The sequence below is a fragment of the Massilicoli timonensis genome (assembly GCF_900199515.1).
In the GTDB taxonomy this organism is placed as follows: domain Bacteria; phylum Bacillota_I; class Bacilli_A; order Erysipelotrichales; family Erysipelotrichaceae; genus Massilicoli; species Massilicoli timonensis.
Genome location: NZ_LT963434.1, coordinates 889,125 through 1,004,467, shown reverse-complemented (window position 1 = coordinate 1,004,467; position 115,343 = coordinate 889,125). Strand labels below are relative to the sequence as shown.

Annotated in this window: 111 protein-coding genes, 3 tRNA genes, 3 rRNA genes, 1 pseudogene, 1 riboswitch and 1 other annotated feature (1 of these 120 only partly in view); of the genes and pseudogenes, 102 read left to right on the top strand and 16 right to left on the bottom strand. The window is 45.1% G+C overall.

The genetic code is table 11. From position 1 onward, the window contains the following. A protein-coding gene (locus tag C1712_RS06955; RefSeq protein WP_102268023.1) for a bifunctional folylpolyglutamate synthase/dihydrofolate synthase crosses the window boundary here: on the top strand, positions 1–733 show its 3' portion. The gene continues 494 nt to the left of window position 1, outside the view; only the last 733 of its 1,227 coding nucleotides appear in the window; the start codon falls outside the window, past its left edge; the stop codon is at positions 731–733. Positions 734–819: 86 nt separating this feature from the next. Here the strand turns inward: C1712_RS06955 and C1712_RS06950 are convergent, their stop codons facing one another. Beyond that, positions 820–1,365, bottom strand: a complete 546-nt coding sequence (locus C1712_RS06950; RefSeq protein WP_102268021.1) for a folate family ECF transporter S component — start codon at positions 1,363–1,365, stop codon at positions 820–822. A 60-nt stretch (positions 1,366–1,425) separates the two neighbouring features. Then, positions 1,426–1,522: riboswitch (THF riboswitch) on the bottom strand. Positions 1,523–1,643: 121 nt separating this feature from the next. Here C1712_RS06950 and pta point away from each other — a divergent pair. From pta to C1712_RS06910, 8 genes are all read left to right on the top strand, one after another. After that, on the top strand, positions 1,644–2,612 hold the full coding sequence (gene pta, locus C1712_RS06945; protein WP_102268019.1) for a phosphate acetyltransferase: 969 nt from the start codon (positions 1,644–1,646) through the stop codon (positions 2,610–2,612). Between the two features lie 103 nt (positions 2,613–2,715). After that, positions 2,716–3,534 carry a tyrosine-type recombinase/integrase gene (locus C1712_RS06940; protein ID WP_180963089.1) on the top strand — a complete coding sequence of 273 codons (819 nt, stop codon included), beginning with the start codon at positions 2,716–2,718 and terminating at the stop codon, positions 3,532–3,534. Positions 3,535–3,857: 323 nt separating this feature from the next. Continuing rightward, entirely contained in the window at positions 3,858–7,172 is a 3,315-nt protein-coding gene (locus C1712_RS06935) for a hypothetical protein (protein ID WP_102268015.1), read from the top strand. 313 nt (positions 7,173–7,485) lie between these two features. Next, the gene (locus C1712_RS06930) at positions 7,486–8,625 is read left to right on the top strand and encodes a glucose-1-phosphate adenylyltransferase (RefSeq protein ID WP_102268013.1); all 1,140 of its coding nucleotides are present in this window, start codon (positions 7,486–7,488) and stop codon (positions 8,623–8,625) included. Position 8,626: 1 nt separating this feature from the next. Continuing rightward, positions 8,627–9,742: a glucose-1-phosphate adenylyltransferase subunit GlgD gene (glgD, locus tag C1712_RS06925; RefSeq protein ID WP_102268011.1), complete on the top strand. Its 1,116-nt coding sequence runs from the start codon at positions 8,627–8,629 to the stop codon at positions 9,740–9,742. Further along, a complete protein-coding gene (glgA, locus tag C1712_RS06920) occupies positions 9,742–11,181 on the top strand; it encodes a glycogen synthase GlgA (protein WP_102268009.1) in 1,440 nt (479 codons plus the stop codon). The genes glgD and glgA overlap by 1 nt, the downstream gene beginning before the upstream one ends. A 138-nt stretch (positions 11,182–11,319) precedes the next feature. Then, on the top strand, positions 11,320–11,880 hold the full coding sequence (locus tag C1712_RS06915; protein ID WP_102268007.1) for a hypothetical protein: 561 nt from the start codon (positions 11,320–11,322) through the stop codon (positions 11,878–11,880). A 101-nt stretch (positions 11,881–11,981) separates the two neighbouring features. Further along, entirely contained in the window at positions 11,982–12,545 is a 564-nt protein-coding gene (locus tag C1712_RS06910; RefSeq protein WP_102268005.1) for a hypothetical protein, read from the top strand. Between the two features lie 62 nt (positions 12,546–12,607). Here the strand turns inward: C1712_RS06910 and C1712_RS06905 are convergent, their stop codons facing one another. Then, entirely contained in the window at positions 12,608–13,987 is a 1,380-nt protein-coding gene (locus tag C1712_RS06905; protein ID WP_102269713.1) for an ISNCY family transposase, read from the bottom strand. 211 nt (positions 13,988–14,198) lie between these two features. Here C1712_RS06905 and C1712_RS06900 point away from each other — a divergent pair, with 211 nt between their 5' ends. The 11 genes from C1712_RS06900 to C1712_RS06850 all read left to right on the top strand — a co-directional run bounded on the left by C1712_RS06900 (position 14,199) and on the right by C1712_RS06850 (position 25,151). Further along, positions 14,199–15,713, top strand: a complete 1,515-nt coding sequence (locus C1712_RS06900; protein ID WP_102268004.1) for an IMP dehydrogenase — start codon at positions 14,199–14,201, stop codon at positions 15,711–15,713. A gap of 62 nt (positions 15,714–15,775) precedes the next feature. Then, complete coding sequence (locus C1712_RS06895; protein WP_102268002.1) at positions 15,776–16,258, top strand: GNAT family N-acetyltransferase; 483 nt, start codon at positions 15,776–15,778, stop codon at positions 16,256–16,258. Positions 16,259–16,351: 93 nt separating this feature from the next. After that, positions 16,352–17,548, top strand: coding sequence for a phosphoglycerate kinase (locus C1712_RS06890; protein ID WP_102268000.1), 1,197 nt, complete (start codon positions 16,352–16,354; stop codon positions 17,546–17,548). Beyond that, on the top strand, positions 17,548–18,291 hold the full coding sequence (gene tpiA, locus C1712_RS06885; RefSeq protein WP_102267998.1) for a triose-phosphate isomerase: 744 nt from the start codon (positions 17,548–17,550) through the stop codon (positions 18,289–18,291). The genes C1712_RS06890 and tpiA overlap by 1 nt, the downstream gene beginning before the upstream one ends. A 246-nt stretch (positions 18,292–18,537) precedes the next feature. After that, positions 18,538–19,695, top strand: coding sequence for an ABC transporter substrate-binding protein (locus tag C1712_RS06880; RefSeq protein WP_102267996.1), 1,158 nt, complete (start codon positions 18,538–18,540; stop codon positions 19,693–19,695). Between the two features lie 83 nt (positions 19,696–19,778). Then, positions 19,779–20,660, top strand: a complete 882-nt coding sequence (locus C1712_RS06875; RefSeq protein WP_102267994.1) for a branched-chain amino acid ABC transporter permease — start codon at positions 19,779–19,781, stop codon at positions 20,658–20,660. Positions 20,661–20,669: 9 nt separating this feature from the next. Further along, positions 20,670–21,626 (top strand): branched-chain amino acid ABC transporter permease, encoded by a 957-nt coding sequence (locus tag C1712_RS06870; protein WP_102267992.1) that lies wholly within the window; start codon positions 20,670–20,672, stop codon positions 21,624–21,626. Then, on the top strand, positions 21,623–22,399 hold the full coding sequence (locus C1712_RS06865) for an ABC transporter ATP-binding protein (protein ID WP_102267990.1): 777 nt from the start codon (positions 21,623–21,625) through the stop codon (positions 22,397–22,399). Before C1712_RS06870 ends, C1712_RS06865 begins: the two co-directional genes overlap by 4 nt. 3 nt (positions 22,400–22,402) lie before the next feature. Beyond that, positions 22,403–23,107, top strand: a complete 705-nt coding sequence (locus tag C1712_RS06860; RefSeq protein ID WP_102267988.1) for an ABC transporter ATP-binding protein — start codon at positions 22,403–22,405, stop codon at positions 23,105–23,107. A 2-nt stretch (positions 23,108–23,109) separates the two neighbouring features. After that, entirely contained in the window at positions 23,110–23,760 is a 651-nt protein-coding gene (locus C1712_RS06855; RefSeq protein WP_102267986.1) for a CBS domain-containing protein, read from the top strand. A 230-nt stretch (positions 23,761–23,990) separates the two neighbouring features. Then, positions 23,991–25,151, top strand: a complete 1,161-nt coding sequence (locus C1712_RS06850) for an iron-containing alcohol dehydrogenase (protein ID WP_102267984.1) — start codon at positions 23,991–23,993, stop codon at positions 25,149–25,151. A 150-nt stretch (positions 25,152–25,301) separates the two neighbouring features. Here the strand turns inward: C1712_RS06850 and C1712_RS06845 are convergent, their stop codons facing one another. Then, positions 25,302–26,261, bottom strand: a complete 960-nt coding sequence (locus tag C1712_RS06845) for an alpha/beta hydrolase (protein ID WP_219718846.1) — start codon at positions 26,259–26,261, stop codon at positions 25,302–25,304. Positions 26,262–26,433: 172 nt separating this feature from the next. Here C1712_RS06845 and proC point away from each other — a divergent pair, with 172 nt between their 5' ends. From proC to rplQ, 46 genes are all read left to right on the top strand, one after another. Next, positions 26,434–27,258: a pyrroline-5-carboxylate reductase gene (gene proC / locus C1712_RS06840; RefSeq protein ID WP_102267980.1), complete on the top strand. Its 825-nt coding sequence runs from the start codon at positions 26,434–26,436 to the stop codon at positions 27,256–27,258. A 308-nt stretch (positions 27,259–27,566) separates the two neighbouring features. Beyond that, entirely contained in the window at positions 27,567–27,983 is a 417-nt protein-coding gene (gene rplK / locus C1712_RS06835; RefSeq protein WP_102267978.1) for a 50S ribosomal protein L11, read from the top strand. A 20-nt stretch (positions 27,984–28,003) separates the two neighbouring features. Further along, positions 28,004–28,693 (top strand): 50S ribosomal protein L1, encoded by a 690-nt coding sequence (gene rplA, locus C1712_RS06830; RefSeq protein ID WP_102267976.1) that lies wholly within the window; start codon positions 28,004–28,006, stop codon positions 28,691–28,693. 34 nt (positions 28,694–28,727) lie between these two features. Next, positions 28,728–28,853, top strand: a sequence feature (ribosomal protein L10 leader region). A gap of 37 nt (positions 28,854–28,890) precedes the next feature. Further along, positions 28,891–29,391, top strand: coding sequence for a 50S ribosomal protein L10 (gene rplJ / locus C1712_RS06825; protein WP_102267974.1), 501 nt, complete (start codon positions 28,891–28,893; stop codon positions 29,389–29,391). 38 nt (positions 29,392–29,429) lie between these two features. Further along, positions 29,430–29,801 (top strand): 50S ribosomal protein L7/L12, encoded by a 372-nt coding sequence (rplL, locus tag C1712_RS06820; protein ID WP_102267972.1) that lies wholly within the window; start codon positions 29,430–29,432, stop codon positions 29,799–29,801. A gap of 85 nt (positions 29,802–29,886) precedes the next feature. Next, positions 29,887–30,489, top strand: coding sequence for a class I SAM-dependent methyltransferase (locus C1712_RS06815; RefSeq protein ID WP_102267969.1), 603 nt, complete (start codon positions 29,887–29,889; stop codon positions 30,487–30,489). A gap of 201 nt (positions 30,490–30,690) precedes the next feature. After that, positions 30,691–34,875: a DNA-directed RNA polymerase subunit beta gene (rpoB, locus tag C1712_RS06810; RefSeq protein ID WP_102267967.1), complete on the top strand. Its 4,185-nt coding sequence runs from the start codon at positions 30,691–30,693 to the stop codon at positions 34,873–34,875. Between the two features lie 4 nt (positions 34,876–34,879). After that, positions 34,880–38,713 (top strand): DNA-directed RNA polymerase subunit beta', encoded by a 3,834-nt coding sequence (gene rpoC, locus C1712_RS06805; protein ID WP_102267965.1) that lies wholly within the window; start codon positions 34,880–34,882, stop codon positions 38,711–38,713. Positions 38,714–39,286: 573 nt separating this feature from the next. Then, positions 39,287–40,821: ribosomal RNA gene (locus C1712_RS06800) — 16S ribosomal RNA — on the top strand. 231 nt (positions 40,822–41,052) lie between these two features. After that, positions 41,053–43,951, top strand: a 23S ribosomal RNA gene (locus C1712_RS06795). Positions 43,952–44,013: 62 nt separating this feature from the next. Next, positions 44,014–44,127, top strand: a 5S ribosomal RNA gene (gene rrf, locus C1712_RS06790). Together the 16S, 23S and 5S rRNA genes form the textbook arrangement of a ribosomal RNA operon. A gap of 287 nt (positions 44,128–44,414) precedes the next feature. Next, positions 44,415–44,837, top strand: coding sequence for a 30S ribosomal protein S12 (gene rpsL, locus C1712_RS06785; RefSeq protein WP_102267963.1), 423 nt, complete (start codon positions 44,415–44,417; stop codon positions 44,835–44,837). A 27-nt stretch (positions 44,838–44,864) separates the two neighbouring features. After that, positions 44,865–45,335 (top strand): 30S ribosomal protein S7, encoded by a 471-nt coding sequence (gene rpsG, locus C1712_RS06780; RefSeq protein WP_102267961.1) that lies wholly within the window; start codon positions 44,865–44,867, stop codon positions 45,333–45,335. 14 nt (positions 45,336–45,349) lie between these two features. Next, positions 45,350–47,428: an elongation factor G gene (gene fusA / locus C1712_RS06775; RefSeq protein ID WP_102267960.1), complete on the top strand. Its 2,079-nt coding sequence runs from the start codon at positions 45,350–45,352 to the stop codon at positions 47,426–47,428. Positions 47,429–47,497: 69 nt separating this feature from the next. Further along, entirely contained in the window at positions 47,498–48,682 is a 1,185-nt protein-coding gene (gene tuf, locus C1712_RS06770) for an elongation factor Tu (RefSeq protein WP_102267958.1), read from the top strand. A gap of 153 nt (positions 48,683–48,835) precedes the next feature. Next, positions 48,836–49,792 (top strand): DMT family transporter, encoded by a 957-nt coding sequence (locus C1712_RS06765; RefSeq protein ID WP_102267956.1) that lies wholly within the window; start codon positions 48,836–48,838, stop codon positions 49,790–49,792. Positions 49,793–49,815: 23 nt separating this feature from the next. Beyond that, positions 49,816–50,121, top strand: a complete 306-nt coding sequence (locus C1712_RS12550) for a hypothetical protein (RefSeq protein ID WP_146003319.1) — start codon at positions 49,816–49,818, stop codon at positions 50,119–50,121. Between the two features lie 163 nt (positions 50,122–50,284). Beyond that, complete coding sequence (rpsJ, locus tag C1712_RS06755) at positions 50,285–50,596, top strand: 30S ribosomal protein S10 (RefSeq protein WP_002607415.1); 312 nt, start codon at positions 50,285–50,287, stop codon at positions 50,594–50,596. Between the two features lie 17 nt (positions 50,597–50,613). Continuing rightward, complete coding sequence (gene rplC, locus C1712_RS06750) at positions 50,614–51,303, top strand: 50S ribosomal protein L3 (RefSeq protein ID WP_102267952.1); 690 nt, start codon at positions 50,614–50,616, stop codon at positions 51,301–51,303. A 3-nt stretch (positions 51,304–51,306) separates the two neighbouring features. Then, positions 51,307–51,942, top strand: coding sequence for a 50S ribosomal protein L4 (gene rplD / locus C1712_RS06745; protein ID WP_102267950.1), 636 nt, complete (start codon positions 51,307–51,309; stop codon positions 51,940–51,942). Then, on the top strand, positions 51,935–52,231 hold the full coding sequence (gene rplW, locus C1712_RS06740; RefSeq protein WP_102267947.1) for a 50S ribosomal protein L23: 297 nt from the start codon (positions 51,935–51,937) through the stop codon (positions 52,229–52,231). Before rplD ends, rplW begins: the two co-directional genes overlap by 8 nt. Positions 52,232–52,284: 53 nt before the next feature. Beyond that, positions 52,285–53,118, top strand: coding sequence for a 50S ribosomal protein L2 (rplB, locus tag C1712_RS06735; RefSeq protein ID WP_102267945.1), 834 nt, complete (start codon positions 52,285–52,287; stop codon positions 53,116–53,118). 20 nt (positions 53,119–53,138) lie between these two features. After that, positions 53,139–53,417, top strand: coding sequence for a 30S ribosomal protein S19 (gene rpsS, locus C1712_RS06730; protein WP_102267943.1), 279 nt, complete (start codon positions 53,139–53,141; stop codon positions 53,415–53,417). An 11-nt stretch (positions 53,418–53,428) separates the two neighbouring features. After that, complete coding sequence (gene rplV, locus C1712_RS06725) at positions 53,429–53,764, top strand: 50S ribosomal protein L22 (protein WP_102267941.1); 336 nt, start codon at positions 53,429–53,431, stop codon at positions 53,762–53,764. A gap of 12 nt (positions 53,765–53,776) precedes the next feature. Beyond that, complete coding sequence (gene rpsC, locus C1712_RS06720; protein WP_102267939.1) at positions 53,777–54,565, top strand: 30S ribosomal protein S3; 789 nt, start codon at positions 53,777–53,779, stop codon at positions 54,563–54,565. A 2-nt stretch (positions 54,566–54,567) separates the two neighbouring features. Then, a complete protein-coding gene (gene rplP, locus C1712_RS06715; protein WP_102267937.1) occupies positions 54,568–54,984 on the top strand; it encodes a 50S ribosomal protein L16 in 417 nt (138 codons plus the stop codon). 3 nt (positions 54,985–54,987) lie between these two features. Continuing rightward, positions 54,988–55,188: a 50S ribosomal protein L29 gene (gene rpmC, locus C1712_RS06710; RefSeq protein ID WP_102267935.1), complete on the top strand. Its 201-nt coding sequence runs from the start codon at positions 54,988–54,990 to the stop codon at positions 55,186–55,188. A gap of 14 nt (positions 55,189–55,202) precedes the next feature. After that, entirely contained in the window at positions 55,203–55,463 is a 261-nt protein-coding gene (gene rpsQ / locus C1712_RS06705; RefSeq protein WP_102267933.1) for a 30S ribosomal protein S17, read from the top strand. Positions 55,464–55,481: 18 nt separating this feature from the next. Beyond that, a complete protein-coding gene (gene rplN, locus C1712_RS06700) occupies positions 55,482–55,850 on the top strand; it encodes a 50S ribosomal protein L14 (RefSeq protein ID WP_102267931.1) in 369 nt (122 codons plus the stop codon). 13 nt (positions 55,851–55,863) lie between these two features. Further along, positions 55,864–56,172 carry a 50S ribosomal protein L24 gene (rplX, locus tag C1712_RS06695; RefSeq protein ID WP_102267928.1) on the top strand — a complete coding sequence of 103 codons (309 nt, stop codon included), beginning with the start codon at positions 55,864–55,866 and terminating at the stop codon, positions 56,170–56,172. A gap of 12 nt (positions 56,173–56,184) precedes the next feature. After that, positions 56,185–56,724, top strand: coding sequence for a 50S ribosomal protein L5 (gene rplE, locus C1712_RS06690; RefSeq protein WP_102267926.1), 540 nt, complete (start codon positions 56,185–56,187; stop codon positions 56,722–56,724). A 14-nt stretch (positions 56,725–56,738) separates the two neighbouring features. Next, positions 56,739–56,924, top strand: a complete 186-nt coding sequence (locus C1712_RS06685) for a type Z 30S ribosomal protein S14 (RefSeq protein ID WP_102267924.1) — start codon at positions 56,739–56,741, stop codon at positions 56,922–56,924. Positions 56,925–56,943: 19 nt separating this feature from the next. Further along, entirely contained in the window at positions 56,944–57,339 is a 396-nt protein-coding gene (rpsH, locus tag C1712_RS06680; protein ID WP_102269801.1) for a 30S ribosomal protein S8, read from the top strand. A gap of 19 nt (positions 57,340–57,358) precedes the next feature. Then, positions 57,359–57,904, top strand: a complete 546-nt coding sequence (gene rplF, locus C1712_RS06675) for a 50S ribosomal protein L6 (protein WP_102267922.1) — start codon at positions 57,359–57,361, stop codon at positions 57,902–57,904. Between the two features lie 21 nt (positions 57,905–57,925). Next, positions 57,926–58,282: a 50S ribosomal protein L18 gene (rplR, locus tag C1712_RS06670; protein WP_102267920.1), complete on the top strand. Its 357-nt coding sequence runs from the start codon at positions 57,926–57,928 to the stop codon at positions 58,280–58,282. 11 nt (positions 58,283–58,293) lie between these two features. Continuing rightward, complete coding sequence (gene rpsE / locus C1712_RS06665) at positions 58,294–58,809, top strand: 30S ribosomal protein S5 (RefSeq protein WP_102267918.1); 516 nt, start codon at positions 58,294–58,296, stop codon at positions 58,807–58,809. Between the two features lie 15 nt (positions 58,810–58,824). Continuing rightward, positions 58,825–59,265 (top strand): 50S ribosomal protein L15, encoded by a 441-nt coding sequence (rplO, locus tag C1712_RS06660; protein ID WP_102267916.1) that lies wholly within the window; start codon positions 58,825–58,827, stop codon positions 59,263–59,265. Position 59,266: 1 nt separating this feature from the next. Then, complete coding sequence (secY, locus tag C1712_RS06655) at positions 59,267–60,556, top strand: preprotein translocase subunit SecY (RefSeq protein ID WP_102267914.1); 1,290 nt, start codon at positions 59,267–59,269, stop codon at positions 60,554–60,556. Positions 60,557–60,570: 14 nt separating this feature from the next. After that, on the top strand, positions 60,571–61,215 hold the full coding sequence (locus C1712_RS06650; protein WP_102267912.1) for an adenylate kinase: 645 nt from the start codon (positions 60,571–60,573) through the stop codon (positions 61,213–61,215). Then, positions 61,216–61,992: a type I methionyl aminopeptidase gene (map, locus tag C1712_RS06645; protein WP_102267910.1), complete on the top strand. Its 777-nt coding sequence runs from the start codon at positions 61,216–61,218 to the stop codon at positions 61,990–61,992. Further along, on the top strand, positions 61,985–62,203 hold the full coding sequence (gene infA / locus C1712_RS06640; protein WP_102267908.1) for a translation initiation factor IF-1: 219 nt from the start codon (positions 61,985–61,987) through the stop codon (positions 62,201–62,203). The genes map and infA overlap by 8 nt, the downstream gene beginning before the upstream one ends. A gap of 21 nt (positions 62,204–62,224) precedes the next feature. Next, entirely contained in the window at positions 62,225–62,341 is a 117-nt protein-coding gene (gene rpmJ / locus C1712_RS06635; RefSeq protein ID WP_102267906.1) for a 50S ribosomal protein L36, read from the top strand. A 16-nt stretch (positions 62,342–62,357) separates the two neighbouring features. Next, positions 62,358–62,723 carry a 30S ribosomal protein S13 gene (gene rpsM / locus C1712_RS06630; protein ID WP_102267904.1) on the top strand — a complete coding sequence of 122 codons (366 nt, stop codon included), beginning with the start codon at positions 62,358–62,360 and terminating at the stop codon, positions 62,721–62,723. Between the two features lie 20 nt (positions 62,724–62,743). Beyond that, positions 62,744–63,139 (top strand): 30S ribosomal protein S11, encoded by a 396-nt coding sequence (rpsK, locus tag C1712_RS06625; protein WP_102267902.1) that lies wholly within the window; start codon positions 62,744–62,746, stop codon positions 63,137–63,139. Positions 63,140–63,166: 27 nt separating this feature from the next. Further along, the gene (locus tag C1712_RS06620) at positions 63,167–64,126 is read left to right on the top strand and encodes a DNA-directed RNA polymerase subunit alpha (RefSeq protein WP_102267900.1); all 960 of its coding nucleotides are present in this window, start codon (positions 63,167–63,169) and stop codon (positions 64,124–64,126) included. Positions 64,127–64,149: 23 nt separating this feature from the next. Next, a complete protein-coding gene (gene rplQ / locus C1712_RS06615) occupies positions 64,150–64,515 on the top strand; it encodes a 50S ribosomal protein L17 (RefSeq protein WP_102267898.1) in 366 nt (121 codons plus the stop codon). Between the two features lie 245 nt (positions 64,516–64,760). Here rplQ and tgt read toward each other — a convergent pair whose 3' ends face one another. Continuing rightward, positions 64,761–66,515, bottom strand: coding sequence for a tRNA guanosine(34) transglycosylase Tgt (gene tgt / locus C1712_RS06610; protein WP_245858083.1), 1,755 nt, complete (start codon positions 66,513–66,515; stop codon positions 64,761–64,763). A 201-nt stretch (positions 66,516–66,716) separates the two neighbouring features. Between tgt and C1712_RS06605 the strand changes: the two genes are divergently transcribed. Genes C1712_RS06605 through C1712_RS06595 form a run of 3 tightly spaced genes read left to right on the top strand, consistent with a single transcriptional unit; the run spans position 66,717 to position 69,217 of the window. Continuing rightward, complete coding sequence (locus tag C1712_RS06605; RefSeq protein ID WP_102267896.1) at positions 66,717–66,938, top strand: cation transporter; 222 nt, start codon at positions 66,717–66,719, stop codon at positions 66,936–66,938. Positions 66,939–66,977: 39 nt separating this feature from the next. Next, positions 66,978–68,843 (top strand): heavy metal translocating P-type ATPase, encoded by a 1,866-nt coding sequence (locus C1712_RS06600; RefSeq protein WP_102269797.1) that lies wholly within the window; start codon positions 66,978–66,980, stop codon positions 68,841–68,843. A gap of 11 nt (positions 68,844–68,854) precedes the next feature. Beyond that, the gene (locus C1712_RS06595) at positions 68,855–69,217 is read left to right on the top strand and encodes an ArsR/SmtB family transcription factor (protein ID WP_102267894.1); all 363 of its coding nucleotides are present in this window, start codon (positions 68,855–68,857) and stop codon (positions 69,215–69,217) included. Between the two features lie 102 nt (positions 69,218–69,319). Here the strand turns inward: C1712_RS06595 and C1712_RS06590 are convergent, their stop codons facing one another. Further along, positions 69,320–69,886, bottom strand: coding sequence for an N-acetylmuramoyl-L-alanine amidase family protein (locus tag C1712_RS06590; protein WP_102267892.1), 567 nt, complete (start codon positions 69,884–69,886; stop codon positions 69,320–69,322). Positions 69,887–70,098: 212 nt separating this feature from the next. Between C1712_RS06590 and C1712_RS06585 the strand changes: the two genes are divergently transcribed. The 4 genes from C1712_RS06585 (at position 70,099) to C1712_RS06570 (ending at position 73,760) form a co-directional block, all read left to right on the top strand. Next, positions 70,099–71,871, top strand: a complete 1,773-nt coding sequence (locus C1712_RS06585) for a DUF885 domain-containing protein (RefSeq protein ID WP_102267890.1) — start codon at positions 70,099–70,101, stop codon at positions 71,869–71,871. A gap of 30 nt (positions 71,872–71,901) precedes the next feature. Further along, positions 71,902–72,354: a GNAT family N-acetyltransferase gene (locus tag C1712_RS06580; RefSeq protein ID WP_102267889.1), complete on the top strand. Its 453-nt coding sequence runs from the start codon at positions 71,902–71,904 to the stop codon at positions 72,352–72,354. Positions 72,355–72,506: 152 nt separating this feature from the next. Then, positions 72,507–73,004 (top strand): hypothetical protein, encoded by a 498-nt coding sequence (locus C1712_RS06575; RefSeq protein ID WP_102267887.1) that lies wholly within the window; start codon positions 72,507–72,509, stop codon positions 73,002–73,004. Positions 73,005–73,085: 81 nt separating this feature from the next. Continuing rightward, positions 73,086–73,760, top strand: coding sequence for an N-acetylmuramoyl-L-alanine amidase (locus C1712_RS06570; RefSeq protein ID WP_102267885.1), 675 nt, complete (start codon positions 73,086–73,088; stop codon positions 73,758–73,760). A gap of 98 nt (positions 73,761–73,858) precedes the next feature. Here the strand turns inward: C1712_RS06570 and C1712_RS06565 are convergent. From C1712_RS06565 to C1712_RS06545, 5 genes are all read right to left on the bottom strand, one after another. Continuing rightward, a tRNA-Ala gene (locus C1712_RS06565) sits at positions 73,859–73,934 on the bottom strand. Positions 73,935–73,954: 20 nt separating this feature from the next. Beyond that, positions 73,955–74,031: transfer RNA gene (locus tag C1712_RS06560), tRNA-Ile, on the bottom strand. Between the two features lie 256 nt (positions 74,032–74,287). Further along, entirely contained in the window at positions 74,288–74,836 is a 549-nt protein-coding gene (locus tag C1712_RS06555; RefSeq protein ID WP_102267883.1) for a TetR/AcrR family transcriptional regulator C-terminal domain-containing protein, read from the bottom strand. Between the two features lie 85 nt (positions 74,837–74,921). Then, positions 74,922–75,464, bottom strand: coding sequence for a dihydrofolate reductase family protein (locus tag C1712_RS06550; RefSeq protein WP_102267882.1), 543 nt, complete (start codon positions 75,462–75,464; stop codon positions 74,922–74,924). Positions 75,465–75,524: 60 nt separating this feature from the next. Beyond that, on the bottom strand, positions 75,525–77,087 hold the full coding sequence (locus tag C1712_RS06545) for a ClC family H(+)/Cl(-) exchange transporter (protein WP_102267880.1): 1,563 nt from the start codon (positions 77,085–77,087) through the stop codon (positions 75,525–75,527). A 123-nt stretch (positions 77,088–77,210) separates the two neighbouring features. On the opposite strand from C1712_RS06545, the gene C1712_RS06540 reads away from it, so the two are divergent. Then, positions 77,211–77,999 (top strand): ZIP family metal transporter, encoded by a 789-nt coding sequence (locus C1712_RS06540; RefSeq protein ID WP_102267878.1) that lies wholly within the window; start codon positions 77,211–77,213, stop codon positions 77,997–77,999. A 252-nt stretch (positions 78,000–78,251) separates the two neighbouring features. On the opposite strand, the gene C1712_RS06535 is transcribed toward C1712_RS06540, so the two are convergent. Continuing rightward, positions 78,252–78,890: a beta/alpha barrel domain-containing protein gene (locus C1712_RS06535; RefSeq protein WP_219718845.1), complete on the bottom strand. Its 639-nt coding sequence runs from the start codon at positions 78,888–78,890 to the stop codon at positions 78,252–78,254. A gap of 287 nt (positions 78,891–79,177) precedes the next feature. Here C1712_RS06535 and C1712_RS06530 point away from each other — a divergent pair, with 287 nt between their 5' ends. The 6 genes and pseudogenes from C1712_RS06530 (at position 79,178) to deoC (ending at position 86,478) form a co-directional block, all read left to right on the top strand. Next, a complete protein-coding gene (locus C1712_RS06530; RefSeq protein WP_102267876.1) occupies positions 79,178–81,694 on the top strand; it encodes a ribonucleoside-diphosphate reductase subunit alpha in 2,517 nt (838 codons plus the stop codon). A 13-nt stretch (positions 81,695–81,707) separates the two neighbouring features. Then, positions 81,708–82,751 carry a ribonucleotide-diphosphate reductase subunit beta gene (locus tag C1712_RS06525; protein ID WP_102267874.1) on the top strand — a complete coding sequence of 348 codons (1,044 nt, stop codon included), beginning with the start codon at positions 81,708–81,710 and terminating at the stop codon, positions 82,749–82,751. 182 nt (positions 82,752–82,933) lie between these two features. After that, complete coding sequence (locus C1712_RS13000) at positions 82,934–84,253, top strand: Cof-type HAD-IIB family hydrolase (RefSeq protein WP_245858081.1); 1,320 nt, start codon at positions 82,934–82,936, stop codon at positions 84,251–84,253. 246 nt (positions 84,254–84,499) lie between these two features. After that, positions 84,500–84,601: pseudogene (gene nrdD / locus C1712_RS13235) on the top strand (anaerobic ribonucleoside-triphosphate reductase); the annotation flags it as partial. A gap of 73 nt (positions 84,602–84,674) precedes the next feature. Then, a complete protein-coding gene (locus C1712_RS06510; protein WP_102267869.1) occupies positions 84,675–85,715 on the top strand; it encodes a DUF6709 family protein in 1,041 nt (346 codons plus the stop codon). Positions 85,716–85,815: 100 nt separating this feature from the next. Then, complete coding sequence (gene deoC / locus C1712_RS06505; RefSeq protein WP_102269793.1) at positions 85,816–86,478, top strand: deoxyribose-phosphate aldolase; 663 nt, start codon at positions 85,816–85,818, stop codon at positions 86,476–86,478. 70 nt (positions 86,479–86,548) lie between these two features. Here deoC and C1712_RS06500 read toward each other — a convergent pair whose 3' ends face one another. Then, complete coding sequence (locus C1712_RS06500; RefSeq protein ID WP_102267867.1) at positions 86,549–87,883, bottom strand: MATE family efflux transporter; 1,335 nt, start codon at positions 87,881–87,883, stop codon at positions 86,549–86,551. A 177-nt stretch (positions 87,884–88,060) separates the two neighbouring features. On the opposite strand from C1712_RS06500, the gene C1712_RS06495 reads away from it, so the two are divergent. From C1712_RS06495 to C1712_RS06475, 5 genes are all read left to right on the top strand, one after another. Further along, positions 88,061–89,410: an MATE family efflux transporter gene (locus C1712_RS06495; protein ID WP_245858079.1), complete on the top strand. Its 1,350-nt coding sequence runs from the start codon at positions 88,061–88,063 to the stop codon at positions 89,408–89,410. Between the two features lie 444 nt (positions 89,411–89,854). Continuing rightward, positions 89,855–90,766 (top strand): ABC transporter ATP-binding protein, encoded by a 912-nt coding sequence (locus C1712_RS06490; protein ID WP_102267865.1) that lies wholly within the window; start codon positions 89,855–89,857, stop codon positions 90,764–90,766. After that, positions 90,766–91,659: an ABC transporter permease gene (locus C1712_RS06485; RefSeq protein ID WP_102267863.1), complete on the top strand. Its 894-nt coding sequence runs from the start codon at positions 90,766–90,768 to the stop codon at positions 91,657–91,659. The genes C1712_RS06490 and C1712_RS06485 overlap by 1 nt, the downstream gene beginning before the upstream one ends. 122 nt (positions 91,660–91,781) lie before the next feature. After that, positions 91,782–92,630: a YitT family protein gene (locus C1712_RS06480; protein ID WP_102267861.1), complete on the top strand. Its 849-nt coding sequence runs from the start codon at positions 91,782–91,784 to the stop codon at positions 92,628–92,630. A 16-nt stretch (positions 92,631–92,646) separates the two neighbouring features. After that, complete coding sequence (locus C1712_RS06475) at positions 92,647–93,432, top strand: HAD-IIB family hydrolase (protein ID WP_180963088.1); 786 nt, start codon at positions 92,647–92,649, stop codon at positions 93,430–93,432. Positions 93,433–93,454: 22 nt separating this feature from the next. Here C1712_RS06475 and C1712_RS06470 read toward each other — a convergent pair whose 3' ends face one another. Next, on the bottom strand, positions 93,455–94,294 hold the full coding sequence (locus C1712_RS06470; RefSeq protein ID WP_102267857.1) for a DegV family protein: 840 nt from the start codon (positions 94,292–94,294) through the stop codon (positions 93,455–93,457). A gap of 195 nt (positions 94,295–94,489) precedes the next feature. On the opposite strand from C1712_RS06470, the gene C1712_RS06465 reads away from it, so the two are divergent. From C1712_RS06465 to C1712_RS06450, 4 genes are all read left to right on the top strand, one after another. Continuing rightward, the gene (locus tag C1712_RS06465) at positions 94,490–95,059 is read left to right on the top strand and encodes a DUF1836 domain-containing protein (protein WP_102267855.1); all 570 of its coding nucleotides are present in this window, start codon (positions 94,490–94,492) and stop codon (positions 95,057–95,059) included. Between the two features lie 131 nt (positions 95,060–95,190). Further along, the gene (locus C1712_RS06460) at positions 95,191–96,054 is read left to right on the top strand and encodes a YitT family protein (protein ID WP_418291057.1); all 864 of its coding nucleotides are present in this window, start codon (positions 95,191–95,193) and stop codon (positions 96,052–96,054) included. A 34-nt stretch (positions 96,055–96,088) separates the two neighbouring features. Next, complete coding sequence (locus tag C1712_RS06455) at positions 96,089–96,532, top strand: GNAT family N-acetyltransferase (RefSeq protein WP_102267852.1); 444 nt, start codon at positions 96,089–96,091, stop codon at positions 96,530–96,532. Between the two features lie 122 nt (positions 96,533–96,654). Next, on the top strand, positions 96,655–99,435 hold the full coding sequence (locus C1712_RS06450) for a bacterial Ig-like domain-containing protein (RefSeq protein WP_180963087.1): 2,781 nt from the start codon (positions 96,655–96,657) through the stop codon (positions 99,433–99,435). Between the two features lie 135 nt (positions 99,436–99,570). On the opposite strand, the gene C1712_RS06445 is transcribed toward C1712_RS06450, so the two are convergent. Continuing rightward, on the bottom strand, positions 99,571–100,950 hold the full coding sequence (locus C1712_RS06445) for an ISNCY family transposase (protein WP_102269713.1): 1,380 nt from the start codon (positions 100,948–100,950) through the stop codon (positions 99,571–99,573). A gap of 263 nt (positions 100,951–101,213) precedes the next feature. Here C1712_RS06445 and C1712_RS06440 point away from each other — a divergent pair, with 263 nt between their 5' ends. From C1712_RS06440 to C1712_RS06430, 3 genes are all read left to right on the top strand, one after another. Then, positions 101,214–101,417 carry a cold-shock protein gene (locus C1712_RS06440; protein ID WP_102267848.1) on the top strand — a complete coding sequence of 68 codons (204 nt, stop codon included), beginning with the start codon at positions 101,214–101,216 and terminating at the stop codon, positions 101,415–101,417. Positions 101,418–101,576: 159 nt separating this feature from the next. After that, positions 101,577–102,272, top strand: a complete 696-nt coding sequence (locus C1712_RS06435) for an AzlC family ABC transporter permease (RefSeq protein WP_102267846.1) — start codon at positions 101,577–101,579, stop codon at positions 102,270–102,272. Beyond that, on the top strand, positions 102,269–102,586 hold the full coding sequence (locus tag C1712_RS06430; RefSeq protein ID WP_102267844.1) for a branched-chain amino acid transporter permease: 318 nt from the start codon (positions 102,269–102,271) through the stop codon (positions 102,584–102,586). The genes C1712_RS06435 and C1712_RS06430 overlap by 4 nt, the downstream gene beginning before the upstream one ends. Positions 102,587–102,745: 159 nt before the next feature. Here C1712_RS06430 and gltX read toward each other — a convergent pair whose 3' ends face one another. Further along, entirely contained in the window at positions 102,746–104,206 is a 1,461-nt protein-coding gene (gltX, locus tag C1712_RS06425) for a glutamate--tRNA ligase (protein WP_102269789.1), read from the bottom strand. A 132-nt stretch (positions 104,207–104,338) separates the two neighbouring features. Between gltX and C1712_RS06420 the strand changes: the two genes are divergently transcribed. The 6 genes from C1712_RS06420 to C1712_RS06395 all read left to right on the top strand — a co-directional run bounded on the left by C1712_RS06420 (position 104,339) and on the right by C1712_RS06395 (position 111,306). Continuing rightward, positions 104,339–105,469 (top strand): exonuclease SbcCD subunit D, encoded by a 1,131-nt coding sequence (locus C1712_RS06420; protein WP_102267842.1) that lies wholly within the window; start codon positions 104,339–104,341, stop codon positions 105,467–105,469. Further along, on the top strand, positions 105,466–108,201 hold the full coding sequence (locus tag C1712_RS06415; RefSeq protein ID WP_102267840.1) for an AAA family ATPase: 2,736 nt from the start codon (positions 105,466–105,468) through the stop codon (positions 108,199–108,201). The genes C1712_RS06420 and C1712_RS06415 overlap by 4 nt, the downstream gene beginning before the upstream one ends. Positions 108,202–108,419: 218 nt before the next feature. Beyond that, a tRNA-Gln gene (locus C1712_RS06410) sits at positions 108,420–108,495 on the top strand. 140 nt (positions 108,496–108,635) lie between these two features. Further along, positions 108,636–110,429, top strand: coding sequence for an aminopeptidase P family protein (locus tag C1712_RS06405; protein ID WP_102267838.1), 1,794 nt, complete (start codon positions 108,636–108,638; stop codon positions 110,427–110,429). After that, complete coding sequence (locus tag C1712_RS06400; protein WP_102267836.1) at positions 110,426–110,947, top strand: CpXC domain-containing protein; 522 nt, start codon at positions 110,426–110,428, stop codon at positions 110,945–110,947. The genes C1712_RS06405 and C1712_RS06400 overlap by 4 nt, the downstream gene beginning before the upstream one ends. Further along, on the top strand, positions 110,944–111,306 hold the full coding sequence (locus tag C1712_RS06395) for a VOC family protein (RefSeq protein WP_102267834.1): 363 nt from the start codon (positions 110,944–110,946) through the stop codon (positions 111,304–111,306). The genes C1712_RS06400 and C1712_RS06395 overlap by 4 nt, the downstream gene beginning before the upstream one ends. A gap of 42 nt (positions 111,307–111,348) precedes the next feature. Here C1712_RS06395 and C1712_RS06390 read toward each other — a convergent pair whose 3' ends face one another. Continuing rightward, positions 111,349–112,029, bottom strand: a complete 681-nt coding sequence (locus C1712_RS06390) for an MBL fold metallo-hydrolase (RefSeq protein WP_102267832.1) — start codon at positions 112,027–112,029, stop codon at positions 111,349–111,351. A gap of 160 nt (positions 112,030–112,189) precedes the next feature. Between C1712_RS06390 and C1712_RS06385 the strand changes: the two genes are divergently transcribed. The 4 genes from C1712_RS06385 to agaB all read left to right on the top strand — a co-directional run bounded on the left by C1712_RS06385 (position 112,190) and on the right by agaB (position 115,281). After that, a complete protein-coding gene (locus C1712_RS06385; protein WP_102267830.1) occupies positions 112,190–112,936 on the top strand; it encodes a GntR family transcriptional regulator in 747 nt (248 codons plus the stop codon). Between the two features lie 216 nt (positions 112,937–113,152). Next, a complete protein-coding gene (locus tag C1712_RS06380) occupies positions 113,153–113,797 on the top strand; it encodes an HAD family hydrolase (RefSeq protein ID WP_178200037.1) in 645 nt (214 codons plus the stop codon). Next, positions 113,794–114,657 carry a DMT family transporter gene (locus C1712_RS06375; protein ID WP_102267826.1) on the top strand — a complete coding sequence of 288 codons (864 nt, stop codon included), beginning with the start codon at positions 113,794–113,796 and terminating at the stop codon, positions 114,655–114,657. The genes C1712_RS06380 and C1712_RS06375 overlap by 4 nt, the downstream gene beginning before the upstream one ends. A 150-nt stretch (positions 114,658–114,807) precedes the next feature. Further along, positions 114,808–115,281, top strand: a complete 474-nt coding sequence (agaB, locus tag C1712_RS06370) for a PTS galactosamine transporter subunit IIB (RefSeq protein ID WP_102267824.1) — start codon at positions 114,808–114,810, stop codon at positions 115,279–115,281. The last annotated feature ends 62 nt before the right edge of the window (positions 115,282–115,343 follow it).

The window sequence follows — 115,343 nt, the reverse complement described above, 5'->3', positions numbered from 1 at the left end:
GGGCGATACGCTTGAGGAGATCGCAGCAGCGAAAGCGGGCATCATCAAACGCGATACACCGCTGATCACCGCAGAAGATAAGCCGGCGTGTCTTGCGGTATTTGCCGAGGCATGTCAAAAAAAGCAGGCGCCGTTTACACAGATCGCCTCGATCAGCGAACCGCGTATCACGAAAGAAGGTGTTTCTTTCCGATATCGGCAGAAACGCTGGCAGCTTGGAAGCAGGGCGCTGTATCAGTGCAAGAACGCGGCATGTGCCATTGATGTGATCTTAACCCTTCGTGAAAAAGGCTTTTTGATCAGCGAAGAACAGATGGAAAAGGGATTGCGGAAAGCCTTTTGGCTAGGCCGCTATGAGATCTTGCGGGAAGAGCCGTTGTTTTTGCTTGACGGCGCGCATAATGTCGATGGCATACAGGCGCTGCTGCACAGTCTTCCCAAGCATCTGAACTTGCATATCATCTGTTCACCTTTGCAGGATAAAGAAACAGATCAGATGCTTTCTCTGCTTAAAACACTGGGAGAAGAAGTGGTGGTCGTACATTTTGATACACCGCGGGCGATTCATGAAGAACAGATCCAATCGCTTCCCGGTGTTGTTTGGGGCGGTGATTATCAGGAAGTGATACGACAGGCATGGTTTGGTAATGCGCCCACCATCGTTACCGGTTCTTTGTACTTTATTGCCGATGTCAGAAACTATTTGAAGACGTTAGGCGTGAAGATGCGATAAACATTGATACTTGTTCGTATAAAAAACAGCCGTACACAAGATCACAGCTTTTACGCTTGATACTTGTAATCGACTGTTTTTCTGTATCACTGCTTCTTTCTTAACAGTGCCGGAGCAACCCGTTCACATGTCTTTAAGATCGTATAGAGCATAAAACACTCAATCGGAAACAACAAGATGTTTTTCCATACGCGGATCGCCGCAAACAAGGCGCTGCCATAAAGCATATTGAGCCACAGGGAAGTCAAGATCAGATTCAATACGATCGTAACGATCGCTCTGGTGATGATCACTCTTTTCCAAGTAATCGGCTTATGATAAAACGCAAAGCCATAGATCAGTCCCAGTAACAGTTCATTGAAGGTGAAACCGATAAAAAAGATACTGGGGCGCATCATGAATTTGATCAGATCTGCGGCAACACCGCCGATCGCACCGAGGAAAGGACCGCAGCAATAACTGCATGCGGCAGCCGCCAAAGAGGTAAAGCTGATTTCAAGGATCTTGCCGATCTCAATGGTAAAAGAGCCAAGCAGCACATTGAGCGCGACAAACACTGCGCACAAGACCATCGCATGGACGGAGCGCATCGCTTTTAACGACTCTTTGCATATTAGCAAATACGCATTCATATAAAAAACCTCCTTTCGCTTTCTGCACAGGCAAAAGAAGGTTCACTTTTGAACGAGTGCAGCAGCGGGATGCAGACGATATACCGCAAGATTTCTTTTCGTCTTTCTGACAACTCCCCGTCCAGAAAGCACTTAACGCATATCGCCTTACTCTGCTAACGGTTCAATTATAGTAAAAATGTCTGATAAATTCAACAAATTATGTACGTCAAAATACTTTTATTTTGATAAACAGATGGTATAATAAAACACGAAGGATGAAAGTGAGGACTTTTAGTATGGTTGAAAATCTGATTAAGGAGATCAAAGGAAAAAATATTCGAATCGTTTTCCCGGAAGGCAGTGAACCGCGTATCTTGCAGGCGGCAGCACGTTTGCATCATGATGAGATCTTATGTCCGGTATTATTGGGAGATCCCGATGAGATCAAACAGGCGGCGCAGGATCTGGGATTAGATATTGAAGGCATCGACATTGTCGATCATCTGCATTTTGAAAGCATGGAAGAAATGGCGCGTATGATGGTAGAACTGCGCCGTGGTAAATTAGATCAGGCAAGTGCGAAAGCGATGCTGGAGGGAACCAATTATTTCGGTACGATGTATGTGAAAATGGGATATGCGGACGGCTTATTAGGCGGTGCGACCTACTCGACAGCCGATACCGTGCGTCCGGCTCTGCAGCTGATCAAGACCAAACCAAACAACAGCATCGTTTCCAGCTGCTTTATCCTGTGCAAAGGTGAAGAACGTCTGGTATTCGGCGATTGCTCGATCAACATTGCACCGACGGAAGATGACTTGGTTGAAATTACGATGGAAACGGCGAAGACCGCAAAATTCTTCGGTATCGATCCGGTTGTTTCGTTGCTGTCTTATTCTTCTATGGGCAGCGCTAAGGGAGAAAGTGTCAATAAGGTGCGTTCTGCTACACAGCGTTTGAAAAACATTACATTAGAGTATCCGGTAGATGGAGAATTGCAGTTTGATGCTTCCGTATCGCCGGTCGTGGCAAAAGTAAAGGCGCCGCAGTCAAAGGTTGCGGGAAGAGCCAATGTCTTTATTTTCCCGAATATTGATGCCGCAAACATCGGCTATAAGATCGCTTCTCGTTTAGGCGGTTATGAAGCGATCGGACCGATCCTGCAAGGCTTAAATGCACCGATCAACGATTTATCACGCGGCTGTACGAGTGAAGAAGTCTATAAGATGGCAATCGTTACCGCAATGGCTACTTTGATTCAATAATTAAATAAAGATATGTTACACAGCAGTGGACATATCTTTTTTTATGCTTAAATGAAGCAGGATGCGCTATAATGAAAAACAAAAAGCAAAGGAGAGAGAAAGAATGGAAAGAAAAGAGATCCAAGCATTTATCGAATATCTGTATGAGAATGAAAAAAGTGAACATACGATCGAGAAGTATGAAAGAGATGTCAAGCAGTTCTATCGGTATCTGAAAGATGCACCATTAGAGAAAAAAGCAGTAAGGGAATATAAAAACGAACTGATGAAAGAGTATGCCTTGCGCTCGATCAATTCCATGCTGGCATCACTAAACAGTTACTTTCGCTTCATCGGAAAAGAAGAACTGCGGATGAAAAGCATCAAGATCCAGAAAGAAGTATTTGCGGAAGAGCGAAAGAACTTAAAGAAGAAAGAATATCATCGGCTGATCGAAGCAGCACAGGGAGATGAGCGGATGAAGCTGCTGCTGGAGACATTGGGATCGACAGGGATGCGGGTAAGTGAATTACAGTATGTAACGGTAGAGAATTATCGAAGCGGAAGGATCAAGATCTATAATAAGGGGAAGGAGCGGATGATCTTGTTGCCGAAGAAGCTGATCCGAAAGATCAAGGCGTATGTAAGAGGGAGGAAGATCGAGAGGGGGAAGATCTTTGTGACGAGGAGCGGGAAGAGCATGGATCGGGTAGCGATATGGAGGAAGATGAAGAAGTTAGGGGAGAAAGCGATGGTAAGGGAAGAGAAGGTGTATCCGCACAATTTAAGGCATTTATATGCAAAGACGTATTATAAGGTATGCAATGATGTATCGAGATTAGCGGACCTATTGGGACACAGCAGTATGGATACAACAAGGATCTATTTGAAGGAGGGGATAGGGAGCTATCAGCGGGATATCGAAAGGCTGGGATTGATATAAAAAAACAACATAATAAACATTATGTTGTACGAAATAGAAAAAATAATCTATAAAACTATGATACAAGATATTTATACACTATTTTACAGTATTTGTAAACCGTTTTTCATAGTGATTTGCTATGATTTAATGATAGAAAAGTAATAGAAATTAGAGAAAATAAAGAAAAAAGGAAGTTCGCACACATCAAGTGTGCTTTTTTATTACAACATAATGTTTATTATGTTGTACGAATCTTATTAAGTGGACAAAGAAAGAGAGCAGTACCTGCAACATAATGTTTATTATGTTGCAAGAGAAGTCAAAGGAGGAGGAACAAGAGAATGGACAAGAGAAAGAAGATGAAAGCAAAAGCAGCGGCAGGGACAGCCTTATTATTAGGGATGAGCACGATCAGTGGGAACCTGGTGCATGCAATGGAACAGGGAGAACCTGTTGAAACAGGAGAAGTAAATGAAGTAGAAAGTAGTGGTATCCAGGTATTGGCAGATGCACAGGAAGAAGCAAAGTATGAGATCAATGAAACAAACTTTCCTGATGAAGGCATCAGACAGTGGATCGCAAACAATTTAAGTAGTTGGGATAAAGATAGTGATGGTAAATTATCACAGACAGAGTTGAATAATATTACTACATTCAACCCAACTGCTGATGCTGTAAAATCTAAATTGACCGATCTACAAGGATTAGAGAAGTTTCAGAAGATCACAACAGTGAATCTAAGCAGTGTACCAAACCTTACTAGTTTAGAAGGGTTAAGCACTATGACAGGGGTAACCAGTGTAACGATCAATGGAGCGGCACAGTTATCCTCACTGGATGGATTAAGCAATCTGAATAGTCTTGTTACAGTAGATTTGAACAATATAGCGAAAGTAACGAGCATAGATCCAGTATTAAATAAGAGCAGCCTACAGAAACTGATCTTTACCAATTCAGGAGTAGAAGGAGAGATCGATCTATCAAACCTGCCTGCATTGAAAGAAGCAGCAGGGTTCAAGAGCAAGATCACCGGATTAAAGTTTGGATCAGGTAATACCAATTTATATTTGATCAGAATGGCAGATATACCAACCTTGACAAAGGTAGAGGGAGTAGAGAACTTAACATGTACAGATGATAACGGAGTAGACTTGCGCTTAAACAACACCGGGATAACAAGTTTGGAAGTAACAGGAGGATACTTTGAGCAGATCCAGATGACAGGAGCAGGATCATTGACCAATGTAAGCATAGGCGATGGAGTAAGTGCAATCAAGACTTTGAATTTAAGCAATTCTACGAAGGTAACAAGCGTAAGTTTACCATCGAGTGGAAAGAGCATGGGAACATTGAACCTATCAGGTGCAACTGGAATTACAAGCATTACAAACTTAGACAAGCACTTAGGAGCATTAACGACATTATACATAGATGGGACAAGTCTGACAGGGACACCTACATTAGATCTGTCTAGTAATAGTACATTGACGACATTAAGTCTTGCGAACTTACCGGAAACAGAAGTGAAGCTACCAACAAGTGGAACTACTTTAACATCACTGACACTTAATAATGTGAAGTTAGAGAGCGACTTAAACTTAGATGCTTATACTGCATTGACATCATTATCACTGGCAAATCTAGATACCAAGTTAACCACTCTTCCTAGTGGTTTTACAGGAAACACCTTAACCTTGAACAATGTCAATACCGATTTAGACCTTACTTCTAACACTACGATTACGACATTGAACCTACAGAATATGCCAAAAGGATTTAAGGTGAAGTTTGGTACTAACAATACAATTACGACCTTAAATCTAAATGGAACAGACTTATCCTCAAAAGACAACTATACGATAGAAGGAAGCTTATCAAATCTTCGACATCTATTCATTGAGAATACAAAGATCAAGAGTTTCGATTCTTCATCAGTGAAAAATTTACAAAACATCAATCGAGTACTCATGAATAACAACGGTGAGCTGGAAAGCATTAAGGTTAGTGGAACTGATGGCAATAAAATCAAGGGATTATTTGCGGAAGATTGTGAAAATCTGACTTCTGTTGATGTAGAAGATAATCAAAATATTCAGATTCTTTCTTTATATAATGCTAAAAACTTAACAAATGATGGACTAAAACTGGCTGATAGGTATAAAACACTTGGTTTTATCGGTTTAGGAGGAACAGGATTAAGCGGAACTTTTGTATCGCCGTATTTGGAATCGAGTTATACTGATGAACTTGAACCTGATCCTAATGGTAATTCTTTCTACTTTGGAACCCAGATAGAAATTAACCGTACAGATATAGAAGTGTTGGATGTAAGCAATGGTGGGAAATTAAATACGATTTATGCAAGTAATTGTCCAAAACTGACTAAGTTTGAAGGAATAAAGAATCTAGAATTAAGACATATTGTTATAAACAACACGCCTAATCTGCATTATCTGGATCTTCCAAACTTTAAGAATAAGGGATATAGAGTAGTTAATATAAGCGGTACGGATCTCGCATATCTGAATCTTCCGGATGGTGTTACTACAAACTACAGTAACAATTTCTCAAACCTGGTAACGCAGTCTATTGATGTAGAGATCGGCGGCTATGATAAAGAGAAAGGTTATTGGGCGGATCTTAATGAGTCTTTCCCGGGTATTATCATGGATCATATCAGTGATCTAAAACCATTGGATGCAACTGCTAGAGCCAATAATATGCCATGGATCGAAGGAACTCGTGTTTATGGTATCAAGCCAAATGACTATGCAACTTATACTTATAAAATAAATGACATGTATAAGATGAATCCAAAGATCCACTTCGTCGATATCAAACTGGTAGACAAAGCAGAAGATGTACCGGTAGGAGATACAAATGTAGAGATCACCTTGCCGGGTGGATCAATAGCAGAATCAGATGGAAGCTTTACTACACCAGGCAATACGACCGTCAATCAGGATGGTACCATTACCACCGAAAGCGGTACAACGGTAACCATTCCGGATAAAGGATCAGAAGTATTGGAAAGTGGAGATGTAACGACATCAGGCAATACGACGATCAATAGCGATGGAACCATTACAACGGAAAACGGGACAACGATCAAGATTCCGGATAATGGATCAGTTGTAACAGAGAATGGTAATACGACCGTAGGCGATATCACGATCAACAATGATGGAACGATCACGACCGATGAAGGCACAACGATCAAGGTGCCAAGCACAGGAACGACGATCAAGGAAGATGGGAGCATTGAGACAAGCGGAGGAACAGTAGTGAATCCGGATGGAACGATCACCAATGCGAATGGCGATACGATCAAGCCGAATGGCAATGAAGTACACATTGATGAAAGTGGAACGGTTACGTTGCCGGAAGGTGGAGAGCTGACAGATGCAAATGGAGTAGTTAAACCACTTGCACCGGAAGCAGCAGTCAATGCGGATGGAACGATCTTGAACAATGGTGAAGAAGAGAACAGTGGAAGCATAGAAGCGATCACACCGGACAAGAACGGAAACAATGGCGGAGTGGTAACAGGAGATACGACACAGGCAGGCGTATGGGGAGCAGGAACGCTCTTATCAGCGATGTTGTTAGGTGTATTTGGTTATCGCCGCAAGAAAGAGAAAGAAGAAACGAAATAAGCAACAGAATGAATTGTGAGGAGGCTGCGAAATAAGCAGCCTTTTTACTTTCTGCTGACAAAATATGACCTTCCTCGCTTTGGGATGTGTGTATAGTAGAAGCAGAAAGCAGCTTCATTTATTGATAATGTTGTTTTCGCTTCCTGAAGAATAAAAAGTGTATGATCTTTGTAAAAAAATAAAGAAATGAGTCGGATATATGCACTTTTTATGTAAACGCATACATTTTTTTGCCTATTTCCGTTAAAACAGTAGAATTTTTTGTGTAAAAAAAGTATAATCTTTGTATAAGAAACCATAGGGGGTTATCATTATGAGACAGAACAACATGTTGGCCATGATATTGGCCGGAGGTCGCGGCACGCGTCTGCATGCCCTGACAAAAAAGGTAGCGAAACCTGCCGTCTTTTATGGCGGTAAATATCGTATCGTCGATTTCCCACTCAGCAACTGTGCCAACAGCGGCATCGAAGTGGTAGGCGTTTTGACCCAGTATGAATCGGTTTTATTGAACAGCTATGTGGCAGCTGGACAGCGCTGGGGCCTGGATGCGAAAAACAGTGGTGTTTATGTACTTCCGCCGCGAGAAAAGGAAGATGCGAATTTAGACGTATATCGCGGCACAGCTGATGCGATTTCACAGAACATCGACTTTGTGGATACCTTTGATCCGGAATATGTCCTGATCTTGTCAGGTGATCACATCTATAAAATGGATTATTCCAAGATGCTTTCCCATCACAAAGCATGCGGTGCGGATGCGACGATTGCCGTGATCGAAGTACCGATGAAGGAAGCGAGCCGTTTCGGTATCATGAATACCGATGAAACCGACCGCATCATTGAATTTGAGGAAAAACCGGAGCATCCAAAGAGCAATTTAGCGTCCATGGGTATTTATATCTTCGACTGGAAGCTGCTGCGCAAGATGTTATTGGCGGATATGGTGAATCCGGATTCCAACCATGACTTTGGAAAAGACATCATTCCGGCGATGCTGAAAGAAGATCGTCGCCTGTATGCATGGAAATTCAAAGGGTATTGGAAGGATGTCGGAACGATCGATTCCTTATGGGAAGCCAATATGGATCTGCTGGATAAAAACAATGAACTGGATCTCAGCGATCCAAGCTGGAAGATCTATACGGAAGATGTTACTTCAACACCGCACTATATCGGTGAAAACGGTGTGGTAAACCGTGCTTTTATTACCCAGGGATGTGTGATCGACGGGGAAGTAAAGAACTCTGTGCTGTTTACGCATGCAAAGGTCGGCAAAGGGGCAAAAGTATATGACAGTGTGCTGATGCCGGATGCCGAAGTAGGCGACGGTGCTGTTTTGCATCGAGTAATCGTTGCGGACGGTGTAAAGATCGGCAAAGGAGCTGTTGTCGGCAGCGCTGACAGTGAACATATCGAATTGATTTCAAAACGTGTAAAGGGGGTCGAATAGTATGTGCAACGCATTCGGCATCGTGAATTTCGCAGGATCAAATATTCATGTGGAGGGCATGCAGGATCATCGGCCGATCGGCGCTTTCTCCTTTCTGGGGCGTTACCGCACCATTGATTTTCCGATCTCTAATATGAGCAACAGCGGAATCAATCATATCGAAGTGTTTGTAAAAAGAAATCCGCGTTCTTTGACGGAGCATTTGGGCACCGGTAGACATTACAATATCAATTCTAAACGCGGGAAGCTGCATATCCTGTATACGGATGACAAGCTTCAGTCAGATTTGTATAACCATGATGTATCTGCGTTCATGTATAACATGGAATGTATTGAGAAAGTGCCATATCCTTATGTGATCATCGCACCGAGTTATATGGTGTATTCGATGGATTACAGCAAGCTGCTGGAAAAGCATTTGGAGAGCGGTGCGGATATTACGATCTTGTATCAGAATGTTGATACGGCAAAAGATGAATTTATGAACTGCAATGTTTTGAATCTGAACAAGCAAAAGGGCGTACTGTCGATCGAAAGAAACCGCGGTACGGCGAAAAACCGCAATATTTCATTAGATACTTATGTCATGAGCAAAGAGCTGTTTATGGAACTGGTAAAAAAAGCAGCTAAATTCTCATCTATGTATACGCTGCGTGATATCATCGACGATGAATGCAGCGAGCTGGATATTCGCGGAATCGCTCATCATGGCTATGTGGCTGCGATTTCCGATTTCAAGAGTTATTATGATGCGAATATGCGCTTGATCGACTATGAAACGGCACAGGATCTGTTTGCGCCGGATTGGCCGATCTATACGCGTACCAATGATTCCAGTCCGACCCAGTATTATGAAACTTCCAATGTGAAAAAATCAGTTGTTTCCAATGGCTGTGAAATTGAAGGAACGATTGAAAATTCGGTGATCGGAAGAGGCTGTATCATTAAAAAGGGCGCGGTGGTAAAAAACTGTGTGATCTTGCCGGGCGCAACGATCGGTGAAGATGTGCATGTGGAAAATGCCGTTGTGGATAAACAGGCGAAGATCGTGAGAGTAAAAGAAGTGGTTGCCAAAGTGGAAGAGCCTGCTTATGTCGGCAGAGGAGATATTCTGTAATGAGGATCTTACATGTTGCAGGGGAAGGGTTGCCTTTTATCAAGACCGGGGGATTGGCGGATGTCATCGGTTCTTTGCCGAAGGAATTGGCGCGCAAAGGCAATGATGTGCGCGTCGTCATGCCGCTGTATCTGAAGATTGCCAAAAACTATCATCAGGATTTTACTTTTGAAAAAGAATATGCGGTCTATATGAAATATGACTGGGTTCCGGTACGTTTATATAGTTGTTTCCATGATGACGTAACGTATTATTTCATAGAGCATCAGGGCTATTTTGAACGAGAAGATCTGTATGGCTATATGGATGACGGGGAACGCTTTGCTTATTTCCAGCAGGCGGTCGTGGAAATGATGAATCAGGTTGATTTTTTCCCGGAAGTGCTGCACTGCCATGATTGGCATACCGGCATGATCTCAGCTATGATCAAGGAAAACCATCGTGATGATTATCGCTATGCTTCGATCAAGCATGTCTATACGATCCATAATATGGCATATCAGGGCAATTTTGGAGCGGATATGCTGGAAAGCTGTCTGGGATTGCCATACTATCTGCTGGATAACGGTACGGTACGCTATGACGGCGGCATCAGCTTTATGAAAACGGCTATTCTTTATGCGGACAAGGTAACGACGGTTTCACCGAGCTATGCAAGTGAAATTTTGACACCGCAGTACGGAGAACATCTGGAAGGCGTTTTACAGATGCGTCAATATGATCTTTGGGGCATCGTAAACGGCATTGATGTGGAAACATGGAATCCGGCAAACGATCCAAAAATTCCTTATCACTTCAATAAAGTGAATGTAAAAGCGAATAAAAAGAAAAACAAATTGGCTTTACAGGAAGAAATGGGATTGGCGCAGGATGAAAATGTGATGCTGGTCGGCTGTGTATCACGTCTTACTTGGCAAAAGGGCTTCTATCTGCTGATGGAGCAGCTGCCGCAGCTTTGTGCGATGCCGATTCAGTTCGTTGTATTAGGAAGCGGAGAAGGCGCATTGGAAGAAAAAATGGCGCAGCTGGAAGAAGGCAACAAAGGGAAGATCGTTTTCTATCGCGGTTACAATGAAGATCTTGCGCATAAGATCTATGCGGCATGTGATCTGTTCTTGATGCCTTCGCTGTTTGAACCGTGCGGTATTTCACAGCTGATCTCGATGCGTTATGGCACATTGCCGCTGGTAAGAGAAACCGGTGGGTTGCGCGATACGGTTACACCGTACAATGAATATGACAAGAGCGGAAACGGCTTCAGCTTTACCAACTATAACTCCGGTGAAATGATGCATGTGTTAGGCAATGCCGTTGATGTGTTCTACCATCATCCGAATGACTGGCGTACGCTGGTGCGCAATGCGATGAATACTGATGTCAGCTGGGAAAAGAGTGCGAATGATTATTTGCGCCTGTATCATGAACTGACGGGTGATTAAGCATAAGGAAACACGTCCTGAAGGGGATGTGTTTTTTTCTTGGAAAATGCGCAATATAACTGAAATGTAATATTTATGTTTGGAAATCATGCTATAATACAGGCAGATAGCGAATGCTTGGAAGTAGGAAGAGATGATATGTCAATCATAAAAGAAATTCTAAAAGAAGTCGTATTGTCCGTCATGGTTGCGCTCAGTGCGTATGCACAGCCGAGTGTACCGCCGACTGCTCTGGATCCCGCCTCCTTTTCATCGGAAATCGGGGTGATCGATCAGTTGGTAGCCGACTACAATACATATAAAAATCATGTGTTTCATTATCGGCAGATGACGCAGGCTGAACAGGGTTATCGCGTCGTTTATCAGCGAGAGGACGGCGTGCAGGCTGACTTCTTGTTTCGTAAAGATGAATCACTGAAAGAGTTTCGCATTTTTGCTTATACGGAGGCCGGAAAGAAGCTGTGCGATGAAGGCGTTGATGTCGGCAGTATGCTTGCGTTCAGCATTTTTCAATATTCCCTTGCACCGGCGAATCACTATGATCTGATGAAACTGTTTAGTGACTGGAATCAGAATCAAACCGTTACCTTGGATGATCCAAATCTTGGCGCACTGCGGATCACGCAAAGCAAAGGTGCGCATGTCATTACGATGCAGCTGCCGAAGCAGCGGGCGGAAATTGTCGGTAAACCGTTTTAGAGTGCCGCAGTTTCCGCATTTTTACGGATAAGGGAAAAAGAAATCTTGTATTTAGATAAAAAAGGATTACAATGATACTGTTTGATGAAGAGGTGTGATGAATGAGAAAAAAATGGATATGGCTTTGTATTGTGTCGGCAATGGTCGCGTTAGCAGGCTGTGATCAGGAAGAAAAGGTCTTGGATCCGAAATCCTTTGACAGCGAGATTGCCTTTGTTTATGAAAAGGTGGAGGCGTTTAATCAGGAAGAGGCATACGATTCGCTCAGTGAAGAGCATCATGTATTTGATTATCAATATCTGCGTGCTGTGGAGGAAGGATATGAAATGCAGTTTCAGCGCGGGGATGGGGTCATGGCGAAATTTTTGTTTCGAGAGGATGAAAGGCTGATGCAGATTACGCTGTATGCCGATGCAAAGGCAGGCAAAGCAATTCAGGAAAATGGGATCGATGTTGCCAGCATGCTGATGGACACGCTATTTCAAGCGGCAATGGATGAAAAAAATATTTATGACTTTATGTTGCTTTGCAGCGATTGGAATGAAACGATCAAGGTTTCGTTGGAGGATCAAAATCTGCATACTGTCATAATTGATAAAAAGAAAGAAACTTGTACGACGACCATCACTTTAGCCAAAGCGCGTCCGCTGCTTACAGAGGTATAGTGCATTTGCGATATTTTGTTTTTTTGCTATGTCAAGCGAAAATGAAAATGTCCCAAAAAAAGTCAAACATTAGCACCATTCATTCGGTGCTTTTGTTTTGCCACATAATTGAGATAAGAAGCATGTTTCCAAGGATGTGACATAGGCGGTATATAGTACTTTCTTTGTTTAGGTTTCTCATATTGTACATCAAAAGTTTTAGACAGTTCTTCATGTTCAGGAATTTCTACCATAACGAAAAGCTGATCAAGAATATTGACATATAAACTTCCTTCAAAGGATTCGATGACCATGGCTGTAGTACCTTTTTTCAAGTATGTCCTGATTCCATTTTTTGTAACAGGTATGTAATACTTGTTCTTATAGCGTATACAGTGACCGTTGTCTATTTTACGTGTACTCAATACAGCTAAGATTTGATTGATTTTTGTGTTCTCCGGTTGCTTTTCAAATACTGTTTTAGTATTATTTAAGGGTAGAGAGAACATGTCATTGAATTCTTTTATGTAGGAGTTTAAGAACTCGTTGGCTTCCTCTATGGTGGAAATACCTGCAAGTCTAAGTTCAATAGGTAAACGAGATTGCAGGGTTTGGTTCAAGCGTTCTACACGCCCTTTTGCTTGCGGAACGCTTGAACATTCTAATTCGATCCCTAATTGATGACAGGCATAAGAGAACTGTGTAAACGTGTCTTCTTCATCAGAAGATGCGTTTTTTCTTTTGTATTCAAAAACAGTACGACGATCTGTGAAGAACTTAGCGGGGATGCCATAAGCAGTGAGTATCTGGTAGGTAATTTGATAATAAGCATTTAATGTTTCCTGACGATCAAAATAAGCACCCACGATCATACCGGTGGCATCATCGATCGCTAAATGAAGATGGGAGATGGTATCACCAAACCAAAGGTGAGGAGAGGCATCCATCTGAATCAATTCACCAAAGTAAGCACAACGAGGACGGCGAGGATGAGCATCAGATCTATCTAAGCGTTCAAGTTTTTCCTCGATCTTAACCAGTTCTTTTTTAGAATTTGATCGTTTCTTATGCTCGCTCAAGATAGATTTCATTTTTTTGATCGTTTTCTTTCTTGCTTTAGGAGAAAGGATCCCTTCATCAAATAACCATTTCTTAATGGTAGAATCACTAACAGAAATATTCTCATTCTTCAAAAGGAGTTCAGAAAAATGAGTAAAATTGGCATCATGATATTTAGTACGATACAGATCGATCACTTTACGTCTTGTATCTTCAGGAATAGTGGTAGAAGGTTTCCTGTTTCTATTCTTATGGATAAAACCTTCTTTTCCTTCATTCTGATATAACAGAATCAAACGATTCACGGTACGGATCGTGCAATGCAATTTCAAAGCAGCGTTTTTCTTGTTTCCGTTGGTATCAACTAATTTTTTAATAATTTCATATTTATATTGTTCTTTCATTCTTAATACAACCTCTCTCATATTAACCTCTCTTTCACGAAAGGTTTATCATATATCACTTTTGGGACAAATTCAATTTCGTTTCATTAAGACATTATCATTTTCGATTCATAGCATTTGCGATATTTTGTTTTTTTGCTATTGACTAACAAACTATTAAAAACTATAATATCATAAATATATTTGGAGATAGAAAAAGGAGAAACAGCACATGGCACACTATTTTAATGAACCATCTCGTACTTTCAGTGAATACTTGTTAGTTCCGGGGTATTCTTCTTGTGAATGCACACCGGATAAGGTTTCTTTGAAGACCCCTTTGGTAAAGTATCGCAAAGGGCAGGAGGAACCGGCGCTGCACATGAATATTCCGATGGTATCGGCAATCATGCAGTCGGTATCAGGAGAACGCATGGCGACGGCTTTGGCAAGAGAAGGCGGCATCTCATTTATTTATGGATCGCAGACAGTGGAAAATGAAGCGGCGATGGTAAGGCGGGTCAAGGCCGCAAAAGCCGGATTTGTATTCAGTGATTCCAATATCAAGGTCGATGCGACATTGGCGGATGTCCTCGCCTTAAAGGAACGCACGGGTCATTCGACGATGGCGGTTACCGAAGATGGAACGGCAAACGGGAAACTGCTGGGAATCGTTACTTCTCGTGATTATCGGGTAAGCCGCATGAGCCTGGATACGAAGGTATCGGAATTCATGACGCCTTTTGCGAATCTGGTATATGCAAAAGAAGGCTGTACGCTCAGTGAAGCCAATGACATCATCTGGGAAAATAAATTGAACGCATTGCCGGTAGTAGATGAACAGCAGTGTCTGACTTCTTTTGTGTTCCGCAAGGATTATGATTCGCATAAAGAAAATCCCAATGAATTATTAGATGAACATAAACGCTATATCGTCGGTGCAGGTATCAATACCCGCGATTATGAAACCCGTGTGCCGGCGCTTGTGGAAGCGGGTGCGGATGTGCTTTGTATCGACTCTTCGGAAGGGTTTTCTCAGTGGCAGGCGATCACCTTGAAATGGATCCGCGATCATTATGGTGATTCCGTCAAGGTTGGTGCCGGCAATGTCGTGGATGCGGAGGGCTTTCGTTTCTTAGCGGAAGCAGGAGCGGATTTTATTAAGATCGGCATCGGCGGCGGTTCTATCTGCATTACCCGTGAACAAAAGGGAATCGGACGCGGTCAGGCAACAGCGACGATCGAGGTTGCCAAGGCGCGTGATGCATATTTTAAGGAAACCGGTATTTATATCCCGATTTGCAGCGACGGCGGTATCGTGCATGATTATCATATTACGCTGGCGCTTGCGATGGGTGCGGATTTTGTCATGCTGGGGCGTTATTTCTCAAGATTTGAAGAATCACCGACCAAAAAGGTTACGATCAACGGTACATATATGAAAGAATACTGGGGAGAAGGAAGCGCCCGTGCCCGTAACTGGCAGCGTTATGATATGGGCGGCGACAATAAGTTATCCTTTGTAGAGGGCGTTGATTCTTACGTGCCATATGCGGGAGCGCTAAAGGATAATGTGGCTTTGACGCTGAGCAAGGTCAAGCATACGATGTGCAACTGCGGCGCTTTGACGATCGAGGAACTGCAGCAGAAGGCAAAGATCACGCTGGTATCTGCGACAAGCATCGTGGAAGGCGGCGCACATGATGTTGTGGTAAAAGACAATACGATCGATGCGAAAGTAAAATAATGATAAAAGAGCGGTTGTGATGACCGCTCTTTCTTGTGCTATAATGAGCGCGAGGTGATGATATGAATATTCGCAAGGCACAAGCGTCAGATCTGGAAGCGATCGCAAAACTGGAAGCCATTTGTTTTCCTAAAGCTGAGGCGGCTGATCTGGCTTGTTTCAAAGAACGCTTTTCCGTGTTTGGAGATTGCTTTTGGGTGTTGGAAGATGATAGGGAAATCATTGGCTTTATCAACGGGATGTGCGTGAATGAGAGAGTCATTCGTGATGAGTTGTTTGAGAATGCTTCCCTGCACTGTGAGGACGGCGCTTATCAAAGTGTATTCGGTTTAGATGTGCATCCTGATCATCGGGGAAAACGATTGAGTGCACTGCTTATGGATGCGCTAATCGCCGACGCCCGCCAAAGAAAGCGCAAAGGCTGCATTTTGACATGTAAAGATCATTTGATTCCCTTTTATGAATCATTTGGTTATCGCCTGCTAGGTGTTTCCGCATCGGTTCATGGCGGGGCTAAATGGAATGATATGATCTTGGAATTTTAATCTCGTGAAATAATGGACAAAAGGCAGTTTTTTCATTTACGAAAAAAAGGGTTAGTGTTATAATAAGGGCGATTATTAAGGAGGACTTTAATCATGGCAAAAAGAACTGTAAAAGATCTGGATGTTGCCGGAAAACGCGTCATTGTCCGGGTGGATTTCAATGTGCCTAGAAAAGGCGATGAGATCACCAATGACAACCGTATCGTACAGGCACTTCCGACGATCAACTATTTGGTTGAAAACAAAGCAAAAGTGATCTTGATGTCACATTTGGGAAAGGTCAATCACAAAGACCCTGAAAAAACCGAAGCTGACAAAGCGAAAAACAATATGGCTTGCGTAGGCAAACGCCTGGGTGAACTGGTGGATACAAAGGTTACATTCGTTCCGGTTACCAGAGGTGAAGAGCTGGAAAAAGCCGTAGCGGAAATGAATGACGGCGAAATCGTGCTGATGCAGAATACTCGTTATGAAAAAGGTGAAAGCAAGAATGATCCGGAATTGGCAAAATACTGGGCGTCCTTGGGCGATCTGTTTGTAGAAGATGCGTTTGGTTCCGTGCATCGTGCGCATGCTTCCACTGCCGGCATTCCTTCCTTGTTGCCGAATGCGCTGGGCTTCTTGGTAGAAAAAGAAGTTTCCATGCTGGAAAAAGCAGTCAAGACACCGGAGCATCCGTTTGTGGCAATCATCGGCGGCGCCAAGGTTTCTGATAAGATCGCGGTAGTAGACAATCTGTTGAAGATCGCGGATAAAGTGCTGATCGGTGGCGGTATGGCTTATACGTTCATGGTCGCACAGGGCGGCAAGGTCGGTACTTCTTTATTGGAAGAAGATAAAGTGGAACTGGCAAAAGAATATTTGGCAAAAGCCGGCGGCAAACTGGTATTGCCGGTGGACAATGTGTGCGCTGACGCATTCAGTGAAGAAGCGAACAAAATGGTATGCAAATCAGGGGAAATTCCTGATGACTATATGGGATTGGATATCGGACCGGAAACGATCGAACTGTTCAAGAAGGAATTGGCAGGTGCTAAGACGGTCGTTTGGAATGGACCGATGGGCGTATTTGAAATGCCTACTTATGCAAAAGGTACATTAGAAGTATGTACGGCGATCTCTGAACTGCCGGGTGCAATGACGGTGATCGGTGGCGGTGATTCCGCAGCAGCGGCGATCCAGCTGGGCTTCAAGGAAAAATTCTCTCATATTTCAACCGGCGGCGGCGCTTCACTGGAATTTATGGAAGGAAAGGAATTACCGGGTATTGCGGTAATCGGTGATAAATAATGAGAAAACCTATTATTGTCGGAAACTGGAAAATGAATAAAACGATCGCAGAAGCCGTTGCTTTCATTGATGCGGTCGATGGCGTGTGCCATGATGGGGCAACTTATGGTGTCGGCGCACCTTTCTTGGCGCTGGCAGAATCGGTGAAGCATGCGAATCACTTGATCGTAGCGGCTGAAAACTGCCACTTTGAAGATTCCGGTGCTTTTACCGGTGAAGTATCTGTGCCGATGTTAGAGGAAATCGGTGTGAAATGGTGCATCATCGGTCATTCAGAACGTCGTGAAATGTTCGGTGATACCGATGAAACGGTCAATAAAAAAGCAAAACGTCTGATTCAGGCAGGTATTACCCCGATCGTTTGTATCGGTGAAAGTGAAGCACAGTATGATGCCGGTGAATCGGAAGCGGTGATTCGTTCACAGTTAAGCGGCTCATTAGCGGATCTTTGCGCGGATTGCGTAAAAGACATCGTTATCGCTTATGAACCGATCTGGGCGATCGGTACCGGCAAGAGCGCATCGGTGGAAATCGCACAGCAGTGTTGCCATATCGTACGTGATCAGATTGAGAAAATGTACGGCAAAGAAGCTGCGGAAGCGGTACGAGTACAGTACGGCGGATCGGTAAAACCGGAAAATATCGTTGAATATATGGCGCAGCCGGACATTGACGGTGCGCTGATCGGCGGTGCATCCCTGAAAGTGGACAGCTTTACCGATATCATCAATAAAACCAAATAAGGTTCTGAAACCAAAGCAAGAACACTGTCTGATCGGACAGTGTTTTTACTATTTATAGGGGCAGAACAGATCGGTGCGCCTAGGTCGTTCTTTCTCTATATGACAAAGGAACCGGTATGTAATAAAAAGCAGAAAAGACATTATTTTTGAAACAATTTTCATGTAAAAATGTGTGAAAAAGACTTGAAAAAATGTGAAAGAATATTATAATAACATCATAACACATCAGGAAAAGGAGTGAATTGTATGAAAAGGTTTAGGAAAGTGGCAGTTGCCTGTATGTCGATGGCAATGTTAGCCGGATGTGGCGGTGAAGAGAGCGCAAACACAGATGAAATCGTAATCGGGGTGAATTACGAGCTAACCGGAAATGTTGCACAGTATGGCATTGCTCATCGTGATGGAATCCAGATGGCGGTAGATGAAATCAATGCAGATGGCGGCATCAACGGCAAGAAGATCAAACTGGTAATTAAGGATAATAAGTCCGAAGCCGCTGAAGTTTCGGCAATGAGCGAATTGCTTGCCAATGAAGGGGCCGTAGCGATCCTAGGCCCGGCAACGACCGGTGCGACAGCACAGGCGTTTGCGGTTGCCAGCAATACGAAAGTGCCGACGATCTCGGCAAGCGCGACCGGCGACAGTGTGACACTGGATAAAGACGGCAATACCCTGCCATATGGGTTTATCACCTGCTTTACTGATTCCTATCAGGGCGGCGCAATCGCTGAATTTGCGATTGAAAAAGGCTATAACAGAGTTTTGGTGTTCCATGATACCAATGATTATGGAAAAGGGCTGTTAAATGCTTTTGAAAAGAGTTATAAAGGAGAAATCGTTTCCACTGAAGGCTTTAATACGGATGATAAAGATTTCAGTTCGATCATTACCAAGAATGCCGATCAGGATTATGATGCAGTCGTGATCTTAGGCTATTATGAAGCGAGCGGTCAGCTGGTAAAACAGCTGCGCAAGGGCGGCAATGACAAACCGATCTTAGGACCGGATGGTTTCGATGATTCGCGTTTCATTGATCTGGTCGGTGCGGATGACTTGAATAATGTGTACTTTACGACCCACTTTACAACGGTCGGCGATGATGAAGTCGTACAGAAGTTTATTGCGGATTTTGCGGAAAAATATGACGGTGCTACACCGGGCGCTTTCCACGCATTAGGCTATGATGAAGCATACTTTGTCGCTGATGCGATCAAGCGGGTCATGGATGACGGAAAAGATGTCACACCGGAAAATGTGAAAGAAGCGCTGGAAAATACAGAATCTTTCTCAATGGTAACCGGTACCTTCTCAATGGGCAAAGACCATCAGGCGAAAAAATCGATCAAGGTGGTTGAACTGCAAAACGGAAAACAGGTAAATGCGACGACCGTAGAAGCGGAATAAATCGAAAGAAAGGAAACAAGTAAATAGGTGAAATGTGAATTTCACCTATTTCTTTACTTGAACGATAGAATGAGGTGAACGATATGACAATTTTTTTACAGCAGCTGGTGAACGGATTATCGCTGGGCAGTATTTTTGCTTTGGTAGCGCTTGGCTATACGATGGTGTACGGCATCATCAAACTGATCAACTTTGCCCATGGCGATATTTATATGGTAGGCGCTTATATCGGCTATTTTGTCATTACCGGACTGCACCTGGGGGTCGTACCGGCAATCATAATTGCAATGGCAGCCTGCGCGCTGCTGGGTGTTGTCATTGAAAAGATCGCCTACAAGCCGCTTCGTCATGCGAGCCGCATCACTTCTTTGATTACGGCAATCGGTGTGTCGCTGTTTCTGGAATATACGATGCAGTATTTTATGGGAGCAGGTGTGCGTACCATGCCGGATGATGTCTTATTGGAAGGCGTCTTGCAGATCGGCGGGGTCAGTATCACTTATACCCAGCTGATGATCTTTGTGATTGCGGTGCTGCTCATGCTGTTATTGCAGTTCATCGTAAAAAAGACCAAGATCGGAAAAGCGATGCGTGCGGTTTCGACCGATCCGGATGCGGCGCAGCTAATGGGCATCAATGTCAATGCGACGATTTCCTATACGTTTGCGATCGGTTCGGCATTAGCCGGTGCGGCCGGTGTTCTGGTAGGACTTTACTATAACAGCATTTCCCCGTTAATGGGCATGACGCCGGGCTTAAAAGCGTTCATTGCGGCAGTGTTCGGCGGGATCGGCATCATACCGGGTGCGATGATGGGCGGCGTCAGCATCGGTGTTTTAGAAACACTGGTTGCCGGCTATGGCGGTTCATTATATAAAGATGCGGTCGTATATGTGATCCTTATTTTGATCCTGTTGATCAAGCCTAGCGGCTTGCTGGGCAAAAACGAGAAAGAGAAAGTGTAGGTGGCCGCTATGAAAAACTGGTTTACCAAAAACAATATTCGCTGGGCAGTTTTTACGGTTCTCGTCTATGCGCTGTTCCAGTATCTGATTTCCGTGAATATCATTAACAGTTATTATCAGGTCGTTTTATATAATATCGGCATCAATATCGTATTGGCATTAGGATTAAATCTCATTATCGGTTATTCCGGTCAGTTTTCGCTGGGACATGCCGGATTCATGGCGATCGGTGCTTATTGCGCAGGTTTGGTCATGTTGAAGGTTGACGGTACGGTTGGTTTTCTGGCGGGGATCGGCTTTGGCATCGTCATGACGGCACTTATTGCGCTCATCATTGCGATCCCGACCTTGCGTCTGCGCGGAGATTATTTGGCGATTGCAACGCTGGGTTTTTCCGAGGTGATTCGTATCGCGATCACCAATATGGATGATATTACCGGCGGAGCAGCCGGATTGAACAATATTCCCAAGATCACCAATTTCAACTGGATCTTCGGCGTAATCGTCATTTCACTGGTACTGATCGTGAATTTTGCCCGTTCTTCCCATGGGCGTGCGACCGCTTCGGTAAGAGAAGATGAGATCGCAGCGGAATCAATGGGCGTCAATACGACCAAATACAAGACTTTGGCATTTGTGATCGGTGCCTGTTTGGCATCGGTGGGCGGTGCGCTGTATGCAGGTAATTTCTATACACTGACGCCCGGTATTTTCGGTTTTATGAAGTCGGTAGATATCTTGGTGATCGTCGTCTTCGGCGGTATGGGTTCTTTATCCGGCAGTATCGTTGCGGCGTTTTTGTTAGGGCTTATCAACATGTTCTTAAATGACTATGCGGAACTGCGTATGATCATTTATTCGGTATTGATCATCGTCATCATGGTCTATCGGCCGAATGGCCTGTTTGGCAATAAGGAATTGAACATCAACGCCATCTTCAAGCGCAAAGGAGGAAAACGCTCATGAATATTTTAACCGTGAAAAATCTGACGAAAAATTTCGGCGGTCTGTGTGCGAACTCCAATGTGAATTTAGAGGTGAGGCCGCAGGAGCTAGTCGGTCTGATCGGACCAAACGGTGCGGGGAAAACGACGTTATTCAATATGCTTACCGGCGTATATGAACCAAGCGAAGGGGAGATCTTGTTTGCCCCAAACGGCAAGGAAATCAAATTAAACGGGCGCAAGCCTTATAAAGTGACAAAGCTGGGCATTGCCCGCACCTTTCAAAACATTCGTCTATTTACCAGTTTAAGTGTAATTGACAATGTCAAGATCGCCATGAACAAGGATGTAAAAAGCGGTGTGATCAGCAGTATTTTGCGGTTGCCTTCCCATTATAAAGAAGAAGCGCGAATGGAGCGGGAAGCGATGGAACTGCTGGCGATCTTTCATTTAGATGAAAAAGCAGATGAATTAGCCGGTAATCTCCCCTATGGGGAACAAAGGCGTTTGGAGATTGCCCGTGCCTTAGCTACAAAACCGAAACTGCTGTTTTTAGATGAACCGGCAGCCGGTATGAATCCGCAGGAAACAGCGGAGCTGACGGCTTTGATCAAAGAGATCAAACAGCGCTTTCAAGTAAGCATCGTATTGATCGAGCATGATATGTCATTGGTCATGAAGCTGTGTGAACGCATTTATGTATTGGATTACGGAAAGGTCATCGCAAGTGGTTTGCCGGAAGAGATCCGCACGAACAAGCGGGTCATCGAAGCATATCTTGGCGAGGAGGTGTAGCCCATGTTGAAAGTCGAAAATCTGCATGTGAAATACGGGGCGATCCATGCAGTCAAGGGGATCGATCTGGAGGTAAAAGAAGGAGAGATCGTAACGCTGATCGGTGCCAACGGTGCCGGCAAATCTTCTACCTTAAAAGCGATTTCCGGACTGGAAAAAGCTGCTGAGGGCAGCATCACGTTTAATGGACAGCCGTTAAATAAGCTGAGCGCGCGCAATATCATGAAGCTTGGCATTTCGCATGTGCCGGAAGGGCGAAGGATCTTTGCCGGTTTGACGGTGCTGGAAAATCTGGAAATGGGCGCTTATCTGCGCAAGGACAAGGCCGGTATCAAAGAAGATCTGAAAAAGGTGTATTCCCGCTTTCCGATCTTGGAAAAACGCAGCAGGCAGGATGCGGCTACGCTGTCCGGCGGCGAACAGCAGATGTTGGCGATGGGACGCGCTTTAATGGCAAAGCCAAAGCTTTTGTTATTAGATGAACCGTCTATGGGCTTAGCGCCGATCCTGGTGCAGGAAATCTTTTCGATCATTCAGGATATCAAAGCACAGGGGACAACGGTTTTATTGGTAGAACAAAATGCCCGCATGGCATTGTCGATTGCCGATCGCGGCTATGTACTGGAAACCGGGAAAGTCGTTTATGCCGGAACCGGTGAAGAATTAGCCGAGAGTGAAGAAATCGCGAAAGCGTATTTGGGAGGTTAAGCATGTTTGTAAAAAATCAAATGACGAAAGATCCGCTGTGCGTCAGCGTTGATACGAAGATCAGTGAAGTTGTGGACATTATGACTGAAAAAGGACTGCATCGTTTGCCGGTGGTAGAGGGCAGGAAGCTGATCGGTCTGGTTACAAAGGGCATGATCTCGGAAAAAGGGGCAAGCAAGGCGACCAGTCTGTCGATCTTTGAATTAAACTATCTGCTTTCTAAAACGACGGTAAAGGCCATCATGGAAAAGAACGTCATTACGATCGAGGAAGACGCGCTGTTAGAAGATGCGGCGCTGGCGATGCTGAAGCATGACATCGGCTGTCTGCCGGTCATCAACAAAGCACAAGAGGTAGTCGGTATTTTGACTCAGAACGATCTGTTTAAGGCGTTTATCGACCTATTAGGCTATCAGGAGCGCGGTGCACGTATCACGATCGAAGTGATCGATAAGCTGGGAGCAATCGAAGAAATCTCACGCGTATTTGTCAGAAATGAGGCGAATATAACCCATGTCGGGGTTTATCGCAAGGAAAACAATTTATGCGACATCGTGTTTAGAATTGATACGCTTGAAACCGATGCATTGGAAAAAGATCTGAATGCGAGCGGTTATCCGGTCGTTTCTATTATCAAAAATCCGGTTGTCTGATAAAAAACGATCCTCTTTAGCGGCAGTGTCTGAAAAAGAGGATTTTTTTGTGGAATAGGCAGAGATCATTTGTTCTGAAAAAACAGTTGTACTTTTGGTAAAGAAAGCTTGCGGGCAAAACGATCAGCGAGGAGGAGCACTTTGAATGGAAAGAAACCAGGAGCGCGGCAGTAAGTCTGTCATTTTTGATGGGAAAGCGTTATAATGAAAATAACAAAGGAGGCTTTTTGATGGAACGATTTACTTATGATATTAAAACGAAGATTTATTTTGGTGAAGGCGAGATCGCGCATTTAGGCGAAGCGGTTTCGGCATGCGGCAAGAAAGCGCTGGTCGTTTATGGCGGCGGCAGCATCAAACGCAACGGCATTTATGATGATGCGATGAAGTATTTGCGGGAAGCAGGTATTGCGGTCGTAGAATTAAGCGGTGTAGAACCGAATCCGCGTATTGAAACAGTCAGAAAAGGGGTCGATCTGTGCCGCAGGGAAGCAGTGGAGGTCGTGGTGGCGATCGGCGGCGGCAGTACGATCGATGCCGCCAAGGTCATTGCCGGCAGTGTCAGCTATGAGGGAGATGCATGGGATATTGTTTTAGATGCTTCCAAGGTCGTTTCAGTATTGCCGATCGTCAGTGTTTTGACATTAGCGGCAACCGGTTCGGAAATGGATACGTTTGCGGTTATTTCCGATATGCAGAAAAATGAAAAATGGGGAACCGGACATCCGGATTTTCGTCCGGTAGCGTCGATCTTGGATCCAACCTACACATACAGCGTATCCGCTTATCAAACAGCAGCCGGTACCGCGGATATGATGAGCCATATCATGGAAAATTATTTCTCTAATGAAAGTGGTTATATGCAGGATCGCGTTGCGGAAGCGCTCTTACAAACCTGCGTAGAATACGGTGTAAAAGCAGTAAAAGAGCCGTGTAACTACGATGCGCGCGCCAATTTGATGTGGACGGGCAGCTGGGCGATCAACGATCTGCTTTGTCTGGGGAAACCGGTGGCATGGAGCGTTCATCCGATGGAACATGAATTGAGTGCGTTTTACGATATTACGCACGGCGTTGGTCTGGCGATCTTGACACCGCACTGGATGGAGTACGTATTAGATGATACGACGGTAGAGAAGTTTGCACAGCTGGCAAGAAATGTATGGCATGTGTCACCGCACGAAACGGATCTGTATCAGGTGGCGCGGGCCGGCATCAAATGCACAGCCGATTATTTCAAAGCGATGGGCATCCCGATGACGCTGCGGGAAGTCGGCATTGATGAAACCCATTTTGATGAGATGGCAAAGAAAGCAAGTGAAGGAATGGAAGGCGCATACCGTGAATTATCACCAGAAGATGTGAAAGCGATCTATCAGGCAGCGTTGTAATAGTTCTTTCATGGAACCATAATAAAAAAGTTTTCAGGTCAAATGATTCTATCAAAAGGACTTGAAAACTTTTTTTATCATATACAGTTTCAACAAAAAGGGGGGTGCTTGTGGTGTTAAGCGCTTGATCGCATGCGCAGCACGCAGGTCTTATGTTTTCGCATATTTGTCAAGGAATGCGAAGATCGTATCATAGTACAGTTTGGTATCGACATCGCTGCTGGTGCCGTGTTCCGCGCCCTCTACGATCAAAAGCTCTTTCTCGTGCCGGTAGGACTCATAAAGCTCTTTTCCCATGTAAGTCGGCACATAGTCATCTGCGCCGCCATGGATGAATAAGATCGGCAGATCAGCATGCTGGATGGCTTCTAAGGCGTCGGCATCATAGAAATTAAAGCCGGCGCGCAGGCTGCCGATCAAAGCAGCAGACGGCAGGAAAGGAAATTCCGGCAGAGAAAAGCGCTCTTTTAACTGATCTTTGAACATTGCATAAGCAGAGGTGTAGCCGCAGTCTTCCACAACCGCTTTCACTTGCTTTGGCAGGCCTTCTCCCGCCGCCATCAAAACCGTTGCGGCGCCCATAGATTCACCGTATAAAACGATATTCGCTTGTTCATCATATGCTAAAATCTCATTGATCCAAACGATCACATCTCTTTTTTCAAAGTAGCCCATGCTCAAATAACGCCCTTCACTGTTCCCGCATCCGCGCTGGTCCGGTGTCAATACATGATAGCCGGCTTCCACGAAGGGTTTTACGGCAGGTTCAATGCCGTGGTGGTTGGCCGTATAGCCGTGCACCGCGATGATATAGTTGTGCTGATCTTCTTCTGCCGGCAGAAACTGTGCCCAAAGCTTTAATCCGTCTTCGCTCTTTGTTTCCCATTCCTGTACGGGAACAGAACCGATCCAAGCGTCAAATTCTTTCTGTAACTGGGTATCCTGTTTGGCATAAGGGTCATAATCGCCCATCGATCCGACTCTGCCGTTTTCATCTACATAAAGTGCATAATCGACTAAATAATTGCCGGCAAATAAGGAAATGGCGGTAAATAAAACGATCACCGTTGTTGTTAAGATGATCCAAAATTTCTTTTTCTTCCAAAACATCATGTCAAACCTCTCTTTCAAAACAAGCAGCATTATAGCAAGGAATAGTTTGATAGTCAAACATTTTTGACAGTGTGTCTGTGATGGAAGGCAGTTTATGTTGCGGCAGTTGCCAAAGAAAGGAGAAATGTAGTATGATAAAACAATAGGATAGCAAGGAAGGAGAATACATATGGAACCAATGATCGGTATGATCGGCTGCGGCAATATGGGACGCGCCATCGTAGAGGGTATCTTAAAAGCAAAAGTGGCAAAAGAAAATCAGATTTATGCGGCGAATCGACATTTAGAGAAGCTGAGCGATCTGGCAGAACGTGGAATAAAGACGGCAGGCAATTTAGAGACTGCGGCATGCAGCGATATTTTATTTTTAGCGGTAAAGCCGCATTTGTATCAGGAAGTCATCGAAGAGATCCGCGATGTGGTAAAACCGGATGTGATCGTTGTAGCGATTGCGGCGGGCATCAGCATTCAGACGGTAAAAGATCTGTTTCAGCGGGAAATCAAGGTGGTAAGAGCGATGCCGAATACACCGGCATTGGTGGGAGAAGGCATGAGCGGGATCAGTTTCGATACGCTGTTAAATGAAAGAGAAAAGAAAATGATCATAAAACTGTTTCAAAGCTTTGGCGAGGTGCAGGTAGTAGAAGAGCGTTTGATGCCGGCGGTTGGCAGTGCGAGCGGTTCTTCGGTGGCGTTTGTGTTTATCTTGATGGAAGCGATGGCGGATGCTTGTGTGAAGCTGGGGATGGGAAGAGAACAGGCATATGTATTTGTGGGGCAGGCAGTCAAAGGCGGTGCCGCCATGATGTTAGAAACCAAAAAACATCCGGGTGTATTAAAGGATATGGTGTGCAGTCCTAACGGTACTACCATCGCCGGTGTAAAAGCACTGGAACAAGCAGGCTTTCGCTATGCGGTCATGGACGCGCTGGATGCCTGTGCCAAACGAACGGAAGAAATGGCACAAGCGAGCAGTACGGTGAAAAAACGCTGATGACGAAGAAGGGAATGCTTTGGGGAAGCAAGGCAAACCGATAAGAGGAAATGGGCAGGGAAACGTGGCTCCTTGCGGCAATGTGCTTAAAAAGAGGGATCTAGTAAGGAAAAAGCAAACCAGATGCTGAGAGCGCTCAAAACGATAGGAAAAAATCAAAGAAAAAAAGAAAAATCTATTGCATTTTCTGATCATTCATATTACAATACAATGGCTATCGCCCTCGATAGTATCTTTATGCGTGGGAGGACGCGCAACCGTCCATCACAACCACAGCATAGGACATCAATTTATAGGAGGTGTGTCTTGTGAGTAAAAAAGTTGCGAAAGTTTGTAAGCTCCAGTTCCCGGCAGGGGGAGCAAAACCGGGACCGGCACTTGCATCAGCCGGAATCAACATGCCGCAGTTCTGTAACGCATTCAACGATGCGACAAGAGATCGTGCAGGTGATTTAGTACCGGTTATCATTACGGCGTATGAAGACAAATCATTCGATTTCGTCTTGAAAACGACCCCGGCGGCAATCCTGCTGAAAAAGGCCGCTAAGATCAGTAAGGCGTCTGCGAATCAGAAAGAGATCGCAGGTACGATTACGGTAGACCAGCTGCGTGAGATCGCTGAATACAAAATGCCGGACTTAAACGCCAATGACGTGGAAGCGGCAATGCGTATCGTTGCAGGCACTGCACGCAACATGGGAATTAAAGTGGAAGGCTTTGAATAAGAAAGGAAAGGTAGAACGAAATGGCAAAAGTTGGAAAGAAATACGCTGAAGCTGCTAAAAAAGTTGACCAGACAAAATCTTATTCAGTAGCGGAGGCCATGAATCTGGTAAAAGAAACAAGTTATGTAAACTTCGATGCGTCTGTTGAAGTGAGTTTCCGTTTGAACGTAGACCCTCGTCATGCCGATCAGCAGATCCGCGGTGCGATGGTGCTGCCGCATGGTACCGGCAAGAGCCAAAAAGTGTTGGTCGTTGCACAGGGACCGAAGGAACAGGAAGCAACGGAAGCCGGTGCGGATTATGTCGGCGGTAAAGAATTGTTGGAAAAGATCCAGAAGGGTTGGTTCGATTTCGATGTGATCATCGCAACTCCTAACATGATGGGAGAATTGGGAAAACTGGGTCGTATCTTAGGACCGAAGGGCTTGATGCCAAACCCGAAGACCGGAACGGTAACGATGGATGTTGCCAAAGCGGTAGAAGATGTGAAAAAAGGTAAGATCGAATACCGTGTCGATAAAGAAGGAAACATCAACCTGATGATCGGCAAAGTAAGCTTCGGTGAAGAAAAGCTGGCGGAAAACTTCAAAGCGATCTATGATGTGATCCTGCGTGCCAGACCGTCTGCAGTAAAAGGTGTCTACATGAAGAACGTCGTTGTATCTGCATGTATGGGACCGGCAATCAAATTAGATGTCGCAAACATTTAATGGGATTGACAAACAAATAAAATTTTATTAGAATACTGATGTTATCAATATACCATAGACAGTAACGGCTTAACGCTTAATCATGTTACCGAGGTAGAAAGAGCATATAAATACTTTCACTCGCACGTCTATTTGGGTGCGAGTGTTTTTATATCCTGCGGTATATTGTTACATATAAAAAACAGGAGGTGTAAAGTATGAATCAGGCGATAATCGATGCAAAGAAAGCAGTCGTATCGGAAATCAGCGAAAAGATGAAAAATTCCGCTTCTACGGTTGTAGTCGAATATCGTGGGCTGACTGTTGCGGAAGTGACCCAGCTGCGTCGCAATCTTCGTGAAGAAGGCGTCGAATTCAAGGTTTATAAAAATAAACTGGCGCAGCGTGCTGCAGAAGATGCAGGGGTAAACGCCTTAACAGAAAGTCTGACAGGACCAAACGCGATCGCGTTCGGTAATGATGCAGTGGCACCTTCACGGGTACTTGCGAAATTTGCGAAAGAACACGAAAATCTCGTATTGAAAGCAGGTATCGTTGAAGGAAAAGTAGTTGATGTAGAAACGATCAAACAGTTATCTGCACTACCAAACCGCGATGGCATGCTTTCCATGCTGTTAAGCTGCTTACAGGCGCCGGTGCGCAATTACGCATGCGTTGTAAAAGCAGTTGCGGACAGCAAAGAAGAAGCCGGTGCTTAATTTCCGGCACACACATTTTTATAGGAGGATAAAGGACAATGGCAAAATTAACAAATGAAGAAATCATCGCTTCTCTGAAAGAGATGTCAATTCTTGAATTAAACGATTTAGTAAAAGCAATCGAAGAAGAATTCGGTGTTACCGCAGCTGCACCGGTTGCAGTTGCCGCAGTTGCAGATGACACTGCAAGCGCTGGACCAAGCGAAGTAACTGTTACACTTACAGATGTTGGTGGAACGAAGGTTGCGGTCATCAAAGCCGTACGTGAAATTACTGGTTTAGGTCTTGTAGAAGCTAAGGGCATGGTTGATAAAGTACCTAGCGTAATCAAGGAAAACATCAAACCGGAAGAAGCGGAAGAAATCAAGAAGAAATTGATGGAAGCCGGCGCTTCTGTTGAAGTTAAGTAATTTTATCTTTACACACTGTTTATAAAAGGGCCTTTTCTGAATCGAGTAAGTTGAGGCTCTTTTCACCTAAAGAAAGGACGATTTTATGGATCATTATTTTACGGACAATCGTCATTTGGCAGAGAACCGGAAGGAACTATCTTTCCGGTTTTGGTGTTTTACTTTCTATTTTCAAACCGATAACGGTGTCTTTTCCAAAGATGCGGTGGATTTCGGTTCGCGGGCATTGATCGAAACGATCGCCAAGCAGGGGGAACTGCATGAGAAGGTATTGGATATGGGCTGTGGTTATGGACCGATCGGCATTACCTTGAAAAAGCGTTTTACAAAAAGTGAAATGCACATGGTCGATGTCAATCCGCGCGCGGTGCAGCTTGCTAAAGAAAACGCCATACGCAATGAAGTGGAGGTGTCCATTTGCGTATCGGATCTTTATGAAGCGGTGGCAGATCATGATTTCAGTGAAATCATCACCAATCCGCCGATCCGTGCGGGGAAGCAGGTCATTTATCAGATCTTTGAAGGCGCTTATGCACACTTGCGTGATGGCGGTGTGCTTTGGGTCGTGATCCGCAAACAGCAGGGGGCGCCCAGTGCGAAGGAAAAGATCGCTTCCGTGTTTGGCAACTGCGAAATCATGGCAAGAGAAAAGGGATACTGGATCTTAAAAGCGGTAAAACGGGTATAATGAAAAAAGGGGATAAGGTGGAATGTTTTTCGCACAAAGCGAAGGGTATCGTAATGACTGAGAAATCCTGGTGATTTCCAGAAAAAACATTGACAACTTGACATTCTGTTGCTATTATAATAAATTGCAAAATACTATTTAATTAGAATGGATTTTTATGCCCGTTTTGGGTGATAAAAATGTGCAGAAAGGATGGCGTGCATGGATAAAAAACAGACGTATCGCGTCGTAAATGCCGGTAAAAAGGCACAACGACGAGATTACTCAAAGGTAAGCGGGAATCTGGAACTGCCAAATCTGGTAGAAGTACAGACCAACTCTTACGAATGGTTCAAAAATGAGGGAATCCGCGAAGTGTTCGAGGAAATATATCCGATTTCCAACTATGGCGGCAATATCAAGCTGCGATTCATCGACTATGAGTTCGGCAAGCCGAAATTCAATGCGGAGGAATCAATGTTCCGTGAATGTAATTTCGCGGCGCCGTTAAGCGCAAAAATGGAACTGGAAATAACGGACAATGCGACCGGTGAAGTCATGACGAAGCCGGAAGATGTATATTTCGGCGATTTCCCGATGATGACAGAAACAGGTACATTCATCATCAACGGAGCGGAACGAGTCATCGTATCGCAGATCGTTCGTTCCCCGGGCGCTTATTTTTCGACCGGTTATGATGAAAGAACGGGAAAAGACAGCTTTGCCTGTGAACTGATCCCAAGCAGAGGTACTTGGCTGGAATTTTTAACTGAAACGAAAAAGACGTCCGGCGGACGTGTTTTGAGCGTAAGCATTGACCGGAAACGGAAAATGCTTTCTTCGATCCTGTTTAAGGCAGTCGGGATGTCTGTTGATTTAGATCAGAACGAAGATGCGTTCAATACCGCGCCGATCAAAGCATTCCTGTCTGCACTGGGAAGAAATATCGAAGTGGATCTGCCGGAAAATGCGGATAACAGCGAGTTCTTTGACTTATATCAGATTTTATATAGTGCTTTCTTCGGCAAATATGAAGAAGTGGAAAACACATTGGCGCAGGATAAGGTAAAAACAACACAGGAAGCGCTGCTTTCCATCTATGAAAACCAGCGTTCTGATGAAATTCCGACATTAGATGGATCGATCAATTTAATGAATGCGAAATTCTTTGATCCGCGCCGCTATGATCTGACCAAAGCGGGACGTTTTAAGCTGCGTAAAAAGCTCAATGCGATCAACCGTCTGGAAAACAACTATCTGGCGCAGGATATCGTCGATGTGAATGGCAATGTCGTATATCCAAGCAGCACGCTGATCCACCGCGATGAGCGGGAAGTGCTGCGCGGAGAACTGGCAAAGGGCACTTATATGACCGCTTTCCCATTCAATCCTGTATTCACTTATCCGGATAAAGTAAGCGTGGAAACGACGGTGGCAAGCGGGCTTGTCGGCCGTGTTTTGGCAAATGACGTGGAACTTCAGGATAAAGTGCTGTACGCCGGCGATGTATTGCATGCGCAGGACGTGAAGAAACTGTGTGCTGAAATGGAAAAGGTTACAGTTTACGGCGGTGTATATGCGAAAGATGTGCTATTGACGAAAGAAAATGTAAAAGCGGTGCTGAATTATGGACAGCGCATGTATGTGCTGGCACGTTTGAGCGATGGCAAAGGCAATGATATTGTGGACGCAGACGGCGATCTTTATACGGCAGGCTTTACACCGAAAAAGCGCAACGAATTGCTTTCCGCAAATGCCGTTGATGAAATTTGCGCATTGGTAGAAGCAGGTGAGGAAGTGCATGCTTGGCTGGTCGGTGCGGCAATGCAGGAATTGTTGATCCGTACAGCAGACAGCGATGCGATCGTTCGCGTATTGGGCAATGATCCGTTTGCGAATATGCACACGATCACGATTTCCGATATGTATGCGTTGTATGCCTATAATCTGAATGTGATGGAAAATGTCGGCACGACAGACGATATCGATATGCTGGGCAATCGTCGGATCCGCTCAGTGGGAGAATTGATCCAGAATCAGTTTAGGATCGGCTTGAGTCGTATGGAACGTGTAGTAAAAGAAAGAATGTCGATTGCGGAAATCGCAACATTGACGCCGAAAAAATTAACGAATATCCGCCCGCTGACGGCAGCGATCAAGGAATTCTTCTCCAGCTCGCAGCTGAGTCAGTTCATGGATCAGCAGAATCCGCTTGCGGAACTTACGAATAAACGCCGTATTTCGGCGCTGGGACCGGGTGGTTTGACCAGAGATCGCGCTGGTTTTGAGGTGCGTGATGTGCATTCTTCTCATTATGGAAGAATTTGTCCGATCGAAACGCCGGAAGGTCCAAACATCGGTTTGATCTCTAACTTGACGACTTATGCGAAGATCAATGAATATGGATTTATTCAAACGCCGTACCGTATCGTTGCCAAAGACGGCAGTGTATTGGAAGAAGCCGTTTATCTGTCTGCGGATGAAGAAGCGGACTACATCATTGCGCAGGCGAACGAAGTGGTAAACGGACATTTGGTTAATGAACAGGTCGTAGCCCGCTTTAAGGGAGATACGATCTTGGCTGCTCGTGAGCAGGTTGAACTAGCCGATATTTCACCGAAACAGATCGTATCGGTAGCGACTGCGTGTATCCCATTCCTGGAAAACGATGATGCTTCTCGTGCTTTGATGGGTGCGAACATGCAGCGTCAGGCAGTGCCGCTGTTACAGCCGCATTCACCGTTTGTCGGAACCGGTATCGAACATAAGATTGCCAAGGATTCCGGCGCCGGTATCGTTGCGAAGGCAGACGGGGTCGTTGAATATGTGGACGCACAGCGTATTGTCGTGGCGGAAGAAGACGGTAATAAACGTGAATACAATGTGAAGAAATTTACGCGTTCCAATGCGGGAACAAGCATCAATCAGGTGCCGATCGTACGCCGCGGAGAACGGATCGAAAAAGGTGATATCCTGGCAGACGGTCCGTCGATGGAAAACGGTGAACTGGCGCTTGGCCAGAATGCGACGATCGCCTATATGACATGGTATGGCTATAACTATGAAGATGCCATCATTATGTCAGAACGCTTGGTGCGTGATGATATTTATACATCGATCCATATCGAAGAATACGATATCGACTGCCGTGAAACGAAACTGGGGCCGGAAGAAATCACGCGTGATATTCCAAATGTCGGCGAGAATGCGACACGCAATCTGGATAGCCGAGGAATCGTCATGGTCGGCGCCGAGGTAATGGAAGGCGACATTTTGGTCGGCAAAGTAACGCCGAAAGGGCAGAGTGAAATTTCTCCGGAAGAGAAGTTGTTGTTGGCGATCTTCGGTGAGAAATCACGAGAAGTGCGCGACAATTCCTTAAAAGTGCCGCATGGCGGTGCGGGCATCGTACATTCGATTCGCTCTTTCAAACGCAGTGAAGGGCATGATTTACCACCGGGCGTCAATGAAACGGTAAAAGTTTACATCGTGCAGAAACGTAAGATCTCCGAAGGAGATAAAATGGCGGGCCGTCATGGTAACAAAGGCGTCATCTCCAAGATTTTGCCAATCGAGGATATGCCTTATATGACGGATGGAACACCGATCGATATCATGTTGAATCCGTTTGGTGTGCCTTCCCGTATGAATATTGGACAGGTACTGGAAATCCACCTTGGCTATGCGGCTAAGAAATTGGGCGTAAAATTCGCAACACCGGTATTCGACGGTATCAACAATGAGGAACTGCGCGATATCATGGATGAAGCGGAAATGACGAAAGACGGCAAGATGGTGCTCTATGATGGTCGCACCGGAGAAGCGTTTGATGAACGCATTTCCGTCGGTGTCATGTATATGATCAAGCTTGCCCACATGGTAGATGATAAACTGCATGCCCGTGCGACCGGACCTTACTCTTTGGTTACACAGCAGCCGTTAGGCGGTAAAGCGCAAAACGGTGGTCAGCGTTTCGGTGAAATGGAGTTCTGGGCGTTAGAAGCATATGGTGCAGCGCATACGCTGCAGGAAATCTCAACGGTAAAATCGGATGATATCACCGGACGTACGAAAACATATGAGGCGATCATCAAAGGCAAGGATATTCCGGAACCGGGTATTCCTGAATCATTCCGGGTGCTGAAGCATGAGCTGCAGGCACTGGCGATCGATGTGAAATGCTTGGATGAGAACGGCAATGAAGTGGATCTGCGCAAGCAGGATGAAGACAGTACGCCGTTGCCGCTGCCGATCATGGAAGAGCGAAAACCGGTAGATTCGCTACTACCAAGTGAAGAAGCAGAGGAAGATGCGTTCATGGATAAAGAGGAAGCAGACGGTTTGGATGTGGACGCTTTGGAAAATGACGCTTTTGAAGAAACATTAGACGAAGAAAAGGAGGCGTAATCAAATGGGTGTTAATAACTTTGCCTCCATTCAGGTATCTTTGGCCAGTCCAGAGAGAATACGTGAGTGGTCTTATGGAGAAGTAAAAAAGCCGGAAACGATCAATTACCGTTCCCAGAAACCGGAACGGGACGGCTTGTTCTGTGAAAGAATTTTCGGTCCGAGCAAAGACTGGGAATGTTATTGCGGAAAATATAAAAAAGTGCGCTATAAAGGGGTAATCTGTGATCGCTGCGGAGTGGAGATCACAAAATCAAGTGTTCGTCGTGAACGCATGGGACACATTGAACTGGCAGCGCCGGTGGCACATATCTGGTATCTGCGCGGAATCCCATCTCGCATGGCGCTGTTACTAGATGTTACGCCGAAACAGCTGGAAGAAGTCGTTTACTTCGTGAGCTGGATCGTAACGGATCCAAAGGATACGAAATTATTGTATAAACAGATCTTATCGGAAAAAGAGTATCGCGAAAACATGGCGATCTACGGGCCGGGTTCTTTCAAGGCTCAAACCGGTGCCGAAGCGATCAAAACACTTTTGGAAGAAGTGGATCTGGAAAAAGAATATCAGGAAATCCAAACAGCATTGACCGATGCACAGGGTGAGAAACGCAAGAAACTGATCAAGCGTCTGGACACGGTAGATGCTTTCAGAAAGTCGGAAAATCGTCCGGAATGGATGATCCTGACAAATGTTCCGGTCATCCCGCCTGATCTAAGACCGATGCTGCAGCTGGATGGCGGCCGCTTTGCGACAAGTGATCTGAATGATCTTTATCGCCGCGTCATCACTCGTAACAATCGATTGAAAAAATTATTGGAACTGGGAACACCGGCAATCATCGTTCAAAATGAGAAGCGTATGTTGCAGGAAGCAGTCGATGCGCTGATTGACAACGGACGCCGCTCCAAGCCGATTACCGGCGCCGGTGGACGTGCATTGAAATCGCTGTCTCATTCCTTGAAGGGGAAACAGGGACGTTTCCGTCAGAACCTGTTAGGAAAGCGTGTCGATTTCTCCGGCCGTTCCGTTATTGCGGTAGGACCGGATCTGAAGATGTATCAGTGCGGCTTGCCAAGAGAAATGGCAATTCAGTTGTTCAAACCGTTTGTGATCAACGAGATCGTGAATCGCGAGATCGCAAGCAATCCAAAAACGGCAGAAAAACTGATCGATCGCCAGGATCCGCGTATCTGGGATATCGTAGAGCAGGTCATTGACGGCTACCCGGTATTCTTGAACCGTGCGCCGACTTTGCATCGCTTGGGAATCCAGGCCTTTAAGCCGAAACTGGTAGAAGGACGCGCCATTCGTCTGCATCCGCTGGTGTGCGGCGCCTTCAATGCCGATTTTGACGGCGACCAGATGGCGGTGCACGTACCGTTGAGCGAAGAAGCACGTGCCGAAGCATTGATCTTGATGCTGGGCTCTCACAATATCCTCGGTCCTAAAGATGGGAAACCGATCGTAACACCGGGACAGGATATGGTCATGGGAAACTTCTATCTGACGATGGAAGAAACCGCTGAGGAGCTGCGTCATGAAGCAGATAAATATTTGTCAGTCGGTTGTCCGGATGCGGCGGAAATGTGGAATACTTTTGCCCGCAATGAAGGACATGTGTACTTTGATCCAAATGAAGTGCTGCTGGCATATGAAAATAAACAGGTGCATCTGCACTCCCGTATTGCCATTTTGGCAAAATCATTAAAGAAAACATGCTTTACGGCGAAGCAAAATGAGATGTATCTGATCACGACGGTCGGAAAGGTCATTTACAATGGCATGTTCCCACACGATTTCCCATATCTGAATGAAGTCAGCACCGAAAACTTTAAGGCTACGCCGGACAAGTATTTCGTGCCGATGGGAACGGATGTAAAAGAAGCGCTGAAAGATATTGAAATCGTGGCAGCCTTCAAAAAGAAGGATCTGGGAAAAGTGATCGGTGAAGTATTTAAGCGTTATGATGTAGATACGACATCAGAAATCCTAGATGAAATTAAAAATATGGGATTCAAATATTCTACCGTTGCCGGTATTACAGTATCGTTAGCCGATATCGAAGTAGCGCCGAACAAGGCGGAATATGTAGAACGCGGCAAACAAGACGCCGCAAAACTGATGAACCTGCGTAAAAAGGGAAAAGTAACGATGGAAGAATGGGAACGTCATCTGAATAAGCTTTGGGCTGATGTAAAAGATGACATTGCCGGTGCGCTGATGGATTCATTGGATCGTAAAAATCCGATCAATATGATGGCGCGTTCCGGAGCCCGTGGTAACATTTCAAACTTTACCCAGCTGGCCGGCATGCGTGGTTTGATGAGCAAGCCTTCACAGTCGAAGAGTGCGAACGGTGAATATGTGCCTTCGATCATCGAGGTACCGATCTATTCCTGCTTCCGTGAAGGGTTGAACGTATCGGAGTTCTTTATCTCCACTCATGGTGTGCGCAAAGGTCTGACCGATACCGCTTTGAAAACAGCTGAATCAGGTTATCTGACACGTCGTCTGGTAGATGTTGCGCAGGATGTCGTGATCCGTCAGGAAGACTGCGGCAGCGATCAGGGCTATTGGGTAGAAGAATTGGTGGATCGCAAGACTAATTCTGTGATCGAATCCTTCTATGACCGTTTAGTCGGACGTTATAGCAAGCAGGCGGTTCTGCATCCGCAGACCGGTGAAATGATCATCGACTCCGATGAGTTCATTACCGAAGACATTGCAAAACAGATCGTAGATGCAGGTATTGAGGGCATGTATATCAGAAGTGCTTTCACATGTAAGTCTATTTACGGTGTATGTAAAAAATGCTACGGCAGAAATATGGCGACCGGTAAGGATGTGGAAGTCGGCGAAGCAGTCGGTATTATGGCGGCACAGTCAATCGGTGAGCCGGGTACGCAGTTAACCATGCGTACGTTCCATACCGGAGGGGTTGCCTCTGCGGACGGCGGTGATATTACCCAGGGTCTTCCGCGTGTTGAAGAACTGTTTGAAGCACGCTGCCCGAAAAGCGCAGCAGTATTGGCGAAGATCAGCGGTGAAATTACAGCGATCAATCGCTTAGACGGCGGACAGGAAGTCATCATTACCAATGAAAAAGAAAGCATTTCCCACAAAGTGAACATGGCGCAGGCGCTGCGTTCTTGGATGAAGGTCGGAACGCATGTGGAAGCAGGCGACAAGATCACGGAAGGTCAGGTCGATCCGAAAGAACTGTTAGAAGTTGCCGGTGTCAAAGAAGTCCAGAACTATATCTTGAAGGAAGTGAAAAAAGTATATGCGAGCCAGGGTATCGAAATCTCTGACAAGCATATCGAAGTTATGATTCGCCAGATGATGCGTAAAGTGATCGTGCTGGAAGGAAATGATACTTCCTTGAATCCGGGCATGCAGGTTTCTTTGACGGAAATGACCAAGATCAATCGTGAGGCTTTGTTGTCGGGGAAACGCCCTGCAACGTTCTCACCGGTATTACTGGGTATTTCCAAATCATCTGTAGAAACTGATTCCTTCTTGTCGGCAGCATCATTCCAGGAAACGACGAAGGTGCTGACCGATGCGGCGATCAAAGCGAAGAAAGATCATCTGATCGGTCTGAAAGAAAATGTAATCGTCGGCAAGATGATCCCGGCTGGTACCGGATGCAATGCCGATCGTGAAACTTCTCGCCAAATTGCGGCATTGGCAGCAGAACTGCGTGAGAAACGCTTAGAAAAGCAAAAACAGGATGATGACATTCCGGCATTTATGAATTTTGTGCCGCAGCAGGAAAATGTAGTTGCACAGGAGGATCTTGCGGAAATGTCTGAAACGACTTTGGAAGAATAAGTCAGTGATCAAGGGCTTGGCATATTGCTGGGCCCTTTTGCTATATAAAGGGACGAATAGTCTAAGTGATGCTTTATTAAATCACTTAACTGTTACAGCCTCATAATGATTTGATGATGCAGACGAATATATAATTTAGGGAATAACATTTTTGGTTTGCGGCAGCCTGAATTTCAAAGGTTTTCGGTAAATTGGAATAGGGACTTCTGATTATTTAGCAATCGTATGACATACAGTAAAAGAGAAAAGCAACAAGCTAGGTGAAAAGGAGGGAGGATAAAAAGAAAACTGCTGAATAAAATCTAAAATAAAAGAAAAAAGATGGAGAAAAGCGAAGGGAAAGAAGGCAAAAAAAGACAAGGGAAGGGAGAAGGAGAAGGGAGGGGAGAAAAAACGGAAAAAAATAAAAAAAGGGATTGACATAAGGGGAAGGAATTTGATATTATAAGCGAGCACCGAAAAGGGGTGCGAGAAGTCGGTCTTTGAAAACTAAACAGGAAAACGTCAATTCAAACCCGAATCGAAATGATTCAAGAAAAAGGAAAGAGACGCTAGAAAGCGTAAGAGCTAAATCAAATGGAGAGTTTGATCCTGGCTCAGGATGAACGCTGGCGGCATGCCTAATACATGCAAGTCGAACGGACGGAAGGTGAGCTTGCTCATTGGAAGTCAGTGGCGAACGGGTGAGTAACACGTAGGGAATCTGCCCATGTGCCCGGGACAACAGATGGAAACGTCTGCTAAAACCGGATAGGTGGCAAGGAGGCATCTTCTTGCGATTAAAGGGGCTACGGCCTTGAACATGGATGATCCTGCGGTGCATTAGCTAGTTGGTGAGGTAACGGCTCACCAAGGCGATGATGCATAGCCGACCTGAGAGGGTGAACGGCCACATTGGGACTGAGACACGGCCCAAACTCCTACGGGAGGCAGCAGTAGGGAATTTTCGTCAATGGGGGGAACCCTGAACGAGCAATGCCGCGTGTGTGAGGAAGGTCTTCGGATCGTAAAGCACTGTTGTAAGAGAGGAACGGTATCCAGAGGGAATGCTGGGTAAGTGACAGTATCTTACCAGAAAGCCACGGCTAACTACGTGCCAGCAGCCGCGGTAATACGTAGGTGGCGAGCGTTATCCGGAATCATTGGGCGTAAAGGGTGCGTAGGCGGCGAGTTAAGTCTGAGGTAAAAGGTTGCAGCTCAACTGTAACAAGCCTTGGAAACTGACTGGCTAGAGTGCAGGAGAGGGCAGTGGAATTCCATGTGTAGCGGTAAAATGCGTAGATATATGGAGGAACACCAGTGGCGAAGGCGGCTGTCTGGCCTGTAACTGACGCTGAGGCACGAAAGCGTGGGGAGCAAATAGGATTAGATACCCTAGTAGTCCACGCCGTAAACGATGAGAACTAAGTGTTGGGGAAACTCAGTGCTGCAGTTAACGCAATAAGTTCTCCGCCTGGGGAGTATGCACGCAAGTGTGAAACTCAAAGGAATTGACGGGGGCCCGCACAAGCGGTGGAGTATGTGGTTTAATTCGAAGCAACGCGAAGAACCTTACCAAGCCTTGACATACCGAGCGAAGGCGCAGAGATGCGCTGGAGGATAACTGGGATACAGGTGGTGCATGGTTGTCGTCAGCTCGTGTCGTGAGATGTTGGGTTAAGTCCCGCAACGAGCGCAACCCTTGTTTTATGTTACCAATATTAAGTTAGGGACTCATAAGAGACTGCCGGTGACAAACCGGAGGAAGGTGGGGATGACGTCAAATCATCATGCCCCTTATGGCTTGGGCTACACACGTACTACAATGGCAGTTACAAAGGGCAGCGACCTAGTGATAGGGAGCGAAACTCGGAAAGGCTGTCTCAGTTCGGATTGAAGTCTGCAACTCGACTTCATGAAGTCGGAATCGCTAGTAATCGCGAATCAGCATGTCGCGGTGAATACGTTCTCGGGCCTTGTACACACCGCCCGTCAAACCATGGGAGTTGGCAATACCCGAAGCCGGTGGCATAACCGAAAGGAGTGAGCCGTCGAAGGTAGGGCCGATGACTGGGGTTAAGTCGTAACAAGGTATCCCTACGGGAACGTGGGGATGGATCACCTCCTTTCTAAGGAGAAAGAGTGTAAGAGGACGGATTCCTGTTTAGTTTTGGGAGGCCGAGAGGCGACCCAAGGGAACTCGATCTTTGAAAACTGAATAAACAGAAGACATACATGATCTTTCTGAAAAGAAACGGAAAAACTAAGGAACTGAGGAAAAGCAGTTAAGAGAAAAAATAGTTAAACCGTTCACTGAAGCAAGAAGAAGCGAAAGCACGAACATGCGGAAAGCATGAAGTGATCAAGTAAGGAAGGGCGTATGGTGGATGCCTAGACACATAGAGCTGAAGAAGGACGCATCAAACGGCGAAACGCGACGGGGAGTGGTACGAGCGCAAAGATCCGTCGGTATCCGAATGGAGGAATCCGGCATATCGAGAGATATGTCATCCATGGCTGAATACATAGGTCATGAGAGAGCAACCCGGGGAACTGAAACATCTAAGTACCCGGAGGAAAAGAAAACAACAGTGATTCCCAAAGTAGCGGCGAGCGAAATGGGAGGAGCCCAAACCAAGAATATCTTGGGGTAGTAGGACCACAAGGAAGCTATATTCGAAGATAATGGAATGGCATTGAAAGGCCAGCCGCAGAGGGTGCAAGCCCCGTACATGAAATCAGAGGATAGGCGAGTGGGATCCTGAGTACGGCGGGACACGAGGAATCCTGTCGGAATCGGCCGGGACCATCCGGCAAGGCTAAATACTCCTATGTGATCGATAGTGGACCAGTACCGTGAGGGAAAGGTGAAAAGAACCGCGGGAGCGGAGTGAAAGAGAACCTGAAACCATATGCTTACAAGAAGTCAGGGCCCGTTAAAGGGTGATGGCGTGCCTTTTGTAGAATGAACCGGCGAGTTACGATAACGTGCGAGGTTAAGTAGGAGATACGGAGCCGAAGCGAAAGCGAGTCTTAATAGGGCGTAAAGTACGTTGTGGTAGACCCGAAACCGTGTGATCTAGCCATGGGCAGGTTGAAGTTCAGGTGAAACTGAATGGAGGACCGAACCGACTACCGTTGAAAAGTTAGCGGATGACCTGTGGCTAGGGGAGAAATTCCAATCGAACACGGAGATAGCTGGTTCTCCCCGAAATAGCTTTAGGGCTAGCGTCGAGGCAAAGCGACTTGGAGGTAGAGCACTGAATGTACGATGGCCCCATCCCGGGGTACTGAGTATAATCAAACTCCGAATGCCAAGGAAGCATACTCGGCAGTCAGACTGTGGGTGATAAGGTCCATGGTCGAGAGGGAAACAGCCCAGACCGCCAGCTAAGGTCCCAAAATACATGCTAAGTGGGAAAGGATGTGGGGATGCACAGACAACTAGGAGGTTGGCTCAGAAGCAGCCATCCTTGAAAGAGTGCGTAACAGCTCACTAGTCGAGTGACCCTGCGCCGAAAATGTACCGGGGCTAAGCATGATACCGAAGCTGCGGATTTGATGGAAACATCAAGTGGTAGGGGAGCGTTCCATGTACGTAGAAGCCATACCGTAAGGAGTGGTGGAGAGCATGGAAGTGAGAATGCCGGTGTGAGTAGCGAGATGTAGGTGAGAATCCTACACACCGATAGCCCAAGGATTCCAGGGGAAGGTTCGTCCGCCCTGGGTAAGTCGGGACCTAAGGCGAGGCCGAGAGGCGTAGTCGATGGAAAGCAGGCAGATATTCCTGCACCTGCGATGGGAGCGAGGGAGTGACGGAGAAGGCTAGTCTGACCCACTGAATGGATTGTGGGCGAAGCGTATAGTAGGCTGATAGTGAAATGCGTCAGCAGGATATAAAGCGTGACAGGTAAGCGAACGGCTGCGGCCAAGTAGCGAAGCAGATGATGCCAGCTTCCAAGAAAAGCTTCTAGCGATAATCCCATAGCAGCCCGTACCAAAACCGACACAGGTGGGCAAGGAGAGGATCCTGAGGTGAGCGAGAGAACTGTTGCCAAGGAACTCGGCAAAATGACTCCGTACGTTAGCAAGAAGGAGTGCACGAAAGTGCCGCAGTGAAGAGGCCCAAGCGACTGTTTAACTAAAACACAGCTCTCTGCGAAGTCGAAAGACGAAGTATAGGGGGTGACGCCTGCCCGGTGCTGGAAGGTTAAGAGGAGTCGTTAGGAGGAATCCGAAGCGATGAATTGAAGCCCCAGTGAACGGCGGCCGTAACTATAACGGTCCTAAGGTAGCGAAATTCCTTGTCAGGTAAGTTCTGACCCGCACGAAAGGCGTAACGATTTGGGCGCTGTCTCGGCAGCAGACTCGGTGAAATCTTAGTACCTGTGAAAATGCAGGTTACCCGCAACTAGACGGAAAGACCCCATGGAGCTTTACTGCAGTTTGATATTGAACTTTGGTCAGTCATGTACAGGATAGGTGGGAGACGAGGAGACATGCACGTCAGTGTATGAGGAGTCGCTGTTGGGATACCACCCTTGGTTGATCGAAGCTCTAACCTGGTACCTGAGACAGGTATGGGGACCGTGTCAGATAGGCAGTTTGACTGGGGCGGTCGCCTCCCAAAGAGTAACGGAGGCGCCCAAAGGTACCCTCAGATTGGATGGAAACCAATCGGCGAGTGCAAATGCAGAAGGGTGCTTGACTGTGAGACAGACAAGTCGAACAGGGACGAAAGTCGGGATTAGTGATCCGGCGGTGCCGAATGGAAGGGCCGTCGCTCAACGGATAAAAGCTACCCTGGGGATAACAGGCTGATCTCGCCCAAGAGTTCACATCGACGGCGAGGTTTGGCACCTCGATGTCGGCTCATCGCATCCTGGAGCTGAATTCGGTTCCAAGGGTTGGGCTGTCCGCCCATTAAAGCGGTACGCGAGCTGGGTTCAGAACGTCGTGAGACAGTTCGGTCCCTATCTGTTGTGGGCGAAGGAAATTTGAGGAGAGCTGTCCTTAGTACGAGAGGACCGGGATGGACTCACCGCTGGTGCACCAGTTGTCCTGCCAAGGGCATAGCTGGGTAGCTAAGTGAGGAAGGGATAAGCGCTGAAAGCATCTAAGCGCGAAGCCTACTCCAAGATGAGATTTCCCATTCGAAAGAAGTAAGACCCCTTGAAGACTACGAGGTAGATAGGTCAGAGATGGAAGCATAGCGATATGTGGAGTTGACTGATACTAATCGGTCGAGGACTTGATCACAAGCAGGGAAGGCATGTAAGGAATCTGATATTCAGTTTTGAAAGGTCGAACCTTTCAAAGGATCCGGTGATGATAGCGGAGTGGACACACCTGTTCCCATCCCGAACACAGAAGTTAAGCACTTCAGCGGCGACAATAGCTGGGCTTGCCTCAGTCAAGATAGCACTTCGCCGGTCCTTCTTGCCTCTAAACGAGGCTTTTTTTATGGTCAGACAGCAAATACCTTCTCTTCCTCTAAGAAGAATCGTGCTTGCTTTTTATTGTTTTCTTTTGATCAGGGAGAAATTTTAGTGCAACATTATTTTCATTATTTTTTAATTTAATGATTGACAGTACATCCTTCCGGTGTTATTATTTGTAAGCTAGTGAAAAAATGGTCCCCGTGAATGGGATCAAAAATTAGAGCTAGAAATGACACACCCGGAAATGTGTGTTAGAAATGATTGCTTGAAAGGAGGATAACATGCCAACAATTAACCAGTTAATTCGTAAAGGTCGTGAAAGTAAAGTGTGGGTTTCTAAATCACCTGCTTTGAATAGAGGTTACAACTCATTAAAGCGCCGCCCTACTAACTTGAGCGCTCCGCAGAAACGTGGAGTATGTACCCGTGTCGGTACGATGACACCGAAAAAACCAAACTCTGCGCTTCGTAAGTATGCCCGTGTTCGTTTATCAAACGGAATGGAAGTAACAGCATACATCCCAGGAATCGGACACAACTTGCAGGAACACTCAGTTGTTTTGATCCGTGGTGGACGTGTAAAAGACTTGCCAGGTGTTCGTTACCACATTATCCGTGGTACACTGGACTGCGCAGGTGTGGCAAATCGTAACCAGAGCCGTTCTTTATACGGTGCGAAAAAGCCAAAAGCTGCTAAGAAATAACATCAGTGATGAAAGGAGGAAATTAAGATGCCAAGAAAAGGACATATCGCGAAACGTGATGTACTGGTAGATCCGATCTACAACTCCAAGTTGGTTACTCGTTTGATCAACAAAATCATGATTGATGGAAAAAGAGGTGTAGCACAGACTATTCTGTACAACGCATTTGATATTATTGAAGTAAAAACAGAACGCAATCCAATGGAAGTATTTGAACAGGCAATGGAAAACGTTATGCCGGTTCTGGAACTGAAAGTACGCCGTGTCGGTGGTGCAAACTACCAGGTGCCGGTTGAAGTTTCACAGGAACGCCGTTTGACATTAGGACTTCGCTGGATCGTAAACTATGCTCGTTTAAGAAATGAGAAAACGATGGAACAGAGATTAGCTGCAGAGATTTTAGATGCGGCAAACGGTTCCGGCGCTTCCGTTAAGAAGCGTGAAGATACGCATAAGATGGCAGAAGCAAACAAAGCATTTGCCCACTATCGCTGGTAGGAAAGGAGTCAACTATGGCACGCGAATTTTCATTAGAAAAAACACGTAACATTGGTATCATGGCTCACATTGATGCCGGTAAGACAACAACTACCGAACGTATCCTGTATTATACCGGTGTCAACCATAAGATCGGTGAAACGCATGACGGCGCTTCCACGATGGACTGGATGGCACAGGAACAGGAACGCGGTATTACCATTACTTCCGCAGCTACGACTGCACACTGGAAGGGACATCGCGTCAATATCATCGATACACCGGGACACGTAGACTTCACGGTCGAAGTAGAACGTTCTTTGCGTGTATTGGATGGTGCGGTTACGGTTCTTGACTCAAAAGCAGGGGTAGAACCGCAGACCGAAACAGTTTGGCGTCAGGCTACGACATATGGCGTTCCCCGTATCGTATTCTGTAATAAGATGGATGCGACCGGTGCGGACTTCATTATGTCATGCAATACGATCATTGATCGTTTAGGCGCAAAATCTTGTCCGATTCAGATGCCGATCGGCGCTGAATCTGATTTCCGTGGAATCTGCGATATCATCGAACGCAAGGCATTCTTATACAAGAACGACTTAGGCACGGATATCGAAGAGATCGCCATTCCTGAAGATCTGGTAGCGATCTGTGAGGAATACCGCGGCAAACTGCTGGAATATCTGGCAGACTATGATGAAGATTTTATGATGCTAGTATTGGAAGGGGAAGAACCTTCTGTTGAAGAAATCAAGCGTGTACTGCGTATTGCCGTATGTAAAGGTGATTTCTTCCCGGTATTATGTGGATCTGCATACAAAAACAAAGGTGTTCAGTTAATGCTGGACGCAGTCATTGATTATCTGCCATCACCATTAGATGTACCGGCAATCAAAGGTACGACAGAAGATGGTACGGAAGTAGAACGTCATGCAAGCGATGAAGAACCGTTTGCGGCACTGGCTTTCAAGATCATGACTGACCCATTCGTTGGAAAACTGGCGTTCTTCCGCGTTTATTCCGGTACGGCTAAATCAGGAAGCTATGTATTAAATGCGACGAAGGGGAAAAGAGAACGTTTCGGTCGTATCGTACAGATGCACGCCAATGCCCGCAAGGAAATCGATACGGTTTACAGCGGAGACATCGCGGCAGCTGTCGGCTTAAAAGATACGACTACCGGTGATACACTGTGTGCAGAAGACAGCCACATCATCCTGGAATCCATGGTATTCCCGGAACCGGTTATCCGTATGTCACTAGAACCGAAAACGAAGGCGGATCAGGACAAGATGGGTCTTGCGCTGTCAAAACTTGCTGAAGAAGATCCAACCTTCAAGACTTATACCGATAAAGAAACCGGTCAGACGATCATCGCCGGTGTCGGAGAGCTTCATTTGGATATCATCGTGGACCGTTTGCGCCGTGAGTTCAAGGTTGAAGCAAATGTCGGTGCACCTCAGGTTGCTTATCGTGAAACGATTCGTCAGAGCGCTGAATGTGAAGGAAAATACATCAAGCAGTCAGGTGGCCGCGGTCAGTATGGTCATGTATGGATCCGTTTTGAACCGCAGGAAGAAGGAAAAGGCTTCGAGTTTGTCGATGCGACGGTCGGCGGAAGCGTACCGCGCGAATACATCAAACCGACAGGCGAAGGCTTAGAGGCTGCTTTAGAGCACGGTATGCTTGCGGGTTATCCGGTCATTGACATCAAAGCGACTTTATTCGATGGTTCTTACCATGATGTCGATTCCTCAGAAATGGCTTATAAGATTGCCGCTTCCATGGCTTTGAAAGAAGCTGCGAAAAAATGTAAGCCGGTTATTTTGGAACCGATCATGGAAGTAGAAGTAACAGCACCAAGTGAATACCTTGGTTCCGTTATGGGTGATGTAAGCTCCCGTCGCGGTCAGATCACGGATCAGGAAGAACGCGGTACGGCAATTATCGTTCGTGCGATGATTCCGTTATCAGAAATGTTCGGCTATGTAACCGATCTGCGTTCATTCACACAGGGACGTGGAAATTACTCGATGAAGTTTGATCATTATTCCGAAGTGCCTAAGAGCATCGCGGAAAAGATTATCAAAGAAAACGCATCAGAAAATTAATTTAGAGGTTGCTTTTAGCGCATACTTGAATTAAAATAGTATCGTATAAATATAGGAGGATATTTAACAATGGCTAAAGAAAAATTTGACAGAAGTAAAACGCATGTTAATATTGGTACGATCGGTCACGTTGACCACGGTAAAACAACTTTAACTGCGGCAATCACTAACGTACTTGCTTCTAAAGGACAGGCTGAAGCACAGGCTTACGATCAGATCGACGGTGCTCCTGAAGAAAAAGAACGTGGTATCACGATCAACACGGCACACGTAGAATATCAGACTGCAACACGTCACTATGCACACGTGGACTGCCCGGGTCATGCCGACTATGTAAAGAACATGATCACCGGTGCTGCACAGATGGATGGTGCGATCCTGGTAGTTGCGGCTTCTGATGGTCCTATGCCTCAGACTCGTGAACACATCTTATTGGCTCGTCAGGTAGGTGTTCCTTACATCGTTGTATTCCTGAACAAGTGCGATATGGTTGACGATGAAGAATTGATCGACCTGGTTGAAATGGAAGTTCGCGAACTGCTGAACGAATACGGATTTGACGGCGATAACGCTCCGATCATCCGTGGTTCTGCATTAGGTGCACTGAACGGCGAAGCAAAATGGATCGGTGCGATCGACGAACTGATGGATGCTGTTGACAGCTACATCCCTGATCCGGTTCGTGAAACAGATAAACCGTTCCTGATGTCTGTGGAAGACGTTATGACAATCACTGGTCGTGGTACGGTTGCAACCGGACGTGTTGAACGCGGTATCGTAAAACTGGGTGAAGAAGTTGAAATCGTTGGTATCCATGATACTCGTAAAACGGTTATTACCGGTCTGGAAATGTTCCGTAAACAGTTGGAATTTGCGGAAGCCGGCGATAACATCGGTGCACTGCTTCGTGGTGTAAACCGTGATGAAATTCAGCGTGGACAGGTTTTGGTAAAACCGGGTACTGTTCATCCACATACAACTTTCAAAGCACAGGTATATGTACTGAGCAAAGAAGAAGGTGGACGTCATACTCCATTCGTTTCTAACTACCGTCCTCAGTTCTACTTCCGTACAACTGACGTAACTGGTGTAATCACATTGCCGGAAGGTACTGAAATGGTTATGCCGGGCGATAACGTAGAAATGAACGTTGAATTGATCGCGCCAATCGCAATCGAAAACGGTACAAAGTTCTCTATCCGTGAAGGTGGACGTACTGTCGGTGCCGGTAACGTAACTGAAATCGTTGAATAGTTTTTAGTTTTTCAACAAATCAGAAGATAGAGGGTTTCCTAAGGAAATCCTCTTTTTGATTTGAAAAGACAAAATGGAAAGGCTGAGACTTCCTGTATTTACATTCGACGTGAAAGATGATACACTTCTATGCGCAAAAGATAGGTGATAGAAGTGGAAAAACAAATACGAAACTCATTTATATTATTTTTGACTGCGACCATCTGGGGAACTGCCTTTGTGGCGCAGAGCGTGGGAATGGAACGAGTAGAACCGCTGACTTTTAATGCGGTACGATGCTTGATCGGCGGCTTGTTCCTGCTTCCTTGCATGGCGCTGCTCAATCACCTCTTTCCACAGCGAAAGCAGGCGCTTGCTTCACAGCTTCATTATCCTTCGCTGCGTCATAGTGCGTTATTTGGAGGAATGATCTGTGGTCTGCTTTTTACGTTTGCTTCCAATTTGCAGGCATATGGAGTAAAATATACAACGGTGGGGAAAGCCGGTTTCATTACCTCCAGCTATATTGTGATCGTGCCCTTGCTCGGGCTTTTTATGAAGAAAAAAGTCAAACTTAGGATCTGGATGGCCGTCGCCATCGCAATGAGCGGTTTATATTTGCTTTGCATGGGTGAACAGGTTACGTTTGCGCTGGGTGATCTATTGGTGTTTCTAAGTGCGATTTTGTTTTCTTTGCATATATTGGCGATCGATCACTTTGCGTCGCGCGTCGATGGTGTATTACTTTCCTGGATGCAGTTTATGATTTGCGGCATATTGACTTTGATCGCGGCTTTCTTATTTGAAAGCAGTGATATAGAGGCGCTGCTTGCGGCGGCGTTTCCGCTTTTTTATGCGGGGATCATGTCGTGTGGAGTTGCATATACGCTGCAGATTGTCGGGCAGAAGGATATGAATCCAACAGTTGCGGCGCTGATCTTGAGCTTAGAATCCTGTATTTCGGTAATAGCCGGCTGGATCTTTCTGCATGAAGTATTAAGCACAAAGGAAATGATCGGATGTCTGCTGATGTTTGTGGCGATCGTGATCGCACAGCTGCCGCAGCGAAAAAGCGTCAAAGAATCGGATGGTATTTCAAACAAGTATAGCAGTTTATCTAATATGGAATAAGGAGCAGGTTTTCTCATATTTAGATGAATGATGATGAAAAAAAGGATCAATGGCAATCATCATGCGTTGTGCCAAGATCCTTTTTTTGTGCATGCGGACATAGAAAAACAGAGCGAAAATATTGTAGAGATGCGGGTGCTTTATACATGAGGATTATAAAAATAAGCATAGAAAAAGCAAAATATTCCATAACTGTAATAATGACGGAGATTGCGAAAAAGTGGTGGACATCAATGGGAGAAAGGATATGGATCAGGGAATGCAAGAGTGGAAATATGCGTGATAAACTGGTCGCTTTCTCACTGCAGATCACTGAATTAAAAAAGTAAAAAAAGTGCTTGCATTCAGTTAGGAGTATTGCTATAATATCGTTACGACCGCACGGACGTGCGAGGTTGCCGACACACCGACAAGCGTTGTCATGGATAACGGTGTATCGGGGAATTCGCATCGAGCGAGTCAATCATGATATTGACGAAAGGAGTATTATTCATGGCAAAAAACAGCGTAAGAATTCGTCTTAAAGCTTACGAGCACAGAATCTTAGATGCATCTGCAGAAAAGATCGTGCAGGCGGCACAAGCTCACGGTGCCAAAAAGATCGTTGGACCGGTACCTCTTCCAACGGAAAAACAGGTTGTTACAATCTTAAGAGCGGTACACAAATACAAAGACTCTCGTGAACAGTTTGAAATCAGAACTCACAAGCGTTTGATTGAGATCGTCGGACCGACAGCAGAAACTATCGACTCTTTGAGCCGTTTAGAACTGCCAAGCGGTGTTGACATCGAAATCAAGCTGTAATGGTGGAGGTGAACATCATGAAAGGAATCTTAGGACGCAAACTGGGTATGACGCAGGTATTCACAGAAGACGGTACGTTGATCCCGGTAACTGTGGTAGAAGCAACACCAAACATTGTGTTACAGAAAAAAACAATGGAAAATGACGGATACGAAGCCGTACAGCTGGGCTTTGAGGACGTAAAAGAAAGACGCGCGACGAAAGCGGCGCTGAAGCATGCGGCTAAGGCCAATACTGCACCAAAGCGCTTTGCCAGAGAAATTCGTTCTGCAGAAATGATGCAGTATGAAGTCGGCGCGGAAGTGAAGGTAGACATCTTCGCAGCCGGTGATGTTGTCGATGTAACCGGAACAAGCAAGGGAAAAGGCTTTATGGGCCAGATCTATCGCGGCAATGGACACTTAGGTCCGGCAGCGCACGGTTCAGGACATCACAGACATGTCGGTTCATTGGCTACTTTGGGTATTACCTCTCGTGCAGGTAAGATCGCCAAAGGAACGGTTATGCCGGGTCATGAAGGACACAAAACAACAACAAACCAGAATTTGACGATCATCAAGGTGGATGTGGAAAACAACTATCTGCTGATCAAAGGAAACGTACCGGGACCAAAACGCGGTATGGTTATGGTTAAATCCGCAAAGACATCTAAAGGAAATAAACCGGCAGTTGCTTTGGTGGATTACACAAGTACAGAGGAGGAATAAAAGATGCCTAAGTTGGTAGTATTGAACCAGGAAGGCAAAGAGCTTCATGAAGTAACTCTTTGCGAATCTGTATTTGGCATCGAGCCAAATCAGCAGTGTATCTTTGATGCGATCGTGATGCAGCGCGCAAGCATGCGTCAGGGAACGCATGATACAAAAGGGCGCAGCGAAGTAAGCGGCGGTGGACGCAAGCCTTGGCGTCAGAAAGGCACCGGACGTGCTCGTCAGGGTTCTATCCGTGCAACACAGTGGCGCGGTGGTGGAACGGTGTTCGGCCCTACGCCTAGAAGCTATGCTTACCGCTTAAACAAAAAAGTGCGTCGCTTGGCACTGAAGTCAGTTCTGAGTGAAAAAGTGCTGGAAAACGCGATGAGCGTTGTTGACGCTTTCAAACTGGAAGCGCCGAAAACAAAAGAATTTGTTAAGATCATCGATGCGATCAAAGCACCGAAAAAGACCTTGTTTGTCGTTGACGGTGAAGAAGATTATGAAAACGCGTATTTGTCAATGCGCAACATCCCAAGCATGATGATGCTGACTGCTGATGGAATCAACGTGTATGATATTGTGAATGCAAATCAGATCGTGTTTACGGAAGCAGCGTTAAAAACAGTTGAGGAGGCGTTAGGAAATGAATAATTACAGAGATATTATCATCCGCCCAATCATCACTGAAAAAACCATGAAATACATGGATGCAGACAACAAAGTAACATTCGAGGTGGCGAAAGGCACGAACAAGATTCAGATTCGTCAGGCCGTAGAAGCAATCTTCGGTGTGAAAGTAGAACAGGTAAACGTGATCAACGTGAAGCCGAAAACAAAGAGAATGGGTAAATATGTCGGTAAGACAAAGGCTGTTCGCAAAGCGATCGTAAAGATTGCGGAAGGACAGGATATCAACTTATTCGGTGAAGAAGCCGAATAATCGGGAAGAAGAACGCTATTTCCCGACTAAATATTGCGTAAGGAGGAAAAATCATGCCAATTAGAGCATATAAACCGACCACTAACGGTCGCCGTGGTATGACGAGCTTGACGTTTGAAGAAATCACGACAAGCAAACCGGAAAAATCGCTGCTGGCCCCTTTGAAGAGCAAAGGCGGACGTAATAACAAAGGACGCATCACGACGCGTCATCAAGGCGGCGGACACAAACGTGCATACCGTATTATCGATTTCAAAAGAAATAAAGATGGTATCCCTGCAAAGGTAGCAACGATCGAATATGATCCGAACCGCTCGGCTAACATCGCCCTGCTGCACTATGCAGATGGAGAAAAACGTTACATCTTAGCGCCAAAAGGATTAAGCGTAGGTATGAGCGTGATGTCCGGCAAGGGTGCTGACATCAAAGTCGGAAACGCATTGGAATTAAGAGATATGCCGGAAGGTACTTTCATTCACAATGTGGAATTAAAACCGGGAAAAGGCGGACAGCTGGCTCGTTCAGCAGGTGTGTCTGCACAGATCCTCGGTATCGAAGAAAAATATGTAACCATTCGTTTGGCATCAGGCGAAGTGCGCAAGGTACTGGCGAACTGCCGTGCTACGATTGGTCAGGTCGGCAACGAAGATCATTCTTTGGTGAACTTAGGTAAAGCCGGACGTTCCCGCTGGAAAGGAATTCGTCCGACAGTGCGCGGTTCTGTTATGAACCCGAACGATCACCCTCACGGTGGTGGTGAAGGACGTACACCGGTTGGACGTAAATCACCGATGACTCCTTGGGGTAAGAAAGCTATGGGTGTGAAAACTCGTAAGAATAAGCTGGCTTCTACGAAACTGATCGTACGTCGCCGCAATGCTAAGTAAGCGCAAAGGAGGAAAATGAGATGAGTCGTAGTTTGAAAAAAGGACCTTTCTGTGACGACCACTTGATGAAAAAAGTGGAAGCCCTGAATGCGTCAGGTAAAAAAGAAGTGATTAAAACTTGGTCACGCCGTTCAACTATCTTCCCACAGTTCGTAGAACACACTTTTGCGGTTTACAACGGGAAAGAACATCTGCCTGTATATGTGACAGAAGATATGGTAGGACACAAGCTGGGTGAATTTGTTCCGACACGCAAAAACGGCGGTCATGGAACAGATGACAAGAAAGCTAGACGATAGGAGGAGAAATCATGGAAGTAAAAGCTACTGCAAAAACATTGAGAATCCCACCTAGAAAAGCTCGTCTGGTTATCGACCTGATTCGTGGGAAAGACGTTGCGGAAGCAGCCGCAATCTTAAGATTTACGCCGAACGCAGCGGCAGTTGCCATTGGTAAAACCTTAAAATCAGCTGTTGCGAACGCGGTAAACAACAATGACATGGATGAAGAAAAATTATACGTGAAAGCATGCTATGCAAACGAAGGCATCACTTTGAAACGCTACATGCCACGTGCAAAAGGATCTGCAAGTGCGATCCACAAACGCACCAGCCACATTACTGTTGTGGTTGATGAGCGGGAATAAGGAGGTTTGCTCATGGGACAGAAAGTAAGTCCGATCGGATTTCGTGTCGGCGTCATTCGTGATTGGGAATCAAGATGGTACGCTGACAAGGATTATGCCGATCTGTTGTTAGAAGATATTAAAATCCGTGAATTCCTGATGGCTGAGCTGAAAACGGCTTCGGTATCAAGAGTTGAAATTGAACGTTCTAAAAACCGTGTGGAAATCATGATCCGTTCTGCTCGTCCGGGTGTGATCATCGGCACAAACGGTGAAAACGTAGAAAACCTGAAAAAGAAACTGGAAAAGATGACCGGTGGAAAAAATGTATTCCTGAAAGTGCTGGAAATTGCCAATCCGGATCTGGACGCAAGACTGGTAGCTCGTTCGATCGCAGATCAGCTGGAACAGCGTGCGTCATTCCGTACAGCGCAGAAAAAAGTGATCCAGAGAACGATGAGAAGCGGCGCAAAAGGAATCAAGACACTGGTTTCCGGACGTTTGGGCGGTGCCGATATGGCGCGCAGCGAAGGCTATTCAGAAGGTGTAGTTCCACTGCATACATTACGTGCGGATATTGACTATGCGCATGAAGAAGCAGCGACTACTTATGGACGTCTGGGAGTAAAGGTTTGGATCTGCCGTGGTGAAGTGCTGCCAGGTCAGATGGTAAGTGAACCGGAAGCACCTAAGGGCGGTAATGACCGTCGTCGCCGCAACAACCGTCGTCCTAGAGGCGGACGCAGCGACAATCGCAATGCGAACCGTGTAGAAAAAACGGAAGTAAAAGCAGATGCTCCTAAGACGGAAGGAGGTAACTAATTATGTTGATGCCTAACAGAACAAAATATAGAAGACCTCACCGTTTAAGCTATGAAGGGCGTGCGAAAGCAGGACGCAGCGTTGCTTTCGGTGAATATGGTCTGGTTGCTGAAACGGGTAACTATGTAAGCAATCGCCAGATTGAAGCAGCACGTATTGCCATGACTCGTTACATGAAACGTGGCGGTAAAGTTTGGATCAAAATTTTCCCTCACTTAGCAAGAACGAAGAAACCATTGGAAGTACGTATGGGTTCCGGTAAAGGTGCGCCTGAAGGATGGGTAGCAGTTGTAAAACCGGGCCGCGTAATGTTTGAGATCGCAGGTGTAAGTGAAGAAATCGCGCGGGAAGCATTCCGCCTGGCTTCTCACAAACTGCCTGTAAAATGTAAATTTGTACGGAAAGGTGAGGAGGAGTAAGACATGACAGCGAAAGAGATCAGAGAAAAAAGCAACACTGAATTACAGCAAGAAATCGAAACGCTGAAAGAAGAACTCTTTAACCTTCGTTTCCAGCAGGCAGTCGGCAACTTAACCAACACTGCCCGTATGAAAACCGTTAAGAAAACCATTGCACGTATCAAGACCATCTTGAGCGAACGTGAAAATGGTTCTCAGGAATAAGGAGGATCGTGTAAATGGAAAGATCTAACCGTAAAGTATATCGTGGAACTGTTGTTTCCGATAAAATGGATAAAACAATTACTGTTGTAGTTGAAACAAAGAAGATGCACCCATTATATGGTAAGCGTCAGAAATATTCTAAAAAGTTCAAAGCGCATGACGAGATGAATGAAGCGAAGATCGGTGATGTTGTAGAAATCATGGAAACACGTCCATTATCTGCAACAAAGCGTTTCCGCTTGGTTCGTATCGTGGAAAAAGCGGTTGTACTGTAAGTCAGGAGGTAAGCGTATATGATTCATAACGAAACAAGACTGCGCGTTGCTGACAATACCGGAGCTAAGGAAGTATTGGTGATCCGTGGCTTAGGCGGAAGCAGACGCAGAAGTTCTAACATCGGTGACATCGTAGTTTGTACTGTTAAGCAGGCAGCTCCTGGCGGAACTGTTAAAAAAGGTGATGTTGTGAAAGCGGTCATCGTTCGTACGAAATACGGTATCCGCAGAAGCAACGGCACTTACATCAAATTCGATGACAACGCTGTTGTAATCATCAAAGACGATAAAACACCACGCGGCACTCGTATTTTCGGACCGGTTGCCCGTGAACTGCGTGACAAAGACTTTATGAAGATCGTGTCTTTGGCACCGGAAGTACTGTAAGGAGGTGCCCCTAGTGAAAATCAAAAAAGGTGATAAGGTAAAAGTTATTACAGGTGCTTACAAGGGCACTGTTGCAGAAGTAATCAAAGCTATGCCTAAGGAAAACAAGGTTATCGTAGAAGGTGTCAACATCGTAAAGAAACACCAGAAACCGACTCAGGCAAATCCGGACGGCGGCATTATTGAAAAAGAAGCGCCGATCCATGTATCCAATGTGATGGCTTACGATGCCAAGGCAAAGAAAGCAAGCCGTATCGGGTACAAAGAAGAAAAAGGCAAAAAAGTTCGCGTCCTGAAGAAAACCGGCGCGACGATGAAGTAGGAGGGTTAGAGCATGAACCGCCTAGAACAGAGATATAAGGAACAGGTCGTTCCTGCATTGATGAAACAGTTTCAGTATTCTTCTATCATGCAGGCACCGAAAATTGAAAAAGTGGTAATCAACGTCGGTGTTGGTGATGCGATCGCCAATCCGAAAGCGATGGAAGAAGTTGTTGCGGAGATCACCCAGATCTGCGGTCAGAAGCCAATCGTAACAAAGGCAAAAAAATCCATCGCGAACTTCAAGCTGCGTGAAGGTATGGCCATTGGCTGCAAAGTAACCTTGCGCGGTGAAAGAATGTATGAATTCCTGGATAAGCTGATGAACATCTCGCTGCCTCGTGTACGTGATTTCCGCGGTGTTTCCAAGACGGCCTTTGACGGACGTGGAAACTATACGCTGGGTGTGAAAGAACAGATCATCTTCCCGGAAATCAATTATGATAAAGTCAATAAAGTGCGTGGTATGGATGTTGTGATCGTAACGACAGCCAATACGAACGAAGAAGGCGCTGCCCTGTTAAGCGAAATGGGCATGCCGTTCAAGAAATAAGGAGGACTTGACTTATGGCAAAAAAAGCGATGATTAACAAAACAAACCGTCCTCAGAAATTCAAAGTGCGCGAGTACACACGTTGTGAACGTTGTGGACGTCCTCACTCAGTATTACGTAAATACAAACTGTGCCGTATTTGCTTCCGCGAACTGGCTTATAAAGGCCAGATCCCTGGAGTAAAGAAGGCCAGCTGGTAAAAAGGAGGAATAGGTCATGATGATTATGACAGATCCAATTGCAGATATGTTAACTAGAATTCGTAACGGCCTTCAGGCACGTCACGAAACAGTAGAAGTTCCTGCAAGCAAAGAAAAAGTGGAAATCGCCAGAATCTTAAAAGAAGAAGGTTTCATCACTGACTACAGCGTAGAAGGTGATGTTAAGAAAACAATGACCGTTGTTTTGAAATACGGACCTAACGGTGAAAAAGTAATCAATGGTCTTAAGAGAATCTCAAAACCGGGTCTTCGCGCATATGCGAAAGTGGACAAGATCCCTCGCGTATTAAACGGACTTGGTATTGCGATCATCTCCACTTCTCACGGTCTGATGACTGATAAAGAAGCAAAAGCAAAACATGTCGGCGGCGAAGTGCTTGCCTACATTTGGTAAAATCTGGAGGTAAAATACAATGTCACGTATCGGTAATAAAACGATTACCATTCCTGCCGGCGTAGAAGTTACAGTAGCCGCTGGGAATGAGGTGACTGTTAAAGGTCCAAAGGGAACTTTGACTCGTCAGTTCTCTGACATCTTGGGCATCAAGATCGAAGAAAACATTTTAACTGTAACAAGACCGAATGAAGAAAAACATACAAAACAGCTGCATGGTACGACCCGCGCCCTGTTATTCAACATGGTGGAAGGTGTATCCAACGGCTTCAGCAAAACGCTGGAATTAGTCGGTATCGGTTTCCGTTCAGCGGTATCGGGAAACAAGCTGACTTTGAATGTCGGTTATTCACATCCGGTTGAATTCATTGTTGAAGAAGGCATTAAAGTAGAATGCAAATCACCAACGGAAATCGTCGTTTCCGGAATCGATAAACAGCGTGTTGGTGAATGGGCTGCAAATATCCGGGCTGTCCGCAAGCCGGAACCTTACAAGGGCAAGGGTATCCGTTATCAGGGTGAACATGTTCGTCGTAAGGAAGGTAAGACAGCCGGTAAGAAATAGTGGGAAAGGAGTTAGAAGCATATGTTAAAGAAAGTATCTAAAAACGTTGAACGTCAGCGTCGTCACTTACGTGTACGTAAAAAGATCAGCGGAACTCCTGAATGTCCACGTCTGAACGTATTCCGTTCAAATGCACACATTCATGCACAGATCATCGACGATGTGAATGGCAAGACACTGGTTGCCGCAAGCAGTGTGGAAATGAAATTAGCAAACGGCGGAAATGTGGAAGCTGCGAAAGCAGTTGGAAGCGAAATCGCTAAGCGTGCAATCGCTGCTAAGATTGAAAATGTAGTATTTGACCGTGGCGGTTATGTTTACCACGGACGTGTTCAGGCCCTGGCAGAAGCAGCCAGAGAAGCCGGACTGAAATTTTAGGAGGTAGCGACATGGAACGTAAACCAAGAAAAGATCGTAACGTTGAAAAAGAATTTGAAGAACGCGTTGTCACGATTAACCGTGTTACAAAAGTTGTAAAAGGTGGACGTCGCTTCCGTTTCGCTGCACTTGTTGTAATCGGTGATAAAAAAGGCCGTGTCGGTTTCGGAACCGGTAAAGCCAACGAAGTACCTGACGCAATTAAAAAAGCGATCGAAGACGCTAAGAAGAATGTGATCAATGTACCTATCGTCAATGGCACTACCATTCCTCATGAAGTTACCGGACGCTTCGGAGCCGGAGAAGTATTCCTTCGCCCTGCTTCAGAGGGTACTGGTGTTATCGCCGGCGGTCCTGTTCGTGATGTATTGGAAGTTGCTGGTATTAACGATATCCTGACGAAATGTATCGGATCTCGTACTCCAATCAACATGGTACATGCAACTGTATCTGCGCTGCAGTCATTGAAAACGGTAGAAGAAGTTGCTCGTCTCCGTGGTAAAAAACCAGAAGAAATTCGTGGTTAATAGGAGGAAACTGACATGAAATTACATGAAATGAAATACACAGAAGGTTCCCGCAAAAGCCGCAACCGTGTAGGACGCGGTCAGGGATCCGGTAATGGAAAAACTGCTGGACGCGGTCAGAAAGGACAGGGTTCAAGAAGCGGTGGCGGTGTTCGCCTTGGCTTTGAAGGTGGACAGACGCCGCTTGCAAGACGTTTGCCGAAACGTGGATTTACGAATTTTACACGTAAAGAATATGCAATCGTTAATGTTGAAAGCCTGAATCGTTTTGAAAACGGAACAGAAGTAACTCCGGAACTGTTAATTGAAACCAAGTTAGTTCGCAAAGAACTGGATGGAATTAAGATTTTAGGTCAGGGAGAATTAGAGAAGACATTAACTGTAAAAGCACATAAATTCTCTAAATCTGCTGTGGCTGTTATTGAGCAGGCGGGCGGAAAAGCAGAGGTAATCTAATATGTTCGCCACTGTGATCAGCATGTTTAAGAATAAAGATATTCGTAATCGCATTCTTTATACTTTGGCAATGCTGTTTGTATTTCGATTCGGTGCGGCGATCATCGTGCCGGGTGTAGATACGTCACAGTTGATGCAAGGGGTCAATACGGGATCATTCTTAGATATGATCAACCTGTTGGGTGGAGGTATGATACAGCAGTTGTCTATCTTCTCCCTCGGGGTCGGACCTTACATCACTGCTTCTATCATCCTGCAGCTGTTGTCCATGGATGTAATTCCTTATTTTACGGAATTAAGCAAACAGGGACAGAGCGGGAGAAAACAAATTGACAAATATACGCGCTATCTGGCAGTGATATTAGGCTTTATTCAGGCCTTTACGATGATGCAGGCATTAAACAGCCAATACAGCATCATTGCCGATACGGCGTTGTCGAATTATTTGTATATCGCAACGATCTTGACTGCCGGTTCGATGTTCTTATTATGGATCGGTGATCGTATTTCGACAAAGGGCATTGGAAACGGCGTTTCCATTTTAATCTTTGCGGGAATCGTTGCGCGTATGCCATCTGAATTCGTAAGCGTGTTCGAACAGATGGTCGATACATCAAGCAGTTCTGCCATGTTTAATGGCATTCTGGAATTCTCGCTGTATGTGGTCGTATATCTGATCATTATCGTAACGGTTGTCTTTATGCAGACAGCTGTGCGCAAGATCCCGATCCAATATACGTCAAGTACCGTACAGATGCAGAAACGCGATATGACTTATCTGCCGTTAAAGATCAATTCCGCAAGTGTCATTCCGGTCATCTTTGCGAATGCGATCATGGTTGCACCTTCTACGATTGCTGCCTTGCTGGGCGCTGGAGAAGTGGCGACAACGATCCAAAGCTATACGGATATGACCAAGCCGGTCGGATTAACGATCTATGTGGTATTAACGATACTGTTTACTTTCTTCTATACGAACTTAACGGTCGATCCTGCTAAGATTTCAGAAAATCTCGGTAAGTCCGGAACTTATATTCCGGGAATCAGACCGGGCAGTGAAACAAAACAGTATCTGAGCAAAGTGCTCAACCGCATTACCGTGCTGGGAGCACTATGGCTGGCTGCGATCGCGTCGCTTCCATATGTGATCGTGATGTTCACCAATTTGCCGCGTTCTATCGGTTTAGGCGGTACGGGGATCATCATCGTTGTCGGGGTAGCGATGGAAACGGTAAAAGGCCTGAAAGGGCAGCTGACACAGAAATCATATCGTGGCTTTATTCAACATTAAGAAGGTGAGTACAGATGAATATTTTGATTATGGGAGGACCGGGTGCCGGAAAAGGCACGATGTCCGCGAAAATCGTTGAAAAATATCAGGTAAATCACATTTCAACCGGAAACATTTTCCGCAGTGAAATCAAAAATGAAACCGAACTGGGCTTACAAGCCAAAAGTTATACAGAGAAAGGTCTGCTCGTACCGGATGAAGTAACCAATCCGATGGTAAAGAGCTTTCTTGAGAAGCTGGACAACAAAAACGGTTATTTGCTGGATGGCTATCCGCGTACGCTTGATCAGGCGAAAGCATTTGATGAATTGACTGTCGGCAGTGATCTGGCAGTGGAGAAAGTCATCGCTTTAGAACTTGATTTTGAAGTTTTGAAGGATCGTATCACCGGCAGAAGGATCTGTAAGAACTGTGAAGAAATCTATCATATCAAAAATCATCCGTCCAAAGTGGAAGGGGTTTGCGATAAATGCGGCGGTGAATTATACCAGCGCAAGGATGACACAGTGGAAAGCTTACAGGTGCGCCTTGGTGAATACAGCAAATCAACGGAGCCTGTACTTGCCTATTATGAAGAAAAAGGTCTGCTTACCCGCATCAATGCGGATCAGCCGATCGAAGCGGTTTGGCAGCATGTCATGAACGCTTTGGAGAAGTAAGTGGCACTCTGTAAAACCGAAAAAGAAATCGAATATATGCGTGAAGCGGGAAGAATTGTGGCATTGGCACACAAAGCCGTACAAAAAGAGATGAAACCGGGAATTTCGACAAAATACTTGAATAAGATAGTTGAAAATGTTATTATATCACATGGTGCATCTCCTTCCTTTAAGGGACTGTACGGGTTTCCCGCAGCAGCGTGTATCTCCGTAAATTCTGTGCTGGTGCATGGAATTCCAGATGATACGATACTAAAAGATGGAGATGTTGTCTCAGTAGATATTGGTGCCTGCATTCACGGTTATCACGGCGATTCGGCATGGACTTATGGGGTCGGTGCGATCAGTGAGGAAGTGCAAGAATTGATGGATGTAACCAGACAATCTTTATTTGAAGGATTAAAACAGGCAAAAGCTGGGAATCGTTTGACCGATATATCACATGCGATTGGAGAATACGTGTTTTCGCATGGTTTTTCCGTTGCTAGGGATTTTTCCGGTCATGGAATCGGCACAAGTGTGCACGAAGATCCCAGTGTTCCTAATTTTGGCCCGTCTGGAAAAGGTGTCCTTTTGAAAGAAGGCATGACTTTTGCGGTTGAGCCGATGGTTCTGATGGGCAAGCCTCATGTCAAAACGCTGCACGATGGATGGAGCGTTGTGGCAAAGGATGGGAGGCCGACTGCACATTTTGAACACACAATCGTCATCACCCGCGATGGGTACGAAATACTTACCACTTTAACCGATAAGGAGGATTGCCAAAAGAATGGGTAAACAAGATGTTATTGAGATCGAAGGCACAGTAGTCGATACTCTGCCTAACACGCAGTTCAAAGTGAAATTGGTAAACGGACACGAAATACTGGCTCACGTTTCTGGTAAAATCCGTATGCACTACATCCGCATTTTACCAGGGGATCGCGTAACCGTTGAAATTTCACCTTATGACTTAACACGTGGGCGCATTACATTCCGGCATAAATAGTGCCACAAGGAGGAAAGACGCATGAAAGTAAGACCGTCAGTAAAACCGATCTGCGACAAATGCCGCGTAATTAAACGCAAAGGTCGCGTTATGGTAATTTGTGAAAATCCAAAACACAAACAAAGACAAGGAAACTAATGGAGGTAGAAAAACAATGGCTCGTATTGCAGGTGTAGACATTCCTAACGACAAGCGTGTCGTAGTGTCTTTAACTTATGTTTACGGTATCGGACGCACCACTGCTTCCAACATTTTGAAAAAGGTTGGGATCAGCGAAGATATCCGTGTCAAAGATTTAAGCGAAGAACAGATGAATCTGATCCGTCAGGAAGTAGACGGTATCAAGGTAGAAGGTGATCTTCGCCGTGAAGTATCATTAAATATCAAACGTCTGATGGAAATCGGATGTTATCGTGGAATTCGTCACCGTAAGGGACTTCCGGTTCGTGGACAGCGTACAAAGACAAACGCGCGTACACGCAAAGGACCAGCTCGCACAGTAGCAGGTAAGAAGAAATAGGACGATAGGAGGAAGTAAAGATGGCAAAGAATACAAAAGCCGGTTCACGCAAACGTCGTGTCCGCAAGAATATTGCCCGCGGCTGCGCGCATATTCATTCAACTTTTAACAACACAATCGTAACTATTACTGATGAAAGCGGAAATGCTGTCGCATGGTCTAGCGCAGGTGCATTAGGGTTTAAGGGTTCTCGTAAATCAACACCGTATGCAGCACAGTTAGCAGGTGAAGCAGCAGGTAAAGCTGCCGTTGATAATGGTATGAAAGCAGTTGCAGTCAGCGTAAAAGGACCTGGTCCGGGACGCGAAGCTGCAGTAAGAGCATTACAGGTTGCAGGATTGGAAATTACAATGATCAATGATGTAACTCCTATTCCTCACAACGGATGTCGTCCACCAAAACGACCACGTGGTTAATCTTAACCGAAACAGAGGAGGTATCATATGCAGAAATTCGAACGTGCACATTTTGAAGTAAAGGAATATGTTGAAGATGAGCATTATGGAAAGTTTGTCATCGAACCTTTGGAAAGAGGATTCGGTACAACGATCGGTAATGCGTTAAGACGTGTTCTGTTATCCTCTTTACCCGGAGGAGCTGTATTTGCAATCAAGGTAGATGGTGTTTACCATGAATTTACCGCGATTCCGGGCATCGTAGAAGATGTTACGGCAATCATCTTGAATATCAAGAAGTTGATCATGACCATTCAGGATGATGAAGTTTATACACTGCGTATCTCTAAAAAAGGACCGGGTGTCGTAACCGGTGCTGATATTATCTGCCCTGAGGGCGTAGAGATTTTAAGCAAGGATCTGCACATTTGTACCTTAGCGGAAGGCGGATCTCTGGAAATGGAATTACAGGCGCGCGTAGGTCGCGGTTATGTGAGCTCCGATACAAACAAACAGCTGTATCAAACCCAGAACCAACCGCTTGGCACGATTTATACCGACTCTATTTATACACCGATCGAAAAGGTTTCCTATAACGCAGAGCCAGCACGAGTTGGACAGAACGCGAAGTATGATAAATGTACGATGGAAATCTGGACGGACGGATCCATCACGCCGCAGGAATCAATCGCACTGGCATCTAAGATCCTGGTCGATCACCTTGAACTACTGACTCATGTTCATGAAGAAGTGAATGACATGGATTCAGTGATGAAAGAAGCGCAGGGTGAAGTTCCAAATAAAGGCTTGGTAATGATGATTGAAGATCTTGATCTCTCTGTACGCAGTTATAACTGCTTAAAACGTGCCGGCATTCAGACGGTAGAAGAATTAACGCAGCGTACAGAAGATGAAATGATGAGAGTTAGAAACTTAGGCAAAAAATCACTGAAAGAAGTGAAAGACAAGATCTATGACTTAGGATTGAGCTTTAAGTCATACGAATAGTGAGATAAGGGAGGTTATTCACGATGTGGAATCGTAAATTAGGACGTACAGCCGACCACCGCAAAGCGATGTTCCGTAATCTAGCAACATCACTGATCATCAGCGGACAGGTTGAAACAACAGAAATGAAAGCAAAAGAACTGCGTTCCGTTGTAGATGAATTGGTAACACTTGCTAAGCGTGGCGATTTGCATGCACGCCGTCAGGTGGCAAGCTTCGTTCGCGATGTTGTTGCCAATGAAAAAACCGGACAGACAGCTGTTCAGAAACTGTTTGATGAAATCGCGCCGATGTATGCACAGCGTAACGGCGGTTATACTCGCGTCATCAAGACAAGAGTACGCCGCGGCGATGCAGCATCTATGGCAATCGTTGAATTTGTAAAATAAAAAAAGGGTCTTTCTTGAGGCTGGTTGATAAACAGGCTTCAAAGAAAGATCTTTTTCTATGCAAAAGGAGCAGATTGGATAATAAGCGCGTATTTTGATGCGTGCGTTGGTAGTCTTTCAAAGCGCATTCTTGATCTTGTTAGGAATGTAGAAAAAAGACCAATGCGATTGCTGATCGTAATGATCATTTCTTATCACAAATCGGTTAGTAAAAAAGCGTTTATTCGCATGATACGAATAGACGCTTATCGATGTCCATAATAATCGCGTAAAAAACGTTCTTTATACTCTGCAAAGTTGCCTTGGATGATTGCTTCACGCGCTTCTTCAGTTAAACGAATAATGAAACGCAGATTGTGCATAGATGCTAATTTGAAGTAGAGACTGCGCTCCTCAGGATTTTCTGACTTCAATAAAGCACGCAGCTGAGAACGTGTGTAGCCGGCCTTGCAAGTAGGACAATCACAGTGTTCATCCAGGAGTTCATCGCTGTCCGCGAATTTCTTGATATTGATATTTCCGTATTTGGTATAAATGCGGCCATGTCGTGCTTCTCTTGTCGGTGCAACACAGTCAAAGGTATCTGCACCCATTTCCGTACCGATGAGAATATCATCAGGACGCGACAATCCCAATAAATGGCGCGGTTTTTGTTCCGGCAGTTCTTCGTTGCACCAGCGCAGGATATCACCTAAGTTTTCTTTTAAGAAGGCGCCTCCTAGACCATAGCCGTCAAAGTTCATTTTCGCGAATTTTTTAGCGGTAGAACGCCGCAGATCTTCCCATCTGCCTCCTTGGATCACACCATAGAGCGCCTGATGATAGCCAAGATCATCGCAGTGCTTTTCATGCTCGTTCAAGGAGCGTACCGCCCATCGTTCCGTTCTTGCCAGCGCTTCGACATTGTATTCATAACTGTCCGCCAGTGAAGTAAGCTCATCATATGCCATATGAATATCAGCACCGATGCGACACTGGATCTGCATCGATTCTTCAGGGCCGATAAAATCAAGCTGATTGGTGAAGGGATCCACAAACTGTACGCCATCCTCGCTTACGGTCGTAAGGCGATCTTTTGGATCAGTATTGACAACCTCTTTTTCCCGCTCCATGCTGACGACCTTGCCTAAGCCAGATCCCAGCGACATTACCTGAAAGCCGCCTGAATCTGTTAAAGTAGGGCCATCCCAACCGGACCATTTTGCCAATCCACCCTGTTTCGCAATTTCAACAGAACGGTTGCGCAAATGATAGCCATTGCTGAGCATAGCCTGGGCACCGACGCTTTTTAATTCCTCCATCGAGAGAAAGCGTACTTCGCCTTTGGTGCCTACTGACATGAAAGCCGGTGTTTGGATGTCGCCATGAGGCGTGTGGATGATTCCGGCCCGTCCCAATTTACCCGGTATTTTTTGTGTAATTTCAAAATAAAAGCGGTTATCATTTTGATACGTATCTCGATTTCTTTGAACAGATTTACCGATCATAAATACGATCCATACACAAAGCAGACTTAGCAGGATACCGGCTCCATAATTGATAAAAACGGTAAAGAGGACTTCTTTTGGTGAAAAAAGTACAGATATACCGATCACGCCAAACACTGCGACCGCCAATAGCTGAGACAGTGCAAATGAAAGCATCAGAGGATTTTGTCTGCGAACGAACCAATCATTGAGGAAATTTGCGGCGAGATAAGCGCATAGGAGCGTTCCCATCAGCCACAGCCTATTCTCCTCTATCTTCAACAACCACGCGCTCACAATTACCGCAAGCTGTGCTGTGAAAGCAATCAAGTACACACTTTTGACCATTCGGCTGTCATTGGCTTTGGCAAGGTAACTGCCGGCCAGATAAGCAAAAGGGAAAAAAGAAACACCTCCGTTCAATTGCATGTCCAAAAAGTGTCCAGATTGTAGTGCTGTTAAGTTTGACAGCAGCAGAACGCCTACGGAAACAGCCGCAGGCAGGATCAAATGTTTCTGTCTAAAATTCGTCATAAATGTATTATATCATAGAGAGGATAGAGAAAAAAAGGCATAGAGAGAAAAATGAAATCATAAAACTCATAATGATGTAAAAGAATGAAAAAGAAAGATGCAAAAAATAAACGCTCCTACTTGTATTACTTAAAAAAAGTGCTATAATAAAATCAACATATGAACAACTGTTCATATAATAAAATGAGAGGAGCAGAAACAATGAGAAAAACATATCGAATCGAAGTGGACTGCGCAAACTGCGCAAATAAAATGGAGGAAGCAGCGAAACGCACAGAAGGCGTCAAGGATGCCAGTGTCAATTTTATGACCTTGAAAATGTCAGTGGAATTTGAAGATGACGCTGATGTGAAAACCGTCATGGAACAGGTGCGTAAGGCGTGCAAGATCGTAGAAGATGATTGCGAAATCTACCTTTCTTAATAAGAATAGGAAGATTTATGATAGATTGGAGCGATGATGATGAATCATAAACAAAAACGAATGCTGGGACGTATCCTAGTTGCGGCAATAGGCATGATCCTATTGCAGTTTGTGAAATTAGAAGATTTTGCGCAGTGGGCAGCTTATATGATCCCTTATCTCATTATCGGCTATGATATCCTAAAGAAAGCTGTTAAGGGGATTCTCAATAGGCAGATTTTTGATGAAAACTTTTTAATGGCGATCGCGACCGTCGGTGCGATTTTGCTTGGAGATTATAAAGAGAGTGTTGCCGTTATGCTGTTTTATCAAATCGGTGAGCTGTTTCAAAGCTATGCAGTCGGGAAGAGCCGCCGCAATATCAGTGCTTTGATGGATATTCGCCCTGACTATGCCAATATGGAGTGTAATGGAGAAATCAAAATGGTGGATCCACAGGATGTGCCGATCGGCTCGATCATCATTGTAAAGCCGGGAGAAAAGGTTGCGATCGATGGAATTGTGATAGAGGGAGAAACCACCTTGAATACTAGCGCCTTGACCGGGGAAAGCCTGCCGCGTGAAGTGAGGGTCAATGATGAAATCATGAGTGGCTGTATCAATCTAAACGGATTGATCAAAGTAAAAACAACAAAAGAATTTTCGGAATCAACCGTTTCCAAAATATTAGATTTAGTAGAAAATGCCAGTTCTAAAAAATCGCGTTCCGAGAATTTTATTTCAAAATTCGCACGTTACTATACACCGGCAGTTTGTTACAGTGCGCTTGTATTAGCCCTTCTGCCGCCGTTTGCCGCGATCATCTTAGGCATGGATCCGATGTGGGAAGAGTGGATATCCAGAGCGCTGACTTTCTTGGTGATCAGCTGTCCTTGCGCCCTTGTCATCAGTATTCCGCTTACCTTTTTTGCCGGTATCGGTGGTGCCAGCAAGGCTGGGGTTTTGGTAAAAGGCTCCAATTATCTGGAAACACTGGCACAGACCCGATATGTCGTCTTTGACAAGACAGGAACGATGACAAAAGGAGAATTTGCACTGAGTGGAATCCATCATGCGGTAATACCGGAAGAAGAACTGCTCGCTTATGCGGCGTATGCGGAAGCGAATTCCACGCATCCGATTAGCAAGAGCATTCAGGAAGCCTATGGCAAAGTAATCGATGGAAAACGCATCAAGGCTGTAGAAGAAATCAGCGGACAAGGTGTGATCGCACAAATTGATGATACCAAAGTCATGGCGGGAAACGGACGTTTGATGAAGACGCACCATATCCCTTATCAGGAATGCAGCGGTATCGGCACAAGCGTGCACATCGCTTTGAATAATCAATATGCCGGACATCTTTTAATAGCCGATCAGATCAAAGAAAGCGCCAAGGCGGCGATTCAAGAGCTGAAGAAAATCGGCATCAAAAAGACGGTCATGCTGAGCGGTGATCGGGAACATGTCGCAAAAGCAGTTGGCAAAACCTTGGGAATTGATGTATTATATAGTGAGTTATTACCAAAAGACAAAGTAGAAAAAGTAGAAGAGCTGCTTGCAAGCAAAGACGCAAAGGCAAAAGTAGCTTTTGTGGGTGATGGCATCAATGACGCACCGGTGCTTTCAAGAGCTGATGTCGGGATCGCCATGGGAGTGCTGGGAAGTGATGCAGCGATCGAAGCCGCAGATGTCGTCTTGATGGATGATGATCCGCTCAAGATCGCAAAAGCGATCCGCATTGCCAAAAAGTGTATCCGCATCGTATATGAAAACATTTATTTTGCTATCGGTGTAAAAGTGCTTTGTCTGCTGCTTGGAGCAGTGGGAATCGCCAATATGTGGCTGGCGATCTTTGCGGATGTCGGAGTCATGGTAATCGCTGTATTAAATGCGATCCGCGCCTTATCGGTGCAGCGATGTTAGTGAGGTAGAAAATGGAAGAACAAGTATTGGAATGCTGTGAGAAAAAAGAAGTACATGCGGAGCTGTTGAAGATCGTGGCAGAAAAGATGCCGCCGGAATTGAAATTATATGATCTGGCTGAATTATTCAAAGTATTCGGTGATTCGACACGTATCCGTATTCTGTTCATCTTGTTGGAGGCGGAGGTCTGTGTCTGTGATCTGGCGGAAGCTTTGCATATGAACCAGTCCGCAATTTCTCATCAATTACGTATTTTGAAACAGAACAAGCTGGTCAAAAGTCGGCGGGAAGGCAAATCAATTTTCTATTCACTTGCGGACGATCATGTGCGAACGATCATTGATCAAGGCTTAGAGCATGTGGAAGAAGAATAAAGAAATAGTTGCTTCTTGATAAAAATAAGGAAATCGTGCCATATGAGAACAGCGAGCGTATCGTTTTCTCAAAAAGCAATGGCAAGCAGATTTCCTTTTTTATCATGGCAGATTTAGATAGTGCAGGATACCCTGATAGATCGCATAAGCAAATTGAAACTGTTTTGTACGCAGCAGTGCCGCATCTTCACTGTTGGTCAAATAGCCAAGTTCTACTAAGATTGCCGGCATGGCCGTTGCTCTTAACACCAGCAGATTGGGATTGGCCCGCACCTGATTGTCAGGGATCGCGATCTCGCTCGTAATGGCATCTAATACCGCTCTTGCCAGCATAGCAGCAGTGGAAGGAATCTGATATACATATACTTCACTGCCGCGAATGAGCGGATTGGCGTTGGCATTGCAGTGAATGCTGATAAAGTAGTCGGCTCTCCAAGTATTGGCCATCGCTACCCGCTCTTGCAAAGAGGTAGCGGAATTGGTACCTAATACCTGAGTGGAGGAAACACGGCTGCTCATGACTGCGAAACGTGTATCATTCTGTAAGAAATTCATCAGATAGATGCCGACCTGATAATTGATCGTCGCTTCCTCTAAACCGTTGGCAGCCGCTCCGCCGTTGATAGAACCGGGATTATGACCCTGATCGATAAAGATCTTTACTGCCAAAATTTCACCTCTTTCCTAAATTATCCTATGCATCAGGTAAAACCAGGTGCAGAAAGTAATAAAGAAAGACCGTGATAGCTTTATGCGCTTTTTTGCGCTTGGCTGATCAAAAAATAGGATTTATGCCAAACATAGCGATAATTTCATGCGAATCATGTTATACTATGGATAAAGCAATACAAAAGTAAAATTGCATCTATGGGAGGAATCATATGAAACGACTAAGAAAAAGCACACTGTTTCTGGCAGCGGCACTTCTCATCGGCACATTACAAGGCTGTGGAGGGAAAGACCCGAAAGAAGAGCAGAAGAAGTTTGATGCGTTCGTAGAACAGGATTTTATCAATACGATGGAGTCAGACTATGCCACCATGCATCAGCTGATGGAACAGCCGGAAAAATTTGGTGTAGATGAGGAACAAGTGGAGGTAAGCCTAGGCGCGCGGTATGATGAAGAAACCTTAGCTGCGGGAAAAGCGGAAAGAAAAAAGACGATCGATGCCTTTGGGGAGTTTGATCGATCGCTGCTGAATGAAAAACAGCGTCAGCTTTATGATCTTTATGCATTTAATTTTGCGATCGAAGAAAAACTGTTGGAAGATCGTTTTGATTATTATGAATGCCTGTTTTCCAGTGCCGGCGGGTTACACTATGCTTTGGCTACGACCTTTGCGGATTGGGAACTGCGCGATGAAAAAGATGTACAGGATCTGATCGTGATCCTGCGTGATACAAAACCATATGTAGACAGTGCACTGGATTATACCAAACGGCAGGAAGAAAAAGGTTTGTTGATGCTGGATCTGGAAAGCATCATCGAACATTGTGACGGTATTTTGGAAAACCGGGAGAACAGCGCGGTCTTGGCTTCTATCTATGCGCGTTTAGATGCGCTGGGGTTAAGCGCTGAACAAACACAGGCTTACAAAGAAGAGTTGAAAGCGGCCTTTGATGAATCGTTTATTCCTGCTTACGAGGATATTCGTGCAGCCATGATCGAATTTCAAACAGATGGCGATAATCATATGGAAGGGCTGGCACAGTTTGAACATGGCAAAGAATACTATGAACTGCTGTTTCAGGCGGGGATCGGTTCTGATCGTTCGATCGATGAAATCGAAGAATGGATGACACAGGAATTTGAGAACGGCTTTAACGATCTTTATGAGGCATTGATGAGCGATCCAGAGGTAATGGATCAGCTGTTGGGAGAAACAAGCACCGGCTTTGGCGATTATGAAAGCATCATGGAATATCTGAAAGGCCATATGTTTGCGGATTTTCCTGAAATCAGCGATACGAAATATGAAATCATTGCGCTCAGTGAAGAACTTGGCTCAGATTCAGGTATTGCCGCTTATTTCAATCTGCCTGCTTTTGATTCAACACAACCGCATCAGCTTCGGGTAAATCCGCTGTACGGCGATGTCGGCAGCGTCTCTAACTTTGTAACGGTAGCACATGAAGGATACCCGGGCCATATGTATCAGTTTACCTATGCACTGGAACAAAACCAACATCCTTATCTGACGACCTTAGGTAGAAATCAAGCATATTCTGAAGGCTATGCGATCTATGCCAGCTATCAGGCGCTCGCTTATTTAGATGATGTTTCGGCGGCTTATCAGAAAGCCTATATCGCCAATGAGGAGATCAGTTATGCGGTCATCATCTTGGCAGATATCGGTATTCATTATAAGGGATGGGATCTGGAAACATTTGGGGATTTCATGGAAGAAAATATGCTTAGCCTGAGTGAAGAAGAGATGCGTGCACAATATATGCAGCTGCAAAATAATCCGGTCATGTTTGAACCTTATTATATCGGTTATCTTGAAATCATGGAGCTGCGGGAACAGGCAGAATCGGCATTAGGCGATGATTTCGATGAAAAAGCGTTCCATGAGGCAATCCTGGCATGCGGCGCTTTGCCGTTTGAACAGATCCGTGAGGAGATATCCGCTTATATTGACACAGCGAAGTAAAATAGCAAGAAATGGAGGTGTGAGAGGACAATGATCGAGATTCGTCCCTATCAAGAACCGGATTTCAATCGTTTAGCAGAAATACATGATGCGGCGCGGCGGCAGGAATTGGCAGCTGCTTCCCTGTCCTGTGCATTTGTGCCTTTTATCATTGCTTCAAAAAGAGAAAAGCTGTTTGCTTATCAGGTTTATGTTGCGCAAAAGGATCAGAAAGTCGTCGGCTTTATCGCTTTTCATGAGGATGAGATTGGCTGGCTGTATGTCGATGTTACACGGCAAAAAGAAGGCATCGGCAGTGCTTTGGTGGCGTTTGCGCTTGCGCATGGAACATCTGAGATGGAACTGGAAGTGATACAGGGCAATGAACAGGCAAAACGGCTTTATAAAAAATTCGGATTCTATGTAAGTGAAGTAAAAAGCGGCCGGATGCCGGGAAATGAAAGCATCACACTGACGGTCGATGTGATGAAAAGAGGCGCATAAGCAACATCTAAAAGCAAAAATATATACTATTTTGCACTTACGAAATAAAAAAATACATGCTATAATAAGAACGTAACAAAGCAGTACACAGTAGTTTCACAAATGGATGGATCATGCAGTGTCTGCTTTTTCTTTTCAAAGGAGGGTTGTATATGTTTCGCAGCGGCGATATTGTGCTGTATCGACTGGATGTATCTCAAATCAAACAAATCAAACAGGAAAAGGATCGAACATTTTATTTATTGTATTCGCTTGGATCGGAGTATTGCGAATTTAAGGTGCCGTGTGATAATGCCGGCGGACATCTGCAATCACTTCCAAGCAAACAAACATTGGAACACTATTTAGATGAGATGGCGGATCTGGTATGTTTTGAAATACCGCGTAATCCCGGCTTTCAATATTATCAAAATATCTTGAACTCGGTCGATCTACGGGATTGGTGTGCCTTATTAAAGACGCTTTATCGCAACCGCTGTAATGCGTTAGAGCATGGGAAACGCTTTAATCAGAAGCAGAGTCAGTATTATGAGTATGTATTGGAAAAACTGGCAACGATCTATTCGTTTGTGCGGCATCAGACGATTGATTCCTGCAAGGCGTTATTGGAACAGACCTTGGAACAGATTTATGTGGCAAATGGAGCCTGATAAGAGATAAGTCATATCATGAATAAAGTCCGATCGGGCTTTTTTTCTGTTTAGAAACATATACTGAAAGGGGTGGATGCGATGAAGCAAAAATGGAAGTATGGCTGTATAGCGCTGGTGATGATAGCTGCGATGCTGATCATGACTGAGGCAGGTGGAAAAAAGATACAGGATGCTACCCTGTCAGGGGTAATGATCGTCATTGACAGCGGACATGGCGGCAAAGACAATGGGGCAATGGCAAATGAGGCGAATGAAGATGAGATCAATTTACTAATCGCGAAAAAAGTGAGAAAAGCGTTAAGGGAGAAAGGTGCAGGAGTCGTGATGACGAGAACCGGCGATTATGATTTGGCAAGTGAAAATGCCACTTCGCGTAAAAAGGAAGATATGCGTAAACGGGTGGAGATGATCAATCAGAATCGTATCGATCTTTTCATCAGTATCCATCTGAATGCTTATCCTTCGGCTGATGTGCATGGCGTACAGATCTTTTATCAGAAAGGAAATACAGATGGTGAACTGCTGGCATCCTATATTGCGGAAGCGATGGATTCGGTCAGTGATCATGTGATGCATAACAAGGCAGGAGATTATTATATACTGAATGAAACAAGATCGACGGGATTATTGATCGAATGTGGATTCCTGTCAAATCCACAAGAACAAAAGCTGCTTCAAGAGGAGGATTATCAGTTAGAATTGGCGCAGGCGATCGTTTCCGGGATAGAAGCGTATTTTGTTGCATTACAGTGAACGGGCGTGAAGAGAATGAATGTTTCATCAAAAGGGCAATCGTGTAAATATATAAAAAAAGCGCATAGGAATCAAACCTATGCGTTTTGTTAAAAATTTGGTGGAGCTAAGGGGATTCGAACCCCTGACCCCCTGCGTGCAAAACAGGTGCTCTCCCAGCTGAGCTATAACCCCATGTATATCAAATTCGATGATGGTGGGCCTGAATGGACTTGAACCAACGACCTCACCCTTATCAGGGGTGCGCTCTAACCACCTGAGCTACAGGCCCTTGTCATCGAATGCTTTGTTATATTACCATGTTCTTTTTTTATTGTCAATATATTTTTGTTTATTTTATAAAATTATGAGAAACACCCAAAATGCACTATCTGAAAAGGATTTCTGCTTGATCAAAAGAGCATGCGCGCTCTTTCGTATCGTTGTAAAAGTCGCTTGGTACAGTGATAAACAGATGTTCTCCTTATATAAGTCAAATAAAATGCGGTGTTTGATAAAAAAGACGCGCATGCGCCTTTTCTAAATGATCATCCTTCCAGCAATATCGCTGCTAACGCCGTTGGCAAAGCCTCGATCAGCAGGGAACTGAGCTCCTTGCAGGACATCCTCATCCCGCTGCGTACCCATTCCGCCGTCATATAGATGCTGGCATGACAGTACATACGAAGCAAAAATCGTAGATTACCGTCCAGTGGCTGTCCGCTTTTTTTAACGATGATTCCTTCATAAAAATGCAGAATACAGTCATAGGCATAATTAAACAGAGAGTTTTGTTTACCATAGAGGAAAGCTTGGGTAAAAAACAGTTTTTCTTCCTTGATAAAAGTAAACTGTTTTTCCAGTCCCTCCTGTAAGGTGCACTGCACACCCATCTGTTTGAAAGATTTCTGTGCCAGTACATCAAAATACCAGTTTACCAGATCATATTTGTCTTTGAAGTAGCGGTAAAAGGTCTGCCGGGTAAGACCGGCCTTTTTCACAATATCCTTTACGGTGATTTTTTCAAGTGGTTCATGTTTCATCACTTCAATGATGGCATGGGCGAAACGATACTTAGTCTTATCATAGGCTTGCATACCTACCACTCCTTTATAATTTAATCATAACATAATCGAAAAGGAAAATTCAAATGGACCACTGGCGGGAAAGCTTCTTTCCGCTTTACGCAGCATCGTATGAATGGCGGCGATAAGATAAGCGGACGATGCCGTTTTTTGCCTGACATGTGCGAAGTTTCAAACGTTTCAAAGGGCAGGAAGAAAATAGCGGAATGCCTTTTCCAAGGATAACCGGGATCATAAAGAGTTCATATGCATCAATGAGATCTTGTTCGATACATTGCTGGATCAGCGATGCGCCGCCGCAGAGCCAAATTTGTTTGCCCTCTTGCTTTTTAAGTGCATCGATCACATCTTTGATTGGTTGTGCAAGAAAGGTAATACCTTCCTGCTTCAGATTTGTTTGGTGGGTAAACACATAGGTGTGCTGCTTGGCATAAGGCCATTCGTCGGATAATTGACAAATGATGTCATAAGTACGTTTCCCCATCAAGACTGTATCTACGTTTTCAATGAAAGTGTCATAATCCAGATCCGGCAAGGTCGGATCATCTCCATACATCCAGTCCATCTTTTCCGCTTCATCGCTGATATAACCATCTAAACTTTGACAAACATATAAAATGACTTCTCGCATTTGTTTCATTCCTTCCTGTTTTTTAAGAGTAATACGATAAATGACAGAGTGCTTTTAGATCTGAAACAATCAGCCGGACTTGCATAGTTCTTCCAGTTCCGCTTCTGCCATAGTAGCACCGGGAATTTCTAATAAGGCAATGATCGTATCGCCGCTGTTGATCGTGGTTGTGCCTTTCGGCAATACTTCCTCTACGCCCCTATGGATACCTACCAATAAGCATTTAGAAGGCCATGCAATGTCTTTGACCTGCCGATTTTCAATGACGGAACCGATTTCCACGATTACTTCTACCAGACGCTTCTGTTCGCTTCCATGCTCTAAATCCACTCCCTGACGGCGTAACAGCCGATCGAGCAGACTTTCATAGATCGGCTTGCTTTTCATAAAATGAGCCGTTACGTAGGCAACGATAGAAACAAGCGCCAATGATAGTAAATGATGCAGAGATCCGGTCATTTCCGCAATCAGTACGATGCCGGTAATCGGTGCTCTTACGATACCCGCAAAAAAGCCGGCCATTGCGATGATGACGAAATTAGTGAAATAAATCGGATCGATCATCCATACCGATAAAGAAATCTTACCGAAAATAGCGCCGATATAACAGCCCAGCACCAGCAAAGGAAAAAAGATGCCGCCCGGCGCACCGGAAGCGAAGCTGCACAAAGAAAATAAAAATTTAACGATGAGCAGGAAAAACAGAGAAGATAACAGCATTGACTCATCCAACAGTGAGGTCATATGATGTCCGCCGCAAAGCACCTCCGGAAATACGAAAAACAGGAACCCGGATAAGAGCAGCGGGATATAAACACGTTGATGTGATTTCAGAAAGGGGATTTTCTCATAGAGACGCTGCCCTTGTAAAATGGCCGCATTATAGCCAGCTCCTAAAACGCCGCATACTATACCGAGCACGATGATCAACCCATAACAGGAAAGCGGCAGTACCGCTTCTACTTGAAAAGCCAATGCCGGTTCCAATCCAAATACGTACTGTGATAGAAAATCACCCATGATCGAAGCACACATGACCGAAACGATGGCGGACATCGAAAAAATTTTGTGGATTTCCTCCAATGCAAACAAGATTCCCGCTAAGGGAGCGTTAAAGGCCGCAGATAAACCGGCGGCCGCACCGCATGTGATCAAATAACGCTGCTCGACTTTGATGCGCCGAAAGATCTTAGAAAAGCCTTTTCCACACATTGCACCTAACTGAATGCTCGGCCCTTCTCGTCCTAATGACAAGCCGCCCAGCACCGCACATGTACCGCCGATGATCTTGGCGATCAGCACGCGATACCAGCACTGATCGATTTGATTTTGCACTTCTGCTTCTACTTGTGGGATCCCGCTACCGCTGATAAAGGGTTCTTTTTTTAATGCTTGTGAAATAATAAAGCCTAAAACAAATAAAAATAAGAACAGCGCAATCAGATAGATCCCATCCTCTTTTACCAACTTTGCGATCTGATATACAAATGATTCACTTTTTCCTAATAAGATTCGATAAATGATGCTGACGATCCCTGCCAGCAGACCGACGATCGATCCCTCTAAGATCAAAATATATTTCAAGTGACTGCGTGCATGCAATAAAGCTGTTGTCTCTTTCCTGCTTTTCATATGTTTCTCCTATTTTCATACGTTTTTACTATTATAACATAAGAAGCAAGGCTCTTTTCTTTTTCTTTGGTTCTGTATATAATAGCCATAACAACGAATACTGATATGGAAAGGAGTGATGACATGTCTGAATTTACAAGTGTGGTTATCGGTTTGTTGATTCCTTTTGTCGGCACGACACTAGGCAGTGCCATGGTCTTTTTTATGCGCAATGAGATGAAAGAATGGGTGCAGAAGATCTTGCTTGGCTTTGCATCAGGGGTCATGGTCGCTGCCAGTGTTTGGTCGCTGCTGATTCCTTCTTTGGATGCCTCTGCACATTTAGAAAAATGGTCGTTTGTACCTGCGGCAGTCGGTTTTCTTGCCGGTATGGGATTTCTGCTCTTATTAGACAGTGTGATCCCGCATTTGCATTTAGATAGTGATCAGCCGGAAGGGGTGAAATCCCATCTGAAAAAGAATACGATGCTGGTATTGGCGGTTACTTTGCATAACATTCCGGAAGGAATGGCGGTGGGCGTCGTGTTTGCCGGTTTTTTAGCCGGTAATGTCAATTTGTCACTAGCGGGAGCGTTTGCTTTGACGATCGGGATCGCCATTCAAAATTTTCCCGAGGGCGCCATCATTTCCATGCCCTTAAAAAGTGCATCGCATTCCAAAAGCAAATCCTTTTTCTATGGCATGATGACGGGCATTGTAGAACCGCTGGCAGCTGCTTTCACGATCCTGCTCACCAACTTTGTCGTACCGATCTTGCCGTATTTGCTTTCATTTGCGGCCGGGGCGATGATTTATGTCGTGGTAGAGGAATTGATTCCGGAGGCACAGCATGGAGAGCACACCAACATTGCAACGGTCGGTGTAGCGTTCGGCTTTGTGCTGATGATGATATTGGATGTTGCGCTTGGCTGATGGCTTTGCGAATCGCTGTAAAGCGAGAGCACAAATAATAAAATTTCCATGTGCGTACTTTCAAATAAGGGAGGACGCGAATGGGGAAATAGGAATATAGAAACAGAATAGAAAAAACTCGCATCAGGCGAATAGGATCTGCGATTGCTTTGCAGAATCTTGCCATAGGCGAGTTTTTTATATGGGTTTGCTTATTACAAGCTGTAATAGTGTGTTCTTTTAGAAGAGAGGTTTTGAGAAAAGAAATACTGTTTACTGATTACGATAAGCGGCAATGATCGCTTTGATCTTAGCGGCATTTTCCGCAATCTCATCACTGCTTCCCTTTGTGAGCAAGCCGCCGAATCCACAGACATCGACTCCATTTTCCAGCCAGTTTTGCAGATTATCCAAATGGATGCCGCCGGATGCGAGGATCGGCATATCAGGAATCGGTGTTTTGAATACCTTTACCAGCTTTGGACCATAGAAATCGGAGATGGGGAAGGCTTTGATGAAAGCCGCTCCGCTGCTCAGCCCTTCGATCGCTTCGCTCAATGTCGTACAGCCCGGTGCATAAGGAATCTGATAGCGATTGCACATTTCCGCGACACCTTTGTCAAAATTAGGAGCGATGATGAACTGTGCGCCGTGCAAGATCGCATGCCGCGCCGTTTCCCGATCCAGCACCGTCCCTGCACCTACACAAAGCGCATCACCGTATTTCTGCTTTAATCCTTCAATGATCGTACCGGCATTATTTAAGGTATAGCTCATTTCCATGACCGGCACGCCGCCCTTGATACAGCCATCGGCAATTTCACAGGCACGCTCCAGTGTTTCCGCACGCACGATTGCCAGTGCGCCGACTTCATACATGCGCGCAGTCGTCTTCATTTTTTTCATGATCATAGTTGCATTGTCCTCCTTGCATTTTCATTTTACTAAAGAAAAAGGGAGGCTTACAACAAAATAATGGTACAAAAAATGTCGCTTTTTTCGTTCAAATATACAAAAAATAGACTATTGCCGCTTAGACGATTATAAAGGAAAACACAGTTCCGTAAGCACAATTGAAAAGATGTTGCAGAAATCACACTGAAAAGGATTGTAAATAGCATGCCTGTTTTCTTTCAGTCATCTCAGTTGCGAAGAACCGCTCATTTCATCTATACTGATAAAAAAGGTGGTTGGCTATCATGAAAATACAGAAAAGAGATGGATCCTTTCAGGAGTTTAACGGGCAAAAGATCGCCACAGCGATCCAAAAAGCGTTTCAAAGCGGCGATACGGAAATCAGTCCTGCAATACTGCAAGAGATCGTACGGGAAATTACAAGACAGGCAGAAGCAGATGCCTCTTTATTGCGTGTAGAAAAGATACAGGATCTGGTGGAAGAACAGCTGATGCACCACCGCTTTTACCAAGAGGCAAAGCGTTATATTTTATATCGGCAGAAACAGGCGGAACATCGCCAAATCATAAATGAACTGTTAGCGTTAACGCATAATGAGGCCTTGCGCAAGATCATGATAAAGATCCAAAAGGATTACCAGGAAGATGTTTACGATCTTCGTCATTTGCATGCAAAGTTTCAATCATTCATAAAAGCGGATATGAATGCCGATGCACGCTTACAGATGTTGATCAAAGCCTGTGTGGAGCTCATCAGCAAGGAAGCGCCGAAATGGGAGTACATCGCTTCTTTGTTTTATGCGTATGAACTGCATGCACAGATCGACGCACGGATGCAGAAACTGGCAATTTCCTCTTTTTATGAGAAGATCCGCTATCTGGAAGCAGAGGGCTATTACGGCAGTTACATCCTAGCGCATTATCAGAAGGAAGAAATCGACGCATTAGAAGCATATATGCAAGATGAAAGAGATGCTTTGCTTACCTTCAGCGGATTGGAACTGATCAAGAAGCGATATCTGATCTGTTCTCACTCCCATGAGGTTTTAGAAACACCGCAGGAGATGTTTATGGGAATTGCCATGCATTTGGCAATGAAAGAAAACGATCGGGTGCACTGGGCAAAGGAAATCTATGATATTCTAAGCAAATTACAGGTAACGATGGCGACGCCGACGATGGCCAATGCCCGCAAACCATACCACCAGCTATCCAGCTGTTTTATTGACACCGTGGCAGATACGCTCAGCAATATTTATAAAAGCATCGATAATTTCGCACAAGTGTCAAAGTATGGCGGCGGGATGGGATTATATTTTGGCAAAGTACGCGCCAACGGCAGTGATATTCGTGGCTTTGAAGGAGCTGCCGGCGGAGTCATCCGCTGGATCAAGCTCGTCAATGATACGGCAACCGCAGTCGATCAGCTAGGTGTACGACAAGGCGCGGTAGCCGTGTACTTAGACGCATGGCATAAAGATCTGCCGGAGTTTTTAAGTCTTAGAACCAACAATGGCGATGACCGCATGAAAGCACATGATGTATTTCCTGCCATCTGCTATCCGGACTTGTTCTGGAAAATGGCAAAGGAAGATCTGAATGCGACATGGTATTTGATGTGTCCGCATGAGATCCACAAGATCAAAGGTTATCACTTAGAAGATTATTATGGAGCAGAGTGGGAGAAACGCTATTTTGAATGTGTGCAGGATGCCAGGATCCCTAAACGTGCCATGGTATTAAAAGATGTCGTGCGGCTGATATTGAAATCGGCAGTAGAAACCGGAACGCCGTTTACCTTTAACCGCGATCATGTCAACCGCATGAATCCCAATCCGCATAAAGGCATGATCTATTGCAGCAATCTATGTACGGAAATCGCACAGAACATGAAAGCGATCGAATTGATGGAAAGCCGGATCGTGGAAGTCGGCAATGAGAAAATCGTAGTCAATCAAAGCAAGCCGGGGGATTTTGTGGTATGTAACCTCGCCAGTCTGTCATTGGGCAATATCGCCGTCGAAGATGAAGAAGCGCTCGCCCATATCATCAAAGTCGTGGTACGCGCTTTGGATAATGTCATTGATCTCAACTATTATCCGATTCCCTATGCAAAGATCACCAACCAGATGTATCGTCCGATCGGTCTTGGGGTCAGCGGGTATCACCATATGCTCTGCAAGCAGGGAATCCGTTTTGAGTCTGAGGAGCATTTGCACTTTGTTGACGAGCTGTTTGAAAAGATCAACTATCATGCGATTTCCGCAAGTCATGCATTGGCAAAGGAAAAGGGACGTTATGCACAGTTTGAAGGAAGCGACTGGCAGAGCGGAGCTTATTTTACCAAACGCGGTTATCACAGCGAAGCATGGAACCAACTTGCCGAACAAGTCGCAGCCGATGGACTGCGCAACGCGTGGATCATGGCGATCGCACCGACCAGTTCTACTTCGATCATTGCCGGTACGACGGCCGGCATCGATCCGATCATGAATAAATATTTCTTGGAAGAGAAAAAAGGCAGCATGATCGCCAGAGTAGCGCCGGATCTGAATGCAAAGACCTTCTGGCTGTATAAAAACGCACATACGATCGACCAGAACTGGATCGTTCGTTCTGCCGGCATCCGTCAGCGCCACATCGATCAGGCCCAATCGGTCAATCTGTATATTACCAATGAATTTACACTTCGCCAGGTATTGCAGTTACTGATCCACGCATGGGAATGTGGGGTAAAAACACTGTATTATGTTCGCAGCAAGGCATTAGAAGTAGAAGAATGCGAATCATGCGCATCTTAGGAAAGGAGCAGCTATGAACGATTTGAAACGGAAACCGCTGTTTAATGAAAGCGGTGATTGCGAGGTAGGAAAACGTCGCATGATCAACGGCAATACGACCAATCTGAATGATTTTAACAATATGAAATACAGCTGGGTATCAGACTGGTACCGACAGGCGATGAATAATTTTTGGATCCCCGAGGAAATCAATTTGAATCAGGATGTGAAAGATTATCGAAAGTTAAGCAAGGCAGAAAAAACGGCATATGACAAGACCTTATCCTTTTTGATCTTTCTGGATTCCATACAGACAGCCAATCTGCCTAATGTGGGTGAATACATTACCGCCAATGAAGTCAATCTCTGTTTGACGATTCAGGCATTTCAGGAAGCGGTGCATTCACAAAGCTACAGCTATATGTTGGATTCGATCTGTTCACCACAGGAAAGAAACGATATTTTATACCAGTGGAAAGATGATGCACATCTGCTCGCAAGAAATAAGTTTATCGGTGATCTCTACAATGATTTTCAGCTTCATCGTGACAGCTATCACTTAATGAAGACGATGATGGCCAATTATATTTTAGAAGGCATTTACTTTTATTCCGGCTTTATGTTTTTCTACAATCTGGGAAGAATGGGGAAAATGCCCGGTTCGGTGCAGGAGATCCGCTATATCAACCGTGATGAAAACACGCATTTATGGCTGTTTCGCTCCATGATCTTAGAATTGCAGAAAGAGGAACCGCAGTTGTTTACGAAAGAGCGTATCGAAGAATATCGAAAGATGCTGAAGCAGGGCGTAGAGGAAGAAATCCGCTGGGCTGCCTATGTGATCGGCGATGAGATCGAAGGATTGACGATGGAAATGGTATCGGCATATATTTACTATTTGGGAAATCTGCGCAGTACCTCACTTGGCTTTGGGGTTCTTTATGAAGGATATGAAAAAGAGCCGAAATCAATGGAATGGGTATCCATGTATTCCAATGCGAATCTGATCAAAACTGATTTCTTTGAAGCAAAGTCCACCGCCTATGCGAAAAGCACGGCGCTGGTAGATGATCTGTAACAGGCAGGATAATCTGCCTTTTTTGATGGCGAATCAGTGATAAATCAGGATATGAGCGGCTATGTTTGAGAGAAATTGACTGGCGGTTTGTTCTATGCTAGAGTTATACTGTATGTTGTAATGACAGCAGGAAGCAAACCGATCAATGATAAAGGAATCGGTGCGGATGGGAGGAAGAAATGATGTATCGACTGATTGCATGTGATATTGATGAAACATTGTATGAAGCAGGCAAGATCGCGCCGGAAAACATAGCGGCAATCGACGCTTTTATCAAACAGGGAGGCCGCTTTGTATTGGCGACGGGGCGTCCGGGATTTACGTTAGAGCCGATGTTAAGACAACTGCACCTTTGGCAAAACCCTGATGAATATCTGTTGGTCAACAACGGTGCCTTGATCCTGTCATGTGCTGACCTGCACTGTGTGAAGAAAAGTGCGATGTCTTTTGATCTGGCGCGGGAGCTGTTTGCGTTTGGTCAGCAGTTTTCCGTCTGCATACAGGTGTTCAGTGAAGATACCTTGTATATCTATCGGATCAATGATGATGAAAAAATGCGTTTGGAATATTTTGAGGCAACGCATTATCAGGAAATCGAATCATTTGATGCGTTAGCGGGCGTGGAGATCATCAAGATGATGTATCAAAATAACGATATGGATTATTTGTATGAAATAGAAAAACAGATGCCGAAGGAATGGAAGGACGCACTTTCGCTCTCTTATTCCAGCAATCGCTATATGGAATTAAATGATCGCTCGATCGACAAAGGCAAAGCATTAGCACAGCTGGCAGAGCTATTGCATATTGCGCGAGAGGATATCATTGCCATCGGCGATAATGCCAATGATGCCTCGATGATCGCTTATGCGGGACTTGGCGTATGTGTTGCCAATGGACAGGAAGCCGTTAAGCAAGTTGCCGATCATATTACGAAAAATGATGCTTTGCACGGGGCGGTCGCGGAAGTCATTTGGGAGTTTGCCCTGCCCGCAAAGAAAGAGGTACAGCTTGTATGCTGTGAAACAAATGCGCAGATCAAGGCTTTGGCAAAGCTGGCTGATGGAATCTGGCATGAATACTTTGTCGCTTTGTTAAGCGCTGATCAGATCGATTATATGGTGGATCGCTTTCAAAGTGAAACGGCGCTCCACAAAGCGATCAAACAAGACGCCTATCAATATTGGATCGCCTATTTGGGAAAAGAAGCAATCGGTTATCTGGGGGTTTGCCCCAAAGCGGATACTTTGTTTTTAAGCAAGCTGTATCTAAAGAAAGCATACCGAGGCAAAGGATATGCGAACATGATGTTAAAACAGGCGGAACAGACGGCGAAACAATACGATCTGCCTTCCATCACGCTTACCTGCAATAAGTACAACACACATTCTTTAGATGTTTATCGGCATAAGGGCTTTGTCATTTGTGATGCGGTGGTAAGCGATATCGGGAACGGTTATGTCATGGATGACTATATTTTAACGAAATCGTTGAAAAAATAAGCATTTCAGTTTCTTCTATGCGCAATTCGCGTTATAATAACCTTAAATAGGAGGCTGATGAGCATGGTATATAACAAAACGATCGACGGTATTGAAATTTCTTATAATTTAGATGTAGAGGAAAGTGAACTGCATAACTACATCCGTTATGTAAAAGAGAAAAATCCGGGACGTGATATCGAATCGATCTCTTTGGATTTTGACGGTGAGGAGGTCGGTGTCGGCTATTATTTGGCGCCGATGAAATTTGAGAAGATCAGAAGAATCACCGGTTATTTGGTAGGTACGCTGGATCGCTTCAATGATGCGAAAGCAGCGGAAGAAAGAGATCGGGTCAAACACGCATAAGATACACATGGCGACATGTGTGTCTTTTCTTTTTCGCTTAGATTCGCTATAATGTGACAAAGGAAGGATGCCGATGAAACAGATCATACATACTTATCGAATCCATAATCTGATCAAACGTGTCGTGGTGGTCCTATTCACGCTGCTTTTGGCGATGCCGGCCTTTGTGCTGATCGCACAGAAAGTGAAATATTACAATGCACCGGTCAGGATCAGTTATTTTTATGAAGCGCTGCGCAGAGAAACGGATACAGATGCTTTGCAATGCCTTTTTCAAAGCGACTGTCTGTATAATCAGCGAATGGACTGGCGCAAGCAGGAATTGTATGGCCCGATTGCCATAAACGGGGAAAAGGTGTACCTGATCAAAATGGATGACGCTTATTTTGCGGCGATGATCGCAGATGGAAACAGTGAGGAAACGGTCGGAGGCATTCATACACAGATGGATCAAAAGATGCGGGAAGAAATTGATCGATACGTGGAAGAGCAGGGATTAGTAGAGGAAGAATTGCAGTTTTCCTATCATATTGCCGCGTATGTGCTGCATCAGGGATATGTCGGCAATCTTTCAAAGCCGCTTTTCTGGGGATTTTGTATTTGGATCATAGCTGTTGTGATCGGCGGTGTGATCATGCTTATTTTGATCCGGTTCAATGATGAAGCCAAGGCCTATCGCGCTTATCGTCTCCTATCAGTACAAAACCGCCGCGAAGCGGATCGGGAGGTCTGTCATTTGGCGCAGGTAAAAGACCTGTTATTCGGTGCACATCTGTTGTACTACCGCTGTAAAGAAAAGGGGGCGATCCATGTTTTGCCTTATGCTAGGATCGTCTGGGCCTGTTATTCTAAAGAATCGATTTTGCTTTATGACCGTAATCATAAAAAAAGCCGCATTCCGGTATCTTACGAGGACTATTTACGGTTACAGAAAAATGCCCCGACGGCTTTATATGGCGAAGAGGAAATCAATGCGCATTTGGCGGCGCATGATTTTGACGCCTTGTTAGAGAAAGCGAAACAAAAAAAGCTGGACATCTGGAGAAAGAAACAGTTTCCTTATCAGGATCAGGCATTTTCAGAGGTAAAAGAAACAGAAGATGAACATGACTGAGAAATGCAAAGTACAAAAGCAGGTATGAAATGGTTTTGCACTCTTTCTCAATGGACGCTTTCATGATATACTGGACAGGAAAGAAAGAGAGGAACCAATGATGAAACCAAATAAACTGATCGATCATACTTTATTAAAACCGCAGTCTGTCAAGGAACAGATCGAAACCTTGTGTGAAGAAGCAAAAACTTATGATTTCGCTTCGGTCTGCGTCAATCCATACTGGGTATCCACCTGTGCCGCGCTGTTAAAAGGCAGCGATGTCAAGGTATGTACGGTAATCGGCTTCCCGCTTGGTGCCAATACGACGGCGGTCAAGGCCTTTGAAACCAGAGATGCGATCGCCAACGGCGCTGATGAAATCGATATGGTGATCAATATCGGGGAATTAAAAGCGGGAAATGAAGAAGCGGTGCGTAAGGATATCGAAGCGGTGGTAGAAGCGGCGCAGGGCAGATGTGTCAAAGTTATTTTGGAAACATGCCTGTTGAGCGATGCGGAAATCGTAACCGCTTGCCGCTTATGCATGGATGCCAAGGCGACCTTCGTAAAGACTTCCACCGGCTTTTCCAGTGCAGGTGCAACGGTCCACCATGTAAAGCTCATGAAGGATACGGTAAAAGAGGCATGTGAGGTAAAAGCAGCCGGCGGTGTACGTTGTAAAGCAGATATGGATGCGATGGTAGCGGCAGGGGCAACTCGGATCGGATGCAGTGCCGGCGTTGCGCTCATGCAGGGAGAAAGCAGCGAAGAAAGTTATTGATTCGATGTAAAAAAAGTATTTGGCAATGAACGTCAAATACTTTTTTATCTTTAGGATAGAACTTCGCAAACTATTTCTGATAAAGCCGGCGATAGATGCGGATCAAGAAAAAGCAGGCGATGAAAAAACTAAGCCATTCGGCGGCCGGTATGGATAACCATACACCGTTTTGTTCAAAGAACGGCGGCAGGAGCAGTAAAAAGCATAAAACAAAGATAATGCCTCGGCCAAGTGAAAGGATCGTACTTTCGTTGACCGCATGAATGCTGCTGAAAAAAGAAGTGAGCGAAACACTGATGCCCGCTACCAAAAAGGCCGGGAAATAGAGCTGAATACCGGTCTTGGCAATCGCTTCCAATGCCGCATTGTGATCGGAATTAAAGATCGCGATCAGCTGTGTCGGAAACAGAAAACCGATGCCGACGAACAAGATCCCTAAGCTTGCCGCAGTCACAACAGCATAGCGGGCAGTCTGAAAAGAAAGAGAAATCTGTCCGCTGCCGTAAAGATGAGAAATGATCGGCTGGATGCCCTGTCCGATGCCGGAATAGATCGCCTGAATGATGAGCGCCAGATTGGCGATGATACCATAAGCGGCGATCGCCGTATTTCCGCCATACTTCAAAAGCAGATAGTTAAAGGCAAGCATAACGATACCGGAAGAAATCTCATTGATGAAAGAGGGAATACCTATGCGATAGATCGATCCCAGCAAAGCCAGCGTCCATTTCGGCTTGTGCCAGTGAAAATGATTGCGATGGCGCAGTTTGTGGGTCGATAAGATCAATAGCGAGGTAAGCGGGGAAAAGCAGGAAGCAAGGCTGGCGCCGAATAGTCCCCAGTGAAAATGATAGATGAATACATAGTCCAATACGATGTTGACCAGATTGCCGATCACCATTGCTTTCATGGCCAATGCCGGCGCGTTGTCATTGCGGATCATGCAGATAAACAACTGGTTGAACTGAAATAAAAAGCCGAGCGTAAGCAAAGGAAACAGGTATTGCGCCGTATCTGTTGCGATCGCTTCATTGGCGCCCAGTAAAACAGCGAGGGGACGAGTGAAAAAAAGCCCGGCTACCAATAAGAGAAGGGATTGTAATAACGCCGCTACTAGTCCATGGGCAAACACCGCATCCGCTTCCTTGTCATGTTTTCCCGCCTTTAACAAAGCATAGCGGGTCGCACATCCCATGGCGCTCATGATCGCCATTGCACTGACAAAGGAAAACATCGGCAGCGCCACATTCAAAGGCGCCAGCGCATGAGAACCGATGCCGTTCGCAATAAAAAAGGTATCGGTAAACACATTGAAGGACAATCCTGCCATACCGATGACACTGTTGCTTACATAGTGAAAAAACATCTTTTTCAGATGATGCAAGGATAAATCATCCCATTCCATAAGATCCCTCTTTTCTCAAACTCACACTATTATAAAGAGGAACGAAATGCTTGTCAATGAAAGCGCTGTTTTTCTTTTGGCCATCAAATACGGAAAAGAAAATTTGACGATTGACTTACCTATCTGTTGTTTGGTATAGTAAATTCTGTAATTGGTATAGTATAGAGGAGGGATCGTATGCATATTTTGAAGAACAGAGATTTTTTGCGCTATTACTTTAAGCTGACACTTCCGGTCATGATCCAACAGCTGCTGGTCAATCTTGTCAGTATGTGTGATACATTGATGATTTCATCAGTAGGGGAAGATGCGATCAGTGCGGTGGCAGTCGCCAATAAGTTTTTCTTTATTTATTCGCTGGCGATCTTCGGCCTTACCAACGGTGTCGGCTTATATATTTCTCAATACTATGGGGCAAATGATCAAACGAGTTATAACCGGGTATTTCGCTATGGCAATGTGCTTTGCATCATCGTCGGCGCTCTGGTAAGCGTATTTTTATTTGTGAACCCGGAAATTACGATTTCGATCTTTGTGAAAAATCCGCGTGTCATTGCCATGGGCGTAGAATATGTCGAAGTGCTGCGTTGGTGCTTCATCCCTTTTGCGATTGCCGGTATGTGCTCGGTCGCATTCCGCGTTATGGGGCATCCGCAGATCCCGATGGTATCGGGGCTTGTGGCATTTATTACAAACGTCGTGCTGAATTATCTGCTGATCATGGGGAATTTCGGCTTTCCACAGCTGGGCGTGGCAGGTGCGGCGATCGCAACCTGTATTTCCCGCTGGGTGGAAATGATCCTGCTGCTTGTGATCGTCAATCGCAAAGACAGCCGCATCCGTATGCATGTCGCTTATGGAAAATTGCCTTTCTCATTGAAGAAAGACATCATTGCCAAAGCAATTCCGCTGATGTGCAATGAAGTGATGTATTCATTGGGATTAAGCATCGTTTTCTTGAACTTCAGTTTTATGAGCGAAAGCTCGATCCCGGCGCTTACCGTTGTAGACAATATCAATAATCTTGTTTATGTGTTATTCAGCGGGTGCGGCGTAGCGATCGGTGTGATGGTCGGCAGTGAATTAGGCGCCAACCGCATTGACAAAGCCAAGGAAAATGCGAAAAACATGATCTGGATGGCGCTGCTTACTTATGCGATCGGCAGTGCTTTGATCTTGATTACTTCCGGTATCACGCCAAAAGCCTTTTCGCTTCGCGCTGACAGCCTGCATTTGGCAACGCTGCTGCTGATCGTAAAATCATTGCTTTCGTGGACGCAGGGCTATTCCAATACCATTTATTATATTCTGCGTTCCGGCGGCGACACCAAATCGGTGCTGATCATCGACGGGCTGTTTACCTGGCTGGGACCGGTATTGACTTCAACGATCTTTTCCCGTATTTTTCCGATCGACTTCCTGTTTCTTTATATTGCCGTGGAAGCGATGGGACTTGTAAAGGTATGTATCGCAACGATGTTTTATCGCAAAGAAAAATGGATCCGCAACTTAACGCAGCATGCGTAAAGGAGCAATAAGATAAAGAAAGCAGACCGGGCAAAGTCTGCTTTTTCCTATCCTGCATGGAAAGCAAACGGTGCAGGGAAGAGAAAGATTTAGCAGGCAATCATTTTCTTTTCCTGCCATTTGACAGAAACGATGCCGATGCATGGAAGATCATAAGGCATAAAATAAGCACCAGATGAATCTGATGATCTAGGATCAGTAAGCGAATACCACTATTTGCAGCTGTTTTCAACAGCCAGGACAGAGAAGGTATTATTTTAGTTTGACATTCATAGTAATTTCATTATAATAATTGATAACGAGTATCAATAATAAAAGATTTGTACGATTTATGATCTTCTTGAAAAAGATATGTCCGGATTACTTCTGATCTATGTAAAAAGGATCTGGTACATTGTGCATCCGTATGAGTTATAATTGATAAGCGTACAAAGGAGGAAAGAAATGAGCAATATCATTCAAATTGATCATCTGAATAAAAGCTTTGCATCAGTCAAAGCAGTTCAAGATTTAAGTTTTCGGGTAAAAGAGGGCAGTCTATTTGCCTTTTTGGGAATCAATGGCGCCGGGAAATCAACGACAATCAATATCATGTGCGGACAGCTGGCAAAAGACAGCGGACGTGTCTTGATCAACGGCCATGATTTAGACCGAGACAGTGCACAGATCAAGCGGGATTTCGGTGTCGTTTTTCAGTATTCTGTTTTAGATGCGGCGCTTTCGGTTTATGATAATTTAGAAAGCCGCGCCGCTTTATATGGCATGAGCAAGACCGAATTTAAGCAAAGACTTGCGGAATTGGCAAAACTGCTTGATTTTGAAGATCTGTTGAAACGCAGTGTCGGTAAATTATCAGGCGGACAGCGTCGCAGGATCGATATTGCCAGAGCGCTCTTTCATAAGCCTAAGATCTTGATCTTAGATGAACCGACCACAGGTCTTGATCCGCAGACGCGCAAGACCCTTTGGAATGTCATAGCCGGTCTTCGCAAAAATGAAAATATGACGGTATTTTTGACAACGCACTATATGGAAGAAGCTGCGGAAGCGGACCATGTCGTGATTATTGATGATGGCAAGATCATTGCGGAAGGCACGCCGCTCGCATTAAAAAACAAATATGCGGATGATCATGTTACGATTTATGGCATAGAGGAAGATGCTGTAAGAAGTCTTGGTCTGCCATATGAGCAGGTGCCAAACGGCTATCGGCTGACGCTCGCAAATCCAAAAGCTGCCACTGAACTGATCCTGCATCATCCGCAGTTGTTTCAGGATTATGAGATCACAAAAGGGAAAATGGATGATATTTTCCTTGCGGTAACCGGAAAAACACTGGTGGAAGGAGCAAACTGATGAGTGCATTTTTGATATTAGTAAAACGAAATATAAAATTGTTTTTCAAAGATAAAGGTATGTTCTTTACCTCTTTGATCACCCCACTGATCCTGCTTGTACTATATGTTACTTTTCTTGGAAATGTATATCGTGATAATTTCACATCACTTTTGCCGGATACGTTGCAGCTTTCAAGCGGGTTGATCGATGGTTTGGTGGGCGGTCAGCTCGTTTCTTCGATCCTTGCTGTTTCCTGCGTGACGGTTGCGTTCTGTTCTAATTTCCTGATGGTGCAGGATAAGGTGAGCGGCGCGATCAAAGATTTCCGGATAGCACCGATCAAGTCATCTGTGCTTTCTTTAAGCTATTATATGGCAACCTTGCTCTCCACGCTGATCATTTGTTTGATTGCAATGGGCATCTGTCTTGGTTATTTGGCTGTGGTAGGATGGTATCTGTCGTTTGCGGATGTTTGCTTTTTATTCTTAGATATTGTGCTGCTTGTTTTGTTTGGTACGGCACTGTCTTCGATCATCAATTTTTTCTTATCGACGCAAGGTCAGATTTCCGCAGTCGGTACGATCATCAGTGCAGGGTATGGCTTTATCTGCGGCGCTTATATGCCGATTTACTCATTTGGCGAGACATTACAAAAGATCATCTCTTTTCTGCCCGGCACTTATGGCACATCACTGATCCGCAATCATACTATGCAGGGGGTACTTGCGGAAATGAAGGCGCAGGGCATCCCGGAAGCAGGCATGAAAGAACTAAGGGATCTACTTGACTGTAATCTTTATTTTTTCGGGCATCAGGTCGATCTGCCGGTGATGTATCTGATCGTTGGGATTGCCGTTGTGGTGTTGATCATGTTGTATGTGCTGTTAAATAAATGCAAGAAACAGAAATAGAGTTTATGGGAAACAGAAAGAACAAACGCTTTGTTCATTTCATCAGGCGCTTTGTTCTTTCTTTTTTATGTGCTTTCCTCTATAATAGGACTGGTAATGTTTCATCAGAAAGGGTGTTTGGTTTGAATCAAGTAAAAAATATCGTCGGCATCTTAGCCGGCAATACATTATATGCGCTGGCCGTTGTGTTGTTTATCGTGCCCAATGAGCTGATTACCGGAGGAACGACCGGAATGGGGCTGCTGTTTGAACAGGTGTTAGGTGTGCCGTTAACGCTGTTTGTATCGCTTTTTAATATTGCGATGTTTTTGCTGGGCTTTTGGGTACTGGGCAAACAGTTTGCGCTGACGACTTTGATCAGTTCTTTTTATTATCCGTTTATTTTAAGTATCTTGCAAGGCTTTTTGGGAAATGAAGTCATGACGCAGGATCGTTTGCTGTCCTGTATTTTGGCGGGACTGATGATCGGTGCGGCAATCGGCATCGTGATCCGCTGCGGTGCCAGTACCGGCGGCATGGATATTCCGCCGCTTGTTCTGCACAAGAAAATGGGCATCTCGGTATCGCTCAGCATGTATGCGTTTGATTTTGTGATCCTGCTTGGACAGATGGTCATTCGTGAACGGGAAATGGTGCTGTACGGCATTTTGTTAGTGCTGATCTATACGGTGGTCTTAGATAAGGTATTGGTCATAGGCAAATCCCAGATACAAGTAAAGATCATCAGCAAAGAATATGAGCACATCAATGAGATGATCATCCATCAGTTAGATCGCGGTACGACGCTGATGCATGCAGAAACCGGCTTTAAGCACAGCGCATATCCGGTAATTCTAAGTGTTGTGAGTCCCAGAGAGCTTACCCTTTTATGTGATCGGGTACATGAGATCGATGCCGATGCTTTTATGATCATTCATCAGGTCAATGAAGTAAAGGGGCGCGGTTTCACCATGGCCAAACACTATGAGTAAGAAAGAGGGAACAGTCATGAAACGCAAGTATTTCTTTTTCGATATTGACGGTACGCTTACTAGTTCCAAGGTGTTTAATCTGGTGCCGGAAAGTACAAAGCGCGCCTTATGCGCATTGGAAGCGCAGGGACATTTTGTGGCGATCGCAACCGGACGGGCCCATTTTCGAGCCAAGGAGTTCGCGCAGGAACATGGCATTCAAAACATGGTGTGTGAAGGTGGGAATGGATTATACTTCGGCGGTAAGCTGATCGCCTATGAACCATTAGCCGATGATCTGGCGATCGCCATCATGAAAAAAGCCGAGGCACTGGGGTTCCCGCTCGCTGTATCATTGACAGATGATCGGATCCGTCTGACCAAAGACGAGCGTTTTGTCAAACAGTGTCCCGGTGCGCAAGGATTTGTGGAATTACAGGTCGAGCCACACCTGGATCTTGATGCACTGCATCACATTCGTCGTTTTATGATCGCCATGCGGCCGGATGAAGAAGCAAAACTGCCGGAAATCAAGCAGATCGGTATGATGCGCTATGATGATAGTTTTGTCATTGTGGAACCGGATGATAAATACAAAGGGATCCTGCGTATGGTAAAGGAAGCAGGCGGTGATCCGCAGGACATCGTAGTATTCGGAGATGGTCTCAATGACCGCAAGATGTTTGAACAGGCGCCCTTTTCCATTGCGATGGGCAATGCGATCCCCCAGTTAAAGATGCTTGCCGATTATGTGAGCGATGACAGCGATCATGACGGCATTTGGAATGCCTGCGTGCATTTTAACTGGATCGAGCCAAAATAAAAGCGTGGCTGCACACGCTTTTTTACTTTAAGATGCTTTGAATGGCAATGCAGTCCGGTCCACCCTGGGTAATAAAGACCGGGGATAATTCTAACATCCAGATCTCACAATCCGGAAATGCTTCCTGTATGACCTCTTTGGCGATCATGGCTTTTTCAGGACAGAGCGCATGGGAAATGGTGATCAAATGATTACCGTCGACACCTTTTACTTTCAGATCCTCCGCTACCATCTGAAAAGCACCGCGTAAGGTACGCTTGATCCCCAGCTTTTCCAGTTTCTTGACATCGCCTTCCGTAAGGGTCATGATCGGCACCATTTTCAAAAGTCCGCCAATCGTTGCGGCCATCGGTGTCAAACGTCCTCCTCTTTTTAAGAAAGCGAAGTCCTGCGGCATCAAATATGAATAACTGTTGTCGATGCTTTTTTGCAACTGATTTAATACCGCATGCACATCATCACTTTCCTTAGTTAAACGAATGGCTTTTTCCAGCAGATAGCGATGTGGCCCACACAGTGTTTTGGTATTGACGACATGGATCTTTTCTTTATGCGCACTGTTTTCCCTTGCCCCGCATGCGCTTTGATAAGTACCGGACAGACCGTCCGCCATCGCCAGATCGATAATATCGTCATTTGGATAACGCTCATATAATTCCATCTTTTCGCCGATAGAAGGCTGAGAGGAAGAAGGAATGCCGCCGTCCTGTATCAGTTTGATGAAATCGGCGGCGTTGATATCGGCATACTCGCGATAAGTATTGCCGTTGATATTGACGGAAAGCGGGGTAACGGCTGCGCCGATCGCCTCTGCATCCTTAGGCGCATATAAAGTAGAAGTGTCGCTGATCATTCGTATCATCGTGTAATCGATCCTTTCTGTAATAGTTCTCCATAATTCTATCTAGTATTGAATACTAGGTAAAAGATAGCACGAGATTGCTTCACTGTCAATATAAATAGTATTAAAAACTAGATTATGTGATTATTCACATAATATTTGCCAATTTTAAGCATTTCCGCTATACTATAAAAAGAAAGAAAGGAAGTGCAGATCATGGAAGATCCGATCATCTCACAGGAATGGATCACTTCATTAGAGCAGTTTCATCTGCCGAGGTGGGAGGAACTGCCCGATTTTGAGATCTATATGGATCAGCTGATTACGATCGTTTCCCAATACGTCGCTATCTTTCAGGATAAAGAGGGAAGCATGATCACTGCTTCCATGATCAATAACTATGTCAAGGCGAAAATCATGCCAAGACCCCTCAAAAAGAAATATAATAAAGTGCATATCGCATATGCGCTGGCCATTACCATTTTGAAAGAAGTGCTGACGATTTCAGAGATTCGCGACGGTATTGAGATCCAGTCAGAGCGTTCCGGCTTAAAGGGTGCCTATCATATTTTTTGTGATGAACTGGAATTAGCGACCAGTACGGTAGCCAAAGCATTGAAGAGCGGTACGCTTCCCTTTGAGGAACTGGTGATCGCTTCCGATAAGATGGCGATGAAGCTCTGCACGTTTTCGCTCATCAGCAAGCTGATCACACGCAAGATGGTGGCAAAGAGCATGCAGTTGAAGCGACTTGGCGAGCAGGGATGTGCTGATTCTATCGAGTAGTTTTATCATATTGTAATTACAAATAGTGAATAAGTGCATAACTATGCACTTTTTTAACATTTTTTCTCATATAGATTTATTTGACGAAGCCCTATTTCAAGTGATATAGTAAGATGGAAAAGAGGTGATGCGTGATGCGTAATGTAAAAGAATTGGTATGGGATTATGGAATCGTGATCATCGGCAATTTCCTGCTGGCGGCCGGCGTCGTATTGTTCATTTTGCCTAATGATGTACTGACCGGCGGAGTAGCCGGTATTGCGGTGGCGCTGTTTCCAATATTCCATATTCCGACCGATCTCATGATCAATGCTTTGACGATTGCTCTATTTGTTCTGGGCGCTTTGACGTTAGGTAAACAGTTTGCCATTAAGACATTATTGAGCACCATCTGTTATCCGGTGTTTATTTCCGTGTTAAGCAGTTCTGTGCATGCGATCGAGATTACCGACAATCAGCTGCTGGCTTCTATTTACGGCGGTGTGTTGATGGGGGCGGGCGTCGGTCTTGTCTTTCGTACCGGTGCCAGTACCGGCGGTATGGATATTCCGCCGCTCATCGTCAATAAGATCACAAAGTGGCCGCTGCCGACCTTGGTGCTGGTAACCGATGGATTGACCGTATTGCTGGGGGCATTGGTGTATGGTGTCGAAGCTGCGCTCATCGGTATCATCTCGGTTTGGCTGAGCTCTTATGTGATCGATAAAACGATGATGTTCGGCGGGCAGGCGACCAAGAATGTCATGATCATTTCCAAGCATCAGGAAGAGATCTTGCAGGTCATCTATCAGGATCTGGGCAGAGGTGCGACGATCTTGGAGGCAAAAGGCAGCTATACCAGTGAAAACCGTCCTGTGCTGATGGTTTGCGTATCAAAGAAACAGTACCCGCTGCTGAGCCATGAAATCAGCCGCATCGATCCTGAGGCGTTTGTCATCGTGATGGATGCCAATGAGGTGCAGGGATATGGCTTCAGCTACCTGGAAGAAATGTAAGATCAAACATCATGATCAGTGAGGAGAGGATACCATGATCGCATATAAAAAATTAGAAAGCGGCGATGAACGATGGCTGACCAAAGTGAATCAAACCTTTCGCGGCTGTCAGATCAGCGAGGAAAAGGCGGAAGCAGTGCTGCAGGACAGAAAGATCCGGGTGTATATCGCTTATGAAGCGGATACAGTCTGCGCTTATACGCTTGCTTATGTATTGCCGCGCATCGACAACGGCAACGCGATGCTTTTGATCTACCACCTGTTTGTAGAAGAAGCTTATCAGCGCCGTCATATCGGTGAAACGCTGATGAAGATCGTGCTGGAAGAAGCAAAAGCGGAGCATCTGCACTATATGTTTTTGATCACACAGGACGACAACGAAGCAGCCAATGCTTTGTATCAAAAGGCAGGCGGTGAGCTGCATGCGCATAATAAAAATATTTATTACTGGTATGGAAGCGGGAAACCGCAGGTTTAATGGACAGAAAGGAATGTTTGCTTCATTCCCTTCTGTCTTTTTTTACAGGGCTTGAACTAAGCGAAAAAAAGCTTACATTGTATGATATAATACAGATAATAGCAATTACTTGGAGGTACGCCATGAAAAAGTTTGAACGCATCGCCGTCATGCTTGTCCTATCGATCATCTTTACGCTGTTTTCTCCATATGGCGTTTATGCCGAAGAAGAAACGCTTCCAGCCGATGCACGCTATCATATCGTCGATTATTTGGAAAGCGGAAAGGTAGAGGAATTTGCCTCTTTTGACAGTTATGAGGAGGCGCGCACGATGTATGATGCCGTATTGGAGGAAAAAAACAATCCGGCGATCGTGCATCAGGGAAAACTGATTTTGGTGCGGTATGGCTTTGTGAGCTTTCGCAGCAGTGATCTTTGTGATTACAATGTGGAATACACGAATGCCGATACGAGAGAAAACGGCTATCTCAACGGCTGCTATGCCAAGGACGGCTTATTTTTGGATACATACAGCGACGGCGTACAGGTAAAATTTCAAATATCCGGGGTCAATGCGTGGGCGGCGTTAGCGGATGTCGAGATCATTCCATTGCAGGAGGCGGACAATTTATCATCTTATCGGATCTCCAAAGGGCACTTGATCCATGATTTATCGAACGGGATCCGTGAAAGCGGATCTTCTGCCAGCATCCGTTTAGACGAAGCGCCTTCCTTTATGGAAGAGCAGACGACCTATTACAGCTATGACGGCATTTACTTCTATCAGGAAGATGCGATCAAAGAGATGATCGAAGATGCGCGGGCAATGGATCATCGTCATGCGGTCAATGCTTCTTCACCATATTATAATTATTATCAGTATGTATCTCATCGCAGCAGCAGTGTTTACAGTGCGGAAGAAATCGAGGATTATCTGAAAGAACAGCGCGGCGCTTATGCTTCGCTCACCCATTTTTTGGACGATGATCAAGATGGGATCCATGATGTATTGACCCAGTCTTTGTTAAGCGGCAGCGCAACTGCCTTGCTTCAAAATCAGAACCTTTATGGAAGCAATGCCTTGATGATGCTGGCGGTGTCGATGAATGAAAGTGCGATGGGAAGAAGCAATCTCAGCTATCTGAAAAATAATTTATTCGGTCATGCGGCGTATGACAGCAGTGCGGCGGAAAGTGCATCACGCTATTTGCATACAGGAGAAAGCATCAAGGTGCATGCGGACGCTTATGTATCGAGAAGCTATGCCGATCCAAGTGCGTATATGTATCATGGCGCTTATTTCGGCAATAAACAAAGCGGTATGAATGTCAGTTATGCTTCTGATCCTTACTGGGGAGAGAAAGCGGCTTCTTATTTTTACCGCATGGACGATGCGCTGGGTGGCAAGCAGAAAGAGGCATATGCGCTTGGAATCGTGAATATGGCGGCGAAAATACCGGTATATGATTCGACCAAGAAGAAAAAGCAGAAGGTCCTATATGAAGTCGATCATCTGCCCCAATACAGTTTCCTGATCTTAGGGAAAGTGGAAACGAGCGCACAGGATTATTATCAGATCCAGTGTGATCCGCTGCTGGAGGATACAGAGGAACATTATTACCGTTTTCAAGATAATATCGGTTATATTGAATGTGAAGCGGTCGATACAGTGCTTAACGCATCGGCGCTGAAAAAGCAGGCAGAGTATGCACGCATGACATTTGACGCGGGAAAAGGGCGCTTTGAAAACGGCGAAAAAAAGCTGGTAATGGACGTGCAGAAAGGAGATCTGCCGGCAGTGGAAGCACCGCAGCGAAAAGGCTATCTGTTTGCGGGCTGGGACAAAGAGATCACTGCTGCCAAAAAGAAAACGACCTATCGGGCGACTTATACGAAAATACAGTCAGTTGAGTGGGAAGAACCGAAAACATCGTATGGCTATGGCGATACGCTGGATGTAAATGGCTGTGTCTTTACCTTTACCGCTAAAAACGGCACACGCCAAAAAGTACCGCTCACAAGTGAGATGGTATCCGGCTATGATATGGAGAAATTAGGCAAGCAGAAATTACAGATCCATGTGCTGGGCAATACCTATACTTATACGATCGAAGTAAAGGAAAACAAAAAACGGATCAAACAGCAGGAAACACAGACAGAGATCAATGCGATCATTGCGGACTTTGCGAAGCGAAATGTGATTTTTACCGGTGCTGAGAAAAAACGGATCTTGGCAGCGCGTGATGCTTATTATGAAAGCAAGCCTAATTTGAGCATGTGGGAGATCCGCGAATTTGAGAAAATCGTTTCTCGTGTCGATCAAAACAGTACGATCACCTTGCACGCATCAAAAGAAACGGCCGGTATATCCGGAGCGACGCTTGCTTTTCCATCAGCGGAAGAAACACGCACCATTCAGATGGAGATCGATGAAAATGTGAAATCCAAGCAGCAGCTGCTGTTAAAGACAACTGCTAAAAACAATGGTTATGAAGCAGAGGCGTATTATCGTCTTGTGATCAAGGAAGAGGATCGGGTCTATGAAACACTGGACGTGCCGCTGATCTTGTCTTTGCCAAAGCCGGAAAAAGCAAGTGATCAGGACGTTTATCAGGTGTACGCATATGTCGATGGGGAAGTGATCCGTCTGGAAACGACGCAGACCCAAAATCAGATCAAATGGAAGACGAAATATGCGGGCAGCTTTGCCATTGTGAAGCAGAAACAAAACGATGTCAAAGCAGGAGAAGACATTGCGGAGTTTACTGCGATCAGTGAGGACCCGGCTTATCCTTGGCTGCCTTATGCGATTGCGGCGGCACTGATTGCCGTGTTGGTTGGGGCAGTGATCCTGGCATTTCGCTATCGCAAAGGGCGTCGGCTGTATCATAGGAAAGTGACACATCTGAAAAAGAATCGATGAAAGCCTGTGTTTATAAGTGAAAAATTAGATGACACAAAATACTGCAAATCGGATAAAAACGTAAAAAATGACTGTAATTCAATGAAAAATAGGCAAAAAAACTGTCAAGCGAAAATGAAAATGTCCCAAAAAAAGTCAAACATTAGCACCGTTCATTCGGTGCTTTTGTTTTGCCACATAATTGAGATAAGAAGCATGTTTCCAAGGATGTGACATAGGCGGTATATAGTACTTTCTTTGTTTAGGTTTCTCATATTGTACATCAAAAGTTTTAGATAGTTCTTCATGTTCAGGAATTTCTACCATAACGAAAAGCTGATCAAGAATATTGACATATAAACTTCCTTCAAAGGATTCGATGACCATGGCTGTAGTACCTTTTTTCAAGTATGTCCTGATTCCATTTTTTGTAACAGGTATGTAATACTTGTTCTTATAGCGTATACAGTGACCGTTGTCTATTTTACGTGTACTCAATACAGCTAAGATTTGATTGATTTTTGTGTTCTCTGGTTGCTTTTCAAATACTGTTTTAGTATTATTTAAGGGTAGAGAGAACATGTCATTGAATTCTTTTATGTAGGAGTTTAAGAACTCGTTGGCTTCCTCTATGGTGGAAATACCTGCAAGTCTAAGCTCAATAGGCAAACGAGATTGCAGGGTTTGGTTCAAGCGTTCTACACGCCCTTTTGCTTGCGGAACGCTTGAACATTCTAATTCGATCCCTAATTGATGACAGGCATAAGAGAACTGTGTAAACGTGTCTTCTTCATCAGAAGATGCGTTTTTTCTTTTGTATTCAAAAACAGTACGACGGTCTGTGAAGAACTTAGCAGGGATGCCATAAGCAGTGAGTATCTGGTAGGTAATTTGATAATAAGCATTTAATGTTTCCTGACGATCAAAATAAGCACCCACGATCATACCGGTGGCATCATCGATCGCTAAATGAAGATGAGAGATGGTATCACCAAACCAAAGGTGAGGAGAGGCATCCATCTGAATCAATTCACCAAAGTAAGCACAACGAGGACGGCGAGGATGAGCATCAGATCTATCTAAGCGTTCAAGTTTTTCCTCGATCTTAACCAGTTCTTTTTTAGAATTTGATCGTTTCTTATGTTCGCTCAAGATAGATTTCATTTTTTTGATCGTTTTCTTTCTTGCTTTAGGAGAAAGGATCCCTTCATCAAATAACCATTTCTTAATAGTAGAATCACTAACAGAAATATTCTCATTCTTCAAAAGGAGTTCAGAAAAATGAGTAAAATTGGCATCGTGATATTTAGTACGATACAGATCGATCACTTTACGTCTTGTATCTTCAGGAATAGTAGTAGAAGGTTTCCTGTTTCTATTCTTATGGATAAAACCTTCTTTTCCTTCATTCTGATATAACAGAATCAAACGATTCACGGTACGGATCGTGCAATGCAATTTCAAAGCAGCGTTTTTCTTGTTTCCGTTGGTATCAACTAATTTTTTAATAATTTCATATTTATATTGTTCTTTCATTCTTAATACAACCTCTCTCATATTAACCTCTCTTTCACGAAAGGTTTATCATATATCACTTTTGGGACAAATTCAATTCCGTTTCATTAAGACATTATCATTTTCGATTCATATAATTCAATGAAAAATAGGCAAAAAAACTTGACTGTTTGAGCATTGCAGTATATCCTATATTTAAGAAAGTTATCACAATACATTCGTTTTGATATTCCGTTATAGAGCATCATTTGAGTGTTTGTATGGCTCTTCTGGGAGGTGCGAATATGTTTACAGGTAAGGTAAAATGGTTTAATGCTGAGAAAGGTTATGGATTCATCACAAATGATGCAGGAGAGGACATCTTTGTTCACTTCTCTGCGATCAATGCGGAAGGATACAAAACACTGGAAGACAATGCGACTGTAACTTACGATGTTGTTGAAGGCGACAGAGGTCCGCAGGCAACAAACGTAACAGTTGTAGAATAAAAATCAGCGAGGAAAGTCCGGCGGGTGCCGGGCTTTTTCTATGAAAGCCGCATTTTATAAAATGCTTGTCATGAAATCGATCTGTCGGTATAATGAAACGTAAATAAAAACAAGAGGAATGACGGCGGCAAACAGCCGGATCATAAAAGGAGTGAGGGGATGAAGCGTGAAGTGATCAGGCAGGCATGGGGAAAAACGATACCGGTCATGGCCGGTTATCTGGTGCTTGGCATGGGGTTTGGAATATTGATGAAAGCAAAGGGTTATGGGATGGGACTTGCCCTTTTGATGAGCGTATTTGTTTATGCCGGCTCTTTGCAGTATGCGGCTGTTTCGCTGTTCAGCAGCAGCGCCAATCTATGGATGGCAGCTATGACGGCGTTTATGGTCAATGCCCGGCATCTGTTTTACGGGCTTTCGATGTTAAAGCGCTATCGGGGCGCAGGATGGAAGAAACTGTATCTGATGCATGCTTTGAGCGATGAAACCTATTCTTTGGTCTGCAATGGTGCGCCAAGCAACGTAACAGACCCACATGCCTATTATTTTTATGTTTCGCTTTTTGATCAGCTGTACTGGGTGATCGGTACGCTTTGCGGTTCCCTGCTTGGTACGATCATTCCCTTTGATCTGGCGGGCATCGAGTTTTCGATGACAGCGCTGTTTGTTACGGTATTTGTAGAACAGTGGATCAGTGTGAAAGAGCATCGTCCGGCCTTGATCGGTCTGGGTGTTTCCGCACTTTGTTTGTTGCTATTTGGAAAAGATAACTTCTTGCTTGCGGCGATGGTGCTGATCTGTATCTGGCTGTGTGCGATCCGAAAAAGGCTGCGCCAAAAGGAGGCGTTAAAATGATCGAAAATCCTTTGTCCATGATCGCTGTCATGGCGCTTGTAACACTTTTATTGCGTACATTGCCGTTTATCCTGTTTCAGAAAAGACGACCGTTCACGCTGATCGAAGATCTGGGTGCGTGGCTTCCTTATGCGATGATGGGCATGCTTGTGGTCTATTGCTTAAAGGATCTGCCGTCTGTCGCAATGACGCATGCTTTTTTACAGATCGGCTGTGTGATGCTCGTTGTGCTGTTGCAGGTATGGAAGCGAAATACTCTTTTCAGCATCGTCCTCTCAACGCTCTGTTATATGATCCTGCTTCCTTTCTGTTAGAAATTTTGGTTTTTATTTTAGAAGCAAAGCAGTGAGAAAATGGGTGGAAACATGGATTTTCGACAATAAACGACAGCACGTTTCCACATCTCATTGTTAGATCCTCATGAGAATAAAAAAACATTCACGCAAACGGTGAATGTTTTTCATTAACAGCGCTTAAGCGGCTTCCAGCTGCGCGATACCTTGCTGCAGGCGTTTGATCGTTTCGCTTTTGCCTAACAGGAAGGCGATTTCCGTTGCGCCGCCTGCCGTCCGTTCTTTCCCGGATAAAGCGGTACGCACCGGCCACAGCACCTGTCCGTTTTTTAATGCGTGCTCTTTGGCGATCGCACAAAGTGTTTCATACAGCGCTTCATTGCTCCATTCTTCCTGCTTCTCCAAGACCGGTACGACCAGTTTCAATGAGGCAAGGGCAATTTCCGCGTTGGTTTTCATTTTCTTATGCGTATATAACGCATTGTCATAGGATGGCAGCGCATTGAAGAAATCAACAGCGTCTTTGATCTCGCCGAACGTTTCAATACGCGGCTGGATGATGGCGCATAACGCTTTCAGATCGATATCCGGATTTTCGATCGCTGCTTTTAGATACGGCAGAGCATGCGCATAAAACGCATCGCTGTCCATTTTGTGAATGTATTGCGCATTGACCCACTTCAATTTATTAACATCGAATACCGAAGGCGCTTTGGAAAGACGATGTTCGCTGAACTGCGCGATCAGTTCTTCTTTGCTGAAGATTTCTTCTTCTCCCTCCGGCGACCAGCCTAACAGCGCCATGAAATTAAACATCGCTTCCGGCAGATAGCCGCTTTCATCGTATTGTGAAATATACTGCATGATCGAATGATCGCGTTTCGACAGCTTCTTTTTATTTTCATTGACGATCAGCGTCATATGTCCGTATTTCGGCGGTTCCCAGCCCATCAGATCATAGATCATCAGCTGTTTCGGCGTATTGGAAATATGTTCTTCACCACGGAATACATGGGTGATATTCATGAGGTGATCATCGACCACGACCGCAAAGTTATAAGTCGGGATCCCATTGCTTTTTACGATGACCCAGTCGCCGATATCCTTGGACTCAAATGAGATCGTACCACGGATCATATCATCGAATGTATAGGTCTTGCCTTCCGGTACTTTGACGCGAATGACATACGGCATGCCTGCCGCTTCTTTCTCTGCGATTTCTTCCGCACTTAAATGGGCGCACTTGCGATTATACATCGGCGCCTGCCCCTGCGCTTCCTGAATGGCTTTGACCTCTGCCAGCTCTTCCGCTGTGCAAAAGCATTTATATGCATAGCCTTTTTCCAGCATCTCATCGACGATCGCACGGTAAAGATCCAATCTTTCCATCTGACGATAAGGTCCGCATGCCCCCGGCTTCTGCGGTGATTCATCAGGATCGATGCCAAGCCAGTTCAAATAGTGCAGCTGGCTTTCTTCGCCCCCTTCAACATTTCTTTCAATATCCGTATCTTCGATTCTTAATACAAAGTCCCCGCCGTAATGCTTCGCGAACAGATAGTTGAACATGGCTGTCCGCGCATTGCCGATATGTAAAAAACCGGTAGGACTCGGCGCATAACGCACTCTTACTTTATTCATCAGTTTTGCCCCTTTCATTAGCCTTTCCATTATATAATAAGAAAGCGACAATCGCAACCGCAACTGTATTTTCGTAAGCGGCTATGATAGAATAAAAGAAAAGAAAAAAAGGAAAAAGAAAGGAGGCGCGCGATGAAACTGATGCATATTTCCGATCTGCATTTAGGAAAACGTCTGCATGCATGCAGCCTGCTTGAAGATCAGCGCTTGATTTTAGATCAGATCGTTTCGACAGCGGTAAAAAAGAACATTGACGGATTGCTCATTGCCGGTGATATTTATGATAAAAGCATACCGAGCGAAGAAGCGATCTTATTATTTGACGCATTTTTGAAGCAGCTCAGCATGCATCGGATCAGTGTGTATCTGATCAGCGGAAATCATGATTCGGGCAGACGGCTTGCGTTTGCGGCTTCCCTGCTGCAGGAAAATGATATTCATATCGCTTCTCTTTATGATGGAGCGATCACTTCGGTGGAAAAGGAAGACGCGTTTGGCACCGTGGTGTTTTATTTGCTTCCTTTTGTGAAACCGGCAATGCTGCGTGCACTTGATCCCGATGTGCAGATCGATACCTATGAAGATGCGTTTGCTTTTTTATTGAAGCAGATCACGCTTCCGAAAGACAAACGCGCAGTGCTGCTCGCACATCAGTTTTTCAGCGGTGGAGAGAGCTGTGATTCTGAGCGTTTGTGCATCGGCGGCAGTGAGGAAATCAGTGTTTCTTTATTGCAGGGCTTTGATTACGTGGCATTAGGACATCTGCATAAGCCGCAGCAGGTGGGAAAGGCAGCGATCCGTTACAGTGGTTCGATCTTAAAATATTCTTTCTCAGAAAGCGATCATGTAAAATCTATGACGATCATTGAATTGAAAGAAAAAGGAAAGGTGCAGATCGATACGATCCCTTTTCAGCCGCTGCACGATGTAGTACAACTAAAAGGCACTTATGCAGAGGTTACAAGCAAAGCCTTTTATGAAAATAAAAATACCGATGATTATCTGCATATTACCCTTTGTGATGAAACGGAAATCGTGAATGCTATGGGCAAGCTGCGTACGATTTATCCCAATCTGTTGAAGCTGGATTACGATAATCAAAGAAAGCAGGAATCCATATTGCGCAATCAGAGCGTCGATCGCAAGAAAAGCGGAACAGAGCTGTTTGAAGAATTATACCGCATGCAAAATCATCAGGAAATGAGTGAGGTACAAAAGCAGTATATCCGTTCGCTCATGGAAGAAATCGAGGTGGAATCATGAAACCGCAGACTTTGATCATGTGTGCGTTTGGTCCTTATGCGCAGGAAACCACACTGGATTTTACGAAACTGCAAGACTGCGCGCTGTATTTGATCAGCGGCGATACCGGTGCGGGAAAAACATCGATCTTTGATGCGATTGCGTTTGCACTGTATGGGGAAACAAGCGGAAAACAGCGTGCCGGGGAGATGCTGCGCTGTCAATATGCAGATGTACGGACAGAAACCTATGTCGATTTGCGCTTTGTGCATCAGGACCGGATCTATCGCATCAAACGCACGCCGGAATATACGCGTCCCTCTAAGCGAAGCGATGCTTTGATCGTTCAAAAAGCGAGTGTTGAACTTTATTTGCCGGATGGCAGCGTCATTGTCAAAAACAAAGAGGCGACCAAACAGATCGAAACGATCCTTGGCGTAAACAGTAGTCAGTTTTCCCATATCGCCATGATCGCACAGGGAGATTTTTTGAAATTGCTGCTGGCTTCGACCGAGGAGCGGAAACAGATCTTTCGCAAGATCTTTCACAGCGATGTTTATTTAGAAGTACAAAACCGTATCAAGCAGGATTATCTCATGCAGCAAAGTGATGTCCGCCGGATCCGCAATGCGATCGTACAGGATATGCAGGCGATCGAAGCGGACGAAACGATCTTGGAGGAGTGGATCAGACAGGCGCAGGAGGGGATCGGTATGGAAACGGCGCTTGCCTATTTAGAAGAGCAGATCGGGCAGGATCAACATGCTTTGCAAACACAGAAAAAACAGCGTGAAGATCATCGGCAGATGCAGGATCACCTGCGTAAACAACTGGAAGAAGCAGAAAGACATCAGGCTTTGCAAGAAGAAAAACAGCGTTTGGAAGAACAGCTTGCCGTATGGAAAGAAGAACTGGAAGCGATCGAAAAGCAGCTTGCAGACAACAAACTGCAAAATGAACGCGATCAGCTGCTGTTAAAAAAACAGGCTTTGGAAAGTGCCAAATCCGATTATGAAAAACTGGCGCATCTGGAACGGGAAACTGCGGCAGTCGCGTTATCACAAAAGCAGGAGGAAGCACGCTTACAGGAATACCGACAGGCTTTTTTCAAGGCGCAGGAGCACTATGAGCAAATGCAAAAGCAGGAGCGGGAAAGCGAGGATGCAGCGCTGTTATTATTAACACAGGAGCAGCGCTTAAAAGAACAGAAACAGCGTTTTCAACAGTTAGAAGAACTGCATACACTGGAAAAAGAACTGATGCAGGCAAAAAAGATTTATGTGCGGGAACAGGAAACGTATGTGATGATCGCCAAGCGCTCAGAAACAGCACAACAGGCTTACCAGCAGGCATCAAAAGCACTGCTGGATGAACAGGCCGGCCTTTTGGCACAGACCTTGATGGAAGGGAAGCCATGTCCGGTATGCGGTTCGCTGCATCATCCAAAGCCGGCCGCACGCAAGCAGGAATCGATCGATGAAAATACGGTGCAAAAGCTGCGTGAAGAAAGCCTCCGCTTAGAAGAACAGATGGTTACCGCCAGCCATCAGGCCGGCAGTGCCAAAAGCAAAGCAGAGCAGTTGCAGGAACATTATGAGAAAGCCTATCGAGCGTTATCTTTAGCAAAAACAGATCTGCAAAAGGCGTGTGATGCTTTGCGGGCACACATCGATCAAGAGCAAACGCATTATGAAGCCTTGAAACAGGAAGCGCAGCTGCAAAAACAAAGGCGAGAAGAATTGCCGTTGCAAGAACAAAAGGCAAAACAGCTGCAAGAGCAAGTGCGGCAGCAGGAAATGAACTTATTTCAAAGTCAAAGCAGCTATCAGAAACAGACGCAGGCCTTGGCAGAGCAAAGAAGCAAGCTGCAATATGCAAGCGAACAGGAAGCGCGTTTCGCCTATGAGGCTTGTATCAAAGAAATGCAGGAATTAGAGCATATGCTCATAACAGTGAAAAAACAGCAGGAAAGCAAGCAGAACGCCTATTTTCAGGCACAGGGGCGATTGGAAACCGTTGCAAGGCAGCTGCACACTTTTACGCATGGAGATCCTGTCAGATTAAAAGAAAAACTGACTGCTGCGAAAACGCAGGAAGAAATCATGGAACAAGCTGAGCAGCGTTTATTTGTGCGCATCACAGCGCATCGCAAGATCTATGACAATATCAAGAAGCGCAGACAGGCATTAAGCAAAAGCGAGGAACGATTGACTTGGCTGAAGGACTTGTCGGATACAGCGAATGGGATGCTGAGCGGGAAAGCGAAGATCATGCTGGAAACGTATGTCTTGATGAATTATTTTGACCGTATTCTCGCCCATGCCAACCTGCGCTTTATGATGATGTCAAAGGGACAGTATGAATTACAGCGCAGACAGGAAACGGTCGATCATCGTGCACAAAGCGGATTAGAATTAGATGTGCTGGATCATTACAGCGGCACCTTGCGAAATGTGAAAACCTTATCCGGCGGCGAGTCTTTTCAGGCATCTTTGGCACTGGCATTGGGATTAGCCGATGAGATCCAGCAGCAGGCCGGCGGGATCCATTTGGATACGATGTTCATTGATGAAGGCTTCGGTTCATTAGATGAGGATGCACTGGAGCAGGCGATCTTGACCCTGGAAGCACTGCGGGAAGGCAATCGTCAGGTCGGTATCATTTCCCATGTCGCAGAATTAAAGCAGCGCATCGACCGTCAGATCCTCGTTATAAAAGACAAACAGAAAGGAAGCCGGATCAAATTGCTTTAGCAGGAAATACGTATGTCTTTTTATCAAAGCAGCACATTCCCAAAATAATTGATATGCAAGGACTGTCAAGCTGAGGAGGCAGTCCTTTTTTACGCATTGTTTTGTGTATGATGAATGATTAAGTTAATAGCGGTCAAACGAGGAATTTGCGAAAAATAGTATTTTGTTATTGACAAACATAGAATTAAACTATATAATTGCACATGCGTAAACGATATTGGGGTATAGCCAAGCGGTAAGGCACCAGACTCTGAATCTGGCATTTCCTTGGTTCGAATCCAAGTACCCCAGCCATAGAAAAACAATGCGGGCCTGTGAAAGGCTCGCTTTTTTGCATACAGAGAATAGCAGGCAGGATAAAAATAAGCGTATCGCATCAGTTTCCACCCTATAAAAAAAGTGCTATAATAACAGACAAATGGGAGGTTTTTGTTATGATCATCAAAGAACGGTTAAAACAGCTGCGTAAATTGATGAAGCAGCATCATATGGATGTTTATATCGTACCGACATCTGATTTCCATGAAACGGAGTATGTCGGGGAATATTTTAAGGCAAGGCAGTTTCTTTCCGGTTTCAGCGGTTCAAACGGCACGCTGGTCGTTACTGCGCAAAAAGCGGGATTATGGACCGATGGACGTTATTTTATCCAGGCAAAGGAGCAGTTAGCCGGCAGCGGCATCGACTTGATGAAAATGGGAGAACCAGATACGCCGGATTTACTGGATTATGCGGTAACGGAATGTGAAGAAAACGGCATTGTCGGTTTTGACGGCAGGGTGATGAATGCCAAAACGGTTTTAGAGCTGAAACAGAAGCTGGAAAGCAAGCAAGGCAAGATCGCGGTCAAATATGACCTAGTTGATTTCATCTGGGAAGAGCGTCCCGCACTGCCGATGGCTAAGGCTTTTTTACTGGATGAGAAATACTGCGGACAAGGTGTAAAAGAAAAACTGGCATCCATTCGTGAAAGATTGGTAAAAGAGAACGCAGATGCGATATTGTTAAATACGCTGGATGATATTGCGTGGACGTTTAATTTACGCGGATTTGATGTGAAAAACTTTCCGGTGGTGCTGGCATATGCCTATATTTCTCTTCACAAGGCGTACCTTTATGTAGAGGAAAAGAAGCTGACAACCGAGATGAAGGATCATTTTACCGCTTGCGGTGTTACCGTCAGACCATATGAGCAGGTATATGAAGATCTGCCGGAATATTCTGAAGGACGCATGTTAATGGATCTTGGCAAGATCAATTATGCGCTGTATAATGCCGTTACCAATCAAGCGGGGATCATCGATCAGCCAAACTGCACCCAGATGATGAAAGCGGTAAAAAACGAAACGGAAATCGAGCAGACCATAGCAGCCCATGTGAAAGACGGTGTAGCCTTTACGAAATTCATGTACTGGCTGAAAACCAATGTCGGCAAGATGGAAATGACCGAACTCAGTGTGCAGCAATATCTGGAAAACAAGCGGCGGGAACAGGACGGCTTTATCGAACCGAGCTTTGATACGATCTGCGCATACAAGGAGCATGCGGCGATGATGCATTACAGTGCAACGATTGCCAGCAATGCGTCATTACAGGCAGAAGGCTTATTGTTAGTGGACAGCGGCGGTCAGTATCTGCAAGGAACGACCGATATTACGCGCACGATGGCATTGGGTACGATCAGTGAACAGCAGCGTCATCACTTTACCGCGGTGCTGAAAAGTGTCATTCATCTGTCAAAGGCGGTATTCTTAAAAGGCTGCCGCGGCATGAATTTAGATATTTTAGCAAGAGGACCGATCTGGGAAATGGGCATTGATTATCGCTGTGGAACCGGACATGGCGTCGGTCATGTCTTAGGCGTACATGAAGGTCCTAATGGTTTCCGCTGGAAGATCGTGCCGGAGCGAAACGACAGCTGTATCTTGGAAGAGGGTATGATCACGACCAATGAACCGGGCATTTATATCGAAGGCAGTCATGGCATTCGTATCGAAAATGAAATGGTGGTGCGTTTCAAGGAACAAAACGAATACGGTACATTTTTACGTTTCGGTACTTTGACCGTTGCCCCGATCGACTTAGATGCGATCGATGCCGATATGCTGAATCAAAGCGAAAAAGCATGGCTCAATGCTTACCATCGCTATGTGTTTGAAACACTGTCACCGTATCTATATCAAGATGAGATCGACTGGCTGAAACACTATACACGCGCGATTTCATGAAAGAGATCTTAATATCGGTGCGTTGTCTGCACTGTGGGCATGTATCCTATGTAAAAAGCGAACAGTTGATTTCCGCGACATTAGAACCGGAAATCCGGGAAGCGATCTTAAAGAATACTTATTTTCAGGGAACCTGCTCCTGCTGTGGACAGCCGTATGCTTATTTTCATCCGTTTTTGTATGTCGATCAGGCACATGATTTTGTGATCTACGGGGCAATAGATGAAACACAAAGCGATAGGGGGAAATGGGAGCAATACGCTTCAAGGTATGCGCACAGCGTAATCGTCACCTCACCGCCTGCCTTGCGGGAACAGATCCTGATCTTAGAGGATCGGCTGGATCCTAAAAAGATCCGGCACTTAAAAACGCTCCTGCAAAAGAAAAAAACGCAGTATCACCGTTTTTCCTATGAAGGAAAAGAGGCAGACTGCTATTGGTTCAGCGCCGAAGATGAAAACGGCGTCAAAACACAGTTGGGTATTCCCATCTGTCGAGAAAGGAAGAAAGACTTATGAAATTTTTATTTCAGCACTGCAATATCAATGTAACCGATCTGGATAAAAGCAAAGCGTTCTATAAAGAGGCTTTGGGGCTTCACGTCGTTAAGGAAAAACAGTATGACAACTTTACTTTATGTTATTTAAGCGATGAACAAAATCTGTTTCAACTGGAGCTGACATATCTCAACGATCATCCGCAGCACTATGATCTGGGTGAAAATGAAAGTCATTTATGCTTTGTCTGCGATGATATGGAAAAAGCGCACGCGCACCATGAAAAGATGGGATGTATTTGCTTTGAGAATCCGGCAATGGGCATTTATTTCATTCATGATCCCGATGACTACTGGATCGAGATCGTTCCTCAGAAATAATCGAAAAAAACGCATCATGTCAGCGCATGGTGCGTTTTCCTTTTATAGCGTAATGCTTTCATTGGGCATCAATACATGAAGTCCCTGATCCTCTTGTAATAACGGATCCTGTGCGATCATCGCTTTTACCTCATCGATGCGATCCGCAAAATGAATGGCGATTACATGCTTGGCGAAAACCGCTTTGCGAAAAGCGCGGATGCCATCTAATGTCTGTGCTTCCAATCGGGGATCGATCGGATAAAACGCGACATCGATCGAGCAGTCATGCAGTTTTTGCATCGCTTCTTCAAATACCTGTCTTTGCCAGATGAGAAAACGGCGGTCCGATTCATTTTCACACGGCCAATTCCACAAATGTAGATCGCCGCTGTGATAGATCTGTTTTCCTTCCACGCTTACCAAAAACGCCACGCCTTCATCATTTGAGGCAAAGGTCGTTACTTTCAGATCTTTGATATAATGCGTTTCGTTCTTGCCGCAGGCATAGTAAGGGAAAGGCGCTAAAATATCCTGTGCAAAGATATAAGTAACATCGCGGCAGTAGGAAAGCAGTTTGAAAATAGCAGGCTGATAGTGATCGTCGTGGGCATGCGACACAAATACACAGATCGTTTTATCGCAAGGCAGCTTTGGCAGTTTACCCTTCCAGTAATCAAAGATCAGAATATGCGAACTTAATTCCACGATAACACCGGAATGATATAGATAAGTAATTTTCATAAAAGACCTCCTTCTGCACGTTTGCTTCCATTATAGCACAGCTTAGAAAGGACTGCACAAAATGAATGTAAGCGGTTGAAAAAGGGGGTTGTAATTATAAAATAAGGGAGTATAATTAACTTAAAGTAAAGACTTTATTACAAATTGGGAGAATTGATATATGAGTTTTCATTACATTAAATTAAATCGAGTTGTCGCCACACCGCTGTATTATCAGCTGGAGATGTGCATGGAGCAGGCAATCAAAGAGGGGATCTTAAAGCCGCATGAGAAACTGCCGACAGAAGAAGAACTGTGCAAACGGTTTCGGATCTCTCGCCCGGTCGTAAGACAGGCGTATGCGGATCTGATCAATAAGGGCATGATCGCCCGCCATAAAGGGAAAGGCACTTTTGTCAAAGAACCGGAAATCAAGGGCAGTTTTTTCAAGGAACTGATGAGTTTTCACACGGAGATGAAGAAACTGGGCTTAGAAGCACGCACCGATCTGTTGAAAAGCGAGATCCTGGAAAAGGATGCAGAGGCGCAAAGAGAGCTGCAGCTGAGTGAGCAGGAAAAGGTGTTCCATATGCGGCGTTTGCGTTTTGGCAATGATATTGCGCTGGTATTGGTCGATACCTATCTGCCGGCGAAGCAGTTTAAGGGCATAGAAGCGGTCGATTTTGAAAAAGAGGCATTATACGATGTACTGGAAAAACGCTATCATGTCAGTGTGATGCGTGCAACCAGAACGATCGAGGCATGTATCGTCGATAGCAAAGATGCGGCGCTGTTAAAGGTTGGAAAACAGAGCGCAGTACATAAGGTCATTACCATTGCATATGATGATAATGATGTGCCGATCGAATATTCGGTTGCGATCTATCCCGGCGAACGCAATGTGTTTGATGTCGATATTCGTAAATAGAGCTTAGTATGTTGCGGAAGTGTGCTTGCTCTGGGTGTATCGGCATATAAAAACAGAAACACTGAACAATAGAAACGCATCATGACCGAATGAAGAAGCAGGTGAGAATACCTGCTTTTTATCATGTTTCGTGATTGATTTACGATTTAGGATTGACAACATCAATTCCATTTTGGTATAGTAAAACATGAAATTGGTATGGTACAGGAGGTTAGAATGAAGAAGGCAGTAATTTTTGATATGGATGGTGTATTGATTGACAGTGAAAGTGTGTATCGCAAACAACTGATCGATTATCTGAATGATAAAGGAGCGGTTTTTACCGACAGTGATTTGAATGCGATCGCCGGCGGTACTTCCAAACATTATGATGCACTCTTTCATCGGCTGCTTGGAGATACGATGGGAGAAAAAGAAGTGTTTGCGGAAATGAACCAACGCTATGGTCGTTTTCAGGATTGGAAAAGCGTGATGTTTCCGCATTTGAAAGAACTGATCGAATATTTGAAAGAAAAAGGATATCGCATGATCGTCGCTTCTTCTTCACGTATGTTTGAAATTGAAGAAATCGTGAAAGCGATCGAATTAGATTCTTATTTTGAGTTCTATTTAAGCGGGGAGATGTTTCACGAATCAAAACCGAATCCGGCTATCTATATAGAAGCCGCAAAACGATTGGGATTAGACGCGTCAGAATGTATTGTGATCGAGGATAGTACCTATGGCATTGAAGCAGCGGTGCGCGCGCATATGAGCGTCATTGCCCGCAGAGATGATCGCTTTGGGTATGATCAAAGTGAGGCTGATTATTTAATCGATGATTATCGGGAAGTGAAAGCGTTGTTAGAGGTAATGGAATGAATCGGGCAAAGGGAAATGCGTTGATCTTTATAACGGCATTCTTCTGGAGCTTAGGCGGCTTGCTTTATCGTATGGTTGATCTGAATGCGGTGCTGATTGCCGGTGTAACCTGTATGATCGCCTATGTGATCATGGGCATTTATCGTAAGAGCATGCGTATCTCATTAACGAAGACCGCGGCGCTTGCCGGTTTTTGTTCCTGTATGACCAACATTACCTTTATATTGGCAAATCAGATGACAAGTGCTGCCAATGCGATCGTCTTGCAATACGCATCGCCGATTTTCTGCCTGCTTTATGAATGCCTTTACTATCGCCGTCGTCCTGCTTGGAAGCAAATGGCGGTAATCGGCATGGCGTTTGGCGGGCTGATCCTGTTCTTTTTCGGGAAATTAGATCAGGGGGCGATGTTAGGCAATCTGTTTGCCATCATATCCGGAATTTTCTTCGGCGGTGTGTTTTTCTTAAATACTTTACCGCAGGCAAGACCCAGCGACAGCACGCAGTTTGCCTATCTTTTACAGATCGCCATTTCCCTGCCTTTGTTAGGGCAGTTATCTTCCTTAAATCAGGAAGGCATGCTGGGACTGGCGCTGATCGGCGTATTGCAGATGGGCTTTGCGGGCATCACTTTTGCGATCGGGATCCGTCATACCGATTCCATCAGCGCCAATTTGATCGGTATTCTGGAAACGATCATGAGTCCGCTTTGGGTATTCCTCGCCTATGGGGAAGTACCGGGAACTTATGCGTTTTTGGGCGCTGCGGTCTTATTGGGAGCGGTATGTATCAATATCGTGATCAATGCAGAGCCTAAAGCAAAGCAAAAGGAAGCTGATCTTTCAGATACGAAAGCATGATGCAGATCATGTAAATAATTGGAAGGGGATTGCACCTACAAAAATGTTATTACATATTGACATATTCAAAGAAACGCAGTAAAATTTCCTTAGAAAACGGTTACACAACGCTATTGTGTCATATCTGATATAGGAAAAGGAGAGATGATTATGTCAGAACCAAATATTTTATTAACACGTATTGATAACCGATTGGTGCATGGACAGGTTGGTAATGCCTGGGTCGGCGCAGTCGGACCGAATCTGATCGTCGTTGCCGATGACGATGCCGCAAACGATCCGGTACAACAGTCTTTGATGAATATGACAGCGCAGTCTGTCGGTGTGGGAATTCGTTTCTTCACTTTGCAGAAAACGATCGATATCATTCATAAAGCAAAGGCGTCACAAAAAATATTCTTGGTATGTAAAACACCGCAAAATGCACTGAAGCTGATTCAGGGCGGTGTTCCGATCAAGGAACTCAATGTCGGCAATATGCATGCGAGCGAAGGCAAGCATGTATTGAAAGAATCCCATGTATATGTGGATGATGCGGACTTGAAAACATTTGAGGATATCAAGGCATCCGGTACGAAGGTTTATATTCAGATCGCGCCGGGCGACAAGAAATACGATATCTAATTACATTCGGTTTTTATTCAGCTGTTTGGGGATAGCTGATAAAAATATTTCATCATGAAAGG

Bases quoted from the DNA above. Each gene is read 5' to 3' on its own strand.
- rpsJ (WP_002607415.1), top strand. From the start codon at position 50,285: ATGGCAAAAAACAGCGTAAGAATTCGTCTTAAAGCTTACGAGCACAGA.
- C1712_RS06940 (WP_180963089.1), top strand. From the start codon at position 2,716: ATGGAAAGAAAAGAGATCCAAGCATTTATCGAATATCTGTATGAGAAT.
- rplW (WP_102267947.1), top strand. From the start codon at position 51,935: ATGAATAATTACAGAGATATTATCATCCGCCCAATCATCACTGAAAAA.
- C1712_RS06485 (WP_102267863.1), top strand. From the start codon at position 90,766: ATGAGTGCATTTTTGATATTAGTAAAACGAAATATAAAATTGTTTTTC.
- C1712_RS06470 (WP_102267857.1), bottom strand. From the start codon at position 94,294: ATGATACGAATGATCAGCGACACTTCTACTTTATATGCGCCTAAGGAT.
- rplC (WP_102267952.1), top strand. From the start codon at position 50,614: ATGAAAGGAATCTTAGGACGCAAACTGGGTATGACGCAGGTATTCACA.
- C1712_RS06595 (WP_102267894.1), top strand. From the start codon at position 68,855: ATGGAAGAACAAGTATTGGAATGCTGTGAGAAAAAAGAAGTACATGCG.
- C1712_RS06540 (WP_102267878.1), top strand. From the start codon at position 77,211: ATGTCTGAATTTACAAGTGTGGTTATCGGTTTGTTGATTCCTTTTGTC.
- C1712_RS06530 (WP_102267876.1), top strand. From the start codon at position 79,178: ATGAAAATACAGAAAAGAGATGGATCCTTTCAGGAGTTTAACGGGCAA.
- secY (WP_102267914.1), top strand. From the start codon at position 59,267: ATGTTCGCCACTGTGATCAGCATGTTTAAGAATAAAGATATTCGTAAT.
- rpsG (WP_102267961.1), top strand. From the start codon at position 44,865: ATGCCAAGAAAAGGACATATCGCGAAACGTGATGTACTGGTAGATCCG.
- C1712_RS06555 (WP_102267883.1), bottom strand. From the start codon at position 74,836: ATGCAAGCCTATGATAAGACTAAGTATCGTTTCGCCCATGCCATCATT.
- fusA (WP_102267960.1), top strand. From the start codon at position 45,350: ATGGCACGCGAATTTTCATTAGAAAAAACACGTAACATTGGTATCATG.
- rplR (WP_102267920.1), top strand. From the start codon at position 57,926: ATGTTAAAGAAAGTATCTAAAAACGTTGAACGTCAGCGTCGTCACTTA.
- rplF (WP_102267922.1), top strand. From the start codon at position 57,359: ATGTCACGTATCGGTAATAAAACGATTACCATTCCTGCCGGCGTAGAA.
- C1712_RS06900 (WP_102268004.1), top strand. From the start codon at position 14,199: ATGGCACACTATTTTAATGAACCATCTCGTACTTTCAGTGAATACTTG.
- C1712_RS06415 (WP_102267840.1), top strand. From the start codon at position 105,466: ATGAAACCGCAGACTTTGATCATGTGTGCGTTTGGTCCTTATGCGCAG.
- C1712_RS06875 (WP_102267994.1), top strand. From the start codon at position 19,779: ATGACAATTTTTTTACAGCAGCTGGTGAACGGATTATCGCTGGGCAGT.
- C1712_RS06430 (WP_102267844.1), top strand. From the start codon at position 102,269: ATGATCGAAAATCCTTTGTCCATGATCGCTGTCATGGCGCTTGTAACA.
- C1712_RS06580 (WP_102267889.1), top strand. From the start codon at position 71,902: ATGATCGAGATTCGTCCCTATCAAGAACCGGATTTCAATCGTTTAGCA.
- proC (WP_102267980.1), top strand. From the start codon at position 26,434: ATGGAACCAATGATCGGTATGATCGGCTGCGGCAATATGGGACGCGCC.
- rplJ (WP_102267974.1), top strand. From the start codon at position 28,891: ATGAATCAGGCGATAATCGATGCAAAGAAAGCAGTCGTATCGGAAATC.
- rplD (WP_102267950.1), top strand. From the start codon at position 51,307: ATGCCTAAGTTGGTAGTATTGAACCAGGAAGGCAAAGAGCTTCATGAA.
- C1712_RS06890 (WP_102268000.1), top strand. From the start codon at position 16,352: ATGGCAAAAAGAACTGTAAAAGATCTGGATGTTGCCGGAAAACGCGTC.
- C1712_RS06380 (WP_178200037.1), top strand. From the start codon at position 113,153: ATGAAGAAGGCAGTAATTTTTGATATGGATGGTGTATTGATTGACAGT.
- C1712_RS06930 (WP_102268013.1), top strand. From the start codon at position 7,486: ATGAGACAGAACAACATGTTGGCCATGATATTGGCCGGAGGTCGCGGC.
- C1712_RS06465 (WP_102267855.1), top strand. From the start codon at position 94,490: ATGGAAGATCCGATCATCTCACAGGAATGGATCACTTCATTAGAGCAG.
- glgD (WP_102268011.1), top strand. From the start codon at position 8,627: ATGTGCAACGCATTCGGCATCGTGAATTTCGCAGGATCAAATATTCAT.
- C1712_RS06420 (WP_102267842.1), top strand. From the start codon at position 104,339: ATGAAACTGATGCATATTTCCGATCTGCATTTAGGAAAACGTCTGCAT.
- C1712_RS06605 (WP_102267896.1), top strand. From the start codon at position 66,717: ATGAGAAAAACATATCGAATCGAAGTGGACTGCGCAAACTGCGCAAAT.
- C1712_RS06455 (WP_102267852.1), top strand. From the start codon at position 96,089: ATGATCGCATATAAAAAATTAGAAAGCGGCGATGAACGATGGCTGACC.
- C1712_RS06910 (WP_102268005.1), top strand. From the start codon at position 11,982: ATGAGAAAAAAATGGATATGGCTTTGTATTGTGTCGGCAATGGTCGCG.
- C1712_RS06440 (WP_102267848.1), top strand. From the start codon at position 101,214: ATGTTTACAGGTAAGGTAAAATGGTTTAATGCTGAGAAAGGTTATGGA.
- C1712_RS06575 (WP_102267887.1), top strand. From the start codon at position 72,507: ATGTTTCGCAGCGGCGATATTGTGCTGTATCGACTGGATGTATCTCAA.
- rplE (WP_102267926.1), top strand. From the start codon at position 56,185: ATGAACCGCCTAGAACAGAGATATAAGGAACAGGTCGTTCCTGCATTG.
- C1712_RS06895 (WP_102268002.1), top strand. From the start codon at position 15,776: ATGAATATTCGCAAGGCACAAGCGTCAGATCTGGAAGCGATCGCAAAA.
- agaB (WP_102267824.1), top strand. From the start codon at position 114,808: ATGTCAGAACCAAATATTTTATTAACACGTATTGATAACCGATTGGTG.
- C1712_RS06865 (WP_102267990.1), top strand. From the start codon at position 21,623: ATGAATATTTTAACCGTGAAAAATCTGACGAAAAATTTCGGCGGTCTG.
- C1712_RS06880 (WP_102267996.1), top strand. From the start codon at position 18,538: ATGAAAAGGTTTAGGAAAGTGGCAGTTGCCTGTATGTCGATGGCAATG.
- C1712_RS06585 (WP_102267890.1), top strand. From the start codon at position 70,099: ATGAAACGACTAAGAAAAAGCACACTGTTTCTGGCAGCGGCACTTCTC.
- rpsQ (WP_102267933.1), top strand. From the start codon at position 55,203: ATGGAAAGATCTAACCGTAAAGTATATCGTGGAACTGTTGTTTCCGAT.
- C1712_RS06600 (WP_102269797.1), top strand. From the start codon at position 66,978: ATGAATCATAAACAAAAACGAATGCTGGGACGTATCCTAGTTGCGGCA.
- rpsH (WP_102269801.1), top strand. From the start codon at position 56,944: ATGATTATGACAGATCCAATTGCAGATATGTTAACTAGAATTCGTAAC.
- tgt (WP_245858083.1), bottom strand. From the start codon at position 66,515: ATGACGAATTTTAGACAGAAACATTTGATCCTGCCTGCGGCTGTTTCC.
- rpsK (WP_102267902.1), top strand. From the start codon at position 62,744: ATGGCAAAGAATACAAAAGCCGGTTCACGCAAACGTCGTGTCCGCAAG.
- rplL (WP_102267972.1), top strand. From the start codon at position 29,430: ATGGCAAAATTAACAAATGAAGAAATCATCGCTTCTCTGAAAGAGATG.
- C1712_RS06535 (WP_219718845.1), bottom strand. From the start codon at position 78,890: ATGATCATGAAAAAAATGAAGACGACTGCGCGCATGTATGAAGTCGGC.
- rplB (WP_102267945.1), top strand. From the start codon at position 52,285: ATGCCAATTAGAGCATATAAACCGACCACTAACGGTCGCCGTGGTATG.
- rplP (WP_102267937.1), top strand. From the start codon at position 54,568: ATGTTGATGCCTAACAGAACAAAATATAGAAGACCTCACCGTTTAAGC.
- C1712_RS06855 (WP_102267986.1), top strand. From the start codon at position 23,110: ATGTTTGTAAAAAATCAAATGACGAAAGATCCGCTGTGCGTCAGCGTT.
- C1712_RS13000 (WP_245858081.1), top strand. From the start codon at position 82,934: ATGTATCGACTGATTGCATGTGATATTGATGAAACATTGTATGAAGCA.
- C1712_RS06950 (WP_102268021.1), bottom strand. From the start codon at position 1,365: ATGAATGCGTATTTGCTAATATGCAAAGAGTCGTTAAAAGCGATGCGC.
- C1712_RS06500 (WP_102267867.1), bottom strand. From the start codon at position 87,883: ATGGAATGGGATGATTTATCCTTGCATCATCTGAAAAAGATGTTTTTT.
- C1712_RS06525 (WP_102267874.1), top strand. From the start codon at position 81,708: ATGAACGATTTGAAACGGAAACCGCTGTTTAATGAAAGCGGTGATTGC.
- C1712_RS06870 (WP_102267992.1), top strand. From the start codon at position 20,670: ATGAAAAACTGGTTTACCAAAAACAATATTCGCTGGGCAGTTTTTACG.
- C1712_RS06815 (WP_102267969.1), top strand. From the start codon at position 29,887: ATGGATCATTATTTTACGGACAATCGTCATTTGGCAGAGAACCGGAAG.
- deoC (WP_102269793.1), top strand. From the start codon at position 85,816: ATGAAACCAAATAAACTGATCGATCATACTTTATTAAAACCGCAGTCT.
- C1712_RS06935 (WP_102268015.1), top strand. From the start codon at position 3,858: ATGGACAAGAGAAAGAAGATGAAAGCAAAAGCAGCGGCAGGGACAGCC.
- C1712_RS06905 (WP_102269713.1), bottom strand. From the start codon at position 13,987: ATGAAAGAACAATATAAATATGAAATTATTAAAAAATTAGTTGATACC.
- rpoC (WP_102267965.1), top strand. From the start codon at position 34,880: ATGGGTGTTAATAACTTTGCCTCCATTCAGGTATCTTTGGCCAGTCCA.
- C1712_RS06395 (WP_102267834.1), top strand. From the start codon at position 110,944: ATGAAATTTTTATTTCAGCACTGCAATATCAATGTAACCGATCTGGAT.
- C1712_RS06685 (WP_102267924.1), top strand. From the start codon at position 56,739: ATGGCAAAAAAAGCGATGATTAACAAAACAAACCGTCCTCAGAAATTC.
- C1712_RS06490 (WP_102267865.1), top strand. From the start codon at position 89,855: ATGAGCAATATCATTCAAATTGATCATCTGAATAAAAGCTTTGCATCA.
- C1712_RS06405 (WP_102267838.1), top strand. From the start codon at position 108,636: ATGATCATCAAAGAACGGTTAAAACAGCTGCGTAAATTGATGAAGCAG.
- glgA (WP_102268009.1), top strand. From the start codon at position 9,742: ATGAGGATCTTACATGTTGCAGGGGAAGGGTTGCCTTTTATCAAGACC.
- C1712_RS06400 (WP_102267836.1), top strand. From the start codon at position 110,426: ATGAAAGAGATCTTAATATCGGTGCGTTGTCTGCACTGTGGGCATGTA.
- rplO (WP_102267916.1), top strand. From the start codon at position 58,825: ATGAAATTACATGAAATGAAATACACAGAAGGTTCCCGCAAAAGCCGC.
- rplN (WP_102267931.1), top strand. From the start codon at position 55,482: ATGATTCATAACGAAACAAGACTGCGCGTTGCTGACAATACCGGAGCT.
- C1712_RS06915 (WP_102268007.1), top strand. From the start codon at position 11,320: ATGTCAATCATAAAAGAAATTCTAAAAGAAGTCGTATTGTCCGTCATG.
- rpmJ (WP_102267906.1), top strand. From the start codon at position 62,225: ATGAAAGTAAGACCGTCAGTAAAACCGATCTGCGACAAATGCCGCGTA.
- C1712_RS06550 (WP_102267882.1), bottom strand. From the start codon at position 75,464: ATGAAACAAATGCGAGAAGTCATTTTATATGTTTGTCAAAGTTTAGAT.
- gltX (WP_102269789.1), bottom strand. From the start codon at position 104,206: ATGAATAAAGTAAGAGTGCGTTATGCGCCGAGTCCTACCGGTTTTTTA.
- rplQ (WP_102267898.1), top strand. From the start codon at position 64,150: ATGTGGAATCGTAAATTAGGACGTACAGCCGACCACCGCAAAGCGATG.
- C1712_RS12550 (WP_146003319.1), top strand. From the start codon at position 49,816: ATGAATGATGATGAAAAAAAGGATCAATGGCAATCATCATGCGTTGTG.
- rplV (WP_102267941.1), top strand. From the start codon at position 53,429: ATGGAAGTAAAAGCTACTGCAAAAACATTGAGAATCCCACCTAGAAAA.
- C1712_RS06390 (WP_102267832.1), bottom strand. From the start codon at position 112,029: ATGAAAATTACTTATCTATATCATTCCGGTGTTATCGTGGAATTAAGT.
- C1712_RS06650 (WP_102267912.1), top strand. From the start codon at position 60,571: ATGAATATTTTGATTATGGGAGGACCGGGTGCCGGAAAAGGCACGATG.
- C1712_RS06375 (WP_102267826.1), top strand. From the start codon at position 113,794: ATGAATCGGGCAAAGGGAAATGCGTTGATCTTTATAACGGCATTCTTC.
- rpmC (WP_102267935.1), top strand. From the start codon at position 54,988: ATGACAGCGAAAGAGATCAGAGAAAAAAGCAACACTGAATTACAGCAA.
- C1712_RS06385 (WP_102267830.1), top strand. From the start codon at position 112,190: ATGAGTTTTCATTACATTAAATTAAATCGAGTTGTCGCCACACCGCTG.
- rpsM (WP_102267904.1), top strand. From the start codon at position 62,358: ATGGCTCGTATTGCAGGTGTAGACATTCCTAACGACAAGCGTGTCGTA.
- rpoB (WP_102267967.1), top strand. From the start codon at position 30,691: ATGGATAAAAAACAGACGTATCGCGTCGTAAATGCCGGTAAAAAGGCA.
- C1712_RS06545 (WP_102267880.1), bottom strand. From the start codon at position 77,087: ATGAAAAGCAGGAAAGAGACAACAGCTTTATTGCATGCACGCAGTCAC.
- C1712_RS06495 (WP_245858079.1), top strand. From the start codon at position 88,061: ATGCATATTTTGAAGAACAGAGATTTTTTGCGCTATTACTTTAAGCTG.
- pta (WP_102268019.1), top strand. From the start codon at position 1,644: ATGGTTGAAAATCTGATTAAGGAGATCAAAGGAAAAAATATTCGAATC.
- rplA (WP_102267976.1), top strand. From the start codon at position 28,004: ATGGCAAAAGTTGGAAAGAAATACGCTGAAGCTGCTAAAAAAGTTGAC.
- rpsE (WP_102267918.1), top strand. From the start codon at position 58,294: ATGGAACGTAAACCAAGAAAAGATCGTAACGTTGAAAAAGAATTTGAA.
- tuf (WP_102267958.1), top strand. From the start codon at position 47,498: ATGGCTAAAGAAAAATTTGACAGAAGTAAAACGCATGTTAATATTGGT.
- C1712_RS06450 (WP_180963087.1), top strand. From the start codon at position 96,655: ATGAAAAAGTTTGAACGCATCGCCGTCATGCTTGTCCTATCGATCATC.
- C1712_RS06445 (WP_102269713.1), bottom strand. From the start codon at position 100,950: ATGAAAGAACAATATAAATATGAAATTATTAAAAAATTAGTTGATACC.
- infA (WP_102267908.1), top strand. From the start codon at position 61,985: ATGGGTAAACAAGATGTTATTGAGATCGAAGGCACAGTAGTCGATACT.
- rpsL (WP_102267963.1), top strand. From the start codon at position 44,415: ATGCCAACAATTAACCAGTTAATTCGTAAAGGTCGTGAAAGTAAAGTG.
- C1712_RS06510 (WP_102267869.1), top strand. From the start codon at position 84,675: ATGAAACAGATCATACATACTTATCGAATCCATAATCTGATCAAACGT.
- C1712_RS06845 (WP_219718846.1), bottom strand. From the start codon at position 26,261: ATGTTTTGGAAGAAAAAGAAATTTTGGATCATCTTAACAACAACGGTG.
- tpiA (WP_102267998.1), top strand. From the start codon at position 17,548: ATGAGAAAACCTATTATTGTCGGAAACTGGAAAATGAATAAAACGATC.
- C1712_RS06850 (WP_102267984.1), top strand. From the start codon at position 23,991: ATGGAACGATTTACTTATGATATTAAAACGAAGATTTATTTTGGTGAA.
- C1712_RS06435 (WP_102267846.1), top strand. From the start codon at position 101,577: ATGAAGCGTGAAGTGATCAGGCAGGCATGGGGAAAAACGATACCGGTC.
- C1712_RS06475 (WP_180963088.1), top strand. From the start codon at position 92,647: ATGAAACGCAAGTATTTCTTTTTCGATATTGACGGTACGCTTACTAGT.
- C1712_RS06620 (WP_102267900.1), top strand. From the start codon at position 63,167: ATGCAGAAATTCGAACGTGCACATTTTGAAGTAAAGGAATATGTTGAA.
- rpsS (WP_102267943.1), top strand. From the start codon at position 53,139: ATGAGTCGTAGTTTGAAAAAAGGACCTTTCTGTGACGACCACTTGATG.
- rpsC (WP_102267939.1), top strand. From the start codon at position 53,777: ATGGGACAGAAAGTAAGTCCGATCGGATTTCGTGTCGGCGTCATTCGT.
- C1712_RS06570 (WP_102267885.1), top strand. From the start codon at position 73,086: ATGAAGCAAAAATGGAAGTATGGCTGTATAGCGCTGGTGATGATAGCT.
- C1712_RS06860 (WP_102267988.1), top strand. From the start codon at position 22,403: ATGTTGAAAGTCGAAAATCTGCATGTGAAATACGGGGCGATCCATGCA.